General features: G+C 71.0%; 112 protein-coding genes (1 of these 112 running past the window's edge). 87 read left to right on the top strand and 25 right to left on the bottom strand.

The features are described from left to right. The 42 genes from ACZ6R6_RS19785 to ACZ6R6_RS19990 all read left to right on the top strand — a co-directional run. The coding region (locus ACZ6R6_RS19785) for a DNA-directed RNA polymerase subunit beta (protein WP_470095236.1) at positions 1-918 on the top strand (918 nt) is incomplete at its 5' end. 26 nt (positions 919-944) lie between these two features. After that, a complete protein-coding gene (locus ACZ6R6_RS19790; protein ID WP_470095237.1) occupies positions 945-4,832 on the top strand; it encodes a DNA-directed RNA polymerase subunit beta' in 3,888 nt (1,295 codons plus the stop codon). A 549-nt stretch (positions 4,833-5,381) separates the two neighbouring features. After that, positions 5,382-5,753 (top strand): 30S ribosomal protein S12, encoded by a 372-nt coding sequence (gene rpsL, locus ACZ6R6_RS19795; protein WP_012887826.1) that lies wholly within the window; start codon positions 5,382-5,384, stop codon positions 5,751-5,753. Between the two features lie 2 nt (positions 5,754-5,755). Further along, positions 5,756-6,226, top strand: a complete 471-nt coding sequence (rpsG, locus tag ACZ6R6_RS19800) for a 30S ribosomal protein S7 (protein ID WP_179819699.1) — start codon at positions 5,756-5,758, stop codon at positions 6,224-6,226. An 87-nt stretch (positions 6,227-6,313) separates the two neighbouring features. Further along, positions 6,314-8,362 (top strand): elongation factor G, encoded by a 2,049-nt coding sequence (fusA, locus tag ACZ6R6_RS19805; protein WP_470095544.1) that lies wholly within the window; start codon positions 6,314-6,316, stop codon positions 8,360-8,362. 238 nt (positions 8,363-8,600) lie between these two features. Beyond that, positions 8,601-9,794 (top strand): elongation factor Tu, encoded by a 1,194-nt coding sequence (tuf, locus tag ACZ6R6_RS19810; protein WP_306859633.1) that lies wholly within the window; start codon positions 8,601-8,603, stop codon positions 9,792-9,794. A gap of 312 nt (positions 9,795-10,106) precedes the next feature. Then, positions 10,107-10,415, top strand: coding sequence for a 30S ribosomal protein S10 (rpsJ, locus tag ACZ6R6_RS19815; protein WP_012887830.1), 309 nt, complete (start codon positions 10,107-10,109; stop codon positions 10,413-10,415). A gap of 14 nt (positions 10,416-10,429) precedes the next feature. Further along, entirely contained in the window at positions 10,430-11,083 is a 654-nt protein-coding gene (rplC, locus tag ACZ6R6_RS19820) for a 50S ribosomal protein L3 (protein WP_306859623.1), read from the top strand. Then, positions 11,080-11,727: a 50S ribosomal protein L4 gene (gene rplD, locus ACZ6R6_RS19825; RefSeq protein WP_306859621.1), complete on the top strand. Its 648-nt coding sequence runs from the start codon at positions 11,080-11,082 to the stop codon at positions 11,725-11,727. Before rplC ends, rplD begins: the two co-directional genes overlap by 4 nt. After that, complete coding sequence (gene rplW / locus ACZ6R6_RS19830) at positions 11,727-12,029, top strand: 50S ribosomal protein L23 (RefSeq protein ID WP_012887833.1); 303 nt, start codon at positions 11,727-11,729, stop codon at positions 12,027-12,029. Before rplD ends, rplW begins: the two co-directional genes overlap by 1 nt. A gap of 93 nt (positions 12,030-12,122) precedes the next feature. After that, complete coding sequence (gene rplB, locus ACZ6R6_RS19835; RefSeq protein WP_306859619.1) at positions 12,123-12,959, top strand: 50S ribosomal protein L2; 837 nt, start codon at positions 12,123-12,125, stop codon at positions 12,957-12,959. Positions 12,960-12,970: 11 nt separating this feature from the next. After that, positions 12,971-13,249, top strand: a complete 279-nt coding sequence (gene rpsS, locus ACZ6R6_RS19840; protein ID WP_012887835.1) for a 30S ribosomal protein S19 — start codon at positions 12,971-12,973, stop codon at positions 13,247-13,249. Positions 13,250-13,364: 115 nt separating this feature from the next. Further along, positions 13,365-13,718 (top strand): 50S ribosomal protein L22, encoded by a 354-nt coding sequence (gene rplV / locus ACZ6R6_RS19845; RefSeq protein WP_012887836.1) that lies wholly within the window; start codon positions 13,365-13,367, stop codon positions 13,716-13,718. Continuing rightward, positions 13,718-14,581, top strand: coding sequence for a 30S ribosomal protein S3 (gene rpsC, locus ACZ6R6_RS19850; protein ID WP_306859618.1), 864 nt, complete (start codon positions 13,718-13,720; stop codon positions 14,579-14,581). Before rplV ends, rpsC begins: the two co-directional genes overlap by 1 nt. A 2-nt stretch (positions 14,582-14,583) precedes the next feature. Continuing rightward, positions 14,584-15,003, top strand: a complete 420-nt coding sequence (gene rplP, locus ACZ6R6_RS19855) for a 50S ribosomal protein L16 (protein ID WP_184538242.1) — start codon at positions 14,584-14,586, stop codon at positions 15,001-15,003. Next, a complete protein-coding gene (rpmC, locus tag ACZ6R6_RS19860; protein ID WP_012887839.1) occupies positions 15,003-15,239 on the top strand; it encodes a 50S ribosomal protein L29 in 237 nt (78 codons plus the stop codon). Before rplP ends, rpmC begins: the two co-directional genes overlap by 1 nt. Continuing rightward, positions 15,232-15,513 carry a 30S ribosomal protein S17 gene (gene rpsQ, locus ACZ6R6_RS19865; RefSeq protein ID WP_306859615.1) on the top strand — a complete coding sequence of 94 codons (282 nt, stop codon included), beginning with the start codon at positions 15,232-15,234 and terminating at the stop codon, positions 15,511-15,513. Before rpmC ends, rpsQ begins: the two co-directional genes overlap by 8 nt. A 255-nt stretch (positions 15,514-15,768) precedes the next feature. Further along, positions 15,769-16,137, top strand: coding sequence for a 50S ribosomal protein L14 (gene rplN / locus ACZ6R6_RS19870; RefSeq protein WP_012887841.1), 369 nt, complete (start codon positions 15,769-15,771; stop codon positions 16,135-16,137). Continuing rightward, complete coding sequence (gene rplX / locus ACZ6R6_RS19875) at positions 16,137-16,442, top strand: 50S ribosomal protein L24 (RefSeq protein ID WP_306859613.1); 306 nt, start codon at positions 16,137-16,139, stop codon at positions 16,440-16,442. The genes rplN and rplX overlap by 1 nt, the downstream gene beginning before the upstream one ends. Continuing rightward, complete coding sequence (gene rplE, locus ACZ6R6_RS19880; protein ID WP_306859611.1) at positions 16,442-17,026, top strand: 50S ribosomal protein L5; 585 nt, start codon at positions 16,442-16,444, stop codon at positions 17,024-17,026. Before rplX ends, rplE begins: the two co-directional genes overlap by 1 nt. Before the next feature lie 2 nt (positions 17,027-17,028). Next, entirely contained in the window at positions 17,029-17,214 is a 186-nt protein-coding gene (locus ACZ6R6_RS19885) for a type Z 30S ribosomal protein S14 (RefSeq protein WP_012887844.1), read from the top strand. Positions 17,215-17,359: 145 nt separating this feature from the next. Continuing rightward, a complete protein-coding gene (gene rpsH / locus ACZ6R6_RS19890) occupies positions 17,360-17,758 on the top strand; it encodes a 30S ribosomal protein S8 (RefSeq protein WP_012887845.1) in 399 nt (132 codons plus the stop codon). 17 nt (positions 17,759-17,775) lie between these two features. Further along, entirely contained in the window at positions 17,776-18,318 is a 543-nt protein-coding gene (gene rplF, locus ACZ6R6_RS19895; protein ID WP_470095247.1) for a 50S ribosomal protein L6, read from the top strand. A 2-nt stretch (positions 18,319-18,320) separates the two neighbouring features. Continuing rightward, the gene (gene rplR / locus ACZ6R6_RS19900; RefSeq protein ID WP_306859605.1) at positions 18,321-18,704 is read left to right on the top strand and encodes a 50S ribosomal protein L18; all 384 of its coding nucleotides are present in this window, start codon (positions 18,321-18,323) and stop codon (positions 18,702-18,704) included. A gap of 40 nt (positions 18,705-18,744) precedes the next feature. Continuing rightward, complete coding sequence (rpsE, locus tag ACZ6R6_RS19905; RefSeq protein WP_068896548.1) at positions 18,745-19,377, top strand: 30S ribosomal protein S5; 633 nt, start codon at positions 18,745-18,747, stop codon at positions 19,375-19,377. A gap of 3 nt (positions 19,378-19,380) precedes the next feature. Beyond that, positions 19,381-19,563: a 50S ribosomal protein L30 gene (rpmD, locus tag ACZ6R6_RS19910; protein ID WP_068896549.1), complete on the top strand. Its 183-nt coding sequence runs from the start codon at positions 19,381-19,383 to the stop codon at positions 19,561-19,563. A 1-nt stretch (position 19,564) separates the two neighbouring features. Continuing rightward, on the top strand, positions 19,565-20,020 hold the full coding sequence (gene rplO / locus ACZ6R6_RS19915; protein WP_306859603.1) for a 50S ribosomal protein L15: 456 nt from the start codon (positions 19,565-19,567) through the stop codon (positions 20,018-20,020). Positions 20,021-20,196: 176 nt separating this feature from the next. Further along, a complete protein-coding gene (secY, locus tag ACZ6R6_RS19920; RefSeq protein ID WP_306859601.1) occupies positions 20,197-21,513 on the top strand; it encodes a preprotein translocase subunit SecY in 1,317 nt (438 codons plus the stop codon). Next, positions 21,513-22,163, top strand: a complete 651-nt coding sequence (locus ACZ6R6_RS19925) for an adenylate kinase (protein ID WP_306859599.1) — start codon at positions 21,513-21,515, stop codon at positions 22,161-22,163. Before secY ends, ACZ6R6_RS19925 begins: the two co-directional genes overlap by 1 nt. Positions 22,164-22,279: 116 nt before the next feature. After that, positions 22,280-23,098: a type I methionyl aminopeptidase gene (gene map, locus ACZ6R6_RS19930; RefSeq protein ID WP_470095251.1), complete on the top strand. Its 819-nt coding sequence runs from the start codon at positions 22,280-22,282 to the stop codon at positions 23,096-23,098. Between the two features lie 54 nt (positions 23,099-23,152). Next, positions 23,153-23,578: a DUF1707 SHOCT-like domain-containing protein gene (locus ACZ6R6_RS19935; RefSeq protein ID WP_470095253.1), complete on the top strand. Its 426-nt coding sequence runs from the start codon at positions 23,153-23,155 to the stop codon at positions 23,576-23,578. Positions 23,579-23,684: 106 nt separating this feature from the next. Next, positions 23,685-24,155 carry a hypothetical protein gene (locus ACZ6R6_RS19940; RefSeq protein ID WP_470095255.1) on the top strand — a complete coding sequence of 157 codons (471 nt, stop codon included), beginning with the start codon at positions 23,685-23,687 and terminating at the stop codon, positions 24,153-24,155. 266 nt (positions 24,156-24,421) lie between these two features. Continuing rightward, positions 24,422-24,928, top strand: coding sequence for a hypothetical protein (locus ACZ6R6_RS19945; protein WP_470095257.1), 507 nt, complete (start codon positions 24,422-24,424; stop codon positions 24,926-24,928). 153 nt (positions 24,929-25,081) lie between these two features. Continuing rightward, positions 25,082-25,663 carry a class F sortase gene (locus ACZ6R6_RS19950; protein WP_470095259.1) on the top strand — a complete coding sequence of 194 codons (582 nt, stop codon included), beginning with the start codon at positions 25,082-25,084 and terminating at the stop codon, positions 25,661-25,663. Positions 25,664-25,848: 185 nt separating this feature from the next. Beyond that, on the top strand, positions 25,849-26,070 hold the full coding sequence (gene infA / locus ACZ6R6_RS19955; protein ID WP_012887858.1) for a translation initiation factor IF-1: 222 nt from the start codon (positions 25,849-25,851) through the stop codon (positions 26,068-26,070). A 24-nt stretch (positions 26,071-26,094) separates the two neighbouring features. Continuing rightward, positions 26,095-26,208 carry a 50S ribosomal protein L36 gene (gene rpmJ / locus ACZ6R6_RS19960; RefSeq protein WP_003956441.1) on the top strand — a complete coding sequence of 38 codons (114 nt, stop codon included), beginning with the start codon at positions 26,095-26,097 and terminating at the stop codon, positions 26,206-26,208. A 211-nt stretch (positions 26,209-26,419) separates the two neighbouring features. After that, positions 26,420-26,800: a 30S ribosomal protein S13 gene (gene rpsM, locus ACZ6R6_RS19965; RefSeq protein ID WP_306859572.1), complete on the top strand. Its 381-nt coding sequence runs from the start codon at positions 26,420-26,422 to the stop codon at positions 26,798-26,800. 45 nt (positions 26,801-26,845) lie between these two features. After that, positions 26,846-27,250: a 30S ribosomal protein S11 gene (rpsK, locus tag ACZ6R6_RS19970; protein WP_012887860.1), complete on the top strand. Its 405-nt coding sequence runs from the start codon at positions 26,846-26,848 to the stop codon at positions 27,248-27,250. Positions 27,251-27,270: 20 nt separating this feature from the next. Then, positions 27,271-27,897 (top strand): 30S ribosomal protein S4, encoded by a 627-nt coding sequence (gene rpsD / locus ACZ6R6_RS19975; RefSeq protein WP_012887861.1) that lies wholly within the window; start codon positions 27,271-27,273, stop codon positions 27,895-27,897. A 99-nt stretch (positions 27,898-27,996) separates the two neighbouring features. Next, the gene (locus tag ACZ6R6_RS19980) at positions 27,997-29,013 is read left to right on the top strand and encodes a DNA-directed RNA polymerase subunit alpha (RefSeq protein ID WP_189793355.1); all 1,017 of its coding nucleotides are present in this window, start codon (positions 27,997-27,999) and stop codon (positions 29,011-29,013) included. 87 nt (positions 29,014-29,100) lie between these two features. Next, complete coding sequence (rplQ, locus tag ACZ6R6_RS19985) at positions 29,101-29,631, top strand: 50S ribosomal protein L17 (RefSeq protein ID WP_470095263.1); 531 nt, start codon at positions 29,101-29,103, stop codon at positions 29,629-29,631. Between the two features lie 78 nt (positions 29,632-29,709). Continuing rightward, entirely contained in the window at positions 29,710-30,771 is a 1,062-nt protein-coding gene (locus ACZ6R6_RS19990; protein ID WP_470095265.1) for a tRNA pseudouridine synthase A, read from the top strand. Between the two features lie 12 nt (positions 30,772-30,783). Here ACZ6R6_RS19990 and ACZ6R6_RS19995 read toward each other — a convergent pair whose 3' ends face one another. The 3 genes from ACZ6R6_RS19995 to ACZ6R6_RS20005 form a co-directional block, all read right to left on the bottom strand. Beyond that, a complete protein-coding gene (locus tag ACZ6R6_RS19995; protein ID WP_470095267.1) occupies positions 30,784-32,328 on the bottom strand; it encodes a hypothetical protein in 1,545 nt (514 codons plus the stop codon). Positions 32,329-33,615: 1,287 nt separating this feature from the next. Continuing rightward, positions 33,616-34,719 carry a hypothetical protein gene (locus ACZ6R6_RS20000; RefSeq protein WP_470095269.1) on the bottom strand — a complete coding sequence of 368 codons (1,104 nt, stop codon included), beginning with the start codon at positions 34,717-34,719 and terminating at the stop codon, positions 33,616-33,618. A gap of 35 nt (positions 34,720-34,754) precedes the next feature. Then, entirely contained in the window at positions 34,755-35,468 is a 714-nt protein-coding gene (locus ACZ6R6_RS20005; RefSeq protein ID WP_470095271.1) for a CAP domain-containing protein, read from the bottom strand. Positions 35,469-35,875: 407 nt separating this feature from the next. Between ACZ6R6_RS20005 and rplM the strand changes: the two genes are divergently transcribed. The 5 genes from rplM (at position 35,876) to ACZ6R6_RS20030 (ending at position 41,186) form a co-directional block, all read left to right on the top strand. Then, positions 35,876-36,319, top strand: a complete 444-nt coding sequence (rplM, locus tag ACZ6R6_RS20010; RefSeq protein ID WP_012887869.1) for a 50S ribosomal protein L13 — start codon at positions 35,876-35,878, stop codon at positions 36,317-36,319. A gap of 69 nt (positions 36,320-36,388) precedes the next feature. Further along, positions 36,389-36,907 carry a 30S ribosomal protein S9 gene (gene rpsI, locus ACZ6R6_RS20015; protein WP_470095273.1) on the top strand — a complete coding sequence of 173 codons (519 nt, stop codon included), beginning with the start codon at positions 36,389-36,391 and terminating at the stop codon, positions 36,905-36,907. A gap of 1 nt (position 36,908) precedes the next feature. After that, on the top strand, positions 36,909-38,264 hold the full coding sequence (gene glmM, locus ACZ6R6_RS20020; protein ID WP_470095275.1) for a phosphoglucosamine mutase: 1,356 nt from the start codon (positions 36,909-36,911) through the stop codon (positions 38,262-38,264). An 870-nt stretch (positions 38,265-39,134) separates the two neighbouring features. Further along, complete coding sequence (locus ACZ6R6_RS20025; protein WP_470095277.1) at positions 39,135-39,596, top strand: hypothetical protein; 462 nt, start codon at positions 39,135-39,137, stop codon at positions 39,594-39,596. 819 nt (positions 39,597-40,415) lie between these two features. Continuing rightward, positions 40,416-41,186: a DUF7927 domain-containing protein gene (locus ACZ6R6_RS20030; protein ID WP_470095279.1), complete on the top strand. Its 771-nt coding sequence runs from the start codon at positions 40,416-40,418 to the stop codon at positions 41,184-41,186. A gap of 137 nt (positions 41,187-41,323) precedes the next feature. Here ACZ6R6_RS20030 and ACZ6R6_RS20035 read toward each other — a convergent pair whose 3' ends face one another. From ACZ6R6_RS20035 to ACZ6R6_RS20055, 5 genes are all read right to left on the bottom strand, one after another. Further along, positions 41,324-42,040: an ABC transporter permease gene (locus tag ACZ6R6_RS20035; RefSeq protein WP_470095281.1), complete on the bottom strand. Its 717-nt coding sequence runs from the start codon at positions 42,038-42,040 to the stop codon at positions 41,324-41,326. A gap of 2 nt (positions 42,041-42,042) precedes the next feature. Then, positions 42,043-42,957, bottom strand: coding sequence for an ABC transporter ATP-binding protein (locus tag ACZ6R6_RS20040; protein ID WP_470095283.1), 915 nt, complete (start codon positions 42,955-42,957; stop codon positions 42,043-42,045). Continuing rightward, the gene (locus ACZ6R6_RS20045) at positions 42,954-43,832 is read right to left on the bottom strand and encodes an ABC transporter permease (RefSeq protein ID WP_470095284.1); all 879 of its coding nucleotides are present in this window, start codon (positions 43,830-43,832) and stop codon (positions 42,954-42,956) included. The genes ACZ6R6_RS20040 and ACZ6R6_RS20045 overlap by 4 nt, the downstream gene beginning before the upstream one ends. Continuing rightward, the gene (locus tag ACZ6R6_RS20050; RefSeq protein WP_470095286.1) at positions 43,825-44,730 is read right to left on the bottom strand and encodes an ABC transporter ATP-binding protein; all 906 of its coding nucleotides are present in this window, start codon (positions 44,728-44,730) and stop codon (positions 43,825-43,827) included. Before ACZ6R6_RS20050 ends, ACZ6R6_RS20045 begins: the two co-directional genes overlap by 8 nt. An 83-nt stretch (positions 44,731-44,813) precedes the next feature. Beyond that, positions 44,814-45,773: a DUF389 domain-containing protein gene (locus ACZ6R6_RS20055; RefSeq protein ID WP_470095288.1), complete on the bottom strand. Its 960-nt coding sequence runs from the start codon at positions 45,771-45,773 to the stop codon at positions 44,814-44,816. A 119-nt stretch (positions 45,774-45,892) separates the two neighbouring features. Between ACZ6R6_RS20055 and ACZ6R6_RS20060 the strand changes: the two genes are divergently transcribed. Then, complete coding sequence (locus ACZ6R6_RS20060) at positions 45,893-46,321, top strand: protein-tyrosine phosphatase family protein (protein ID WP_470095290.1); 429 nt, start codon at positions 45,893-45,895, stop codon at positions 46,319-46,321. A gap of 51 nt (positions 46,322-46,372) precedes the next feature. Here the strand turns inward: ACZ6R6_RS20060 and coaA are convergent, their stop codons facing one another. Next, a complete protein-coding gene (gene coaA, locus ACZ6R6_RS20065) occupies positions 46,373-47,305 on the bottom strand; it encodes a type I pantothenate kinase (protein ID WP_451931580.1) in 933 nt (310 codons plus the stop codon). Positions 47,306-47,445: 140 nt separating this feature from the next. Here coaA and glmS point away from each other — a divergent pair, with 140 nt between their 5' ends. From glmS to ACZ6R6_RS20105, 8 genes are all read left to right on the top strand, one after another. Further along, positions 47,446-49,290, top strand: a complete 1,845-nt coding sequence (glmS, locus tag ACZ6R6_RS20070; RefSeq protein ID WP_470095292.1) for a glutamine--fructose-6-phosphate transaminase (isomerizing) — start codon at positions 47,446-47,448, stop codon at positions 49,288-49,290. Positions 49,291-49,448: 158 nt separating this feature from the next. Then, positions 49,449-49,799, top strand: a complete 351-nt coding sequence (locus tag ACZ6R6_RS20075) for a holo-ACP synthase (protein ID WP_306859531.1) — start codon at positions 49,449-49,451, stop codon at positions 49,797-49,799. Between the two features lie 194 nt (positions 49,800-49,993). After that, complete coding sequence (locus ACZ6R6_RS20080) at positions 49,994-51,586, top strand: NAD(P)H-hydrate dehydratase (protein ID WP_470095294.1); 1,593 nt, start codon at positions 49,994-49,996, stop codon at positions 51,584-51,586. A gap of 17 nt (positions 51,587-51,603) precedes the next feature. After that, a complete protein-coding gene (gene alr, locus ACZ6R6_RS20085; RefSeq protein WP_470095296.1) occupies positions 51,604-52,731 on the top strand; it encodes an alanine racemase in 1,128 nt (375 codons plus the stop codon). A 20-nt stretch (positions 52,732-52,751) separates the two neighbouring features. Then, positions 52,752-53,843: an alpha/beta fold hydrolase gene (locus tag ACZ6R6_RS20090; RefSeq protein ID WP_470095298.1), complete on the top strand. Its 1,092-nt coding sequence runs from the start codon at positions 52,752-52,754 to the stop codon at positions 53,841-53,843. An 85-nt stretch (positions 53,844-53,928) separates the two neighbouring features. After that, on the top strand, positions 53,929-54,372 hold the full coding sequence (tsaE, locus tag ACZ6R6_RS20095) for a tRNA (adenosine(37)-N6)-threonylcarbamoyltransferase complex ATPase subunit type 1 TsaE (RefSeq protein ID WP_470095300.1): 444 nt from the start codon (positions 53,929-53,931) through the stop codon (positions 54,370-54,372). A gap of 221 nt (positions 54,373-54,593) precedes the next feature. Next, entirely contained in the window at positions 54,594-55,214 is a 621-nt protein-coding gene (locus ACZ6R6_RS20100; protein WP_470095301.1) for a hypothetical protein, read from the top strand. 6 nt (positions 55,215-55,220) lie between these two features. Further along, positions 55,221-55,787 carry a class F sortase gene (locus ACZ6R6_RS20105; RefSeq protein ID WP_470095302.1) on the top strand — a complete coding sequence of 189 codons (567 nt, stop codon included), beginning with the start codon at positions 55,221-55,223 and terminating at the stop codon, positions 55,785-55,787. 169 nt (positions 55,788-55,956) lie between these two features. Here the strand turns inward: ACZ6R6_RS20105 and ACZ6R6_RS20110 are convergent, their stop codons facing one another. Further along, positions 55,957-57,141, bottom strand: coding sequence for a Cmx/CmrA family chloramphenicol efflux MFS transporter (locus ACZ6R6_RS20110; RefSeq protein ID WP_470095304.1), 1,185 nt, complete (start codon positions 57,139-57,141; stop codon positions 55,957-55,959). A gap of 478 nt (positions 57,142-57,619) precedes the next feature. Between ACZ6R6_RS20110 and tsaB the strand changes: the two genes are divergently transcribed. Genes tsaB through tsaD form a run of 3 tightly spaced genes read left to right on the top strand, consistent with a single transcriptional unit; the run spans position 57,620 to position 59,776 of the window. Beyond that, on the top strand, positions 57,620-58,303 hold the full coding sequence (gene tsaB, locus ACZ6R6_RS20115; protein WP_470095306.1) for a tRNA (adenosine(37)-N6)-threonylcarbamoyltransferase complex dimerization subunit type 1 TsaB: 684 nt from the start codon (positions 57,620-57,622) through the stop codon (positions 58,301-58,303). Beyond that, entirely contained in the window at positions 58,300-58,752 is a 453-nt protein-coding gene (gene rimI / locus ACZ6R6_RS20120) for a ribosomal protein S18-alanine N-acetyltransferase (protein ID WP_470095308.1), read from the top strand. The genes tsaB and rimI overlap by 4 nt, the downstream gene beginning before the upstream one ends. Continuing rightward, a complete protein-coding gene (gene tsaD / locus ACZ6R6_RS20125; protein ID WP_451931668.1) occupies positions 58,745-59,776 on the top strand; it encodes a tRNA (adenosine(37)-N6)-threonylcarbamoyltransferase complex transferase subunit TsaD in 1,032 nt (343 codons plus the stop codon). Before rimI ends, tsaD begins: the two co-directional genes overlap by 8 nt. Positions 59,777-59,842: 66 nt before the next feature. Here the strand turns inward: tsaD and ACZ6R6_RS20130 are convergent, their stop codons facing one another. Together ACZ6R6_RS20130 and ACZ6R6_RS20135 are read right to left on the bottom strand one after the other, a co-directional pair. Beyond that, positions 59,843-61,036 carry a hypothetical protein gene (locus ACZ6R6_RS20130; RefSeq protein WP_470095310.1) on the bottom strand — a complete coding sequence of 398 codons (1,194 nt, stop codon included), beginning with the start codon at positions 61,034-61,036 and terminating at the stop codon, positions 59,843-59,845. A gap of 192 nt (positions 61,037-61,228) precedes the next feature. Then, on the bottom strand, positions 61,229-62,395 hold the full coding sequence (locus ACZ6R6_RS20135; protein WP_470095312.1) for a class I SAM-dependent methyltransferase: 1,167 nt from the start codon (positions 62,393-62,395) through the stop codon (positions 61,229-61,231). A gap of 304 nt (positions 62,396-62,699) precedes the next feature. Here ACZ6R6_RS20135 and groES point away from each other — a divergent pair, with 304 nt between their 5' ends. From groES to ACZ6R6_RS20155, 4 genes are all read left to right on the top strand, one after another. Next, entirely contained in the window at positions 62,700-63,011 is a 312-nt protein-coding gene (gene groES, locus ACZ6R6_RS20140) for a co-chaperone GroES (protein WP_012887898.1), read from the top strand. A 90-nt stretch (positions 63,012-63,101) separates the two neighbouring features. Beyond that, complete coding sequence (gene groL / locus ACZ6R6_RS20145) at positions 63,102-64,727, top strand: chaperonin GroEL (protein WP_306859509.1); 1,626 nt, start codon at positions 63,102-63,104, stop codon at positions 64,725-64,727. Positions 64,728-65,003: 276 nt separating this feature from the next. Further along, the gene (locus ACZ6R6_RS20150; RefSeq protein WP_470095315.1) at positions 65,004-65,642 is read left to right on the top strand and encodes a sigma-70 family RNA polymerase sigma factor; all 639 of its coding nucleotides are present in this window, start codon (positions 65,004-65,006) and stop codon (positions 65,640-65,642) included. A 136-nt stretch (positions 65,643-65,778) separates the two neighbouring features. After that, positions 65,779-65,922 carry a hypothetical protein gene (locus tag ACZ6R6_RS20155; RefSeq protein ID WP_470095317.1) on the top strand — a complete coding sequence of 48 codons (144 nt, stop codon included), beginning with the start codon at positions 65,779-65,781 and terminating at the stop codon, positions 65,920-65,922. On the opposite strand, the gene ACZ6R6_RS20160 is transcribed toward ACZ6R6_RS20155, so the two are convergent. Then, positions 65,883-66,260, bottom strand: coding sequence for a DUF5319 family protein (locus ACZ6R6_RS20160; protein WP_470095319.1), 378 nt, complete (start codon positions 66,258-66,260; stop codon positions 65,883-65,885). The two genes, ACZ6R6_RS20155 and ACZ6R6_RS20160, sit on opposite strands and share 40 nt — an antisense overlap. 103 nt (positions 66,261-66,363) lie before the next feature. Continuing rightward, entirely contained in the window at positions 66,364-67,374 is a 1,011-nt protein-coding gene (locus ACZ6R6_RS20165) for a helix-turn-helix transcriptional regulator (protein ID WP_470095321.1), read from the bottom strand. Between the two features lie 550 nt (positions 67,375-67,924). Between ACZ6R6_RS20165 and guaB the strand changes: the two genes are divergently transcribed. The 3 genes from guaB to ACZ6R6_RS20180 all read left to right on the top strand — a co-directional run bounded on the left by guaB (position 67,925) and on the right by ACZ6R6_RS20180 (position 71,842). Next, entirely contained in the window at positions 67,925-69,406 is a 1,482-nt protein-coding gene (guaB, locus tag ACZ6R6_RS20170) for an IMP dehydrogenase (RefSeq protein ID WP_470095323.1), read from the top strand. Positions 69,407-69,542: 136 nt separating this feature from the next. Next, positions 69,543-70,661 carry a GuaB3 family IMP dehydrogenase-related protein gene (locus ACZ6R6_RS20175; RefSeq protein WP_470095325.1) on the top strand — a complete coding sequence of 373 codons (1,119 nt, stop codon included), beginning with the start codon at positions 69,543-69,545 and terminating at the stop codon, positions 70,659-70,661. A gap of 245 nt (positions 70,662-70,906) precedes the next feature. After that, positions 70,907-71,842, top strand: coding sequence for a hypothetical protein (locus ACZ6R6_RS20180; RefSeq protein WP_470095327.1), 936 nt, complete (start codon positions 70,907-70,909; stop codon positions 71,840-71,842). Here ACZ6R6_RS20180 and ACZ6R6_RS20185 read toward each other — a convergent pair whose 3' ends face one another. The 4 genes from ACZ6R6_RS20185 to ACZ6R6_RS20200 are packed head-to-tail and all read right to left on the bottom strand — an operon-like array spanning position 71,843 to position 75,811. Further along, positions 71,843-72,667: a class II fructose-bisphosphate aldolase gene (locus tag ACZ6R6_RS20185; RefSeq protein WP_470095329.1), complete on the bottom strand. Its 825-nt coding sequence runs from the start codon at positions 72,665-72,667 to the stop codon at positions 71,843-71,845. It lies immediately after the preceding gene. A gap of 52 nt (positions 72,668-72,719) precedes the next feature. Further along, the gene (locus ACZ6R6_RS20190) at positions 72,720-73,769 is read right to left on the bottom strand and encodes a 1-phosphofructokinase family hexose kinase (protein ID WP_470095331.1); all 1,050 of its coding nucleotides are present in this window, start codon (positions 73,767-73,769) and stop codon (positions 72,720-72,722) included. Beyond that, positions 73,766-74,902: an N-acetylglucosamine-6-phosphate deacetylase gene (nagA, locus tag ACZ6R6_RS20195; RefSeq protein ID WP_470095333.1), complete on the bottom strand. Its 1,137-nt coding sequence runs from the start codon at positions 74,900-74,902 to the stop codon at positions 73,766-73,768. The genes ACZ6R6_RS20190 and nagA overlap by 4 nt, the downstream gene beginning before the upstream one ends. Before the next feature lie 36 nt (positions 74,903-74,938). After that, a complete protein-coding gene (locus ACZ6R6_RS20200) occupies positions 74,939-75,811 on the bottom strand; it encodes an SIS domain-containing protein (RefSeq protein ID WP_470095335.1) in 873 nt (290 codons plus the stop codon). Between the two features lie 104 nt (positions 75,812-75,915). Here ACZ6R6_RS20200 and ACZ6R6_RS20205 point away from each other — a divergent pair, with 104 nt between their 5' ends. Beyond that, the gene (locus ACZ6R6_RS20205; protein ID WP_470095337.1) at positions 75,916-76,686 is read left to right on the top strand and encodes a DeoR/GlpR family DNA-binding transcription regulator; all 771 of its coding nucleotides are present in this window, start codon (positions 75,916-75,918) and stop codon (positions 76,684-76,686) included. A 303-nt stretch (positions 76,687-76,989) separates the two neighbouring features. After that, on the top strand, positions 76,990-78,741 hold the full coding sequence (locus ACZ6R6_RS20210) for a glycerol-3-phosphate dehydrogenase/oxidase (RefSeq protein ID WP_470095339.1): 1,752 nt from the start codon (positions 76,990-76,992) through the stop codon (positions 78,739-78,741). A gap of 123 nt (positions 78,742-78,864) precedes the next feature. On the opposite strand, the gene ACZ6R6_RS20215 is transcribed toward ACZ6R6_RS20210, so the two are convergent. Then, the gene (locus ACZ6R6_RS20215) at positions 78,865-80,991 is read right to left on the bottom strand and encodes a beta-propeller domain-containing protein (protein WP_470095341.1); all 2,127 of its coding nucleotides are present in this window, start codon (positions 80,989-80,991) and stop codon (positions 78,865-78,867) included. Between the two features lie 87 nt (positions 80,992-81,078). Here ACZ6R6_RS20215 and ACZ6R6_RS20220 point away from each other — a divergent pair, with 87 nt between their 5' ends. Both ACZ6R6_RS20220 and ACZ6R6_RS20225 read left to right on the top strand, forming a co-directional pair. Beyond that, complete coding sequence (locus ACZ6R6_RS20220; protein WP_470095343.1) at positions 81,079-82,644, top strand: succinic semialdehyde dehydrogenase; 1,566 nt, start codon at positions 81,079-81,081, stop codon at positions 82,642-82,644. Between the two features lie 185 nt (positions 82,645-82,829). Next, the gene (locus ACZ6R6_RS20225; protein ID WP_470095345.1) at positions 82,830-84,524 is read left to right on the top strand and encodes a GMC oxidoreductase; all 1,695 of its coding nucleotides are present in this window, start codon (positions 82,830-82,832) and stop codon (positions 84,522-84,524) included. Positions 84,525-84,542: 18 nt separating this feature from the next. Here ACZ6R6_RS20225 and ACZ6R6_RS20230 read toward each other — a convergent pair whose 3' ends face one another. Continuing rightward, on the bottom strand, positions 84,543-85,010 hold the full coding sequence (locus ACZ6R6_RS20230; protein ID WP_470095347.1) for an Lrp/AsnC family transcriptional regulator: 468 nt from the start codon (positions 85,008-85,010) through the stop codon (positions 84,543-84,545). A 69-nt stretch (positions 85,011-85,079) separates the two neighbouring features. Between ACZ6R6_RS20230 and ACZ6R6_RS20235 the strand changes: the two genes are divergently transcribed. The 3 genes from ACZ6R6_RS20235 (at position 85,080) to guaA (ending at position 89,911) form a co-directional block, all read left to right on the top strand. After that, entirely contained in the window at positions 85,080-86,468 is a 1,389-nt protein-coding gene (locus ACZ6R6_RS20235) for a pyridoxal phosphate-dependent decarboxylase family protein (RefSeq protein ID WP_470095349.1), read from the top strand. A 168-nt stretch (positions 86,469-86,636) separates the two neighbouring features. Further along, entirely contained in the window at positions 86,637-88,157 is a 1,521-nt protein-coding gene (locus ACZ6R6_RS20240; RefSeq protein WP_470095351.1) for a DUF885 family protein, read from the top strand. A 182-nt stretch (positions 88,158-88,339) separates the two neighbouring features. Next, entirely contained in the window at positions 88,340-89,911 is a 1,572-nt protein-coding gene (guaA, locus tag ACZ6R6_RS20245; protein ID WP_470095353.1) for a glutamine-hydrolyzing GMP synthase, read from the top strand. 60 nt (positions 89,912-89,971) lie between these two features. Here guaA and ACZ6R6_RS20250 read toward each other — a convergent pair whose 3' ends face one another. Both ACZ6R6_RS20250 and ACZ6R6_RS20255 read right to left on the bottom strand, forming a co-directional pair. Then, on the bottom strand, positions 89,972-90,379 hold the full coding sequence (locus ACZ6R6_RS20250) for a hypothetical protein (protein ID WP_470095355.1): 408 nt from the start codon (positions 90,377-90,379) through the stop codon (positions 89,972-89,974). 58 nt (positions 90,380-90,437) lie between these two features. After that, the gene (locus ACZ6R6_RS20255) at positions 90,438-90,806 is read right to left on the bottom strand and encodes a nuclear transport factor 2 family protein (RefSeq protein WP_470095357.1); all 369 of its coding nucleotides are present in this window, start codon (positions 90,804-90,806) and stop codon (positions 90,438-90,440) included. Between the two features lie 269 nt (positions 90,807-91,075). Between ACZ6R6_RS20255 and ACZ6R6_RS20260 the strand changes: the two genes are divergently transcribed. Further along, positions 91,076-92,332 carry an acyltransferase family protein gene (locus ACZ6R6_RS20260; protein WP_470095359.1) on the top strand — a complete coding sequence of 419 codons (1,257 nt, stop codon included), beginning with the start codon at positions 91,076-91,078 and terminating at the stop codon, positions 92,330-92,332. Here ACZ6R6_RS20260 and ACZ6R6_RS20265 read toward each other — a convergent pair. Then, the gene (locus ACZ6R6_RS20265; RefSeq protein WP_470095363.1) at positions 92,239-93,111 is read right to left on the bottom strand and encodes a polysaccharide deacetylase family protein; all 873 of its coding nucleotides are present in this window, start codon (positions 93,109-93,111) and stop codon (positions 92,239-92,241) included. The genes ACZ6R6_RS20260 and ACZ6R6_RS20265 overlap by 94 nt on opposite strands. 391 nt (positions 93,112-93,502) lie before the next feature. On the opposite strand from ACZ6R6_RS20265, the gene ACZ6R6_RS20270 reads away from it, so the two are divergent. The 4 genes from ACZ6R6_RS20270 to pseH are packed head-to-tail and all read left to right on the top strand — an operon-like array spanning position 93,503 to position 97,629. Further along, positions 93,503-95,776, top strand: a complete 2,274-nt coding sequence (locus tag ACZ6R6_RS20270; protein WP_470095365.1) for a hypothetical protein — start codon at positions 93,503-93,505, stop codon at positions 95,774-95,776. Positions 95,777-95,828: 52 nt separating this feature from the next. Next, positions 95,829-96,095 (top strand): acyl carrier protein, encoded by a 267-nt coding sequence (locus ACZ6R6_RS20275; protein ID WP_470095366.1) that lies wholly within the window; start codon positions 95,829-95,831, stop codon positions 96,093-96,095. Continuing rightward, a complete protein-coding gene (locus ACZ6R6_RS20280) occupies positions 96,092-97,135 on the top strand; it encodes an HAD-IIIC family phosphatase (RefSeq protein WP_470095368.1) in 1,044 nt (347 codons plus the stop codon). Before ACZ6R6_RS20275 ends, ACZ6R6_RS20280 begins: the two co-directional genes overlap by 4 nt. 5 nt (positions 97,136-97,140) lie before the next feature. Beyond that, positions 97,141-97,629, top strand: a complete 489-nt coding sequence (gene pseH / locus ACZ6R6_RS20285; protein WP_470095370.1) for a UDP-4-amino-4,6-dideoxy-N-acetyl-beta-L-altrosamine N-acetyltransferase — start codon at positions 97,141-97,143, stop codon at positions 97,627-97,629. A 231-nt stretch (positions 97,630-97,860) separates the two neighbouring features. On the opposite strand, the gene ACZ6R6_RS20290 is transcribed toward pseH, so the two are convergent. Both ACZ6R6_RS20290 and ACZ6R6_RS20295 read right to left on the bottom strand, forming a co-directional pair. Next, a complete protein-coding gene (locus ACZ6R6_RS20290) occupies positions 97,861-98,973 on the bottom strand; it encodes a PseG/SpsG family protein (RefSeq protein ID WP_470095372.1) in 1,113 nt (370 codons plus the stop codon). Further along, complete coding sequence (locus tag ACZ6R6_RS20295; RefSeq protein ID WP_470095374.1) at positions 98,970-99,707, bottom strand: cytidylyltransferase domain-containing protein; 738 nt, start codon at positions 99,705-99,707, stop codon at positions 98,970-98,972. Before ACZ6R6_RS20295 ends, ACZ6R6_RS20290 begins: the two co-directional genes overlap by 4 nt. Positions 99,708-99,811: 104 nt before the next feature. Between ACZ6R6_RS20295 and pseB the strand changes: the two genes are divergently transcribed. From pseB to ACZ6R6_RS20340, 9 genes are all read left to right on the top strand, one after another. Next, complete coding sequence (pseB, locus tag ACZ6R6_RS20300) at positions 99,812-100,795, top strand: UDP-N-acetylglucosamine 4,6-dehydratase (inverting) (RefSeq protein WP_306859445.1); 984 nt, start codon at positions 99,812-99,814, stop codon at positions 100,793-100,795. Further along, positions 100,795-101,919: a DegT/DnrJ/EryC1/StrS family aminotransferase gene (locus tag ACZ6R6_RS20305; RefSeq protein WP_470095376.1), complete on the top strand. Its 1,125-nt coding sequence runs from the start codon at positions 100,795-100,797 to the stop codon at positions 101,917-101,919. Before pseB ends, ACZ6R6_RS20305 begins: the two co-directional genes overlap by 1 nt. 11 nt (positions 101,920-101,930) lie before the next feature. After that, the gene (locus ACZ6R6_RS20310) at positions 101,931-102,761 is read left to right on the top strand and encodes a hypothetical protein (protein WP_470095378.1); all 831 of its coding nucleotides are present in this window, start codon (positions 101,931-101,933) and stop codon (positions 102,759-102,761) included. Further along, the gene (locus tag ACZ6R6_RS20315; protein ID WP_470095380.1) at positions 102,751-104,535 is read left to right on the top strand and encodes a hypothetical protein; all 1,785 of its coding nucleotides are present in this window, start codon (positions 102,751-102,753) and stop codon (positions 104,533-104,535) included. Before ACZ6R6_RS20310 ends, ACZ6R6_RS20315 begins: the two co-directional genes overlap by 11 nt. 25 nt (positions 104,536-104,560) lie before the next feature. Beyond that, positions 104,561-106,411, top strand: a complete 1,851-nt coding sequence (locus ACZ6R6_RS20320; protein ID WP_470095382.1) for a glycosyltransferase family 2 protein — start codon at positions 104,561-104,563, stop codon at positions 106,409-106,411. Then, positions 106,401-107,441, top strand: coding sequence for a pseudaminic acid synthase (gene pseI, locus ACZ6R6_RS20325; RefSeq protein ID WP_470095384.1), 1,041 nt, complete (start codon positions 106,401-106,403; stop codon positions 107,439-107,441). The genes ACZ6R6_RS20320 and pseI overlap by 11 nt, the downstream gene beginning before the upstream one ends. A 372-nt stretch (positions 107,442-107,813) precedes the next feature. Further along, the gene (locus ACZ6R6_RS20330) at positions 107,814-111,392 is read left to right on the top strand and encodes a bifunctional glycosyltransferase/CDP-glycerol:glycerophosphate glycerophosphotransferase (RefSeq protein WP_470095386.1); all 3,579 of its coding nucleotides are present in this window, start codon (positions 107,814-107,816) and stop codon (positions 111,390-111,392) included. A gap of 296 nt (positions 111,393-111,688) precedes the next feature. Beyond that, positions 111,689-112,510: a CDP-alcohol phosphatidyltransferase family protein gene (locus tag ACZ6R6_RS20335; RefSeq protein WP_470095388.1), complete on the top strand. Its 822-nt coding sequence runs from the start codon at positions 111,689-111,691 to the stop codon at positions 112,508-112,510. A 25-nt stretch (positions 112,511-112,535) separates the two neighbouring features. After that, positions 112,536-112,613, top strand: partial view of a sulfotransferase family protein gene (locus ACZ6R6_RS20340; RefSeq protein WP_470095390.1) — the start only. The gene runs 933 nt beyond the window's last position; 78 of the gene's 1,011 nt are visible here — the first part of the coding sequence; it begins with the start codon at positions 112,536-112,538; the stop codon falls past the right edge of the window.

The following is a 112,613-nucleotide window of genomic DNA, read 5'->3' on the forward strand; positions in this document are numbered from 1 at the left end:
GTCTACGTGGCGCAGAAGCGTAAGATCACCGACGGTGACAAGCTGGCCGGCCGGCACGGCAACAAGGGTGTCATCTCCAAGATCCTCCCGGTCGAGGACATGCCGTTCCTGGAGGACGGCACCCCGGTCGACATCATCCTCAACCCGCTGGGCGTGCCCGGCCGGATGAACGTCGGCCAGGTGCTGGAGACCCATCTGGGGTGGATCGCCGCCCGTGGCTGGGACATCACCGGCATCCAGGAGGCGTGGGCCGAGCGGCTGCGTGACAAGGGCTTCGCCGAGGTCGACCCGCGCACCAACATGGCCACCCCGGTCTTCGACGGCGCCAACGAGGAAGAGATCGTCGGCCTGCTCGACAACACCCTGGTCAACAGGGACGGCGGGCGCATGGTCGGCGCGAACGGGAAGGCCCAGCTGTTCGACGGCCGTTCCGGCGAGCCGTTCCCGCACCCGATCTCGGTCGGCTACATCTACATCCTGAAGCTGCTCCACCTGGTCGACGACAAGATCCACGCGCGGTCGACCGGTCCGTACTCCATGATCACTCAGCAGCCGCTGGGTGGTAAGGCGCAGTTCGGCGGGCAGCGTTTCGGTGAGATGGAGGTGTGGGCGCTGGAGGCCTACGGCGCCGCCTACGCCCTGCAGGAGCTGCTGACGATCAAGTCCGACGACGTCCTGGGCCGGGTGAAGGTCTATGAGGCCATCGTCAAGGGCGAGAACATCCCCGAGCCCGGCATTCCGGAGTCGTTCAAGGTCCTCATCAAGGAAATGCAGTCGCTGTGCCTGAACGTCGAGGTGCTCTCCAGCGACGGCATGTCCATCGAGATGCGCGACACCGACGAGGACGTCTTCCGCGCCGCGGAAGAGCTCGGCATCGACCTGTCCCGGCGTGAGCCGAGCAGCGTCGAAGAGGTCTGATCTAGAAGCTGAGGAGGGGAATACAAGTGCTGGACGTCAACTTCTTCGACGAGCTTCGGATCGGCCTCGCGACGGCTGACGATATCCGCCAGTGGTCGCACGGCGAAGTGAAGAAGCCCGAGACCATCAACTACCGGACCCTCAAGCCCGAGAAGGACGGACTCTTCTGCGAGAAGATCTTCGGCCCGACCCGGGACTGGGAGTGCTACTGCGGTAAGTACAAGCGCGTCCGCTTCAAGGGCATCATCTGTGAGCGCTGTGGCGTCGAGGTGACCCGCGCCAAGGTGCGCCGTGAGCGGATGGGCCACATCGAGCTGGCCGCGCCCGTCACGCACATCTGGTACTTCAAGGGCGTCCCGTCCCGTCTGGGATACCTGCTCGACCTGGCCCCGAAGGACCTCGAGAAGGTCATCTACTTCGCGGCCTACATGATCACGCATGTCGACAAGGAAATGCGTGAGCGTGACCTGCCCTCGCTCGAGGCGAAGATCTCCGTCGAGCGGCAGCACATCGAGCAGCGCCGTGACGCCGACATCGAGGCCCGGCAGAAGAAGCTCGAGACCGACCTGACCGAGCTGGAGGCCGCCGGCGCCAAGGGCGACCAGCGCCGCAAGGTCCGTGAGGGCGCCGAGCGCGAGATGCGCCAGCTCCGCGACCGGACCCAGCGCGAGCTGGACCGTCTGGACGAGGTCTGGAGCCGCTTCAAGAACCTCAAGGTCCAGGACCTTGAGGGCGACGAGCTGCTCTACCGCGAGATGCGCGACCGCTTCGGCCGCTACTTCCGCGGCGGCATGGGCGCCCAGGCCATCCAGGAGCGGCTGACCAATTTCGACCTCGACCTCGAGGCCGAGAACCTGCGCGAGACGATCCGCAGCGGCAAGGGCCAGAAGAAGGCCCGCGCGCTCAAGCGTCTCAAGGTCGTGTCGGCGTTCCTGAACACCCGCAACTCGCCCAACGGCATGGTCCTGGACTGCATCCCGGTCATCCCGCCGGACCTGCGCCCGATGGTGCAGCTCGACGGTGGCCGGTTCGCGACCTCGGACCTGAACGACCTCTACCGCCGTGTGATCAACCGGAACAACCGCCTCAAGCGTCTCCTCGACCTCGGCGCGCCCGAGATCATCGTGAACAACGAGAAGCGGATGCTCCAGGAGGCCGTCGACGCGCTGTTCGACAACGGCCGTCGCGGCCGCCCGGTCACCGGCCCCGGCAACCGCCCGCTGAAGTCCCTCAGCGACATGCTGAAGGGCAAGCAGGGCCGCTTCCGCCAGAACCTGCTGGGCAAGCGAGTCGACTACTCCGGCCGTTCGGTCATCGTCGTCGGCCCGCAGCTGAAGCTGCACCAGTGCGGCCTGCCCAAGCAGATGGCGCTGGAGCTGTTCAAGCCGTTCGTGATGAAGCGCCTGGTCGACCTCAACCACGCGCAGAACATCAAGTCGGCCAAGCGGATGGTCGAGCGTGCCCGCCCGGTCGTGTGGGATGTCCTCGAAGAGGTCATCACCGAGCACCCGGTGCTGCTCAACCGTGCGCCCACCCTGCACCGCCTGGGCATCCAGGCCTTCGAGCCGCAGCTGGTCGAGGGCAAGGCCATCCAGATCCACCCGCTCGTCTGCACCGCGTTCAACGCGGACTTCGACGGTGACCAGATGGCCGTGCACCTGCCGCTGTCGGCCGAGGCGCAGGCCGAGGCCCGCATCCTGATGCTGTCCACCAACAACATCCTGAAGCCGGCCGACGGCAAGCCGGTGACCATGCCCACCCAGGACATGATCATCGGTCTCTACTCGCTGACCACGATCAAGGACGACGAGGACGAGGCCCCCGGTCACGGCCGGGTCTTCGGCTCGGTGTCCGAGGCTCTCATGGCCTACGACCGGCGCGAGCTGGACATCCAGGCCAAGATCCAGATCCGGTTGAAGGGAGAGGTCCCGCCGCCCCGCGGCTGGACGGCCCCCGAGGGCTGGGAGCCGGGCGACAGCTACCGCCTGGAGACCACGCTCGGCCGCTGCCTGTTCAACCAGACGCTGCCGGCGAACTACCCGTACGTGAACTCCCAGGTCGGCAAGAAGCAGCTGTCGGCGATCGTCAACGAGCTGGCCGAGAAGTACCCCAAGGTCGAGGTCGCGACGGCGCTGGACGCCCTCAAGGACGCCGGTTTCTACTGGGCGACCCGGGCCGGTGTGACGATCTCCATCGAGGACGTCATCTCGCCGCCCAACAAGGGCACGATCATGGAGACGTACGAGCGCAGGGCCGACAAGGTCCAGCGGGAGTACGAGCGCGGCCTGATCACCGACGAGGAGCGCCGTCAGGAGCTCATCGAGATCTGGACGCACGCGACCAGCGACGTGACCGACGACATGCAGAAGGCGTTCCCGAAGACCAACCCGGTCTGGATGATGGTCCAGTCGGGCGCCCGAGGAAACCTGATGCAGGTCCGGCAGATCTCCGGCATCCGTGGTCTGGTGTCCAACACCAAGGGTGAGACGATCCCGCGTCCGATCAAGGCCTCGTTCCGCGAGGGCCTGTCGGTGCTGGAATACTTCATCTCCACCCACGGACAGCGGAAGGGTCTGGCCGACACCGCGCTGCGGACCGCCGACTCGGGTTACCTGACCCGTCGTCTGGTGGACGTCGCGCAGGACGTCATCGTCCGCGAGATCGACTGCGGCACCGACCGCGCGGTCCCGCTGCACGTCGGCGAGCGCGACGCCCAGGGCAACCTGGTCAAGGCGGAGAACGCCGAGAGCAACGTGCACGGCCGCATCCTGGCCGAGGACGTCGAGGTGGACGGCAAGGTCATCGCGTCCGCGGGGGTCGACATCAACGACACCCACGTCACCGCGCTGGTCGAGGCCGGGGTGGAGACCGTCAGGACCCGCAGCGCTCTCGTCTGCGAGGCCAAGATCGGTGTCTGCGCCACCTGCTACGGCCGTTCGCTCGCGACCGGCAAGCTCGTGGACGTCGGCGAGGCGGTCGGCATCATCGCCGCCCAGTCGATCGGTGAGCCCGGCACCCAGCTGACGATGCGTACCTTCCACACCGGTGGTGTGGCGGGTGCGGACATCACCCACGGTCTGCCCCGTGTCCAGGAGCTCTTCGAGGCGCGCGTCCCCAAGGGTGTCGCCCCGATCAGCGAGGCCGAGGGCCGGGTCCGCGTCGACGAGACCGACAAGACCCGCAAGATCGTGATCGTCCCGGACGACGGTTCGGACGAGGTCGCCTACCCGGTGTCCATGCGCTCGCGCATGCTGGTCTCCGACGGGCAGCGGGTCACGGTCGGCCAGCAGTTGATCGCCGGTGCCGTCAACCCCAACGAGGTGCTGCGCATCCTCGGCCCCCGGGCCGTGCAGCTCCACCTGGTGGCCGAGGTCCAGCAGGTCTACCGCTCGCAGGGTGTGTCGATCCACGACAAGCACATCGAGATCATCGTCCGGCAGATGCTCAAGCGCGTGAACGTGCTCGAGTCGGGTGACGCCGACATGCTCCCCGGTGAGCTGGTCGAGCGGCCGCGCTTCGAGCGGATCAACCGCGAGTGCGTGGCCGAGGGCGGCACGCCGGCCTCGGGACGTCCGGTGCTGATGGGCATCACCAAGGCCTCGCTCGCCACCGAGTCCTGGCTGTCGGCGGCGTCCTTCCAGGAGACGACCCGGGTGCTCACCGACGCGGCGATCCACGCCAAGTCGGACTCGCTGCTCGGTCTCAAGGAGAACGTCATCATCGGAAAGCTCATCCCGGCCGGTACGGGCATGCCCCAGTACCGCAACATCCGGGTCGAGCCCACCGAGGAGGCCAAGGCCGCGATGTACACGGTCGGCGGCTACGACGGCTCCGCCGCGGACTACACCTTCGGGTCCGGTTCCGGCGAGGCCGTGCCGCTGGAGGAGTACGACTTCGGTCAGTACAACCGCTGAGTGATCGCAGACGGCGCCCGGTCCCCGGAGGGGGCCGGGCGCCGTCGTCCGTCCGGGCCCCGGCCGTCGCGGGCCCCGCGCCGCCGGACGGGCCGGCGCGGACCTTTCTTGACCGGAATGTTGCGGTGAAAGCCGTGCCTTGATGGAGAGAACGGTCGGACAAGCCCCCCGCTGCCGGTAAACTCGTTACGGACCCAGCAGCGGTCGGTCGGAAACCGATCGCGGGAGTCACGACACGGACGCGGGCGCTCACAGCGGCGCTCGATAGGCGTAACCGTTTTGACGTGTTGCGCTTGACTAGGTAGTCTTTCCGTTCGTGCCCGTGGCTTCATGGGCTCTCATGCGTGCGCGTCGACAGGTTTCCCACGGGGAGTCGGCAGAGGCGCCGTATGGCCTCCTCCACTGGCCTGGCTGGGGATGTGGCGCGATAGATGCGCGACACGCCCGAGCGCGTGGGTCGGAGTGGATGGAAAACTCGCAGGTCATGACACCGGCAGCGCCTGCAAAAGCACAACATTCGAATCACCGGCAAGCACGAACGGAGACGCGGTGCCCACGATTCAGCAGCTGGTCCGCAAGGGCCGCCAGGACAAGGTCACCAAGACCAAGACCCCGGCGCTCAAGGCCAGCCCCCAGCGACGCGGCACCTGCATGCGCGTTTACACCACGACCCCCAAGAAGCCGAACTCCGCCCTCCGCAAGGTCGCGCGTGTCCGGCTCACCAACGGCATCGAGGTCACGGCCTACATCCCGGGTGTCGGCCACAACCTCCAGGAGCACTCCATCGTGCTCGTCCGTGGTGGTCGTGTGAAGGACCTGCCGGGTGTCCGCTACAAGATCATCCGTGGCTCGCTCGACACCCAGGGTGTCCGCAACCGCAAGCAGGCCCGTAGCCGTTACGGCGCGAAGAAGGAGAAGTAAGAATGCCTCGCAAGGGTTCTCCTGGTCGTCGTCAGCTCATGGCCGACCCGGTTCACAACTCGCCGCTGGTCACCGCGCTCATCAACAAGGTGCTCCTGGATGGCAAGCGCTCCATCGCGCAGTCCATCGTCTACGGCGCCCTTGAGGGTGCCCGGGAGAAGACCGGCAACGACCCGGTCGTCACCCTGAAGCGTGCGCTGGACAACGTCAAGCCCACCCTTGAGGTCCGCAGCCGCCGCGTCGGTGGCGCGACCTACCAGGTCCCGGTCGAGGTGCGCGCCGCGCGCAGCACCACCCTGGCCCTGCGCTGGCTGGTGCAGTACTCCCGGGCCCGCCGCGAGAAGACCATGACCGAGCGCCTCATGAACGAGCTGCTCGACGCCAGCAACGGCCTTGGCGCTTCCGTCAAGAAGCGTGAGGACACCCACAAGATGGCCGAGTCCAACAAGGCCTTCGCCCACTACCGCTGGTAACAGCGGGTTCGACGAGACGACGAGGACGCGAGAGAAGTGGCCACCACGACCGCTCTTGACCTGGCCAAGGTCCGCAACATCGGGATCATGGCCCACATCGACGCGGGCAAGACCACGACGACCGAGCGCATCCTGTTCTACACCGGTATCAACTACAAGATCGGTGAAGTCCACGAGGGCGCAGCCACGATGGACTGGATGGAGCAGGAGCAGGAGCGTGGTATCACCATCACCTCCGCCGCTACCACCTGCGAGTGGCTTGGCCACACGATCAACATCATCGACACGCCGGGTCACGTGGACTTCACGATCGAGGTGGAGCGCTCGCTCCGCGTCCTCGACGGTGCCGTCGCCGTGTTCGACGGCGTGGCCGGTGTCGAGCCGCAGTCCGAGACGGTCTGGCGTCAGGCCGACCGTTACGACGTGCCCCGCATCTGCTTCGTCAACAAGATGGACCGGGTCGGCGCGGAGTTCCACCGCTGCGTCGACATGATGATCAGCCGCCTGAACGCGACCCCCGCCGTCATCCAGCTTCCCTGGGGCGTCGAGGCCGACTTCAAGGGCGTCATCGACCTGGTCAAGATGAAGGGTCTGCTCTGGAGCGCCGAGGCGGCCAAGGGCGAGATGTACGAGACCGTGGAGATCCCGGCGGAGCACGCCGAGACCGCCCGCGAGTGGCGTGACAAGCTCGTCGAGACCGTCGCCGAGAACGACGACGAGCTGATGGAGCTCTTCCTCGAGGGTGTCGAGCCCACCGAGGAGCAGCTGATCGCGGCCCTGCGCCGCGCCACGCTGTCCAGCGCCGTCAACCCGGTCCTGACCGGCACCGCGTTCAAGAACAAGGGCGTGCAGCCCCTGCTCGACGCGATCGTCGCCTACCTCCCCGCACCGATCGACATCCCGGCCTTCAAGGGCCACGCGGTCGGCAAGGAAGAGGAGGTCATCGAGCGTCACGCGGACGTCAACGAGCCGTTCTCCGCGCTGGCCTTCAAGATCATGAGCGACCAGCACCTGGGCCGTCTCACCTACATCCGCATCTACTCGGGCACGCTCGAGACCGGCACCGCCGTGGTCAACTCGGTGAAGGGCCGCAAGGAGCGGATCGGCAAGATCTACCAGATGCACGCCAACAAGCGCGAGGAGCGCCCGTCGGCCGTCGCCGGTCAGATCGTCGCCGTCATGGGCCTGAAGGACACCACCACCGGTGACACCCTGGCCGACCCGGCTCACCCCGTGGTCCTGGAGTCGATGAACTTCCCGGCGCCGGTCATCAGCGTCGCCATCGAGCCCAAGACCAAGGGCGACCAGGAGAAGCTGGGGACCGCGATCCAGCGTCTGGCCGAGGAGGACCCGTCCTTCCAGGTCCGCCGTGACGAGGAGACCGGACAGACGGTCATCTGGGGTATGGGCGAGCTCCACCTGGAGATCCTCGTCGATCGGATGCGCCGCGAGTTCAAGGTCGAGGCCAACATCGGCCGTCCGCAGGTGGCCTACCGGGAGACCATCCGCCGCAAGGTGGAGAAGGTCGACTACGTCCACAAGAAGCAGACCGGTGGTTCCGGCCAGTTCGCCAAGGTCATCATCGACATCGAGCCGCTGGGCGATGGCAACGACGGCTACGAGTTCGAGAACAAGGTCTCCGGTGGCCGCATCCCGCGGGAATACATCCCGTCGGTCGACGCGGGCGCCCAGGAGGCCGCCGAGTTCGGTGTTCTCGCCGGCTACCCCATGGTCGGGGTCAAGGTCACCCTGCAGGACGGTGCCTACCACGAGGTGGACTCGTCCGAAATGGCCTTCAAGATCGCTGGCTCGATGGCCTTCAAGGAGGCCGCGCGCAAGGCGGACGCAGTAATCCTGGAGCCGATGATGGCCGTCGAGGTCACCACGCCCGAGGACTACATGGGTGACGTCATCGGTGACCTCAACGGTCGCCGCGGGCAGATCCAGGCGATGGACGAGCGCTCCGGCGCCCGTATCGTCAGGGCGCTCGTGCCGCTCTCTGAGATGTTCGGCTACGTGGGTGACCTCCGTAGCAAGACGCAGGGGCGCGCGAGCTACAGCATGCAGTTCGACTCCTATGCGGAAGTGCCTGCGCACATCGCCAAGGAGATCGTCGCGAAGGTGCGGGGCGAGTAAGTCCGGCATCCGTTCCGGGTGCGGGAGGCGAGGAGATCGTCACCCCGCCACCGGAGGGGTGCGGGGCGAGTGAGTCCGGCATCCGTTCCCGGTGACGGGGAGGTGGGAGACCACCCCCCTGCCGCCGAGAAGGTGCGGGGCGAGTAGTTTCTCGTCGGCCGGTCCTGAGAGGGGCCGGCCTCCCCAAGCCCGAGTACGAAGACGCAAGTCAAGTCAGAATCTCTAAGGAGACAGAGCAGTGGCCAAGGCCAAGTTCGAGCGGACCAAGCCGCACGTAAACATCGGCACCATTGGACACATCGACCACGGCAAGACCACTCTGACCGCGGCGATCACCAAGGTGCTCCACGAGCGTTACCCGAACCTCAACGAGGCGACCCCGTTCGACAAGATCGACAAGGCGCCCGAGGAGAAGGCTCGTGGTATCACGATCTCCATCGCGCACGTCGAGTACCAGACCGAGCAGCGCCACTACGCTCACGTGGACTGCCCCGGTCACGCCGACTACGTGAAGAACATGATCACCGGTGCGGCTCAGATGGACGGCGCGATCCTCGTGGTCGCCGCCACCGACGGCCCGATGCCGCAGACCAAGGAGCACGTCCTCCTGGCCCGCCAGGTCGGCGTCCCCTACATCGTTGTCGCCCTGAACAAGGCCGACATGGTGGACGACGAGGAGATCCTGGAGCTCGTCGAGCTCGAGGTCCGCGAGCTTCTCTCGGCTCAGGAGTTCCCCGGCGACGACCTGCCCGTCATCCGCGTCTCGGCGCTGAAGGCGCTTGAGGGCGACGAGAAGTGGGGCGACAGCATCATCGAGCTCATGACCGCTGTGGACGAGAACGTCCCGCAGCCGGCCCGTGAGACCGACAAGCCGTTCCTCATGCCGATCGAGGACGTCTTCTCGATCACCGGTCGTGGCACCGTCGTCACCGGCCGTATCGAGCGCGGTATCGTCAAGGTCAACGAGACCGTCGACATCATCGGCATCAAGGACACCAAGACCACGACCACGGTCACCGGTGTCGAGATGTTCCGCAAGCTCCTCGACGAGGGCCAGGCGGGCGACAACGTCGGTCTGCTCCTGCGCGGCATCAAGCGCGAGGACGTCGAGCGCGGCCAGTGCATCATCAAGCCGGGCACGACCACCCCGCACACCGAGTTCGAGGCTCAGGTCTACATCCTGTCCAAGGACGAGGGCGGCCGCCACACGCCGTTCTTCAACAACTACCGTCCGCAGTTCTACTTCCGTACGACTGACGTGACCGGTGTTGTGAACCTGCCCGAGGGCACCGAGATGGTCATGCCCGGTGACAACACCGAGATGTCCGTCCAGCTCATCCAGCCCATCGCGATGGAGGACGGTCTCAAGTTCGCCATCCGTGAGGGTGGCCGCACCGTCGGTGCGGGTCGTGTGACCAAGATCATCAAGTAGTACCATCGCGGAGTGGCGGCCGGCCTCATCTCAGGGTCCGGCCGCCGCACCACGAGGAGGTTCACGCCGTACGGCATGCGCCTCCTCGGAACCCCCACGAACCGTGATCTCGCAGTTGGTTCGGCCACCGAGTGACCGAAGTAACTGCCAGATCACGGAAGAAAGCGCAGATCCACAGTGTCTGCTACGTGGGGCTGGGAGAGAGAGCCGAACGGTGACCCGCGGGTCACGTGGCGAGGCCGACTCGACCTCACAGCGGCAACAGGCCGCACGTAACTTTTTCAGACGACAGCGAAGGACACCGAGGCCATTATGGCGGGACAGAAGATCCGCATCCGGCTCAAGGCCTATGACCACGAGGTCATCGACAGCTCGGCCAAGAAGATCGTAGAGACGGTCACGAGGACTGGCGCTAAGGTCGCGGGCCCGGTGCCGCTGCCGACCGAGAAGAACGTGTACTGCGTCATCCGCTCGCCGCACAAGTACAAGGACAGCCGCGAGCACTTTGAGATGCGCACGCACAAGCGGCTGATTGACATCATCGACCCGACGCCGAAGACGGTCGACTCGCTCATGCGACTCGACCTCCCCGCCGGCGTTGACATCTCGATCAAGCTCTGAGGGAACGCACTGACATGGCTAAGCAGATCAAGGGCGTCCTGGGCAAGAAGCTCGGCATGACCCAGGTCTTCGACGCGGACAACCGGATGGTCCCGGTGACCGTCGTCGAGGCCGGTCCGTGCGTCGTGACCCGCGTCCGCACCCCCGAGAAGGACGGCTACTCCGCCGTGCAGCTCGGCTTCGGGCAGGTCGACCCGCGGAAGGTCAACAAGCCGCTCGGCGACTACCTGCGCAAGCACGACATCACCCCGCGCCGTTACTTCGCGGAGATCCGTACCGACGACGCGAGCGACTACACCCTGGGCCAGGAGCTCCTCGCCGACACCTTCGAGGCCGGCCAGTTCGTCGACGTGACGGGCAAGAGCAAGGGCAAGGGCTTCGCCGGTGTCATGAAGCGCCACGGCTTCAAGGGTCTGAGCGCCTCGCACGGTACCCAGCGCAAGCACCGTTCGCCGGGTTCCATCGGTGGCTGCGCCACCCCGGGCCGCGTCTTCAAGGGCCTGCGCATGGCCGGTCGGATGGGTAACGTCCGCACCACCATCCAGAGCCTCAAGGTCCACGCCGTGGACGCCGAGAAGGGCCTCATCCTGATCAAGGGTGCGATCCCCGGCGCCAACGGCAGCCTGGTTCTCGTCCGCACCGCTGCCAAGAAGGGGGCTGCCAAGTGAGCACCATTGACGTCCTCGACGTGAGCGGGGCGAAGACCGGCACCGTCGACCTGCCTGGCGACATTTTCGGCGCCAAGGTCAACATCCCGCTGATCCACCAGGTCGTCGTGGCCCAGCTCGCCGCTCGCCGGCAGGGCACCCACAAGGCCAAGACCCGTGGTGAGGTCAGCGGCGGTGGCAAGAAGCCGTACCGCCAGAAGGGCACCGGCCGCGCCCGTCAGGGCTCGACCCGCGCCCCGCAGTTCGCCGGCGGTGGCACCGTCCACGGCCCGCTTCCCCGGGACTACTCCCAGAAGACCCCCAAGAAGATGAAGGCCGCCGCGCTGCGCGGCGCCCTCTCCGACAGGGCAGCCGGTGGCCGCGTTCACGTGGTCAGCGCGCTGATCGAGGGTGAGACCCCGAAGACCAAGGCGGCTCTCGAGTCGCTGCGGAAGATCACGCAGACCCGTAGCGTCCTGGTCGTCGTCGACGAGGGCGACGAGCTCACCTGGCTGAGCCTGCGCAACGCTCCCGAGGTCCACCTGCTGGACGCCGGACAGCTGAACACCTACGACGTGCTCTGCTACGACGACGTCGTTTTCACTCAGGAGGCGTACGACCAGGTCGTCGCGCGTCTGAGCAAGAGCGGGAAGGAAGACGCCTGATGGAGAAGATCGCCGACCCGCGCGACATCATCATCAAGCCGGTTGTCTCCGAGAAGAGCTACGGCCTGATCGACGAGCACAACAAGTACACGTTCCTGGTGCGGAAGACGGCCAACAAGACGCAGGTCAAGATCGCGATTGAGCAGATCTTCGGCGTCAAGGTGGCCAGCGTCAACACCATCAACCGCCAGGGCAAGCGCAAGCGGACCAGGGCCGGCTACGGCCAGCGCCCCAGCACCAAGCGCGCGATCGTGAGCCTGGCTGAGGGCGACCGGATCGACATCTTCGGTCAGGTCGGCTGAAACCGCTCGCTTAGTAAGTAACGGGGTGAACGCCCCTCGCCGGGAGGCGGGGGGCATTCGCCCGGATTAACCGACGAAGGATGAACGAAAAAGATGGGCATCCGTAAACTCAAGCCGACGACCCCGGGTCGCCGCGGCGCCAGCGTCTCGGACTTTTCCGAGATCACGCGCAGCACGCCCGAGAAGTCGCTGCTTGCGCCCCTGCACAGCAAGGGCGGCCGTAACGTCCACGGCCGAGTCACCACCCGCCACCAGGGTGGCGGCCACAAGCGTGCCTACCGGATCATCGACTTCCGGCGCCACGACAAGGACGGGATCCCGGCGAAGGTCGCTCACATCGAGTACGACCCGAACCGCACGTCCCGCATCGCTCTGCTGCACTACGCCGACGGGGAGAAGCGCTACATCCTCTGCCCGACCGGCCTCAAGCAGGGCGACCTGATTGAGAACGGCCCCACGGCCGACATCAAGCCGGGTAACTGCCTCCCGCTGCGCAACATCCCGACCGGTACCTTCATCCACGCGGTGGAGCTCCGTCCGGGCGGCGGCGCCAAGCTGGGCCGGTCCGCCGGTGCGCAGATCCAGCTTCTCGCCAAGGAGGGCCAGTACGCCACGCTGCGTATGCCCTCCGGCGAAATGCGCCAGGTCGACGTCCGCTGCCGGGCCTCCATCGGCCAGGTCGGCAACGCCGAGCAGGCCAACATCAACTGGGGTAAGGCCGGCCGTATGCGGTGGAAGGGCAAGCGCCCCACCGTCCGCGGTGTCGCGATGAACCCGGTCGACCACCCGCACGGTGGTGGTGAGGGTAAGACCTCCGGTGGTCGTCACCCCGTCAACCCCAAGGGCAAGCCCGAGGGACGTACTCGTGCGGCGAACAAGGCCAGCGACCGGCTGATCATCCGTCGTCGGACTAAGCGGAAGAAGCGGTAGGAGCAGCCAAAATGCCACGTAGCCTTAAGAAGGGTCCCTTCGTGGACGACCACCTTCAGAAGAAGGTGGATGTCCAGAACGAGAAGGGCACCAAGAACGTCATCAAGACGTGGTCGCGGCGCTCCATGATCGTGCCCGACATGCTCGGTCACACGATCGCCGTTCACGACGGCCGCAAGCACGTCCCGGTGTTCGTCACCGAGTCGATGATCGGTCACAAGCTCGGCGAGTTCGCTCCGACGCGGACGTTCCGCAGCCACGTCAAGGAAGACCGCCGCAGCCGGCGGTAAGCGCCTTAGGGCCAGGAGGTCGAGCCGGGAACGGTCGGCGGGCGGAAGCCAGGTCGATCGTTGCGAGGCGAGACGGACTCGGCCCATACGAAGCAGAAGGTAAGAGGAGTAAGCGATGGAAGCCAGGGCTCAGGTGCGGTTCGCGCGCCACACGCCCATGAAGGCCCGCCGTGTGGTGGACCTCATTCGCGGGCTGCCCGCTTCGGAGGCGCAGGCCGTGCTGCAGTTCGCTCCCCAGTCGGCGAGCGAGACCGTGTACAAGGTGCTGTCCAGCGCCATTGCGAACGCGGAGCACAACTTCAAGCTCGACCGCGACACGCTCTTCGTGAGCCGTGCCTGGGTCGACGAGGGCCCGACGCTGAAGCGGTTCCGTCCCCGCGCTCAGGGTCGTGCCTATCGGATCAACAAGCGGACGAGCCACATCACCGTGATCGTGGAGTCCCGCGAGCCGAAGGGGAGGACCCGCTAGTGGGTCAGAAGGTTAACCCGCACGGGTTCCGCCTCGGCGTCACGACCGACTTCAAGAGCCGGTGGTATGCCGACAAGCTCTACAAGTCGTACGTCGCCGAAGATGTGGCGATCCGCCGCATGCTCAAGAAGGGCATGGAGCGGGCCGGCATCTCCAAGGTGGAGATCGAGCGGACCACCGACCGGGTTCAGGTCGACATTCACACCGCCCGTCCGGGCATCGTCATCGGCCGCCGCGGCGCCGAGGCGGACCGGATCCGTGGCGACCTCGAGAAGCTGACCAAGAAGCAGGTCCAGCTGAACATCCTCGAGGTCAAGAACCCCGAGATCGACGCCCAGCTCGTCGCTCAGGGTGTGGCCGAGCAGCTGTCCAGCCGTGTCTCGTTCCGTCGGGCCATGCGCAAGGCGATGCAGTCGGCCATGAAGAGCGGCGCCAAGGGCATCCGGGTGCAGTGCTCCGGCCGTCTGGGCGGCGCTGAGATGTCCCGTTCGGAGTTCTACCGCGAGGGCCGCGTGCCCCTGCACACCCTCCGTGCGGACATCGACTACGGCCTCTACGAGGCCCGTACCACCTTCGGCCGCATCGGCGTGAAGGTGTGGATCTACAAGGGTGAGGCTCCGACCAGCCGCGCCGAGCGTGAGGCGGCTGCCGCCGGTGCTCGTGCGGGCCAGCGTCGGGACCGCGACGACCGTCGCGGTGGCGGCGCCGGTGGCGACCGTCCCCGTCGTGGCGGCGGCGCCGGTGGCGACCGTCCCCGTCGTGGTGGCGCCGCCCGTGGCGACCGCGCACCCAGGACCGAGGCGGCCTCGCAGGCTGCCCCCGAGACCGGCCCGGCTGCGCAGCCGGGTGCTGAAGGGAGCTGACCATGCTGATCCCGCGCAGGGTCAAGCACCGCAAGCAGCACCGGCCCGACCGTCACGGCGCCGCCAAGGGCGGCACCAGGGTCGTGTTCGGCGAGTTCGGCATTCAGGCGCTTGAGCACTCCTACGTGACCAACCGCCAGATCGAGTCGGCTCGTATCGCCATGACTCGTCACATCAAGCGTGGCGGCAAGGTCTGGATCAACATCTACCCGGACCGTCCCCTCACCAAGAAGCCGGCCGAGACCCGCATGGGTTCCGGTAAGGGTTCGCCGGAGTGGTGGATCGCCAACGTCAAGCCCGGCCGCATCATGTTCGAGCTGTCGGGCGTCGCCGAGCCGGTGGCTCGCGAAGCCCTGCGTCGTGCGATGCACAAGCTCCCGATGAAGTGCCGGTTCGTTAAGCGTGAAGTGGGTGAGGCGTGATGGCTAAGGGCCTGACCGCCGGTGAGCTGCGGGTGGAGGACCAGGACACCCTGGTCCAGAAGCTGAAGGAAGCCAAGGAGGAGCTGTTCAACCTCCGCTTCCAGGCCGCGACCGGCCAGTTGGAGAGCCACGGGCGGCTGCGCGCCGTCCGCCGCGAGATCGCCCGTATCTACACCGTGATGCGCGAGCGGGAGCTCGGCATTGTTACGGTTGAGAAGGAGTCGATCGATGGCTGAGACAGCTGAGAGCACGAGCACGACGCGGAACTACCGCAAGACCCGTGAGGGTCTGGTCGTCAGCGACAAGATGGACAAGACTGTCGTCGTCGCTGTCGAGGACCGCGTCAAGCACCCCTTGTACGGCAAGGTCATCCGTCGGACGACCAAGTACAAGGCGCACGACGAGGCCAACGCCTGCGGCGTCGGCGACCGCGTCCTCCTGATGGAGACCCGGCCGCTGTCGGCCAGCAAGCGCTGGCGGGTCATCGAGATCCTCGAGAAGGCCAAGTAAGGAACGCGCCTCGTGGGGGGTGACCCTGTCACCCCCCATGCTGGTGTCCAAGGGGGCGGAGTTGATCTCCGTCCCGCCTGCGGTGGCGGCCCGCGGGAGAGCGAGCCGGGCCTGGCACGGCGGAAGGCGTAAGCCGTACCGCGGTGCGAGGCGAGGCGGACTCGCCCGGACAGGACTGTCGCCGGGGGAACAAGACCACATCAGTTCCGCAAGGCTCACCACGGGTGAGAACCAGCGAGACAAACAGGAGTACAAGTGATCCAGCAGGAGTCGCGACTCAAGGTCGCCGACAACACGGGAGCGAAGGAAGTCCTTTGCATCCGTGTCCTCGGTGGCTCGGGTCGGCGCTACGCGGGAATCGGCGACATCATCGTCGCCACGGTCAAGGACGCCATTCCTGGCGGCACCGTGAAGAAGGGCGACGTCGTCAAGGCGGTCATCGTCCGTACTGTCAAGGAGCGCCGCCGGCCCGACGGCTCCTACATCCGCTTCGACGAGAACGCCGCCGTCATCATCAAGGACAGCGGTGACCCTCGTGGCACGCGTATCTTCGGCCCCGTCGGACGTGAGCTGCGTGACAAGAAGTTCATGCGCATCATCTCGCTCGCGCCGGAGGTGTTGTAATGCCGAAGCTCCACGTGAAGAAGGGTGACCTGGTCCAGGTCATCGCCGGCAAGGACAAGGGTGCCAAGGGTCGTGTGATCGCCGCCCTCCCGCGCGAGGAGCGCGTGGTGGTCGAAGGCGTCAACATGATCAAGAAGCACTCCAAGGAGACCAACCAGGGCCCGCGTGGCGCCAAGACCGGCGGCGTGCAGACCATGGAGGCTCCCATCCACGTGAGCAACGTCAAGAAGCTCAAGGATGACGAGAAGCCTGCCAAGAAGGAGTCGGCCAAGGCCGCCTCTGACGAGTCGGGTGAGGACAACTGATGACCGCGAACACCACTGAGTCCGTCGAGACCGGACGGCCGATTCCGCGCCTCAAGCAGCGCTACCGCGAAGAGATCATCGCGAAGCTGAACGAGCAGTTCGGGTTCGAGAACATCATGCTGGTCCCCACGATCACCAAGATCAAGGTGAACATGGGTGTCGGCGAGGCCGCGCGCGACTCGAAGCTCATCGACGGCGCCGTCCGCGACCTCACCGTGATCACCGGTCAGAAGCCGGCGGTCGTCCGGGCCCGCAAGTCCATCGCCCAGTTCAAGCTGCGCGAGGGCATGCCGATCGGTGCGCACGTCACGCTGCGCGGCGACCGCATGTGGGAGTTCCTCGACCGGCTGCTGTCGCTGGCGCTGCCGCGTATCCGTGACTTCCGCGGTCTGTCGCCCAAGCAGTTCGACGGCAACGGCAACTACACCTTCGGTCTCACCGAGCAGGTCATGTTCCACGAGATCGACCAGGACAAGGTCGACCGTCAGCGTGGTATGGACATCACGGTCGTGACCACCGCTAAGACCGACGACCAGGGCCGGGCGCTGCTGAAGCTCCTCGGTTTCCCCTTCAAGGAGGCCTGATCATGGCGAAGACGTCGCTCAAGGTCAAGGCTGCTCGCAAGGCCAAGTTCGAGGTCCGGGCGTACACTCGGTGCTCGCGCTGTGGTCGTCCCCGCGCCGTCTACAGGAAGTTCGGCCTGTGCCGCATCTGCTTCCGCGAGATGGCGCACCGGGGCGAGCTGCCTGGCATCACCAAGTCCAGCTGGTAGCCGTCCGCGCGGCCCTGTGGACGCCACAGGCCGCGCGGCCACCCCAGCCGTACACAGATAGTCGTATTCACCGGGCGCTGCCTCAAGCGCCCATGACCACACCGAAGGTCCCTTGCGGAAACCGCGGTGAGGAAGGCCACCGGCCATGACGATGACCGACCCGATCGCAGACATGCTCACGCGTCTGCGAAACGCGAACTCGGCGTACCACGACACCGTGGCGATGCCGTACTCGAAGATCAAGGCGCACATCGCCGAGATCCTCCAGCAGGAGGGTTACATTCAGGCCTGGAGCGTCGAGGACGCCAAGGTCGGCAAGAACCTCGTGGTGGAGCTCAAGTTCGGGCCGAGCCGTGAGCGTTCCCTCGCGGGCCTGCGCCGGGTTTCCAAGCCCGGCCTGCGGGTCTATGCGAAGAAGGACAACCTGCCCCGAGTCCTGGGCGGACTGGGCGTCGCGATCATCTCGACGTCCGGCGGTCTCATGACGGACAAGCAGGCCGGCAAGCGTGGAGTGGGCGGGGAAGTCCTCGCCTTCGTTTGGTAGAAGGGAGAAATCACAGCATGTCACGTATCGGACGGCTGCCCATCCCTGTACCGAACGGCGTGGACGTCGCCATCGACGGCCGGGACGTCACGGTCAAGGGCCCCAAGGGCACGCTTTCTCACACGGTCGCGGAGCCGATCGACGTCGCCAAGGGCGACGACGGCGCCGTCACCGTCTCTCGTCCCAACGACGAGAACAAGGTCCGTGCGCTGCACGGCCTGTCCCGCACGCTGATCGCCAACATGGTGACCGGTGTGACCCAGGGTTACTCCAAGACCCTGGAGATCGTGGGCGTCGGTTACCGCGTTCAGGCCAAGAGCCCGACTCAGCTCGAGTTCGCTCTCGGCTTCAGCCACCCGGTGATCGTCGACGCCCCCGAGGGTGTCACCTTCCGCGTCGAGAAGCCGACCCTGTTCCACGTGGACGGCATCGACAAGCAGAAGGTCGGCGAGATCGCCGCGAACATCCGCAAGTTGCGCAAGCCCGACCCCTACAAGGGCAAGGGTGTGCGTTACCAGGGCGAGGTTATCCGCCGCAAGGTCGGAAAGGCTGGTAAGTAGGCATGGCTGGCAAGACTGCGTTCGGCAAGCACACGGCCGCCCGCGCCGTCTCGCGGGCCCGCCGCCACGGCCGAGTCCGCAAGAAGGTGGTCGGCACGGCCGCGCGCCCGCGCATGGTCGTCAACCGCTCCACGCGACACCTGTTCGTGCAGATCGTCGACGACGCCCAGGGCCACACGCTGGTGAGCGCCTCCACCATGGAGTCCTCCCTGCGCGCGGACTCCGGCGCGAAGACCGACAAGGCGAAGCAGGTCGGCGAGCTTCTCGCTCAGCGGGCCAAGGCCGCCGGGATCACCGCGGTCGTGTTCGACCGTGGCGGAAACCGTTACGCGGGTCGCATCGCGGCCCTCGCGGACAGCGCCCGTGAAGGCGGGCTGGAGTTCTGATGGCCCGTCTTAACAAGAGCAACGAGAAGAGGAACCACTGATGGCTGGAGCTCCGCGTCGCGGTGGCGCCGCCGGTGGCGAGCGGCGTGACGGTCGTCGTGACGATCGCCGCGGTGGCAGCGCTGACAAGGGCGTCTCGTACATCGAGCGCGTCGTAAAGATCAACCGAGTGGCCAAGGTCGTGAAGGGTGGTCGTCGCTTCAGCTTCACCGCCCTCGTCATCGTCGGTGACGGCAACGGCATGGTCGGCGTCGGCTACGGCAAGGCCAAGGAAGTCCCCGCGGCCATCGCCAAGGGCGTCGAAGAGGCCAAGAAGCACTTCTTCCGGGTGCCCCGCATCCAGGGCACCATCCCGCACATCGTGCAGGGTGAAGAGGCCGCGGGTGTCGTCTTCCTCCGTCCGGCCTCGCCCGGTACCGGCGTCATCGCCGGTGGCCCGGTGCGCGCCGTGCTGGAGTGCGCCGGCATCCACGACGTGCTGTCCAAGTCGCTCGGCTCGGACAACCCGATCAACATCGTGCACGCCACCGTGGCCGCTCTGAAGGGCCTCAGCCGCCCCGAGGAGATCGCGGCCCGCCGTGGCCTGCCGATCGAGGACGTCGCCCCCAAGGCCATGCTCAAGGCTCGCGCCGAGGGCATCGCGGAGGCCGCGGCGGCTAAGGCGGTGAGCTAGCCGATGGCACGCCTGAAGATCACTCAGGTCCGCTCGAAGATCGGTGGCAAGCAGAACCAGCGCGACTCGCTGCGCTCGCTCGGTCTGAAGCGAATCGGCGACGTCGTCGTCAAGGAGGACCGCCCGGAGATCCGCGGCATGGTCTCCGTGGTGACGCACCTCGTCACCGTGGAAGAGGTCGACTGACATGGCAGAGAACAGTCCGCTCCGTATCCACCACCTGCGTCCGGCCCCCGGCGCCAACAAGTCGAAGGTCCGCAAGGGCCGCGGCGAGGCGTCCAAGGGCAAGACCGCCGGTCGTGGCACCAAGGGCACGACGGCCCGGAACAAGGTTCCCCTCGGCTTCGAGGGTGGCCAGGTCCCGCTCCAGCGCCGCCTGCCCAAGATGAAGGGCTTCTCCAACGCCCTGTTCAAGACGACCTACCAGGTCGTCAACCTGGACAAGCTCGGCGAGCTGTTCCCCGAGGGTGGCGACGTCACCGTCGAGACGCTGGTCGCCAAGGGCGCGGTCCGCAAGCGGCAGCTCGTGAAGGTTCTGGGAACCGGCGAGATCTCCGTGGCGTTGAACGTGCAGGCGCACGCCTTCTCCGCCAGTGCCAAGGAGAAGATCGCCGCTGCCGGGGGCTCCGTCTCCGAGCTGTAGGCATAATCACGCGGCGCGGGGGCTCATAATGGGCCCCCGCGCCCGTAGTGCGTTAGAGTTCGCTGGATAGTGGGCCTCGACTCGTTTCCGCGGGCTCGCTGACTTGAGATAGCAAAGATGGACCACCCCCGAACCATCGCTGACCGACCTCGCCTTTCAGGCGCGCAGGAGGGACCGTGCTGACCGCGTTTACCCGAGCGTTCCGTACGCCGGACCTGCGCAAGAAGTTGCTCTTCACACTGGGCATCATCGCGCTGTTCCGGCTCGGCTCGGTTCTTCCGACTCCGGGTGTCAACAACGAAAACATCGCCCGATGCCTCCAGCAGGCACAGGCGGGTGATTCCGGCAACATCTACGGCATGGTGCAGCTGTTCAGCGGTGGCGCCTTGCTGAAGCTGTCGGTGTTCGCACTCGGCATCATGCCGTACATCACCGCGAGCATCATCCTTCAGCTTCTGGTGGTGGTGATCCCGCGCCTGGAAGCCCTCAAGAAGGAGGGGCAGGCCGGCCAGACCAAGATCACCCAGTATACGCGTTATCTGACGATCGGCCTGGCGATCCTCCAGTCGACCGCCTTCATCGCCCTCGCGCGCAGCGGGCAGCTGTTCCCGCAGTGCCGGGAAGACGTCCTGATGGACAAGGACAACGTCTTCCTGATCGTCACGATGGTGATCACGATGACCGCGGGCACGGCCGTCATCATGTGGCTGGGTGAGCTGGTCACCGACCGCGGCGTCGGCAACGGCATGTCCATCCTGATCTTCACCTCGGTGGTCGCGACCTTCCCGTCCGAGCTGCTGAACATCGCCCGCCAGAAGGGCATCTTCGTCTTCGCCGTGGTGATCGTGACCGGTATCGCGATGATCGCCCTGGTGGTCATGGTCGAGCAGGCCCAGCGCCGGGTGCCGGTGCAGTACGCCAAGCGCATGGTCGGCCGCCGCATGTACGGCGGGACCTCGACCTACATCCCGCTGAAGGTGAACCAGGCCGGCATCATCCCGGTCATCTTCGCCTCCTCGCTGCTCTACCTGCCGCAGCTCGTCACGACGCTGTTCGCCAACTCCCAGGAAGAGCCGAACGCGGTCGTCCAGTGGATCCAGCAGAACCTGGTCACGGGCGATACTCCGGCCTATATGATCACTTTCTTCCTGCTGATCGTCTTCTTCACCTACTTCTACGTGTCCATTACCTTCAACCCCGTTGAAGTCGCCGACAACATGAAGAAGTACGGTGGGTTCATCCCGGGCATCCGTCCGGGCCGGCCGACGGCTGAGTACTTGAACTACGTGCTCACGCGACTCACTGCTCCCGGTGCGCTCTATCTGGGCCTGATCTCCATGGTGCCGATCGTCGCACTGGCGCTCGTCGGCGCGAGTCAGAACTTCCCGTTCGGAGGGACGAGCATTCTGATCATGGTTGGTGTCGGCCTTGACACGGTGAAGCAGATCGAGAGCCAGCTTCAGCAGCGCAACTACGAAGGCTTCCTGAAGTAGTGCGTCTCGTCCTGGTGGGGCCCCCCGGAGCGGGTAAGGGGACGCAGGCCCAGTTCATCGCATCGAACCTGTCCATCCCGAAGATCTCGACAGGTGACATTTTCCGTGCCAACGTCTCGGGCGGCACGGAGCTCGGCAAGCTTGCCAAGGAATACATGGACCGTGGCGACCTCGTGCCCGACGAGGTCACCATCGCGATGGTCCGCGACCGGCTCTCGGAGAGCGACGCGCAGGACGGTTTCCTGCTCGACGGCTTCCCCAGGAACGTGCCCCAGGCCGAGATCCTGAAGAAGATGCTCGCGGAGTTCGGTGTCGCCCTGGACATCGTCCTGGAGCTCGTGGTCGACGACGAGGAAGTCGTGCGCCGGTTGGCCGGCCGCAGGACCTGCAGCCAGTGCGGCCGCATCTGGCACGTCGACTTCGACGACAAGAAGGACGACGTCTGCGACGCCTGCGGTGGACGGCTCTACCAGCGTGACGACGACAAGGAGGCGACCGTCCGGCACCGGCTGGAGGTCTACCAGGAGCAGACCGCTCCGCTCGTCTCCTTCTACGCCGACGAGGGCATCCTCGTCGGGGTGGACGCGACCGGCCCGGTGGAAGAGGTCACCCAGCGCGCGATGGAGGCCCTGGGTCCCTACACGGACTGAAGATATTTCCCAGCACGCCACCCATGGTTCCCATGGGTGGCGTGCTGTCATTTAGGGCACAATCGGGGGAATTGGGCTCCCGGATTGCCCGTTGAACCACCCCGGGGGGTGTGCACGTGTTCAAGAAGAACAAGCACGGAATTCAGATAAAGACGCCTGAGCAGCTGGAGAAGATGCGGGCGGCGGGCCTGGTGGTCGGCCGGACGCTGCAACTGCTCCGCGAGAGCGTCCGTCCCGGGATGACGCCGCTGGATCTCGATGTGATCGCGGAGAAGGCGATCCGGGACGAGGGGGCGATCCCCTCCTTCAAGGGCTACCAGGGCTTCCCGGCGACGATCTGCGCGTCGGTGAACGAGGAGGTCGTCCACGGCATCCCGAGCAACCGGCGGGCGCTGCGGGAGGGCGACATCATCTCCATCGACTGCGGCGCCATCCTGGAGGGCTGGCACGGCGACTCGGCCATCACCGTCCCCGTGGGGGAGGTGGACCCCGCACTGACCGAGCTGATGCGGGTGACCGAGGAGGCCATGTGGCGCGGCATCGCCGCCCTCACCGTGGGCCGCCACCTGTCCGACATCGGCCACCAGGTGGAGAAGTACGTCCGCTCCCAGGGCCGCTACGGCATCCCCCAGGAGTACGGCGGGCACGGCATCGGCACCGAGATGCACATGGACCCGTGGGTCGCCAACCACGGTAAGCCGGGCCGGGGGCCGCGCTTCGAGCCGGGCATGTGCTTCGCCGTTGAGCCGATGGTGAACCTCGGCACCGACCGGACCAAGGTGCTGTCCGACGACTGGACCGTCATCACGGTCGACGGCAAGGCGTCGGCACACTTCGAGCACAGCGTCGCGGTGACACATAATGGACCTTGGGTACTGACCGCTCTTGACGGGGGTAAGGAGCGGCTTGCTGGCCTTTTGGGAGACGCGGGCTAGGTGACACTGCCCCCGGGTGAGCGGATGTGGTTGATGATGGCGGCTGGTCCGGAGATGCGGGCATCGGACGGAGACCGGGACAGAGTCGCCGAGGTCCTGCGGGAGCACTACGCACAGGGCCGGCTCACCGTCGAGGAGTTCGACGAGCGGCTGGAGCAGCTCTACGCCAGCAGGACCTACGGCGAGCTCGCCACGCTCACCTCCGACCTCCCCGACGTCGACCTGGGCCGGCTCCCCGCGCCCGCGCCCCGCAGCCCGGAGCGCCGTGACCTCGGTCAGGCGCAGCGCAAGGGCCTGACGGCGATGTGGACCACCTGGGCGACGGCCAGCGGGATCAACTGGGCGATCTGGCTGATCCTCGGGGTGACGAACGACGCCGGCTTCCCCTACCCCTGGCCGCTGTGGGTGATGGGCCCCTGGGGAGTGGTGCTGCTGGTGACCACCATCGCCACCGGCCTGGGCGGCAAGCGCAATCCGTAATAGTCCACGCTCGGCGTCGAGCGTGCATTCCTCCACAGAAGTCCGGGTCAAGTCTTCCTAACGTGAGCGGTGTCCCGACAACGGGACCTCATCTCAGGAGGAAGACATGAAGGTCCGCACCCTTCTCGTCAGCGCCGCCCTCGCCGGCTCGCTCGCCGCCGGCCTGGCCGGGGCCCCCGCCCAGGCCGCCACGGCCGGTGCCCCCGGCGCGTCCGAGGCGCTGCAGGCGCAGGGCCCGAGCAAGCACTTCTTCGGCCCCTACTATTCGAAGTTCGGCGGCGGTGAGAGTTTCGGCCGCCGGTCCTCCTTCAAGGGTTACTGGTACAAGGAGGGCGGCCGCTACTGGTTCTTCGGCGACCTGTTCGACCGTGACCGCGACCGCGAGTACAGCTACGTCTGGTTCAGGTGGCACGACCGCTCCGGCAGCCACGTCAAGTACTACAAGACCTTCGGCGTCCGGCACTTCGACAAGTTCGGCGGCTTCAGGAAGAGCGACGGCTTCGACGACTTCAAGATCCGCGTCTGCGAGGGCGACAACCGCTTCGACGACTGCGGCGGCTGGGGCGACGCCTTCTGAGACGCCGGTCGTCGTGCCGGTCACGGGGTCGGTCACCTCGTCGATCACGGGACCGGTCGCCGCGCTGACCGCGGATCCGGTCGCCGCGCTGACCGTGGGACCGGTCGCCGCGCGGGCCACATCCGGACCCCCCGATGCATGGTCATCGGGGGGTCTTCCGCGTTGTGTCAGAGCTTTACCGCCGGCGGCAGTTGGCCCGGGCCGGACCGGGTAGATGATCGTTGTCTGGGCAGGCCGCTGGGCGGGCCGTGAGGTGGGGGTGGGCGATGGGCCTCGGTCGAGACCCGCTGGCGACGGCCGGAGCCGTGCTGGGCAGCGTGGTGGCCGTCGTGTTCGCCACCGGTATGACCGGTATCGGGGAGGTCGAGGTCACGCCGTCGACCGCCCGGCCGGGACAGCGGGTCAGCATCTCCGCCGGCCCGTGCGACAGTCCGGCGACCGCGTACTCGGCGGCCTTCCGCGCCACCGCGGCGCGGCTCAGCCAGCACGCCCACGCCATGCAGGGCAGCGCGCGGATCAGCCCGCACGCCGCTCCCGGCACCTACGCCATCACCGTCCGCTGCATCCAGGGCGGGCCGTACAACGGCACTTTCGTGGTCGACGACACCCATCCGACCAGCGGTCCGGACACCGGCGGCGGCGGCCTCGCGATGACCGTCGCCGATGACGCCGCCCGTACCGCCTGGATCTTCGGATCACTGGTCGCGATCATGACGGCCCTGGGCGCGGGCTTCGCGCTGGCGCGCGGACGCCGCCAGCGGAGCGATCACTAGACCTCCGTGCCCGCCTGGACATTTCATGCTGGTCATCGGCGGGGCCTCGTTCCGGGCGGGCGCGGACCCAGCCGTCTCCTGTGCGCGCTCCCGGGCCTGGCGCTGGCGGCGGGCTGCGCCGCCGCCGTTCCGGAGGACGGGAGCGGGCGGCCGGTGACCGTTCCGGCGAGTGCGCAGCCCGGGCAGGCGGTGGCCGGGCGGGAGGGGGCCGGCGGGGCGGGCCTGCCGACGCCGCTCGGGTGGGGGCTGGGCCGTGGCGAGCCGACGCGCGTCGTGATCCCGAGTATCGGGGTGAACGCTCCGCTGGTGGTGCTGGGGCTGGAGGGCGACGGCAGGCTCGCCGTACCGCCGCTCGACCACGCCGACGTCGCGGGCTGGTACGGGGCGGGTCCGACCCCCGGAGAGCCGGGCTCGGCGGTCATCGTCGGCCACCTCGACACCAGGACCGGGCCCGCGGTGTTCGCCCGGCTCGACGAGCTCAGGCCGGGGGACTCCATCGCGGTGGCGCGCGGGGACGGGACCGTGGCGGTCTTCGCGGTGGAGCGGCTGGAGCAGGCGCCCAAGGACCGCTTCCCCGCCGATCGAGTGTACGGTTCGACGGACGAGCGGCGGCTGCGGCTGGTGACCTGTGGCGGCAGTTTCGACCAGGTCAGACGTTCCTACGACGACAACGTGATCGTGCACGCGCGGTACCGTGCGGGGTATCTCACCTCGGATCTGGGGTATCCTGAGTAACGGTTGTGTCGAGGTACCGGCCGTGTGTTTCGCATTTCCTCGCCCGGTGCCGTACACTCCTTTTTCGGTTCACTATGACCATTGCGCATCGGCGGTTTCGCAACCGCCGCTCTCATCGAAGCGCTGGGTCGCGGCTGCTTAGTGTTCCGAAGCCTCAGACGACCGATCAGTGAAACGCGAGGGACATGGCCAAGAAAGACGGCGCCATCGAGATCGAGGGCACTGTGGTTGAGTCGCTCCCGAACGCGATGTTCCGGGTGCAGCTCGACAACGGCCATAAGGTCCTGGCCCACATCAGCGGGCGGATGCGGATGCACTACATCCGGATCCTTCCTGACGACAGGGTTGTCGTCGAACTGAGCCCCTACGACCTCAGTCGTGGGCGGATCGTCTACCGATACAAGTAAGCGTCTGAGGGACGAATAAGGACTATGAAGGTCAAGCCGAGCGTCAAGAAGATCTGCGACAAGTGCAAGGTGATCCGCCGGCACGGTCGCGTCATGGTGATCTGCGACAACCTGCGCCACAAGCAGCGTCAGGGCTAGTCACAGATAACAGGTCTTGCAAGAGTCCGCTCCTTGGTGGCGGGCTCGAGCCATGTGAGGCCGCAAAGTAATCGCACTTCACACCTGCGAAGGCGGCCGGAGGCCGGACCACGCAGGAGACCCCCGGTCGGAGGCCGGGGCCCTCACCCCGGGCATGGGGAGGGGAAGTGAGGCGCAGGACCTCCGCCACAAAGAAGGAGAATGCCCGACCATGGCTCGCCTGGTTGGCGTCGACCTCCCCCGCGACAAGCGGCTGGAGATCGCTCTCACCTACATTTTCGGAATCGGCCGCACCCGTGCGCTCGAGACCCTCAAGGCCACCGGCGTGAACGGCGACCTCCGTGTCCACCAGCTCACGGACGAGGAACTCGTCCCGCTGCGTGACTACATCGAGGCGAACTTCAAGATCGAGGGTGACCTCCGTCGCGAGGTTCAGGCCGACATCCGTCGCAAGATCGAGATTCAGTGCTACCAGGGCATCCGGCACCGCCGCGGCCTTCCCGTGCACGGTCAGCGTACGCAGACCAACGCGCGCACCCGTAAGGGCAAGAAGAAGACCGTGGCCGGCAAGAAGAAGCCCGGTAAGAAGTAGTCCGCGCAGCCGCAGGACCGAAGACCTCAGGAGTGAAGGCAAAGAATGCCTCCTAAGAGCCGCCAGGGTGCCCCGAAGAAGGTGCGCCGCAAGGAAAAGAAGAACGTCGCTCACGGGCACGCCCACATCAAGAGCACGTTCAACAACACGATCGTCTCGATCACCGACCCGAGCGGGAACGTGATCTCCTGGGCCAGCGCCGGCCACGTCGGGTTCAAGGGCTCCCGTAAGTCCACCCCGTTCGCCGCGCAGATGGCCGCCGAGAACGCCGCTCGCCGCGCCATGGAGCACGGCATGCGCAAGGTCGACGTCTTCGTCAAGGGCCCCGGTTCCGGCCGTGAGACCGCCATCCGTTCGCTGCAGGCGACCGGCCTCGAGGTTGGCTCCATTCAGGACGTCACCCCCGTGCCGCACAACGGCTGCCGTCCGCCCAAGCGCCGTCGCGTCTGACGCCCAGGAGAAGATAGAAAATGGCTCGTTACACGGGTGCGGACTGCAAGCTCTGCCGTCGGGAGAAGACCAAGCTCTTCCTCAAGGGCAAGAAGTGCGAGTCCGCGAAGTGCCCCATCGAGATCCGTCCTTACCCGCCGGGTGAGCACGGCCGCGGCCGGCCGAAGGAGTCGGAGTACCAGCTCCAGCTCCGGGAGAAGCAGAAGACCCGCCGCATCTACGGCATCCTCGAGAAGCAGTTCCGCAACTACTACGAGGAAGCCAACCGCAAGGGCGGCAAGACCGGCGAGAACCTCCTCCAGATCCTGGAGAGCCGTCTCGACAACGTGGTCTACCGCGCCGGTTTCGCCGAGTCCCGCGATGCCGCCCGCCAGCAGGTCCGTCACGGCCACATCCTGGTGAACGGCAAGAAGGTCGACATCCCGTCGTACCGCGTCCGCGAGCACGACATCGTCGAGGTCCGCGAGCGCTCGCGCAACCTGCTGCCCTACGAGGTGGCCCGCGCCACCTCCGGTGACAAGACGTTCCCGGCCTGGCTGGGCGTGGCCCCGGAGGCCATGCGCGTCCTGATCCACCAGCTCCCGGTCCGTCAGCAGATCGACACCCAGGTCCAGGAGCAGCTGATCGTCGAGCTCTACTCCAAGTAGTAGCTCACAGGGGTGCCGTGCGGTCCGCCGTACGGCACCTATGCTGTTGTTTCGAGCGGCGTCAAATAGCGGGCGCCGCCATGCAAGGGGAGATCCCACATGCTGATCGCTCAGCGGCCGACCCTTCTTGAGGAGTCCCTCGAGGAGACCCGGTCCAAGTTCATCATCGAGCCGCTGGAGCCGGGCTTCGGCTACACCATCGGCAACTCGCTGCGGCGCACGCTGCTGTCGTCCATCCCGGGCGCGGCCGTGACCAGCATCCGCATCGAGGGCGTGCTGCACGAGTTCTCGACCGTCCCGGGCGTCAAGGAGGATGTCACCGACATCATCCTCAACCTCAAGGAACTGGTCGTCTCCTCCGAGCACGACGAGCCCGTGGTGATGTACCTGCGCAAGCAGGGCCCCGGCGACGTCACCGCCGCCGACATCGCGCCCCCGGCCGGTGTCGAGGTGCACAACCCCGAGCTGCGCATCGCCACCCTCAACGGCAAGGCGAAGCTGGAGATGGAGCTGACCGTCGAGCGCGGTCGCGGTTACGTCTCCGCGGCGCAGAACAAGCAGCCGGGCCAGGAGATCGGCCGTATCCCGATCGACTCCATCTACTCCCCGGTGCTCAAGGTCACCTACAAGGTCGAGGCGACCCGTGTCGAGCAGCGCACCGACTTCGACCGTCTGATCCTGGACGTCGAGACCAAGCCGTGCATGAAGCCCCGCGACGCGGTGGCCTCGGCCGGTAAGACCCTCGTCGAGCTGTTCGGTCTCGCCCGCGAACTGAACGTCGAGGCCGAGGGCATCGACATCGGCCCGTCGCCGACGGACGCGGCCCTGGCCGCCGACCTGGCGCTGCCGATCGAGGAGCTGAACCTCACGGTCCGTTCCTACAACTGCCTCAAGCGCGAGGGCATCCACACCGTGGGTGAGCTCGTGGCCCGCAGCGAGCAGGACCTGCTGGACATCCGTAACTTCGGTGCCAAGTCCATCGAAGAGGTCAAGCAGAAGCTGCACGAGATGACGCTCGCGCTGAAGGACTCCCCGCCCGGGTTCGACCCCAGCGCGGTGGCCGGCGGCGGCTACGACGACGACGACAGCGCGTACGTCGAGACCGAGCAGTACTGATTTTTCTGTAACGGGGATCGAGCGACTCCCCGGCCCGACCCCGGTACCTAGTACGGCCGGGGCGGGTTCACTCTCAAGGAGAACGAAATGCCTCAGCCCGCAAAGGGTGCCCGTCTCGGCGGAAGCCCGGCTCACGAGCGGCTGATCCTGTCGAACCTCGCCACCCAGCTGTTCCAGCACGGTCGGATCACGACCACGGTGGCCAAGGCCAAGCGTCTGCGCCCGGTGGCGGAGCGGCTGATCACCAAGGCGAAGAAGGGCGACATGCACAACCGTCGCCAGGTGCTGACGGTCGTCCGTGACAAGGGCGTGGTCCACCACCTGTTCACGGAGATCGCACCGACCTTCGCCGAGCGTCCCGGTGGCTACACCCGCATCACGAAGATCGGCGCCCGTAAGGGTGACGCCGCTCCCATGGCCGTCATCGAGCTGGTCTCCGAGCCGCTGAACACGGTCCGCACCGGCAAGGTCCCGGCTGCCGCCGAGGCCCCCAAGGCGGAGGAGCCCAAGGCCGAGGAGACCGCCGAGGTCACCGAGGAGCCGAAGGCCGCCGAGGAGAGCGCCGAGGCCACCGAGGCTCCCGCCGAGGAGACCGAGGCCAAGAAGGACAACGCCTGATCTTTCAGGTCCGGTGAACGGGCCCGGCGCTCCCTCGCGGGAGGTGCCGGGCCTGTTCCGTTCTCCGGGAGGAACATCGTGGTACGGCTGCGCCTGGATCTCGCATACGACGGCACCGACTTCTCCGGCTGGGCGAAGCAACCGGGCCGGCGGACGGTCCAGGGGGAGATCGAGGGGGCGCTCGGCAAGATTCTCCGGCTCCCCGAGCCGCCGGCGCTGACCGTCGCCGGGCGGACCGACGCCGGCGTGCACGCCCGGGGTCAGGTGGCCCATGTGGACCTGGAGGCCGGGGCGTTCGAGGCGCTGGAGACCAGGCACAGCCGCCGGGCCGCCGCGGGGGTCTCGGCTCCGGGGAGGGGCGCCGCCCCCGGGCCGGCCTCTGAGACCGGCTCCGTCTCCGGGACGGCTCCCGCTTCCGCGACGCTTCCCGTCCGCGGGGCGGACTCCGGCTCCGGGGCGGCCACCGGGACCGCCTCCGCTCAGATGGCGGCCGGCTCCCTCTCCGTGACGGCCGCCGGCTCCGGGACCGGGATCCCGGCAGACATCGATGAGAGGCTCTCCAGCCTCCGTAGACGGCTGGCCGGGGTTCTGCCCCCCGATGTCAGGATTTATCGCGTTACGGTGGCTCCTGAGGGCTTTGACGCACGATTCTCCGCGATGTCACGGCGCTACGTCTACCGGGTCTGCGACGCTCCGGGCGGCGTCGACCCGCTCCGCCGCCGTGAGGTCCTCTGGTACGCCCGGCCGCTCGACCTCGACCGACTGAACGCGGCCGCGGCCGCCCTGCTGGGCGAGCACGACTTCGCCGCCTTCTGCAAGAAGCGCGAGGGCGCGACCACGATCCGCGAGCTGCAGCGGCTCGACTGGGTCCAGGAGGACGGCCTCCTCGTCGCGACGGTGGTGGCCGACGCGTTCTGCCACTCGATGGTCCGGGCCCTCATCGGGTCGCTGCTGCCCGTCGGGGAGGGGCGCCTGCCGGTGGACTGGCCCGGACAGGTGCTCACGCGGGCCGTACGGGACTCCGGGGTGCACGTGGCACCGGCGCACGGCCTCTGCCTGGAGGAGGTGCGCTACCCCGGGGCCGGGGAGCTGGCCCGGCGGGCCGTGGAGACCCGCCGGGTGCGCACACTCAGCGTCTGACGGACGCCTGGCTCAGCTCGTCACGCGGCGCTCGATGACCTTGGTGGTCTGGTCGCGGAAGGCGCCGCTGACCTTGCCGAGGCTTTTCTCCTTCGCCGTCGGGGTGTGGCCGTCGCTGAAGGTGGCGTAGCTGAAAACGATGTAGCGGCCCCACACCAGCCCGGCCGCGTAACCGCCCGCGATGTGCACGCGCTCGGCGCCGGTGCCCGGGGTGCCCGGCAGGCCGCGGAACCACAGGTTGCTGCCGAGGTTCTTGGCCTGGTCGACCTCGACGGCGGACTCCCGGGTGGGCAGCACCGCGATCCCCGTGGTCACGGCGTACTTCCGCTTGCTGTCGACGTATGTGGCCCGCAGCACCCGGCGGCAGTCCTTGCTGCGCAGCGCGCTGGCGAACTTGCCGGCCGCCGCCTTCTGGCACTGCTGGGTGACGTCGGTCTTGACCCGGACGAACGTCGTCCCGCCCACGGTGACCTTCTTGCTGAAGGCGTCGGCCACGGTCATCTTGCCGGGGTCGGTCTTCTCGGAGTTGAGCATCGTGGTGTTCACCGGTTCGGGCTCGTCCGGGGCGGGGTCCTCGGTGGGGTCGACGGCCTCGGAGGTGGGGACCGGCGGCGGGGCCGCGCCGGCGGTCTCCTTGCCGCTGAACGACTGGTAGGCGAAGAAGGCGCCGGTGCCGATGCCGCCGACCACGACCGCCACCACGGCCGCGATCAGCAGGGTGGCGGTCCTGCTGCGGCCCGGCGGGGCCGGGGGAGCGGCCACGACCTCGGACACGACCGCCGAGGGCGGGGTGAACGGGCCGCGCAGCTCCATGACCCCGGTCGAGGGCCCCGACTGCGATGCCGCCGGCGCCGCCGACGCCGGGACGTTCGGGAACGGCGGAGCGATCATCGGTATGCCGCCCGGCGGGGTGGGCTGGTCCCCGGGCGGCGGTGGCAGCGCCGGCCTCTCCGGTCCGGAGGACTGTCCGGCCGAGTCGGCGGACTGGTCCGCTGGAGCGGGGGACGGCGCCGGGGTGCCGGTGACGGACTCAGCGGACGGCGGGGGCACCTGGGGCATCAGCTCCGGCTGGGAGGTCGGGCGCTGCGCGGCGGGCGCGGGCACCGAGGGCTGGGTGGCCATTCCGGGCGCGGGCAGCGGAGCGGGAGGCTGAGCGCCCGCTCCGGGAGCGGTGGGGGAGGCATCCGGCCCCGGAGGGGTGGGACCGGTGAGGGCGGCGTCCGGCCCGGAGACGGCTCCCGAGGCGTGGGCGTGCGGGTCCGGCCCGGGAGGGGGCGGGGGGCTCGCGGGCCCCTGATGACCCGGTACGGCGGGCATGGCCGCGCGGACGTTGACGGTGTTCTCGTCGAGGCCGTCCGGGGTGGGCGGCCAGACGGCGACGTCACCGGGCCCGCCCGGCCCGGCGCCCGTCTCATCGGAGTCGGACCAGACCGGCTCGCCGGTGGCCGCGGGCCACTGCGGGGCGCCAGGGGCGTCCGGAGAGGAGGGCCACACCTGCATGCCCGCGGCGGCGGCGGTGAAGGCCGGCGGCGGCTGCCACGGCGGAGCCCCGGGCACGATCGGCGCGTTGGACAGCGGTGGGGTGCCGGACGGCCCGGACGGCCCCGGGGGCGCGGACGGCCCCGGCCACTGCGCTCCGGAGGGGCTGGACGGCCCACCGGGCGCGGGCGGCCCTGACCACTGCGGTCCGGAGGGGCTGGACGGGCCGGGCGGAGGTGGTCCGGAGGGTCCGCCGGGCATGGGGGGTTCGGCCCACTGCGGAGCGGACGGTCCGCCGGGCGCGGGCGGCCCTGACCACTGCGGTCCGGAGGGTCCGCCGGGCATGGGCGGCCCTGACCGCTGCGGGCCGGACGGGCCGGGGGCGGGTGTGCCTGCCCATGGCTGGGGTGTCGGTCCGCCGGGGGCGGGTGGCCCGGACGGGGTGCCGGGCGCCGAGGGCTCGGCCCACTGCGGGGCGGATGGTCCGCCAGGCGTGGGCGGCCCTGACCACTGCGGTCCGGACGGGTTGGACGGGCCGGGCAGGGGTGGTCGGGAGGGTCCGCCGGGCATGGGCGGCTCGGCCCACTGCGGGGCGGACGGGCCGCCGGGCATGGAGGGCTCGGCCCACTGTGGGCCGGACGGGTTGGACGGGCCGGGGGCGGGTGCGCCTGCCCATGGCTGGGGTGTCGGTCCGCCGGGGGCGGGTGGCCCGGACGGGGTGCCGGGCGCCGAGGGCTCGGCCCACTGTGGAGCGGAGGGCCCACCGGGCATGGGGGGTTCGGCCCACTGCGGGGCGGAGGGTCCGCCGGGCATGGGCGGCCCTGACCACTGCGGGCCGGACGGGCCGGGGGCGGGCGCCGCCATCCACGGTGGGGGGGCCGGCTCGCCGGGGGCCGGAGAGCCGGCCCAGGGCGGGAACTGGGGCTCCGGGCGGGGAAGGTCGGACCGCGCCGGCCCCGGTGGCTCCGGAGACGCGGGACGGTCAGACCGTGGCCCGCCGGGCCACGGGGTGGGGAGGTCGTCCTCGGGGTCGGCGAACCAGTCGTAGGGGGCGCCATTGTCACCGGGGACCGTCCACGGCTGGGTGGTCCCGGGGGCCGGCGCCGGCCACGCCGAGGGGTCGTAGGGCTGATCGTCACCTGTGAGATCGGTCTGGGGCACGTGCGGCGAAGGCTGGCCGAAACTCGGCGGAGGCGTCGCCGGTGCGGCCGAACCCTCGGCTACGCGTTCGTGCTCGGACCCGGATTCCTGGCCACGCATACGTCGAAGCGTAGCGATAGCCGGAGATCGTCATGCGGGTATGGGCGTTCCCGGCCGTATCGCCCGCCGGTTCTGCGGCGGAAATCGAGGGGGATGAGCCGCCGCTCAGGGCCGTCTTCCGGTCAGCGAACGGGACTCCAGGGCGGGTGAGACGGTGGCGTCGGCGGCCCCGAAGGCCGCCTGGTTGAGCTTCTTGACCTCGGTCTTCTTCGGCAGGTGGCCGTCCTTGTACTGGAACCAGACCATCACGGCGTAGTGCCCGTGGGTCCACCCGCCCGCGAACGCCTCTCCCGTGCCGAGAAATTTGGTGACTTTATCCTTGCCTGGAAGCGCCTTGAGGTATTCCTCCCGGGACTTGCCGGCTCCGACCGAGACCACCTTGGAGGCCGCCGCCGACGTCCTGAGGTTGGCGACCCCCACGGTGCCGATGATCTTTCCTGAGGCGTCGCGGAAGCTGGCGCGCAGGAGCTGGGTGCACTTGCCCGCGGTGAGGGCCTTCTGCAGCTTGGCGCCCACCACGGCGTCCTTGCACTTCTTGTCGATCCTGCTGATGGTCATCAGGTAGCGCCGGCCGCCGTGTGACACGTTCGCGCGCTTGAACACCTCCTTCAGCGTCAGCGGGTAGGGGTCGGTGGTGCGGGAGGCGGCGAACCCGAACTTGTCGCCCGGATTGTTGGGGACCGGCGCGTTGGAGATCCGGGACGGCGGGCTCGCCGTACTGGGCTGCGGGGCCGAGTCGGAGTTGGCGAGCATGGCCAGGCCGACGCCTCCGGCGACCAGCACGCCGAGCGCGCCGACCGCGATGAAGATCGGCCGCCGGGAGCGCGGGCCCTCGTCGTAGGGGCTCCACATCGCCTGCCGGGGCTCCTGCGGCGGCTCCTGCGGTCCGGGCCGGGCGGGCCTGGCCGGCGTCGCGGGGCCGGGGCCGTCCGGGCCGCGGCTGTGGGATCCGGCCTCCGGGCCGTCCGGGCTGCGGCCGTGGGGCCCGGCGTCGAAACCGTCCGGGCCGCGGCCGTGGGGAGCGTCCGGGCCGCGGCCGTACGGCGCGGCGTCGAAACCGTCCGGATCGCGGCCGTACGGCGCGGCGCCGGGGCCGCCGGGACTGTGGCCGTGCGGTGCGGGCTCGAACCAGCGCTCACCCTGTGCGGGCGGCGACGCGTCAGGCTGGACGTACGGCTGGCGGCGCGGCGGCTCCCCGGGAAAACCCATGCGCCGAGACTAGCCCGGGATCGGAGCCGATTGGCTCAGGAGTAGCCGAAGTCCTGTGTCCACCAGGGACCGCCCGGGCCCTCCATCGTCCCGACGCCGGTGGCGGTCAGCTTGCAGTTGAGGATGTTGCCCCGGTGGCTGCTGGTGGCCATCCAGCTCCGCACCGTCTCGGCGGCCGAGGCGTAGCCGCGGCCGATGTTCTCCGCGCCCCCGTCGCGGTAGCCGGCGGCCTCCATCCGCTCCCAGGGCGAGGCGCCGTCGGGGGAGTTGTGGGAGAAGGTGCCGCTCTTGGCCATCTCCTCCGAGTGGCTCCTGGCCGAGGCGACCAGCCGCCTGTCGACGCGGAGCGGAGCGCAGCCGTGCCGCCGGCGCTCGGCGTTGGTGAGGCGGATGATCGCCTTCTCCATCGGGGTCAGGGGAGTGGAGACGGCGGAGGTGTCCGGTCCTCCCTCGCCGTTGAGGATGTAGTGGGAGTCGCCGTCGGCGTATTCGTCGAGCGGGTCGCGGGCGGCCCGGGTGGTGCGTGGCGTGGGCTGCCGCGTCGTCACCACGGGGGTGGCGGAGGGGCGGGCGACCCGGGCGAGCGGGGCGCGGCGGCCGGGCCGTCCGGCGGTCGCGGCGGTGGGCGTCGGCTCCGTCGGCCCGGCGTTGTTCAGGTAGATCTGGCTGGGGGTCTCCTCGCCGCGGCTCCCCCGGCCGATGAGGAAGCCCAGCAGCAGCACCGTCATGAGGCACGCGAACAGTCCCATGCGGCGCAGGCTGGTCCGCTGGGCATGCCGGGGGTGAGGGGGCTGCCACATACCGCTGTCAAAGATAGAGATGTTTGCTTTGAGGAAGAAGAGAATGTCGAGAAAGTGTCGGAACCGTTCTGTGCGGGCCGAGTGCGCCGGTTCTCGACCAGTCCCCCGTCACCGGTAGACTGCCCAGGGACACCGGCTAAGAGTCGCGTCTTTTTGACCCATGCTCGTCCGCGCCGGTATCCTGCTAGTTCGTTGTGTGCGAATTGGTCTCCCTCAGCAGACCGATACGCGGCGCGTCCGGCGTCATCTCCCTTCAGGGAGACGGGAGGTCCGGGCTGTCGTGTGCCCGCACCTACCGACCACGTTGCTGTCAGTTCCGACAGCGCCGAAGACGCGAGCAAAGAAGGCATACGACCGTGCGCACGTACACACCCAAGCCTGCCGAAGTCGAGCGTCAGTGGCACATCATCGACGCCACCGACATCGTGCTTGGCCGGCTGGCCAGCCACGTCGCGATCCTGCTTCGCGGTAAGCACAAGCCGACCTTCGCCAACCACGTCGACACCGGTGACTTCGTCATCATCATCAACGCCGACAAGGTTGCGCTGACCGGCAACAAGCTCGAGCAGAAGAAGGCCTACCGTCACTCGGGCTACCCCGGTGGTCTGCGTTCGGTGACCTATGGCGAGCTCATGGAGAAGCGCCCCGACCGCGCCGTCGAGAAGGCCGTCAAGGGCATGCTCCCCAAGAACGCCCTCGGCCGGAAGATGATCAAGAAGCTCAAGGTCTACGCCGGCTCTGAGCACCCGCACCAGGCCCAGCAGCCGGTGCCCTTCGAGCTCACCCAGATCGCCCAGTAGTCGCTAGCTGCTTATCGCCAGCAGCGTTGGCCGACGGCCGACGCCGAGTAGGAAAGTAAGAGGAGAACCGTGGCTGAGTCCACCGGTGTCGAGACGCCCATCGAGGGCGAGCAGGAGTACTCCCCGGAGGAGTTCCCCTCCGAGTACACCTCCGAGTCCACTGTCAGCGGCGAGGCCGCCGTCCGCAAGCCCATCACCACGGGCAACTCCTACGGCACGGGTCGCCGTAAGGAGTCCGTCGCCCGCGTCCGCATCGTGCCGGGCACCGGCAAGTGGACGATCAACGGCCGCCCGCTGGACGGCTACTTCCCGAACAAGGTCCACCAGCAGATCGTCAACGAGCCCTTCGTGGTGCTCGGCGCCGAGGACCAGTTCGACGTCATCGCCCGCATCAGCGGCGGCGGCGTGACCGGCCAGGCCGGTGCCCTGCGCATGGGCCTCGCCCGCGCGCTGGCCATCCTGGACGTCGAGGTCAACCGTCCTCCGCTGAAGAAGGCCGGCTTCCTGACCCGTGACGCCCGCGCCACCGAGCGCAAGAAGTACGGTCTCAAGAAGGCCCGCAAGGCTCCGCAGTACAGCAAGCGTTAAGTTGGGGCGCCTTTTCGGCACCGACGGGGTACGTGGGGTCGCGGGGAGCGACCTCACGGCCGAGCTCGCCATGGACCTGTCCGTGGCCGCGGCTCATGTCCTCGGCGATGCCGGGGCGTTCAATGCCAGCGCCGGGCGGCACAGCCGCCCCGTCGCCGTCGTGGGCCGGGACCCGCGGGCTTCAGGAGAATTCCTGGAGGCCGCTGTGGTCGCCGGCCTTGCGTCGTCTGGCGTGGATGTTCTCCGGCTCGGCGTGCTGCCCACCCCGGCGGTCGCATACCTCACCACGGCTCTCGGAGCCGACATGGGCGTGATGATCTCCGCCTCCCACAACCCCGCCCCGGACAACGGGATCAAGTTCCTCACCCGCGGCGGCTACAAGCTGCCCGACGCGGTGGAGAACGAGATCGAGCAGCGGCTCGGCGAGAAGTGGGAGCGCCCTGTCGGAGCTTCGGTCGGCCGCGTGCGCGACGCGCACGGCGAAGCCGACCGTTACGTGTCCCACGTGCTGTCCACGCTCTCCGGTGACCTGGCCGGCCTGAACGTGGTCCTCGACTGCGCCCACGGCGCCGCCCACATGGTGGCCCCCGAGGCGCTGCGCAGGGCCGGCGCGACGGTGGAGACCATCGGGGCGCGCCCCGACGGCCTCAACATCAACGCCGGGGTGGGCTCCACCCATCTGGACAAGCTCCAGCAGGTCGTCGTCTCCCGCAACGCGGACGTCGGGATCGCCTACGACGGCGACGCCGACCGCTGCCTGGCGGTCTCGCACACCGGCGAGGTGGTCGACGGCGACCAGATCATGGCCGTGCTCGCCCTGGCGATGCATGCCCGGGGGGAGCTGGCGGGAGACACCGTGGTCGCCACGGTCATGTCCAACCTGGGCTTCAAGCTCGCGATGAAGAACGCGGGCATCGACGTGGTCGAGACCGCCGTGGGCGACCGTTACGTGCTGGAGGCCATGAAGGCCGGCAGCCACAACCTCGGCGGGGAGCAGTCCGGTCACGTCCTCATGCTCGACCACGCCACCACCGGAGACGGTCTGCTGACCTCGCTCCAACTGCTGGCGGTCATGGCGCGTGAGGGCCGGTCGCTGGCGGAGCTGGCGTCGGTGATGACCCGGCTGCCGCAGGTCCTGATCAACGTCAAGGACGTGGACCGGGCGAAGGCCTCGGTCCCGGAGCTGTCGGCCGCGGTCGCGGCGGCGGAGTCGGAGCTGGGGGAGACCGGCCGGGTGCTGATCCGCCCGAGCGGCACCGAGCCGATGATCCGCGTCATGGTCGAGGCCGCCTCGGCCGAGCAGGCCGAGCTGATGGCGGGCCGGCTGGCGGACGTCGTCCGTACGGCCTGCGTCTGAACGCGCCCGTGACCCTCGCCCGGCGCGCGCCGGGCGAGGGCCGGGCGGCTGGAGTTCATCGATCGGTCAAGGTGTGGGACGGCCGGGCCGGACGGCGGCCGCGGGCGCCCCGCCGTACCCGGGCACTCGCGGCCGCGCCCCCGTGGCGGGCAGCCGTGGAACGGCGCCGTTCGGGTGGGTTGAGTGTGCAATGTCCCGCTGCCGCCGTGGCGGCGCCGCCGTCACCGCTACATGAGCAGCGGCTGCCGACGTGTCCCCATCCTGCGCCACGCCGACATTTCTCCTTCGTTGACACGCAAAGTGGCTGATCGGAAACTCTGAGTGATCACGGTGGAGATCCTTCCGAGGACGCCACCGGCGGACAGAGACGAGGCTCCCTTCCATGGACGCCGCTGGCGAACGGATGAGGGACGAATGCTGGCATCCTGCACAGTTCGGCGGGCGCTTTCCAGACGGCACGTGCCCGTAGGCGCGCCCGTGGTCACGGCGGCCGGTCCGACGGGCTGATCCCCGCCCGCTCCCCGGCGCCCGTCGAGGGCGCTCCCCGCCTCCGCCGACTCCCGCCGAGCACGCGGCCCTCTCCGAGACGGGCCGGACTGGGCCGTCGTCACATCCGGCCGGTCCGGCACCGGCCGGACGGCCCGGGGTCCGCAGGCCACCGCGGTGCCCTGTTCACCAGGGCCCCCGCGGGCGGAGAGCCGTCACCATCATGATCAATCAAGGGATTGGCGTTCCTTCGTCCATCGCTGTCCCCGTCCCCGGCCCGGCCGAGGTAACGGACTTGCGGGCGCCCGGAACGGTCATGGGCGCGCCCATGGCCGTTCCCGCCCGCCCGAGCCGGGCGGCGCCGCCCGGCTCACAGGGGCGGCGATGAACGGGGCCGGCCGCGCGGGTACGCGGACGCGCCGGTACGGCCGGTACGGCCGGTACGGCAGGTACGGCAGGTACAGAAAGTCGATCGCCCGGATCCTCGTCCTGGCCATGACCGGCTCGGCGCTGACCGGCACGTCCACCACGCTGGCGCCGGCGGCCGCGTCGGCGGCCGGCACGGTCCTGTTCAACCAGCCCTTCCACAACAACACGGCCGGCGGGACCGGCAGCGTGGTGCTGCCCGCGCTGCCGAGCGGCACGGGCACGACCAACTTCGCGTGCCTGACCGCCTCCGGCAACAGCAGCACCGGCGTCCTGCGCAGCTGCTGCACCACCAGCACCGACAGCGCGGGCTCCGGGAAGCTGCGCCTGACGAACGCGACCACCAGCAAGGCGGGCGGGGTCTTCAGCGCCGCCAGCGTGCCCACCTCGCAGGGGCTCGACGTGGCGTTCAACACCTAACCAGTACGGCGGCGGCGGGGCCGACGGCATCACCTTCGTGCTGGCGGCCGTCGACCCGGCCGACCCGCAGTCCCCGGCCAACATCGGCCAGCTGGGCGGAGCGCTGGGCTACTCCGCCACCAGCAGCCTGTCCGGCCTGGCCTACGGCTACCTCGACGTCTACGGGAACTTCAGCAACAGCACCTACCAGGGGAGCGGCTGCACGAACCCCGCCTACATCGGGACGGGCAGCGTCCGGGTGCCCGGCCAGGTCCTGGTCCGCGGGCCGGGCAACGGCACCGTCGGATACTGCGCGATCAACAGCACGGCCACCTCGACGAGCTCCAGCGCCCTCGCCCTGCGGGCGAACAGCCGTACGGCGGTCCCGGTCCAGGTGGGCCTCAACCCCACCGGCTCGGTCCTCACCACCGCTGCCGGCATGTCGGTGCCGGCCAACAGCTACCGCGTGGTGGTCACCCTGGTGGGCGGCGCGACCAGGACGCTGACCGGCACGCTGCCCTCGGTCACCTCCGGCCTCTACCCGGCGAGCTGGCTGAACTCCAGCGGCATCCCCCGGCAGCTCGCGTTCGGCTGGGTGGCCTCCACCGGGGGCGTGACCGACTTCCACGAGATCGACGAGGCCACGGTCTCCACGATCAGCGCCGTCCCCGAGCTGTCGGTCGCGCAGACCAGCTACAGCGCCACGACGCTGCAGGCCGGCGACCCCGTGACCTACTCCGTCGTCGCGGGCGTCGCCGCGGGCCTCGCCGAGACCTCACCGGTCTCGATCACCCAGACCCTGCCGTCCGGCACGGTGCCCGTGGGCGCGTACGGGACGGGATGGGTCTGCGCCGTGCCGTCCGGGGGACCGTCGTCGCGGGCGGCACCGTCCGCTACACGGTCACCGCCGCCAACACCGGCGAGACCGACCAGCCCGGGGCCACGATCACCGATCTGCTCGCGGAGGTGCTGGACGATGCGGCCTACAACGGCGACGCGACCGCCACCACCGGCACCGTCGTCCACGCCGAGCCGGTGCTGACCTGGACGGGCGCGCTGCCCGTGGACGCCAGCGCGGTCGTCACCTTCAGCGTGACCGTCGCCGACCCGGCCACCGGGGACGCCGAGCTCGGCAACCGGGTCACCTCGGCCTCCACCGGCAGCACCTGCCCGGCCGGCGGCACCGACCCGCGCTGCTCCGTCGTGCTCCCCGTGACGGCCACCAGCATCACCATCGCCGGCCTGAGCGACGGATTCACGCTGACCGGCCTGCCGGACACGACCGTGCGGGGCGAGGACGTGGTGACGATGACGATGGTCACCAACAGCGTCGACGGCTACACCGTCACGGCGCGGGCGACGGCCGCCGAGCTCGTCCCGGTACGGCCCGGCGAGAGCGCCCGCATCCCGATCGCCAACCTGCGCGTGCGAGAGCACGGCGCCTCGCTCTTCCGGCCCCTGTCCACCACCGACCCGGTGCTCGTGTACGGGCAGTCGCTCCCGTCGGCGCCGGGCGGGGACGGCATCAGCAACGACTACGAGGTCGACATCCCCTTCGTGCCGTCCGGCCGCTACACGGCGACGATCGACTACGTCGCGACGGCCAGATGACCCGCCGCCGGCGTCCCACCGCGCCCACCGCGCCCCCGGATCCCGAGCCCCGTCGTCACGCCCGGGGGCCGGCCCCGCCGAGCACGGTCCGCCCGGCCGTGCGCGTGCGCCCCCCGCGGCGGAGGGCGCACGCGCGGTCATTCGTCGCCGGTGAGGGAGAAGCTCCGCAGGCGCTGGCCGGCCCAGACGACGGCGCCGACGGTGACGGCCAGCAGCGCGGGTACGGCGAAGCCGAGCGTGATCTCGGTGGTGAGGAACGGTGAGGACGACAGCTGGTCGGCGACCGACTGGGCCCACTGCTGGATGGAGAACCTGCGGGCCCCGGGGACGAAGTTGCCCACCACGCCCTCCCAGACCAGCGCGTAGGCGATGCCGATCGTCACCGCGTGGCGGGTGAGCACGCCCAGCAGCATGAACACCGCGGCGTAGGCGATGCCGCCGACGAGGGCGCCGAGGGCGAAGCCGTAGGCGATCCCGGATTCGAGGCCGACCAGCAGGTAGGCCGCGACGAACGTCGGCACGGCGGCGAACAGCGCGAGGATCGAGGCGGCGACGAGGAACTTGGTCTGCGCGATGACCGGGCGGGAGATCGGCTTGGCCAGCAGGTGGATGATCGTGCCGTCGTCGATCTCGGGCGCGATCACGCCGGTCCCCGCGATCAAACCCAGCAGCGGCAGCATGGTGCCGACGGCGAAGGTCCGCATGAGCGTGACCGTGGCGTTCTCGCCCCCGCTGCCGATCAGCCGCAGGAGCAGGGCCAGCCCGATCAGCACCAGCGGCAGCATGACCAGCAGCCAGACCCGCCGGCGGCCGAGCAGCGCCCGGTAGGAGATTCCGGCGATGACACCGTTCATGGTCAGCTGCTCCTGTTGATCAGGTAGGAGAAGACGCTCTCCAGGTCTTCGTCGGCCGGGGAGATCTGCCAGACCCGCACGCCGCTGTCCCGGGCGATCCGGGGCAGCAGCCAGGTGAACCGGCGGAAGTCGACGGCCTGCACCTCCAGGCCGGCCCCGGTGAGCGAGACCGACCCCGAGGAGGCGTCGGCGATCAGGGCCGAGGCCAGGCGGCGGTCGTCGCTGGAGCGGACCCGGAACACGTGGGGCCGGTCGGTCATCCTGCGGCGGATCTCACGGAAGTCGCCGGAGGCGGCGTGCCGGCCGGCGACCAGGACCTCGATGTGCTGGGCGACCCGCTCCACCTCCTCCAGGATGTGCGAGCTGAACAGGATGGTCTTGCCCGCGGTGCCCATGGCGCCGATCAGGTCCATCAGGTGCATCCGCTGGCGCGGGTCCATGCCGTTGAACGGCTCGTCGAGCAGGAGCACCTCCGGGTCGTGCACGAGCGCGGCGGCGACCTTGACGCGCTGGCGCATGCCCTTGGAGTAGGTCTCGACCCTGCGGTCCTTGGCCGGCTCCATCTCGACCATGGCCAGCGCCTTGCGCGCGGCGTCGTCGGGGTTGGGCAGGCGGTGGAGCCTGGCGCTGGACAGCACGTACTGCCAGCCGGTGAGGAAGCCGTAGACGGCCTCCCGCTCGGGGACCAGGCCGATCGAGCGGTAGACCTCGTGGTTGCGCCAGATCTTCGCGCCGTCCAGGGTCACGGTGCCGCCGGAGGGGGCCAGGAAGCCGGCCATCATGTGCAGCAGGGTGGACTTGCCCGCGCCGTTGGGGCCGAGCAGGCCGGTGACGCCCGGGCCGATGGTCATGGTGACGTCGTTGACGGCGACCACGTTGCCGTACCAGCGTGAGACCTGGGCCAGTTCGATTCTCATCGCGCGGCCGCCTTCCGGTAGCGCAGGATCAGGGCGGTCACCGACAGCGCGATCAGCCCGAGCAGTATCAGGATCGACGCCGCCACGCCCGCCCCCGCCGGGTAGGTGGTGGGCGCCGCGGGGGCCGCGCCGAAGATCCCCACCTGCACCGCGGCGTCAACGAGGAAGAACGGGTTGATCATCCAGGCCCACGCGGCGACGGTGTAGTTGTTCACCGACTCCATCGTCGCGGCGACGACGGTGGAGACGGCCGAGGTGAGCAGGTAGAAGGCGATGACCGAGGCCACGCCCAGGCCGCGTCTGGGGGTGAAGGAGGCGATGGCCACGCCGAGGCAGGCCAGCAGCACGGCGTAGGCGACGGCCCCGGCCATGCCGGTCAGATAGGCGGTGGTGTGCGTCGGCCCGGGCAGGTCGATGACCACCTCGCCGACGAACAGCACGGTGAGCGGGACCGCCAGCAGCAGGAACATCGCCACGGCCATCGCCGCCAGCTTCGCCCCGACGTAGTCGACCAGCGTCACCGGGCGCGACAGGTAGAGCGGCAGCACCCGGAAGCGCAGGTCGGGCGCGACCGCGTAGGGAGACTGCGAGGCGAGGAAGATCGCCAGTACGGCCTGCATGGTGACCGCGTAGGCGGTGTAGCCGATCACCTCCTGCTTGATCAGCGCCATGGTGGCGATGGAGACGACCGCGGGGAGCATCATGACGCCCGCGAGCAGGAACGGGATGATCTTCGAGCGGGCGGTGCGGCCCAGTCCGAACACCCCGCGCAGGCTGTGCACGGCCAGCGACACGGCGGCGTGGGCGCGGCCGAGCCGCACCCCCTCGTAGTGGCGGTATCCGATGTCGTGGATGACACCCGTCGGTTCAGACATTGACCGGCTCCCTGAAGACGTCCTCGATGCGCTGGCGGCCCTGCTCCATGCGGACGAGGCAGAGGTCGAGATCACAGACGGCGTCGCGGAGGGTGTCGAAGGTCTCCGGTGCCCGGATGCCGACCAGGAGCATCCGGCCGTGGACGGTGACGGTCTCGCCCAGCTCGGCCAGGCGCGCCGCCAGGGCCTGCTGACCCTCCTCGACCTCCACGGCCACGGTCTGGGTGGTCTGGGTGAACTCGGCGATGGACGACGAGCGCAGCAGCCTGCCGCCGTCGATGACGATGACGTGGTCGCAGACCCGCTCCAGCTCGCCCAGCAGGTGGGAGGTGACCAGCACGCTGATGCCGAACTCGGTGCCGATCCTGCGGATCAGTGCGAGCATCTCGTCGCGGCCCTGCGGGTCGAGGCCGTTGGTGGGCTCGTCCAGCAGGACCAGGCGTGGATCGTGCACCAGGGCCTGGGCCAGCTTGACCCGCTGCTTCATGCCGGTCGAGTAACCGCCCATCGCGCGGTAGCGCTCCTCGTAGAGCCCCACGTGGCGCAGCACGTCGGCGGCGCGCTCCCGGGCCGCGGTGCGTGGCAGGCCCGACATCTGGGCCATGTGCACGGTGAACTCGGTGGCGGACAGGTCCGGCGGCAGGCAGTCGTGCTCGGGCATGTAACCCACGGCCCGGCGGATCTCGGCGCCGTGGGTCGTGACGTCCATGCCGAGCACCTGGGCGCCTCCGGCGGAGGGTTCGAGCAGGCCCAGCAGGATCTTTATCAGCGTGGACTTGCCCGCGCCGTTGGCGCCGACCAGGCCGGTCACGCCGGAATCGACGGTGACGGTGAGCCGGTCCAGTGCCGTCACCCGGGGGAAGCGTCTGGTCAGTCCCTCGGTGGCGAGGATAGTCATGGTCGGACACTACCTACCGGATGGCGCGGATTCCTCCGCCCCGCGAAGGAGCCGCCCCTCATCCGCAAGGGCGGGCCGGGCTCCTACCCGGGCCCGGGGCCGCCCGGCCGCCGGAGCGGGAGCCGTACGCCGAACCTCGACCAGTAGGCCCGCTGGGCGATCAGCGTCACCGTGCCGGAGATGACCATGCCCGCGATGTTCACCCCGAGCTGGGCGACCGACCACGCCATGTCGTCCCAGCGGGACAGCGCCGCGGCGACCGCGAAGTATCCGGCGGCGGGGACCGTGGTCACCGAGATGAAGACGCCGACCAGGGCCGAGGACTTGCCCGCGGTGACCGACAGCACCCCGGCCGCCCCGGCGAGCAGCGCCACGATGAAGGACCACCTGTCGGGTTTGACGATGAACTCGATCTCCTTGTGGCCGGTCAGGCTGGACGGCTCGATCCAGCCCAGCCCGCGCGAGACCAGCGCGCAGGCGAAGGTGACCGCGACGGCGGCCGTGAAGCCGACGGCCAGCGTGCGGAGGGCGGTGCCGATCAGCCGCCGGTCGCCCCGGAGCAGACCGAAGCAGACGGCCGCGATCGCCCCGAACTCCGGCCCCAGCACCATCGCGCCGACGATGAGGACCGGCGAGTCGACGATCACGCCTATCGCCGCGATCTGGGTGGCGATCGCCAGGAACGCCAGGAAGGCCCAGGTGAGCCGGGAGTCGTCGCTGACCCGCCGGGCGAACTCCGCCCAGATCACGGCGTCGTCCCCCTCGCCCGGCGCCTCCCGCTCGGCGCGGTCGGCCGCCTTCGAGAGCGACAGGTCGACCTGCTCGGCCGCGATGGAGCCCTCCGCCCACAGGCCGAGCCGCTGGAGCCGCTCGATCACCTCGTTGGCGGCCTCCCGCGCGACGTCGAACTGGACCAGGTCGCCTTCGGGGGAGCGGGCCGCGCCGGGGAGCAGGACCAGGTTGGCCACCCCCACGGCGCCGTCGAGCAGCTCCAGGACGTCGTCCGTCAGCTCCGCCGGACTGATCACGCGTAGATGCAGCACGGAGCCAACCCTAGGTCGTGATCCACCGCTCACCGGAGCCAGGGGGACCGGCCCGCGGCCCCCGGGGATCGGCGGAAAACCGCCTGACCGGTGACGGACGGGGCGGTTACGCTCGCACCATGATCGATACATGGGAGCCGGCGGCGCCGGGTGTGCTACGGCTGCCCTCGGGCCGGCTCGTCCGCGGCCGGGGACTGAGGCGGCCGCTGCCGCCGGGTCCGGAGCCCGCCTTCGCGCTCTACCTGCTGGGCCGCCGGCCACCGCCCGTCGCCTGGGAGAGCCGCTGGCTGCGCTGGCCCGACTTCTGGCTGCCGTCCGACCGCGCGGCGACCGCCGACGCGCTGCGCGAGGCACTGGCGCGGGCCGGGGCCGAACGCGTCGAGATCGCCTGCGCCGGCGGGCAGGGGCGCACCGGCACGGCCCTGGCCTGCCTCACCGTACTCGACGGGGTCCCCGGCGGCGAGGCGGTCGCCTACGTCCGCGAGCACTACGCTCCACACGCCGTCGAGACACCCTGGCAGCGCCGCTTCGTCGCCCGCTTCCGGTAGGCCGCCGCCCCGAGGCACCCCGCGGGGCCCGGCCCGGGGCGTGCGCCGGGGTCAGACGCGGCGCAGCCGTACCCGCCGGATCGAGTGGTCGGCGCCCTTGTGCAGCACCAGGCCGGCCCTGCCCCGGGTGGGGGCGATGTTCTCCACGAGGTTGCGCTCGTTGATGTCGCGCCACACGTTCCTGGCGAACTCGGTCGCCTCGGCGTCCGACAGCTCGGCGAGGTGCCTGAAGTAGGACTTGGGGTCCTCGAAGGCCGTGCGGCGGAGCTTGTGGAAGCGGTCGACGTACCAGTCGCGGATGTGCTCGACCTTGGCGTCGACGTAGATGGAGAAGTCGAAGTAGTCGTTGACCGCGAGCGCGGTGGGCGGGGCGGGCTGCAGGACGTTGAGGCCCTCGACGATGAGGATGTCGGGCCGGCGCACGGTCTGGGTCGCCCCGGGCACGATGTCGTACTCCAGGTGGCTGTAGACGGGGGCGCTCACCTCGGGCAGGCCGGCTTTGACGTCGGCGACGAACCTGACCAGGGCCCGCCGGTCGTAGCTGTCCGGAAAGCCCTTCCTGTGCATGATGTCCTTCTCGGCGAGGACCTTGTTCGGGTGGAGGAAGCTGTCGGTGGTGATCCGGTCCACCCGGGGGTGCTCGGGCCAGCGGGCCAGCAGGGTGTGCAGCAGCCGGGCGGTGGTCGACTTGCCGACCGCGACGCTGCCGGCGACCCCCAGGATGTACGGTGCCGGCCGCTGGCTGGCCCCGAGGAAGGTGTTGAGCGCCGCGCTGCGCTGCCTGGCCCCGGTGAAGTGCAGGTTGAGCAGCCGGGTGAGCGGCAGGTAGATGTCGGTGACCTCGGCCAGGTCGATCGGGTCGTCGACGCCGCGCAGCTCCTCAAGCTCGTCCTCGGTGAGTGTCAGGGGCGTGTTCTTGCGGAGCTCGCTCCACTGCGCCCGGCTCAGTTCGACGTACGGCGTCGCGTCCCACCCGTTGGCCATAGCCCCGAAGCCTACTGATCGGTCGGAAGTGCTCCGGGGCGGGTACGGCGTTGCCCGATCCCGGGCAGGATTCTTGGGTTCTCCAGGGGGTTCTCCATAGGCTCAGCGGTCGATCTTTCCCATGACGAAGGGGGTTGACCATGTGTGGAATCGTGGGATACGTCGGCAGGCGGCAGGCCGTCGAGGTCGCGATCGAGGGGCTCGGACGTCTGGAGTACCGCGGGTACGACTCGTCCGGGGTCGCCCTCGTCGGGGCCGACGGGGCGCTGACCGTGGAGAAGCGGGCCGGCAAGCTGGTCAACCTGCGGGCCAGACTGGCCTCGCGGCCGGCGCCGCCGGCGACGGCGGGGATCGGGCACACCCGGTGGGCCACCCACGGCGCGCCGACCGACCGCAACGCCCACCCGCACACCGACTGCGAGGGACGGATCGCGGTCATCCACAACGGCATCATCGAGAACTTCGCCGAGCTCAGGGCCGAGCTGGAGAGCGACGGGCACAAGCTCCTCTCCGAGACCGACACCGAGGTGGTGGCGCACCTGCTGGAGCGCTCGTCCGGGGACGGCCTGGCCGAGGCGATGCGCCGGGTGTGCCGGCGGCTGGAGGGGGCGTTCACGCTGCTGGCGATCTCGGTGGACGAGCCGGAGGTGGTGGTGGGGGCGCGGCGGAACTCGCCGCTGGTGGTCGGGCGCGGTGAGGGGGAGAACTTCCTCGGTTCGGACGTGGCGGCGTTCATCGCCTACACGCGGGAGGCGGTCGAGCTCGGCCAGGACCAGGTCGTGGAGCTGCGCCCGTCGGGGATCACGGTCACCGACTTCCACGGCGACCCGGCCCGGACGCGGGACTACCACGTGGACTGGGACGCCTCGGCGGCGGAGAAGGGCGGCCACGACTACTTCATGCTCAAGGAGATCGCCGAGCAGCCGAGGGCGGTCGCCGACACGCTGCTCGGCCGGATCGGGCCCGACGGGCGGCTGGCACTGGACGAGATGCGGCTGTCGGACCAGGAGCTGCGGGACATCAGCAAGATCATCGTGGTCGCGTGCGGGACCTCGTACCACGCCGGGCTCATCGCGAAATACGCCATCGAGCACTGGGCCGGGGTGCCGTGCGAGGTCGAGCTGGCCAGTGAGTTCCGCTACCGCGACCCGATTCTCAACCGCGACACGCTGATCATCGTGATCACCCAGTCCGGCGAGACGATGGACACGCTGATGGCCGTACGGCACGCCCGCGAGCAGCGGTCCCGGGTGCTGGCCATCTGCAACGTCAACGGCTCCACGATCCCGCGCGAGTCCGACGCCGTCCTCTACACCCACGCGGGCCCGGAGATCGCCGTCGCCTCCACCAAGGCGTTCCTGACCCAGCTCGTGGCCTGCTACCTCGTGGCGCTCTACCTGGCCCAGACCCGGGGCACCAAGTTCGGCGACGAGATCTCCCAGATCATCGACCACCTGTCCCGGATGCCGCTCAAGGTGGAGGAGGTGCTCGGGACCGTGGAGCCGGTCCGCGCGCTGGCCCGCTCGCTGGCGACCGAGCGTTGCGTGCTCTTCCTCGGCCGTCACGTGGGCTTCCCCGTCGCGCTGGAGGGGGCGCTGAAGCTCAAGGAGCTGGCCTACATGCACGCCGAGGGCTTCGCGGCGGGGGAGCTCAAGCACGGCCCGATCGCGCTGATCGACGAGGGGCTGCCGGTCGTGGTCGTCGTCCCGTCGCCGTCGGGCCAGCGGGTGATCCACGACAAGATCGTGTCCAACATCCAGGAGATCAGGGCCAGGGGCGCCAAGACCATCGTCATCGCGGAGGAGGGGGACAGCGCGGTCGAGCCCTACGCCGACACGCTGATCCGCATCCCCGTCGTGCCGACGCTGCTGCAGCCCCTGGTGGCCACGGTGCCGCTGCAGGTCTTCGCCTGCGAGCTGGCCGCGGCCAAGGGGCACGACGTCGACCAGCCCCGCAACCTGGCCAAGTCCGTCACGGTGGAGTAGGAGCCCTCCGCCCGGACGGGTGATCCACAGCCTGTGGACAACGTCTCTGGATTACCCGTCCGGGAAAGTGGGAAAAGACCGGGATCGCCGTGCGGACCGGCCCTCCCGGACGGCCGCCGGGGAGGGCCGCGGCGCGCGGGCTCCGCTAGCCTGGAGCCGTGATCGTGGGCATCGGCGTGGACGTCGTGGACGTGGCCCGGTTCGAGGCGACGCTGGAGCGGACCCCCGCGCTGCGGACGCGGCTGTTCACCGACGTCGAGCGGGTGCTGGCCGTGCAGTCCCTGGCCGCCCGGTTCGCGGCCAAGGAGGCGGTGGCCAAGGCGCTCGGCGCGCCTCCGGGCCTGGCCCACCTGGACGCCGAGGTGCGGACCGGCGAGCACGGCCGGCCGGAGCTGCACGTGAGCGGCCGGGTCGCCGAGGTCGCGGCCGCGCTCGGCGTGACGCGCTGGCACGTGTCGCTGACGCACGACGGAGGCGTGGCCGTCGCCTACGTGATCGCCGAGGGCTGACCCGTCCAGGCGCGCGGGAGGATCCGGCCCGTCCCGGACGCGCGGGCGACCGTCCCACCCTGTCCCCGGCCCCGCCCGTCCCGGACGCGCGGGCGACCGTCCCACCCTGTCCCCGGCCCCGCCCGTCCCGGACGCGCGGGGATCGGCCCTGCCGGAGCACGCGCCGGTGATCGGCGGGGGATAGCGTCAGAACCATGCTGAGCGCGTACACCACCGATCAGATCAGGGCGGCCGAGACGGCGCTGATGGCCAGACTGCCCGAGGGCACGCTGATGGAGCGGGCGGCCACCGGCCTCGCGGTGACCTGCGCCAGGATGCTCGGCCGGGTGTACGGCTCCCGCGTCGTGCTACTGATCGGCAGCGGTGACAACGGGGGCGACGCCCTCTACGCCGGGGCGCGCCTCGCGTCCCGGGGGGCCAGGGTGGAGGCGATCCTCGCCGGGACGCGGGTCCACCGAGCCGGGCTGGCGGCCCTGCGGCGGGCCGGGGGCCGGGTGACCGACCTCCGCGCCCCCGTGGCGTCCGGGGGCGGCGTGGCGGATCTCCACGGCGCCCCGGCCGGAGGCGAGGGGGAGGACTGTCCGGACGGCCGGGCGCAGGCGCCGGGGGCCGCGTCCGGGGGCGGGGCGGGCACCGCGGTGGCCCGCGGGCTCATCCAGGCCGCTGACCTGGTCGTGGACGGGCTGGTCGGGATCGGCGGGTCGGGCCCCCTGCGCGAGCCCTACGCCACCCTCGCGGAGCTGGCCGGCGAGGCGCCCGGCGCGGTGGTCGCGGTGGACGTGCCGAGCGGCGTGGACGCCGGCAGCGGGCAGGTCGACGGGGCCGCGGTCCGGGCGGACGTCACCGTGACGTTCGGCGCCCGCAAGGTCGGCCTCCTCGTCGACCCGGGCGCGGTGAACGCGGGCCGGGTGGAGTCCGTCGACATCGGGCTCGGGCCATGCCTGCCCGATCCCGAGGCGACCGCGCTGACCGACGCCGACGTGGCGCTGATGCTGCCCAGGCCGGACGCGGAATCCGACAAATACCGCAGGGGCGTCGTCGGCATCGCCGCCGGGAGCCACCGCTACACCGGCGCCGCGGTGCTGGCCGTCGGCGGGGCGGTCCGGGCGGGGGCGGGCCTGGTCCGCTACGCGGGGGTCGCCGAGCCGGTGGCCCAGGTGCGGGCCCGCTGGCCGGAGGCCGTGATCACGCCCTTGCGGCCGGGCGAGGGGATCGACGAGGTGGGCCGGGTGCAGGCGTGGGTGCTCGGCCCCGGGCTCGGCACCGGGCCCGAGGCGCTCGCCGTCGCCCGGTCGGTGCTGGCGAGCGACGTCCCGGTCCTCGTGGACGCCGACGGCCTGACACTGGTCGCCCAGGACAGGTCGCTGCTCCGCCGCGCCGCGCCGGTGCTGATCACCCCGCACGCGGGCGAGCTGTCCCGGCTGCTGGAGGTGCCGCGGGCGCGGATCGAGGCCCGGCGGCTGGAACACGTACGGCGGGCCGCGTCGGAGCTGGGCGTGACCGTGCTGCTGAAGGGCTCGACCACGCTGGTCGCCCAGGAGGGGCTGCCGGTCAGGATCAATCTCACCGGCAGTCCCTGGCTGGCCACCGGCGGCACCGGCGACGTGCTGGCCGGGCTCGCGGGCATGCTGCTGGCCGGGGGACTCAGTGCCTACGACGCGGCCTCCTGCGCCGCCCACCTGCACGGAACGGCGGGGCACAACGGCCCGCTCTCAGCCTGGGATGTGGTCGAATCCTTACCCATAGTCATCAAATCGCTCACCGGTCGGCTCCAGGGGGACGGCTGACCTGCCAGACTGAAAAGATGAGTTTCCCGATGAACCCGGCCGAGGCACGGGTGGACCTCTCGGCGATCCGGGACAACATCGCCCTGCTCAGAGAGCACGCTCCCGGCGCCGAGACGATGGTTGTGGTCAAGGCCGACGCTTACGGGCACGGGCTGGTCGCCTGCAGCCGGGCCGTCCTGGAGGGCGGGGCCACCCGGCTCGGCACCGCCTACATCCGTGAGGCGCTGGAGCTGCGGGCCGCGGGGATCACCGCGCCGATCCTGTCATGGATCATCCCGCCCGGCGAGCCGCTGGACCAGGCGGTCGCCCAGGAGGTGGAGCTGTCGGCCGCCACCCCGGCGCTGGTGGACGAGATCGCCCGGGCCGCCCACCGCGCGGGCCGGGCCGCCCGGGTGCACCTGAAGGCCGACACCGGCCTCACCCGCGGCGGCGCGGCGTTCGACGAATGGCCCGCGCTGGTGGACCGTGCCATGGCCCGGCAGGCCGAGGGGACGGTCGAGGTCGCCGGGCTCTGGTCGCACTTCGCCTGCGCCGACATCCCGGGCCACCCGTCCGTCGACGCCCAGCTCGCCGTCTTCGACGAGGCCCTGGTCATCGCGGAGAAGGCGGGCGCCGGAGGCTCCCACGTGCTCCGGCACATCGCCAACTCGGCGGCGGCGATGACGCTGCCGCAGGCGCGCTACGACATGATCCGGCCGGGCATCGCGGTCTTCGGCCTGAGCCCCGTGCCCGAGCTCGGAGACTTCGGCCTCCGTCCCGCGATGACCCTGGTGGCGCGGACCGCGCTGGCCAAGCGGGTCCCGGCGGGTTCGGGGGTGTCCTACGGGCACCTCTACGTGACAGATCGCGAGACCACGCTTGGCCTGATCCCCCTCGGGTATGCGGACGGCGTCCTGCGGCACGCCACCAACCGGGCGGAGGTGCTGGCGGGCGGCCGGCGGCGGCGGATCGCCGGGCAGGTCTGCATGGACCAGTTCGTGATCGACATGGGGGACGACCCGCTGAAGGAGGGGGATGAGGTGATCCTGTTCGGCGACGGTTCGCAGGGCGAGCCGACCGCGCAGGAGTGGGCGGATTCCCTTGGCACGATCACGCATGAGATCGTGACCAGGATCGGTTCGCGGGTCCCACGCGTTCACCGGTGAGAGGCATCCCAGGGGGTCGCATGAGCACTACCACACGGCGCAGGGTCGGAATCGCGGGCGCGATCGTCGGTGTGGCATCAGCGGGGGTGGCCGCCGCGGCCCTCGCCAAGCGATACGCCGTCGGCCGCATCAGGCTCCGGCCCGACCTGGAGGCGAACGAGCCGCTGGGCGAGCTGCGTGGCCGGCCGGCCACGGTCGTCACCTCCGACGGCGTGTCCCTCTACGCCGAGGTGGACGGACCCGAGGACGCCCCGCTGACCGTGGTGCTGTGCCACGGCTACACCCTCAACCTCGACTCCTGGCACTACCAGCGGCGCGACCTGCGCGACTCCTACCGGCTGGTCCTGTGGGACCAGCGCTCCCACGGACGCTCGCCGCGCACCACGGCCGAAGACTCCACCATCGACCGGCTCGGCGGCGACCTGGCCGAGGTGATCGACGCGCTGGTGCCCGGGCCGTGCGTGCTGGTGGGGCACTCCATGGGAGGCATGACGGTCATGGCGCTGGCCGACCGGCACCCCGAGCTGTTCGGCGACCGGATCAAGGGCGTCGCGCTGATCTCCACCTCCTCGGGCAAGCTGGCCGAGCTCTCGCTGGGCCTGCCCGCGCTGCTGGCCAAGGCGGTGCACAAGATCACTCCGGGCACGGTGTCGGTGCTGGGCCGCAACGGCACGCTGGTCGACCGGGGCCGCGAGGCGGGCAACGACGTGGCCTTCCTGGCCCTGCGCCATCTGGGCTTCGGCGACTCCAAGAACGTCAGCCCCACGGTGGTGGACTTCGCCGAGTCGATGATCCGCTCCACCCCGTTCGAGGTGATCGCCGACTTCTACCCGGCGCTGATGTCGCACGACAAGCTGAACGCGCTGCGAGTGCTGGACGGCCTGCCCACCTCCATCATGGTCGGCGACAAGGACTGGCTGACGCCGGTGGACCACAGCAGGGCGATGGCGGAGGCGCTGCCCCGCGCCCAGTTCACCGAGGTCCCCGACAGCTCGCACCTGGTGCAGCTGGAGCGGCCCACCGTCGTCAACGACGCGCTGCGCGACCTGCTCAAGCGGGCGGCGGCCGACGGCGCCGCCGGTGGCGCCGTCGCCGGCGGCGCCGAGCGGTGAGGCCGGGCCCCGGGGCGTGAGCGTGCCCGCCGGAGCCGCCCCGGGGGCTCCGGCGGGCGTGACCATCGACAGGAGTGATCAAGCAGTGAGAATCGTGGCGACCGCCGAAGAGATGCGCGAACTGGGCGCGGAGCTGGCCGGGCTGTTCCGCCCGGGAGATTTGGCGGTGCTGTCCGGGCCGCTCGGCGCGGGCAAGACGACCCTGGTCCAGGGGATCGCCGACGGGCTCAAGGTGCGCGGGCCGATCACCTCCCCGACCTTCGTCATCGCCCGGGTGCACCCCTCGCTGGCGGGCGGCCCCGCGCTGGTGCACGCCGACGCCTACCGGCTCGGCGGCGACCTGGAGGTCGACGACCTCGACCTGGACGCCTCGCTGGAGGATTCGGTGACGGTCGTGGAGTGGGGTGAGGGCCTGGTCGAGGGGCTCACCGAGGACCGTCTGGAGATCTCCATCGAACGGGGCGAATCCGGGGAGGAACGGACAGTACGGCTCCGCGGGATCGGCGCCCGATGGGAGGGCGTCGTCTGATTCACCCCCGTAACCGCGGGAATCCTGGCACTCTGGCACTACATCCCACTTGATGTAGATCAACAACGTCGAAGATCGACTCTGACGCTTTCGCCCATGTTTAATGGGGAAGTGGTGGGAAGTTGTGCCGGGTGAGGGTCGTCGGCCGGACTGCGGAGTGGAGTGCGACGGTGCCAAGGGTCAGACGTATCGCGGTTCTAGGGGCCATCACCCTTTTCGGGATGGCCGGGATGGTCGGATGCACGGCCCAGGCGAACTCGGGCGCTCCCGCGGGGACCGCCTCGCCCACCGCCCCGGGGTCGGGGATCAGCAGGCAGGACATCGAGGTCCAGCTCCAGCCGGCCCGCGTCAAGGCCGGACAGAAGGTGTGGGTGCTGGCCAACTGCCCGATCCCCCAGGGAGGGCCCGAGCACCGCGGCACCGCCTCGTCCAAGATCTTCCGCACACCCGTCACGCTCGATCCGATCCTCACCACGCCCACCCCGGTGCCCTCGGCCAGCGCCACCCCCGTGGCCAAGCCGTGGGTCCGCGGCCAGGCCACCGTCGCCACCGGTAGCGCGGCCGGGGTCTACGACGTCAACGCCCGGTGCGAGGGGACCAACGACACCGGCAAGGCCAGCCTCAGGATCGTGACCGACGTCAAGCCGACCCCGAAGGACACCCCCACCTCCAAGCCGACCCGGACCGTCATCAGCACCCACGCGCCGGGCACGGGCGGCGGCGGCACCGCGGCCGGCGGCCCCCAGGACGGGGGCATGCCGTCCGGTGTGACCTGGGCCCTGGTGGCGGCGGTCCTCGCCGGCGGCATCGGCTTCGTGGCCGTGCGCCGACGCCGTCCGTGACACCCGATGGCCGAATCCCCCCGCTGGTCACGGATCATCGTGGCCGGGCTCGTCACCGGTGCCGTCATGGTCGCCTTCCACCGGGGCGGCGGCGGTGACACGCCGCCCGTCCGGCCCTCGGTCGTGCCCAGCCGCATCGACATCCCGTCGCTGGGCATCAAGGCACCCCTGATGAAGCTCGGCGTGACCGACGGCCAGATCGAGCTCCCGCCGTACGAGAAGCCGGACACGGCGGGCTGGGTCAAGGACAGCGCGGTCCCCGGCGACCAGGGCTCCGCGGTGATCCTCGGGCACGTGGACACCAAGACCGACCCCGCGGTCTTCTACCGGCTCAAGGACATCCGGGAGGGGCAGGTCGTGAAGGTCGCGCGCAGTGACGGCAGGGTCGCCCAGTATCGCGTGGACTCCGTCGAGCGGGTGAGCAAGGAGCGCTTCCCGGCGGACAAGGTCTATCTGGAGGACGGGCTCCGGCTGATCACCTGCGGCGGCGACTTCGACTGGGACAAGCACGAATACCGCGACAACGTGATCGTCTACGCCACCCTGGTCAAGCCGGCCCGCGAGAACGCCTGACCGCAGGACCGGGCCGGCGGCAGCCAGGGCCGGGACGGCGGCGGCGACATGTGGGACTGACGGGGGAAACATGTGGGCTGACGGGGGAAGGCGTACAGGGAGGCGGAGGAAGGCGTACAGGGAGGCGTGAGCCCCAGGACGGACCGCCCCGGGGCTCACGCCTGTCCGGCTACCGAGCCGTCGCCGGCGCCTTCCCGCGCTGGTCCGCCGCCCTGCGCCAGACCCCCCGGGCCAGGCCGGCCGTGACGAGTGCGAGAGCCACCAGCAGCGCGCTGACCCACAGCGGCGAGCGGTAGCCGAGCCCCGCGCCGATGGCGGTCCCACCGAGCCAGGGACCGATCGCGGCGCCCACGTTGAACGCGGCCGTGGCGGACCCGCCGGCCAGGGTCGGCGCCTCGGCCGCCGCGTAGAGCGCCTGCGAGATCAACGTCGACCCGACGGCGAAGGAGAGTGTCCCCTGGACGAAGACGAGCACGATCGTCACCACCGGGTCCCCGGCGGTCACCGCTGCCACGCTCCAGCCGATGAGCAGGGCCACCCCGCCGGCCACCAGGAGCGGGACGGGCCGCACGTCGGCGTAGCGGCCGCCGACGGTGACACCGAGGAACGACCCCAGGCCGAACAGCGCCAGTACGGCGGGCACCCACGCGGGTCCGATCCCGGTGACGCTGGTGACCAGCGGCGCGAGGTAGGTGAACGTGCAGAACGTCGCGCCGTTCACGAGGGCCCCCAGCAGCAGGGTCACCAGGAGCCGCGGACTGCGCAGCGAGCGCAGCTCTCCGCGCGCGCTCGTGGGGGCGGTCCCGGAGTCGCCGGCCGGCACCGACCGCAGGATCGCGACGAGGGCCGGCACCGACACGAGGGCCACCGCCCAGAACGCCGAGCGCCACCCCCACAGCTGACCGAGCAGCGCGCCGGCGGGGACGCCCACGACACAGGCGACGGTGACGCCGCCGAGCAGGACGGAGGCGGCCCGGCCCTTGGCGTCCGGCGCGACCATGCCGGTCGCGGTCGCCAGGGCCACCGCCAGGAATCCGGCGTTGGCCAGCGCCCCGACGGACCGCGTGGCCAGCAGCACCCCGTAGCTGGTGGTGACCGCGCCGAGGACATGGACGAGCAGGAAGACGACCAGGAAGGTCAGGAGCGAGCGGCGCCGTGACCAGCGCAGGCTCACCATCGCCATCAGCGGCGCGCCGATGACCATCCCCACCGCGAACGCCGAGGTCAGCAGCCCCGCGGTGGGGATGGACACGTGCATGTCCCGGGCGATGTCCGGCACGAGGCCGGACAGCATGAACTCGGAGGTCCCCTGAGCGAAGACCGCGAGTCCGAGCAGGTAAAGAACGAACGGCATGACAACAACTCCGCAACCACATCGCGGATCGGTAAGGAAGCGGCAGGCCGCAGCGGCCCCCGGATCGGCGTCGCGGATGACGACCGTCCGGCCGGAGGGCGCGGCCTGCGCGCGGAAGGGCCTGCCGGCGTCACGGAGGTGACGCACGGTCCAGGCCGGACACAGCCCGCACTACGGTGATCCGGTGACAGTGGGCACAGCCGACGACGCCCGCGGCCTCAGGGGCGGCAGGACTGCGATACGTCGGCGTGGATGGCCACCGGAAGTCCGGTGGCTAGAGTCTTGACGCCTCGGGGCTGGACATGGGCACAGGTTAGCGACCCCGGCGTGGCACGTCCACGCGTTTGCCGGCGGACCCGTCGCGCGGCGGTGCCGGCCGCTCCCGGCGCCGGTCAGGCCGGTGCCGGGAGCGGCTCCGGGACGGACCGGTGGAGCGGAGTGGGCCCTGGTGCCCCGGGACGGACTAGGCTAACTGTCCGTGCTGGTCCTGGCCTTTGATACCGCGACCCCCGCCGTCACCGCAGCCCTGCACGACGGTGAGAGGGTCCTCGCCGAGTCGGCGACCGTTGACGCGCGCCGCCACGGTGAGCTGCTCGTACCCACGATCAAGACGGTCCTGCAGGAGGCCGGAGTCTCGCTCGGCGACGTCACCACCGTCGTCGCGGGCTCCGGCCCCGGCCCCTACACCGGCCTGCGGGTCGGCCTGATGACCGCCCAGGCCCTCGCGACGTCACTGGGCGTCCCGGCCTACGGCGTGTGCACGCTCGACGCCGTCGCCTACGGCAGCGGGCTGACCGGGCCGTTCCTGGTGGCCACCGACGCGCGGCGCAAGGAGGTGTTCTGGGGGCACTACGAGGACCCGCGGGTCCGGCTGTCCGGCCCCGCAGTGGACAGGCCGCAGGACCTGCCCGCGGAGCTCCCGCTCGTCGGCGCGGGCGCGCGGATGTACGCCGAGGTCGTCGGGCCCTCCCGCCTGGCCGACGCGCCGCAGTACCCCTCCGCGGGGGCGATGGCGGCGCTGGCCGCCGAGCAGCTCGCCGGGTCCGACGTCCGGGAGGTCGTGGAGAGCGGCACGCACCCCGTGCTGAGCCTGCCCCACCCGATCTACCTGCGCCGCCCCGACGCCCAGGTGCCCTCGGCGCCGAAGAAGGTCTCCGCATGACCGCCGCGCTGCGCCTGATGACCGTCGACGACCTGCCCGCCGTGCTGGAGATCGAGCGGAAGACCTTCCCGCGCGACGCGTGGAGCGAGGGCATGCTCCGCGGCGAGCTCGACGACCAGCCGCGGACCCGGCACTACGTGGTGGCCCTGGTGGACAAGGAGATCGTCGGCTACGCCGGGCTCTTCGCGGCCGGGGACCAGGCGGACGTGCAGACCATCGCCGTCTCGGCCCACCGGCGCCGGGCCGGGATCGGCGCGGCCCTGCTGACCGAACTGCTGGCGGAGGCCGTACGGCGGGGCGCGCACTCGGTGTTCCTGGAGGTCCGCGCCGACAACCCGGACGCGCAGGCGATGTACGACCGCTTCGGGTTCGAGCGGATCGGCCTGCGCCGCCGCTACTACGAGGACGGCACCGACGCGATCACGATGAAGAAGGACCTCAATGCGTGACGAACCTCTAGTCCTGGGCATCGAGACCTCCTGCGACGAGACCGGAGTGGGCATCGTCCGGGGGCACACCCTGCTGGCCAACGCGATCGCCTCCAGCGTCGAGCAGCACGCCCGGTTCGGCGGCGTGGTGCCGGAGGTGGCCTCCCGGGCGCACCTGGAGGCGATGACCCCGACCGTCGAGCGGGCCCTGGAGCAGGCCGGCCTGCGCTTCACCGACATCGACGCGATCGCGGTGACCGCCGGCCCCGGCCTGGCCGGCGCGCTGCTCGTCGGCGTCGCCGCCGCCAAGGCCTACGCGCTCGGCCTGGGCCTGCCGCTGTACGGCGTCAACCACCTGGCCGCCCACGTGGCCGTGGACCAGCTCGAACACGGCGCCCTGCCCAAGCCGTGCATCGCCATGCTGGTCTCGGGAGGCCACTCCTCCCTGCTGCTGGTGCCCGACGTCGCCAAGGACGTCATCTCGCTGGGTTCCACGGTCGACGACGCCGCGGGCGAGGCGTTCGACAAGGTGGCCCGGGTGCTCGGCCTGCCCTTCCCCGGCGGCCCCTACATCGACCGCGCGGCCCAGGACGGCTCCGGCACCGCCATCGCCTTCCCCCGCGGCAAATACGACGACGGGACGCTGGACTTCTCCTTCTCCGGGCTGAAGACCGCCGTGGCGCGCTGGGTGGAGGCGCGGGAGCGGACCGGCGAGCCGATCCACGTGCCCGACGTGGCGGCGTCGTTCCAGGAGGCCGTGGTCGACGTGCTGACCCGCAAGGCCCTGCAGGCGTGTCGCGAGCACGGCGTCCGGGACCTGCTGATCGGCGGCGGTGTGGCGGCCAACTCCCGGCTGCGCGCCCTCGCCCGGGAGCGCTGCGAGGCGGCCGGCGTACGGCTGCGCGTCCCGCGCCCGGGGCTGTGCACCGACAACGGGGCCATGGTGGCCGCGCTCGGCTCCGACCTGGTGGCGGCCGGCATCACCCCGTCCCCGCTGGACATCCCCGCCGACTCCTCACTGCCGATCACCACCGTCCACGTGTGACCTCGCGGCTCCGGCCGTCCACGCTCCCGCCGGCGGAGTCCGCGGCGGTGGCGCCGCCGTACGGGGTCAGTCCTTGTCGTTGCGGGTGGGGCGCAGCAGCGCCTCGGCGAGGGCCAGCATGGTCTCCTCAAGGGCGCTCAGGTGGCGGGTGAGGTCGGTCCGGGCCGGCTCCACGGCCTCGCCGAGGGCCTCGGCCAGCTGCTCGCGGTCGGGCTGGGCGCGGAGCATGTCGGCCAGGGGGAGGAGGGCTGCCTGGGTCTGGACGACGCGCTCGTCCAGGGAGGCCAGCCGGCCGGCGTGATCGGCGCTCTGGGCGTCGATGAGCTCGCCGACGTTCAGGACGGCGGGCAGCCCGTCGACGCGCCGGCCGACGGTCTCGACGTGGTCGTCGACGCCCTCCAGCCGGAGCCCGAGCTTCTCCGCGTGGCCCTCCAGCGTGCACAGGCGGGAGCCGACGGCGTCGACCCGGCCGGTGACGCGGCCCTCGACGTCGTCGAGGCGCTCGTCGAGGGCGTCGAAGCGGCCGTCGGTCCGGGTCGTGAGCAGCTCGACCCGGCCGTTGACCTGCTCGACCGCGGCCAGCAGGCGCTCGGCCGCCTCGCCGACGCTCTCCCGCACGCTCGCGGACAGGCCGAGCAGCCCCGACTCCAGGCGCTCGGCGCGCTGGGCGAGCTCGGCCAGCGACCTGTCCAGGCGGGTGAAACGGCCGGCCGCGGCCTCCATGCCGGCCTGGAGCCGGCCGAGGCGCTCGGCGAGGTCGCCCACCAGGTCGCCGACGCCCTGGGTGCCGTCGGCGATCGACTGGAGGCGGACGAGCGCCTCGTCCACGCTCTCGCCGACGGTGCCGACGTCGGCCCAGAGGCTCGGCAGCTCGCCGATGGGCGTGACCCGGTCGCGGACGGTCTCGACCCCCTGGCCGAGGGAGCCGACGCGCTCGCCCACGGCGTCCACGTGGTCGCGGACCGCCTCGACGTGCTGGGCCAGGCCCTCGGCCCACGCCGGCGGGCGGACGGCGATGTCGTCCAGGCGGCCGTGGACGGATTCCAGCGTCCCGCCCAGCCCGCCGAGCTCGCGCTCCCTGACCTCCCGCAGCAGCCACTCCATGCCCTCCAGGCGCTGGCGGATCTCATCCAGCACGGCGCCCTGGGTGCGCTGCTCGTACACGTGGTCCTGGGCGGCCCGGGCGAGGAGCTCGCGCATCCGGTCGGAGATGGCGGTCTGACTGCCTGCCTGGAGCAGGGTGTGGTCGGAGTGATCCACCGAGAGCTCCTTCACCCGCCGACGGTCAGCCGCGCGGTGGGGTTGGTCCTTTTTTGCTGGCGAACGCGGTCGAACCGCAGGCGGGGAAGAACTCCCGCCTGGCAACCCTAGCCTTTGGATCAAGGTTTTTCGGAGCGGAATTTAAAAGATCGTGATTGCCGATGGAATGTCTGGATTCGCGGTTTCGGCAGGTCAAGAAGGGGTGCAGATGAGGGCGAACGGCCTTTCGACAATCCGGGTGAGAATGACGACCGCCGAGCCGTCACCGGATAGTCGCAGGTCTTTCCGCAGGCGTTCGACATCGACCGCGGAACCGCGCTTTTTGATCGTCGCATTGCCGACCCCGCGCTCGCGGAGCGCCGCCCGCAGCCGCTTGAGCGAGAACGGCAGCACCTCGTGGACCTCGTACCGTGACGCCCACGGCGTCCGCACGGCGGCGTCCCCGGTGATGTAGGCGATGTGCGGGTCGAGCAGGCGGCCGCCGACCATCGCGGCGATCTCCGCGACGAGGTGGGCCCGGATCGCCGCGCCGTCCGGTTCGTACACGTAGCGGCCCACGGGGCCGTGCCCGGCCGGGCCGAGCGCCGGGTCGGGCGTCATCGTCGCGCCCGCCGGCAGGATCGTGGCCCTGCGCTCCGCGCCGCCGGCCAGCCCGCCGCACCAGATCACGGCTTCCTTGACGTCGCCTTTGTAGGAGACCCACTCGGCCTCGGCCCCGGCGGGGATGAACTCGTAGGGGATGCCGGGGGCGACCTTCAGGCAGGCCGCCTCGGCCCGTGCCACCATCGTCAGCACGTCGGGCCAGGGCGGCGAGTAGGCCATCGGGTCGAAGGTCCGGCCCCGCGCGGTACGGCGGGCGGGGTCGGCGAACAGGACGTCGAAGGCGGCCGGGTCGAGCGTGGCCGCGTCGGCCGCGCGGACCGAGACCCGGTCCCCGAACCCGAGGGCGTCGGCGTTGGCCCGGGCGACCGCGGCCGTGAGCGGGTCGGCGTCGACGGCCTCCACCGCGCATCCGGCCCTGGCCAGCGCCAGGAGGTCCCCGCCGATGCCGCAGCAGACGTCGGCGACCCGGGAGCCCGGGGCGATGCGGCGGGCCCGGTGGTCGGCGACCTCGCGGCGGGTGGACTGCTCCAGGCCGCCCGGGGTGAAATACATGAGATCGGCGTCGGCGCCGAACTTCTCCCTCGCCCGCCGCCTGAGCGTGGCCTGCGTGAGCGCCGCCGAGGTCAGGCCGGCGTCGTAGGTCTTCCGGAGCCGCGTCACCGCCGCCACCGGGTCGTCGCCCGCGATCTCGGCCGCCGCCCCCAGGGCCTCCTGGCCGCGCGGCGTCAGCAGCTCCCGGAATGCGTCAAGGTCCACGCCGTCCGACGTTACCGCCTGGCCGAGGTGCCGCCCTCCGCCTCGGTCCGGCGGCTCGGTCCGGCTCGGTCCGGAGGCCAGGTCCGCGCGGGCCGGAACCCCTCGACGCCGGGGGACCGACGTTCGCGGGAAGCGCACAAGGGCGGTTCGTGTTGACTGTCAAGCCCTCCTTGCATACTGTTCCGTATTGGCACTCTCCCCTTGAGAGTGCCAATAAATATGCGACGAGGCAGGTCTGACACCCGCGACGGCAGACCGCTGGTCGCCTCTTCTAGATCATCCAAATCTGAAGGGGAGGTCCGACGTGACGACCGCCACCAAGGTTCCCGTTAAGCCGCTCGGCGACCGCATCGTGGTCCAGCCGCTTGAGGCCGAGCAGACCACCGCTTCCGGCCTCGTGATCCCGGACACCGCCAAGGAGAAGCCGCAGGAGGGCAAGGTCCTCGCGGTGGGCCCCGGCAACTGGGACGAGGACGGGGACAAGCGTATCCCGCTCGACGTCAAGGAGGGCGACATCGTCCTCTACAGCAAGTACGGCGGCACCGAGGTGAAGTACGGCGGCGAGGAGTACCTGGTGCTCTCCGCCCGTGACGTGCTCGCCATCATCGAGAAGTAATCCACGCTTCATAAAGATGACGTATCGAGCCCCGGGCCGCGCGAGCGCCCGGGGCTTTGATGCGCCGACGTGCTTTTAGAGAGGACTGTCATGCCGAAGATCCTGTCGTTCGAGGAGGACGCCCGCCGCGCTCTTGAGCGTGGCGTGAACGCCCTCGCGGACGCCGTCAAGGTCACGCTCGGCCCGCGCGGCCGCAACGTCGTCATCGACAAGAAGTTCGGTGCGCCGACCATCACCAACGACGGTGTCACCATCGCCCGCGAGGTCGAGCTGGAGGCTCCGTACGAGAACCTCGGCGCCCAGCTCGCCAAGGAAGTCGCCACCAAGACCAACGACATCGCCGGTGACGGCACGACCACCGCCACCGTCCTCGCCCAGGCGATGGTCCGCGAGGGTCTGCGCAACGTCGCCGCCGGTGCCCAGCCGCTGTCGCTCAAGCGCGGCATCGACCTCGCCGCCAGGGCCGTCAGCGACAAGCTGATCGAGTCGGCCCGCCCGGTCGAGGACAAGAAGGAGATCGCGCACGTCGCGACGATCTCCGCGCAGGACGCCAAGATCGGCGAGCTGATCGCCGAGGCGTTCGACAAGGTGGGCAAGGACGGTGTCATCACCGTCGAGGAGTCCAACACCATGGGCCTGGAGCTGGAGTTCACCGAGGGACTCCAGTTCGACAAGGGCTACCTGTCGCCCTACATGGTGACCGACCAGGAGCGCATGGAGGCGGTCCTGGAGGACCCCTACATCCTGATCACCCAGGGCAAGGTCTCCTCCGTCGCCGACTTCCTGCCGCTGCTGGAGAAGATCGCCCAGACCAAGAAGGCGCTGCTCGTCATCGCCGAGGACGTCGAGGGCGAGGCCCTGGCCGTCCTGGTCACCAACAAGATCCGCGGCACCTTCACCTCCGTCGCGGTCAAGGCCCCCGGCTTCGGCGACCGCCGCAAGGCCATGCTGCAGGACATCGCGATCCTCACCGGCGGCGAGGTCGTCAGCGAGGAGGTCGGCCTCAAGCTGGAGCACGTCGGCCTTGAGGTGCTCGGCACCGCCCGCCGCGTCGTGATCACCAAGGACGCCACCACCGTCGTCGACGGCGCCGGCGACCAGCAGGCGATCTCCGACCGGGTCAAGGAGATCAAGCTCGCCATCGAGCAGTCCGACTCCGACTGGGACCGCGAGAAGCTCCAGGAGCGCCTGGCCAAGCTCTCCGGCGGTGTCTGCGTGCTGAAGGTCGGCGCGGCCACCGAGGTGGAGCTCAAGGAGAAGAAGCACCGCCTGGAGGACGCGATCTCCGCCACCCGCGCGGCGATCGAGGAGGGCATCGTCTCCGGCGGTGGCTCCGCGCTCATCCACGTCTCCAAGGTCCTGGACGACCTCGGTCTGTCCGGCGACGAGGCGACCGGTGTCGCCGTGGTCCGCAAGGCGCTCATCGAGCCGGCCCGCTGGATCGCCGAGAACGCCGGCCTCGAGGGCTACGTGGTGACCACCAAGGTCGCCGAGCTCTCCGTGGGCGAGGGCCTCAACGCCGCCACCGGCGAGTACGGCGACCTGATCAGCCAGGGCGTCATCGACCCGGTCAAGGTCACCCGCTCGGCCGTCCAGAACGCCGCCTCCATCGCCGGCATGCTGCTGACGACCGAGGCCCTCGTGGTGGACAAGCCCGAGGAGGAGGCCCCGGCCGCCGCCGGCGGTCACGGCCACGGTCACGGCCACGGCCACTGACCTCCACCGGATCCGCTACGGCCCGCGTCCCCTCGGGGGGTGCGGGCCGTTCGGTTTTCCGGGTAAACCGAAAGGGGCCCCAAAGCGTCATCGCCGGCCGCGCGGAAGGCCAAACGTCCTTCTAACAAATAGCCGACATATTCGGCTATCCAATGAAATATTTGCGCATACTAAGGTCGTCGCTGTCGCCATTCGATTACGCCCCGTTATCTCCGCCTCAATGTGACCAATCCGTAGCCGTTCGCCATGACGACAGGCCGGATCGGGGCGGGCATCATGCCTAACGTGACCGAGGGATGCGTCGCCGACGCCAAAAGTGGGGTAAGGCTTGCGACGAGATCTGACGGGGTCGCCCACAGGGATGATCTCAAGGATCTGACGAGCCTCGCCGTTCAGGGTGATCGCACCGCGATCGAAACCCTGATCGCGCAGCTACGGCCAATGGTCGTCCGTTATTGCCGTGCTCGTCTCGGCCGGGTCTCCGGTCAGTATCACATCGCAGACGACGTGGCCCAGGAAGTATGCATCGCGGTGCTGTCCGCGCTGCCCCGCTACCGGGACATGGGACGCCCGTTCGCGTCCTTCGTCTTCGGCATCGCCTCCCACAAGGTGGCCGACGCGCTGCGCAGCTCCGTGCGCTCCGCCGTGCCCACCCAGGACCTCCCGGACGGGCCCGACGAGGGCCCGGGGCCGGAGGAGACCGTGGTCCGCTACATCGAGGCCGAGCACGCCCGCAGGCTGCTGTCCAGGCTCCCCGACAACCAGCGCCAGCTGCTCATGCTCCGGGTGGTGTCGGGCCTCTCGGCGGAGGAGACGGGTAATGTACTGGGCATGTCACCAGGTGCGGTCCGGGTCGCCCAGCACCGGGCGCTGGCCCGGCTGCGGGCGATGGCGGAGCTGGAGTCGATAGCTTGACCGCCGAGCAGCCGAGCGTGGTCCGGCGGTGCGCGGCGCCGGGCGCGGCCCGCGGCGCCGGCTGGCGGGCGGGGCCATGACGGCGGTCCATCCGCGGCGTCCGGCCCGCAGATACGGGCCGGAGGAGGATCCGGCCGTGGCCGAGACCGACACGGTCCTGGAGGCGCTCTCCCGGAGGGAGGCCGTCCCCACCTCCGACGCCGCCGTCAACCTGCTGGCCGCGCTGATCGACGACGTCGATCAGCGCTGTTCCTCGGTGTCGATCACCCCGTCCACGTAACCCCGGGCGTACTCCCAGGTGACGTAGTCGGTGGGGTCGGGCTGGTAGGCGGGCTCGTGCACCTGCGGCCGGCCGTTCTCGATCATCTGCCGCAGGTTGCCGCGCAGCAGCTCCCAGTCGAAGTAGTGCTGCTCGCCGCACTCCGGGCAGTCGAGGACCAGGCCGAGCACCCCCTGGGGCTCCAGCAGCGAACGGAAGACCTCCACGTCGGCGAGATCGGTCATGGCCTCGTCGCGTTCGGCTGAGGTCAGCGGCTCGGGGTCGTCGGGCTCTCCCAGCGCCGCCGCCGGGTCGTCGGGGTCATCCGCGAACGGGTCGCGAGGGACATCGTCGAGCACGTTCCCACCTTATGACCTCGATGCGGCCAACAGGGGCCGAACTACACCAGTCGCCCACGACCAGGCCCGGAACCACACCGGCCGCCCGCGCGCAGGTCCGGAACTACGCCAGCCACCCACGGCGGGCGGCCTCCACGCCCGCCTGGAAGCGCGACTGCGCGCCGAGCTCGGCCATGGCGTCGGCGAACCGGGCCCGCACCGTCCGGACCGAGATCCCGAGCTGCCGGGCGATCACCTCGTCGGAGACCCCCTGGGCGGCCAGCCGCAGCACCCGCGTCACGCCGTCGCCGCGGTGCGTCCACGGCAGCGGCGCCGCGCGGGTCCACAGCTCCTCGAAGAGCGAGCGCAGCGCGGCCACCACGATGGCCGCCCGGACCAGGTGGAAGTTGTAGGCGTTCTCGGCGAGGGCGCCGCCCCACTGGGCGGGCATGCCCGCGGCGTCGGCCCCGGCGATCAGGAACCAGCTCGGCACCACGTCGAGGGTGCGGACCTGGGCCCCGGCCCGCTCGAACTGGTCCAGCTTGTCCCGCAGGCCGGCGGTCTCCAGCGTGTGGACCGGGATGACGACCCGGCAGGAGAGCAGGCCGGTGCGCTGGGCCCCGATCCACTGGTCGGCGTAGCGGTGCGCGAAGTCGCTCATCGTCCGGGTGTCGGGGACGGCCGACAGCAGCTCCAGCGGCGGCGCCTGGACCGCCATGCCGATCACGCTCTCGTAGAGCTCGTCGGCCCCGCCGACCAGGTCCACCGCGAACTGGCCGGTCTGGTAGTCGAGCCCGGCGTCGTACTGGTGGATGAAGCCGCGGATCGACCCGAGCACGGTGTCGATCCTGCGGCTCTCGGCGGCGAGGCGGTCCAGCCGCTCGGCGATCAGGTGGCCGAGCGCCGCGGCGGGGTGCCTGGCGAGATACTCCCCGCCCTGCTCGTCGACCACGCCCAGCCGCACGAGGCTGGCCAGCTCGCGCTCCAGCGCCTCGGGCGAGCGGTCGGTGGCGTCGGCGAGCGCGGCGCAGGTGGCGCGGTGCAGGCGCAACACCGTGTTGTACAGCGCGGTCTGGCCCGGGGTGAGGCCCAGGGTCGCGAGCGGATCGGGCAGTGCGGATGTGTCGATGCGCATCGGGGAGGGGCTCCTGAGGTGACGCGATCCCGAGAGGATAACCCGGCGAATCATCCCTGTCCGGACGTTGCCATGACTGGCGCGCCCCGTATCGGGCTCCGCGCCCGGCCCGCGGATCGGCCCGGCGGCACGTCGCGCCCGGCCCGCGCGTCGGCCCGCCGACGCGACGTGCGCGGGGCCTGACCCGGCCCGGCGGCACGTCACCCGCGGGTGCGGATCCGCCCGCCGGCGCGTCACGCCCGCGGTGCGACACCGCGGTGCAACTTCGTGCAATTGCACGTTTGCCCATTGCGGGTGGACAGGCGGTGACGCACCCTTGACAGAGCGTCGGCACCGGTCACGAGCGCCGCCGCCCGGACGCGGAGGGGGGTCCGGCGGCACACAGGCGTCTCGTGGCGGTGCCGGTGACCGGGGGACCGGGCGGGTCACCGACCGCTCGGTCCCTCGTTTATCCCCGATGTCCCCCGGGTTTGGAGCCAGACTCTAAACTATGACCAGGGGGCCGGCGCCTTTCCCCGCTTATGAGAGCGCCGTGGCAGGAGGGTTGCAGATGGCCAAGTTCACCGAGCCAGGACTCACGTTCGACGACGTGCTCCTGGTGCCCGCTTATTCGGATCTGCAGCCGGGGGAGGCGGACACCAGCACGCGGCTGTCCCGCGGGATCACCCTGCGCATCCCGCTGGTGTCGGCGGCGATGGACACGGTCACCGAGGCCCGCATGGCGGTGGCGATGGCCCGCCAGGGCGGCATCGGCATCCTGCACCGCAACCTCTCCATCGAGGACCAGGCCCAGCAGGCCGATCTCGTCAAGCGCTCCGAGGCCGGGATGGTCACCAACCCGGTCACCTGCTCGCCGGACGACACCCTCGCCGACGTCGAGCGCCTGTGCGCCACCTACCGGATCTCCGGCGTCCCGGTGACCGACCCGTCCGGCGTGCTCGTCGGCATCGTCACCAACCGGGACATGCGCTTCGAGACCGACCAGCGCCGTCCCGTGCGCGAGGTCATGACCCCGATGCCGCTGGTCACCGCGCCGGTCGGGGTGTCCAGGGACGGCGCGTTCGAGCTGCTCCGCGAGAACAAGATCGAGAAGCTCCCGCTGGTCGACGCCGACGGGCGGCTCCGCGGGCTCATCACCGTCAAGGACTTCACCAAGAGCGAGCAGTACCCACTCGCCACCAAGGACGCCGATGGCCGGCTCGTCGTGGGGGCGGCCATCGGCGTCGGGGGCGACGCCGAGAAGCGGGCGATGGCGCTGATCGAGGCCGGCGTCGACGTGATCATCGTGGACGTCGCCCACGGCCACTCCAAGGGGCTCGCCGACATGATCTCCACGATCAAGGCCAACAGCCGGGTCGAGGTGATCGGCGGCAACATCGCCACGCGCGCGGGCGCCCAGATGCTGATCGACGCGGGGGCGGACGCGATCAAGGTCGGCGTCGGCCCGGGCTCCATCTGCACCACCCGCGTGGTCGCCGGCGTCGGCGCCCCGCAGGTGACGGCCATCCACGAGGCCTCGCTGGCCGCCGGCCCGGCCGGGGTGCCGGTGATCGGCGACGGCGGTCTCCAATACTCCGGCGACATCGTCAAGGCCATCGCCGCCGGCGCCGACGCGGTGATGCTGGGCTCGCTCCTCGCCGGATGCGAGGAGTCGCCGGGTGAGCTGATCTTCATCAACGGCAAGCAGTTCAAGTCCTACCGGGGGATGGGCTCGCTCGGCGCGGTCCGCAACCGCGAGCGCGGTGGCGCCTCCTTCAGCAAGGACCGCTACGCCCAGGCCGACGTCGGCGGCGAGGACAAGTTCATCCCCGAGGGCATCGAGGGCCAGGTCCCCTACCGCGGTCCGGTCGCGGCGGTCGCCCACCAGCTCGTCGGCGGTCTGCGCCAGGGCATGTGGTACGCCGGGTGCCGCACGGTCGAGGAGATGCACACCCGGTGCGAGCTGATGCCGATCACCGCCGCGGGCCTGAAGGAGAGCCACCCGCACGACATCCAGATGACGGTCGAGGCTCCGAACTACCACCGTCGGTAGAGTCCTGTCGCGGACGCCGAGGACGGACGTCGAGGTGCCCGCGCCAGGTCCGGCGAGCAGGCGGGCCACAACGGCCCTGTACGGCTTACGCCGCTCGGCGTGAGCCGTACACGCATGGAATGGGAAAGACAGACATATGACTCAGGTGGAGATCGGACGCGGCAAGAACGGCCGTCGCGCCTACGCGCTCGACGAGATCGGCATCGTCCCGTCCCGTCGTACCCGCGACCCGGAGGAGGTCTCGATCGCCTGGCAGATCGACGCCTACCGGTTCGAGCTGCCCGTCGTGGTGAGCCCGATGGACAGCGTGGTCTCGCCCAAGACCGCGATCGAGGTCGGCAGGCTCGGCGGTCTCGCGGTGCTGGACCTCGAAGGTCTCTGGACCCGCTACGACGACCCGACGCCGTTGCTGGCGGAGGTGGCCGAGCTCAAGGGTGAGGCCGCGACCAGGCGGCTCCAGGAGATCTACGACGCGCCGATCAAGGACGAGCTGATCGGCCGCCGCATCGAGGAGATCCGCGCGGCCGGGGTGACCACCGCCGTCCGCCTGTCCCCGCAGCGCACCGTCCAGCACCACAAGGCCGTCATCGACGCGGGCGTCGACATCTTCGTGATCCGCGGCACCACGGTCTCCGCCGAGCACGTCTCCAGCCGGGCCGAGCCGCTGAACCTCAAGCAGTTCATCTACGAGCTCGACGTCCCGGTGATCGTCGGTGGTTGCGCCACCTACACCGCGGCGCTGCACCTGATGCGGACCGGCGCGGCCGGCGTGCTCGTCGGCTTCGGTGGCGGCGCCTCGCACACCACCCGCACGGTGCTGGGTGTGGTGGTGCCGATGGCGACCGCGATCTCCGACGTGGCCGCGGCCCGCCGCGACTACATGGACGAGTCCGGCGGCCGCTACGTCCACGTCATCGCCGACGGCGGCATGGGCACCTCCGGCGACATCGCCAAGGCGATCGCCTGCGGCGCCGACGCGGTCATGGTCGGCTCGCCGCTGGCCAGGGCGGTCGAGGCCCCCGGCCACGGCTTCCACTGGGGCTCGGAGGCGCAGCACCCCGAGCTGCCCCGGGGCAAGCGGGTCGAGTTCGGCACGGTCGGCACGCTGGAGCAGATCCTGCACGGCCCGTCCTCGGTGGCCGACGGCTCGATGAACCTGATGGGCGCGCTCAAGCGCACGATGGCCACCGCCGGATACTCCGACCTGAAGGAGTTCCAGCGGGTCGAGGTCGTCGTCGCCCCGCACACCAGCTGACGGGGCCGACGTCCCACCCGGACGCCCGGCCCGCCGGGCCGGGCGTCCGCCGTTCTCACGGCCCCGTCCCCTGCGCCGCGACGCGCGGGTGACGTGCGCGGGTGCGTGGACGGCGTGCGTGGATGGCGCGCGCGGGTGCGTGGACGGCGTGCGTGGATGGCGCGCGCGGGCGTGCGGACGGCGTGCGCGGGCGGCTACGGGATCGCGAAAGTGACGTATGGGGGAAAATCTGTGAACATGCCCATGTGTCGGATGATCGCGAGCTCCGGGCCGCTCTCAGCGAGGGCCCGTTCCACGTCGCGCTCCGGGCCGCGGTGGAGGCGCGCGGCCTGACCCTGGACCGGCTCCGCCAGCGCCTGGAAGAGCGCGGCCTGCGGGTCGGGATGACGAGCCTGAGCTACTGGCAGCAGGGCCTGCGCCGCCCCGAGCGGCCCGAGTCGCTGCGCGCCGTACGCGCCCTGGAGGAGATCCTCATCCTGCCGCCGCGCTCGCTGATGGGCCTGCTCGGCCCGCCCCGGCCGCGGGGCCGGGGCCAGAGCGCCGGGCCCGCGGCCGGGGCGGGTCCCCACTCCTCGGCCATGGGCCCCGCGCGCGCCCTGTCGAGCCTGCTGGACGAGCTGGACGGGGTGGCCGACGACCGCAGGCTGCACATCGCCGGCATGTACGAGTCGCTGCAGATCGGGGCGGACCGCAGCACCACGCGGCGCGAGACGCTCCAGGTGGTGCAGGCGCACGAGGACGCCGCCGACCGCTACATCATGGTCTACCGGGGCGACATCGGGTGCGACGTGGAGCGGGTGCGGATCCGGGCCCTGGAGGACTGCCGGGTCGGCCGGGTCCGCCGCGACGGGCCGACCGCTCTGGTGGTGGCCGAGCTGCTGTTCGACCGGGCGCTCCGGACCGGCGACACCCAGGTGATGCGCTACGAGCTCGCCGATCCGAGCGGCGTGGAGACCACCGAGTACGAGAGGGGTTTCCGCTTCCCGGCGGGCCAGTACGTGCTCCGGGTGAGCTTCGCCCCCGAGGCCCTGCCGGTCAGCGTGCGCCGCTTCGCCCGCCACGAGTCCGCGGCGGGCGAGCACGACCAGGGCGAGCTCGCCCTCAACGCCCACCACGCGGTCCACCTGGTGACCGGCTCGCTCCAGCCCGGCCTGATCGGCGTCCGCTGGAAATGGTCGTGATCAGCCGGTCAGGACCCCGAGGAGACGGGTGACCTCGGTGGCGACGGCCGCCCGGCCCGCCGCGACGTATTTGCGGGAGTCCACGACCTTCTCGTCGGCGGTCAGGTGGTCGCGGATCGCGCGGGTGAAGGTCTTGTTGAGGTGCGTGGCAATGTTGATCTTCTTCATGCCGTGCCGTACGGCGGCGCGCAGGGTCTCGTCCGGCACACCCGAGGAGCCGTGGAGCACCAGCGGGACCGGGACCGCGGCGCGCAGGGCGGCGATCAGCTCCAGGTCGAGGACGGCGTCCCTGGTCGTCATGGCGTGGGAGCTGCCCACGGCCACGGCCAGCGCGTCCACGCCCGTCCTGGCCACGTAGTCCACGGCCTCGTGCGGCTTGGTCCGCGCCCCCGGCGCGTGCACGCCGTCCTTGCCGCCGACCTCGCCGAGCTCGGCCTCCACCCACACGCCCCGCCGGTGGCACAGGGTGGCGACCTCGGCCGTGAGCGCCACGTTCTCCTCGTCGGGCAGCGCCGAGGCGTCGAACATCACCGATCCCAGGCCCAGCTCCACGGCCTCCTCGACGAGCGCTCGGTCGGTGGCGTGGTCGAGGTGCACGGCCACCGGCACCGCCGCCGCCCTGGCCACCGCGAGCGACGCGGCGGCGATCGGGGCGAGGGCGCCGTGGAAGCGGACGCAGTTCTCGCTGATCTGCAGCACGACGGGCACCCCGGCGGCCTCCGCCCCGGTGACGATCGCCTCGGCGTGCTCCAGCTGGATGACGTTGAACGCGCCGACGCCGGCCGGAGCGTCGCGGACGATGTCGCCGATACCGACAACAGGCATGTTGACCCTTTCGTATACGGGATGAGCGGTGCGATGCGGAGCGCCGGACGCCCTACGGGCGGGCCGGCTCCACCCGTATCTCCGGGTGGATCCTCCGGAACGTCTCCGGGTCGAAGTCGCCGGCGACCGGGGAGGCCACCGCGGCCGCGCCCAGGGCGGCCGCGCGGCGCAGCCGCTCGGGCCAGGGCATACCCTCCACCAGGCCCAGCGCCAGCCCCGCGACGAGCGCGTCACCGGCCCCCGTCGGGTTCCCCTCCACCCGGTACGGCATGGCGGCCCGCCAGGCGCCCTCGGGGGTCACGGCCAGCAGCCCGCCGGCGCCGAGGGAGACCACGACGGCCTCCGCCCCGTCCCGCCGCAGCACCTCGGCCCCGGCGAAGTCCCCGCCGGAGTCTCCGTCGGAATCCCCTCCGGAGTCCCTGCCGGGGTCTCGGAGAAGGTTGTCGCGGGCCAGGGCGCGGGCGAGCTCCTCGGCGTTGGGCTTGACGATCGAGGGGCGGCCGGCGGGGGCGTGCCTGAGCGGCTCGCCGTCGGCGTCCACGATCGCCGGGACGCCCCGCTCGCGGGCCCGGGCCGCGAGTTCGGCGTAGAAGGCGGCGGGCACCCCGCGGGGGAGGCTGCCGGAGATCACGACCGCCCCGGCCCGCCCGAGCAGCGTGTCGTAGTCGTGCAGGAAGCGGCCCAGCTCCTCGTCGGTCACCACCGGTCCGGGCTCGTTGAACAGCGCCGTGCGCCGCGCGGCCCGCTCCGCGCCGGGGGCGGGAGCCGGGCCGGACGGGGCGCCGCCGAGGTCGGAGACGGCCAGGGTGGCGCGTGACTCGGCGGCGATCGGGGTGAGGGCGGCGGGCAGGCCCGCCGCCGCGAGGTCGGCTCCGACGGCGTCACCGGTCGGGCCGCCCGCCAGGCCGGTGACGAGCACGTCCCTGCCCAGGGCGGCCAGCACCCTGGCCACGTTGACCCCCTTGCCGCCCGCTCTCCGGTGCACGGTCCGCACCCGGTTGACGCCGTCCCAGTCGACGCCGTCGGCCACGTAGGTGACGTCGAGGGCCAGGTTCAGCGTGACGGTCAGGACCGTGCCGTGCGGGGCGGGCGAGGAGGTCATGAGGGTTCTGTGATCCAGTTTCCGTGCTTCATGACACCGGCGACCTCCAGGTCGCCGGTGAGCACCACCAGGTCGGCCTGCTTGCCGACGGAGACGGAGCCCAGGCGGTCGGCGAGGCCGAGCACCCGGGCGGGGGTGAGCGAGGCGATCTCGGCCGCCTCCGGCAGCGACAGCCCGACCTCCTGGACGCTGCGCCGGAAGGCGACGTCCATGGTCAGGGTGCTGCCCGCGATGGAGCCGCCCTCGGCCAGCCGGGCGACGCCGTCCACGACGTCGACCTTCATCGGGCCGAGCCCGTAGACGCCGTCACCCATGCCGGCCGCGGCCATGGCGTCGGTGATCAGCGCGGTCCGGCCGGGGCCCGCGACCTCGTAGGCCAGGCGCATCATCGCCGGGTGCACGTGCACGCCGTCGTTGATCAGCTCGATCGTGACGCGCTCGTCCTCCAGCAGCGCGGCGATCGGGCCGGGGGCGCGGTGGTGCAGCGGCGGCATCGCGTTGTAGAGGTGGGTGGCGACGCTGCCGCCCGCGTCGATGCCCGCGATGGTCTGCTCGTAGGTGGCGTCGCTGTGCCCGAGCGCGGCGATCACGTTGTTCGCGACGGCCTCCCGGATGGTGTCGAGGGCGCCGGGCAGCTCGGTGGCGATGGTGAGCATCCGCACGTGGCCGCGGCCGGCCTTGAGCAGCTCGGCGAACTCCTGCGGGGACGGCTCGCGCAGCAGCGCCGGGTTGTGCGCGCCGCAGCGGGCCTTGGAGATGTAGGGGCCCTCGAAGTGGATCCCGGCCAGCAGGCCGTCCTCGCACAGGTCGGCCAGGGCGGCGGTCGCCCTGGCCAGATCGTCCGGGGCCGCGGTGACCAGGCTGGCCATGAGCGTGGTGGTGCCGTGCCGGGCGTGCAGCGCGGCGACCCGGCTCGCCTCGTCCGGATCGCCGGTGGGGAAGGAGCCGCCCGCCCCGCCGTGGTTGTGGATGTCGACGAAACCCGGCACGACGTATCGGCCCGCGAGGCTGTGGCCCGGCCCGGGGGCGGAGCCCTGGCCCACGTGGGTGATGCGGCCGTCTTCGATGGTGAGCCAGCCTCCGTGGACACCTTCGGGGGTCACGATACGGGCGTCGGCGAGTGTGATGCTCATGGCACTATCCTCTCCGGTCCTGGGGAGGACCGGTCATCAGGAGGAGAGGATCACCGACCTGGTGAGGTGGAGCGGCTCGTCGGGGTCGAGTCCCTGGGCGTGCGCCCGGGCCACGGCCACCCGCTGGACCCTGATGAGCTCGGCCATCGGGTCGAGGGTGCTCTCCAGGAAGGACCCGCCGGTGGCCTCGACCTCGCCGCGCAGGCCCTCGGGGGCCTCGCCGAGCATCCAGGTGACCCGGTTGGGCCCGGCGATGCTGATCGGGCCGTGCCGGTATTCCATCGCCGGGTAGGACTCGGTCCACGCCCGGCAGGCCTCGCGCATCTTCAGCCCGGCCTCCACCGCCAGGCCGTAGGCCCAGCCCCGGCCCAGGAAGGTGAACTGCTCGGCGGCGAGCAGGTCGGCCGGGAGCGGGTCGGCGACCGCGCGCTCGGCGTCGGAGATCGCGCCGGTCAGGTCCTCGCCGAGGTGGGCGCGGAGCAGGGCGAGCTGGGTGGTGGCGAAGCGGGTCTGCACGACCGACTTCTCGTCGGCGAAGTCGAGCACGACCACCTGGTCGGCGAGCGTCATGACCGGGGTCGCCGGGTCGGCGGTGATCGCGCTGGTCCTCGTGCCGGCGCCGCGGAGCAGCTCCAGCACCTCGGTGGTGGTGCCCGACCGGGTCAGCGCGAGCACCCGGTCGTAGGAACGGCCGGCCGGGAACTCTGAGGCGGCGAACGCGTCGGTCTCGCCGTGCCCGGCGCGCTCGCGCAGGACGGCGTACGCCTGGGCGATGAACCAGGAGGTGCCGCAGCCGACGACGGCGACGCGCTCGCCGCGCTGGGGGAGCGCGTCGGCGGACACCTCGCTGACGGCGCGGCGCCAGCAGTCCGGCTGTGACGCGATCTCGGCTTCGGTGTGCGTGGTCACGGCGTGCCTCCCCGAATTTGCTTTGTTGTGAGTGATTTATAGCAGAAATGAGCACAATTGTGCAGAGGTAGGTTTTGATCCTTCGCTGTGTCACCCTGTTCATCGTGAGCCGATATGAGCGCTGGAACGCCATCCTCGAACTGCTCTCGCAGGAGGGGCGCCTGTCGGTGGAGCAGGCGGCCGAGGCGCTCGTCGTCTCCACCGCCACGATCCGGCGTGACTTCGACCAGCTCGCCCAGCAGCAGATGCTCATGCGCACGCGCGGTGGCGCCGTCGCCCAGAGCGTGAGCTACGACCTGCCGCTGCGCTACAAGACGGCGCGGCACGCGGGGGAGAAGCAGCGGATCGCCGAGGCGGCGGCGGGGCTGGTGGCGCCGGGGGCGATCATCGGCATGAACGGCGGCACGACCACCTCGGAGGTGGCGCGGGCGCTGGCCATCCGGGCCGACCCGGAGATCGGTTTCACCATCGTCACCAACGCGCTGAACATCGCCGCCGAGCTGACCGTGCGTCAGCACGTCAAGATCGTGCTGACCGGTGGTGTGGCCAGGCCGCAGTCCTACGAGCTGATCGGCCCGCTGGCGTCGGGGGTGCTGGAGCAGGTCACGCTCGACATCGCGTTCCTGGGGGTGGACGGGATCGACGCCGAGGAGGGCGCGTCGGCCCACCACGAAGGTGAGGCGAGCGTCAACAACCTGCTGATCAGCAGGGCCGCCCGGGTCGTGGTGGTCGCCGACACCTCCAAGATCGGTCTGCGCGCCTTCGCCCGCATCTGCCCGCTCGGCGCCATCGGCACGCTGGTCACCGGCGAGGGCCTCTCCGACGAGGCCGCGGCCCGCTTCACCGACGCGGGCGTCAAGGTGATCCGTGCCTGAGCCCGCCCGGTGAAGGGCGTCGCCGCGCGGCCGGTCCGCCCGTCCCGGGGTTCACCGGACCGTCGGGTGGCACGTCCCGCCCGCGCCGTGATCGATCCCGGGCGGTCGATCCCCCGGCGCCGGATCACGGCCCGTGCGGGCTCCGCGCTGTCGGCGACCAGCGTTTCCGGGAGGATCTCCCACTGTCCACCGGGTTGTGGCGCGAATCTCGCCCGCTGTTCCCTACCGGTCAGTAGTGATGCCTAGGGTGGATGGGTAGAGACCTGACGCAAGGTGACAATCCGTACATCAGGGGGATGCAGCATGACGGCGCGAATGGGCACGGCACGGCTCGGTCCCGCCGAGCGGACCGCCGCACTGACGCAGATGGGCGCTCAGGAACTCGACGTGGTGGTGATCGGCGGCGGCGTCGTCGGCGCCGGGGTCGCGCTGGACGCGGCGACCCGCGGGCTGAGCGTCGGGCTGCTGGAAGCGCGGGACTTCTCCTCGGGCACCTCGTCCCGATCGTCCAAGCTGATCCACGGTGGTCTGCGCTACCTGGAGCAGCTCAACTTCGACCTGGTCAGGGAGGCGCTGCAGGAGCGCGCCCTGCTGCTGCAGCGGATCGCCCCCCACCTGGTGCGGCCGGTGCCCTTCCTGTTCCCGCTCACGCACATCGGCTGGGAGCGGCCCTACGTCGGAGCCGGCCTGGCGCTGTACGACATGCTGGGCTTCTCCTTCGGCTTCACCCGGGGCGTCCCCGGACACCGTCACCTGTCGCGCCGCAGGGCGCTCCGGCTCGCCCCCTCGCTGCGGCGGACCGCCTTCTCCGGCGCGGTGCAGTACTGGGACGCCCAGGTGGACGACGCCCGCTACGTGATGACCATGCTCCGGACCGCCGCCTCCTACGGGGCGCACGTCGCCTCGCGCGCCCAGGTGGTGGGCTTCCTGCGGGAGGGCGAGCGGGTCACCGGGGTCCGGGTGCGCGACCTGGAGGCCGGGACCGACATGGACGTGCGGGCCCGGCAGGTGGTCAACGCCACGGGCGTGTGGACCGACGACATCCAGGAGTTGGTCGGCGGCCGGGGGCAGATCCACGTCCGCGCGTCCAAGGGCATCCACCTGGTCGTCCCGCGCGACCGCATCCACTCCCTCACCGGGATCATCCTGCGCACCGAGAAGTCGGTGCTGTTCGTGATCCCCTGGGGCCGCCACTGGATCATCGGGACCACCGACACCCGCTGGGACCTGGACCGGGCCCACCCGGCCGCCTCCCGCTCGGACATCGACTACGTCCTGGAGCACGTGAACGAGGTGCTCTCGGTGCCGCTCACCCGCGACGACGTCGAGGGCGTCTACGCCGGGCTGCGCCCGCTGCTGTCGGGGGAGTCGGAGGAGACCTCCCAGCTCTCCCGCGAGCACATGGTGGCCCACCCGGTGCCCGGCCTGGTCATGGTGGCCGGCGGGAAGTACACGACCTACCGGGTCATGGCGCGGGACGCGGTGGACGCGGTGGCGCACGGGCTGGACCAGCGGGTCCCGCCGTCGTGCACGGACCGGATCCCGCTGGCCGGGGCGGAGGGATACCAGGCGCTGTGGAACTCCCGCTACCGGCTGGCCCAGTCGTCCGGGCTGCACGTGGCGCGGATCGAGCACCTGCTGCAGCGCTACGGGTCGATGATCGACGAGATTCTCACGCTGATCGAGCGGGATCCGTCGCTGGCCCTCCCGCTGACCGGGGCGGACGACTACCTGCGGGCGGAGATCGTCTACGCGGCCACCCACGAGGGCGCCCGCCACCTGAACGACGTGCTGGCCCGGCGCACGCGCATCTCGATCGAGACCTTCCACCGGGGGCTGGGCGTGGTCGAGGAGGCGGCGCAGCTGCTCGCCGGGCCGCTGGGCTGGGACGACGAGCAGGTCAAGCGTGAAGTGGAGTACTACACCAAGCGGGTCGAGGCCGAGCGGCTGTCCCAGGAGCAGGACACCGACCAGGAGGCCGACGCGATCCGCCTCGGCGCCCCCGACGTCGTCCCGGTCGCCAAGCCCGTCGCCGACCACGGCAACGGCAGATGAGCACGGCCCCCGCCGCGGAGGCGGGGGCCGCGCGGGGCCGTTCCCGGACAGGACCGGGCTGGTTCCAGGCGGGCCGTTCCCGGGCGGGACAGGGCCGGCCCCTGTCCCGAGGATCTCCGGGCGCTAGTCGAAGGGGATCCAGGCCCGGTCGGCGAGGCTGTTCATGTCGCTGACCTTCAGTCCCAGGTCGGAGACCGTCCAGAGGCTGTCGCCGATGACGACCGAGCGGCGGATGCCCGGTTCGTAGGCGGCCACGCGGGCGTCGCCGGTCGCCTTGGGCCGGGGGTGGACGATGGTGCCGACCTTGGTGACGGCCGAGTCGTCGATCTTCAGGACGAGCGCGGCGCCGTTGGTCTGCTCGGTGCCGTTCCAGGTGTTCAGCGGCAGGACCGCCGTGCCCGTCCTGGCCCAGTAGAGGAAGGCGTGCGGGTCCCACTCGGCCTCGGAGCCGGAGTCCTTCTGGAACATCTGCGACAGACGGCGCGGGGCGGCCGGGTCGCCGACGTCGAACAGCGAGACCTGGGTGCCGAGCGTGCGGCCCTTCTCGCTCGCCTCCTGCCCGAGGCCGATCAGCCGCCCGTCGCCGGCCGGGTGCAGGTAGGCGGAGTAGCCGGTGATCTTCAGCTCACCCGTCTTCCGCGGCGCCGCCGGGTCGCGCAGGTCGAGGGTGTAGAGCGGGTCCACCTGCTTGAACGTCACCACGTAGCCGACCGGGCCGATGAACCGGACGGAGTAGATCCGCTCGCCGTCCCCCAGGCCGCCGACCTCGCCGACCTTGGCCAGGGTGTCGGCCTTGAGCACGTAGACGGCGCTGGAGCTGTTCTGGCCGGAGGTCGAGGTGGTGGCGACCCGCAGGTACCCCTCATGCTCGGACAGGGAGTACTGGTTGAGCAGCCGGCCGGGCACCTTGCCCGAGGCGACGTAGCGGGGCGCGCCCGGCGCGCTGATGTCGAACCGGTGGACCTCGGTCTCCTCCGGCGGCTCGGCCGGCCTCGTCGCGGTCACGGTGGGGTCGGCCGGCACCGGGGTGGCGGTGGCCGTGGGGTCGGCCGGGGTGGGCGAGGCCGGGGCCGGGGTGGGGTCGACCGGTGCCGCGGAGGGGGCCGCCGGGGAGGGGTCCGTCGTGGAAGGGGAGACGGTCACCGTCGGCTCCGTCGGCACCGGCTCGACCTGCGGGGCCTGCTCGGTGGCCGGGGCCGTCGGCGCGTCGTCGACCACCGGCGGCTCGATCGGCCGGGGCCACCACCAGCTCGGGTTGCTGGTCACGTACAGGCTGGAGCCGGTGCCGTAGACCGTGTCGCCGTCGGCCGCCACGCTGACCGGGGAGGTCTCCGCGAGCCCCTGGGACAGGTCGAAGCTGTGCACGGTCAGCATCGACGTGCCGCTGTAGTCCGCGGGGTGGCTGACCTGCTCGCACTTGACCGAGCCGGTGGAGGTCGCGCCCTTGGCGTCCGCCGTCTCGAACGTCGGCAGCCACGCCTCGATCGGCGCCTTCTTGATGATGTCCGCGTTCCGGCGGGTCCGCTCGTTCTCCGAGACGTCGGGGCCGTGGTCCGGGAAGTCGATCCGAGGCTGGCTGCGGACCACGATCCGCACCGTCGAGCCGACCATCCTGGCGTCCACGTGGGAGCCGTCCGGAGTGAGCGAGCCCATCACCTCCGGCTTGCCGGACAGGTCGACGAGGACGTAACGCGGTCCCGGGCTCGCCGGCCGCTTGGCCATCGCGCCGAACGGGATGATCCCGCCGCCGGAGAACAGCACCAGCGCCCGGTCCCCGCTGACCAGCAGGTCGGCCGGGGCCCACGCCTGCTCGGCGTCCACCAGCTTGAGCGTGCCGGTGACCTTCCTGGTCGCGGCGTCCACCACCCGCAGCACACCGCGGTTGACGGTGATCACCCGGTTGCCGTCGGTCTTCACCAGGTCCGGCTCGTCGACCCCGGCCTCGTGCACGTTCGTGGTCGAGTGCTCGGGCGCGGGGACCTTGGCCCGGGCCGTGGCGACATCCGAGCGGCTCTCCATGTACATGATCTGCGGGCCGGCCAGGCCCCACGGCCCGACCCGCTTGGCCGCCGCCGTCCGCAGCCCGGCCAGCATGTCGTCGCAGCCGCTGTAGGAGACCAGTTTGATGTCGCCCAGGTCGACCGGTGTCGTACGGCCCGCGCCGCGTTCCGTCTCTGTCGGGCTGCACGCCGTGGCGAGCAGGGCGGCGGCCAGGGTGACGGCGCCCGCCGTACGGATCGATGTCCTCATGCCCCCTACGACGGATCGACATCATGTCCGGTTCAACCCGTTACCGACCGGTAGCCACAGATGGGTAGCCCAGAATATTCTTCGCGCATGGCTGTCACTCTCGGAGCTACCCGGACACTCGACCCAAGCATGATCGAACGCGTCGTCCGGCAGGTGACCTCCAGCGGGAAGACGCAGACGATCACCGCGCCGTTCACCGGCGAGCCTCTCGCCGAACTGCCCGTCTCCACCGCCGAGGACGTCCGCGCCGCCCATGCCAGGGCCCGCGAGGCGCGCGAGGCGTGGGCCGCGCTGCCCGTGCAGGAGCGGATCAGGCCCTTCCTCCGCCTGCACGACGCCATCCTCGACCGGCGCGAGGAGATCCTCGACGTGGTCCAGTGGGAGACCGGCAAGGCCCGCAGGCACGCCTTCGAGGAGGTCCTCGACGTGGCGGGCTGCACGCTCTACTACGTGCGGCGGGCACCCGGCCTGCTCGCGCCCAGGCGCCGCGCCGGCATCTTCCCCGTCGCGACCAAGACGGTCGAGGTGCGCCGGCCCAAGGGGACCGTGGCGCTGATCTCCCCGTGGAACTACCCGCTCTCGCTCGGCGTCACCGACGTCGTCCCGGCCCTGCTCGCGGGCAACGCCGTGGTCCACAAGCCCGACACCCAGACCGCGCTGTCCACGCTGTGGACGATCGACCTGCTGGTCTCCCTCGGGATGCCCCGGGAGATCTGGCAGGTCGTGCTCGGCGAACCCGCCGAGGTCGGCGACGCGCTGATCGACGGCGCCGACTACGTCGCGTTCACCGGCTCGACCCGGGGCGGCCGGAAGATCGCCGAGGCGGCGGCCAGGCGGCTGATCGGCTGCTCGCTGGAGCTCGGCGGCAAGAACCCCATGGTCGTCCTCGACGACGCCGACCTCGACATGGCCGCGCAGGGCGCGCTGCGTGCCTGCTTCACCAACGCCGGGCAGCTGTGCATCTCCATCGAGCGGCTCTACGTGCACGAGGCCGTGCACGACGCGTTCGTGGAGAAGTTCGTCCGCCAGACCCGCAACATGAAGCTCGGCGCGGGGCTCGACTGGAGCGTGCAGATGGGCTCGCTCACCTCCCAGCGCCAGCTCGACGCGGTCAGCGCCCACGTCGACGACGCCGTCGCCAAGGGCGCGGAGGTCCTCGCCGGGGGCAGGGCCCGCCCCGAGGCGGGCCCGCTGTTCTACGAGCCGACGATCCTGGCCGGCGTGGACGAGAGCATGAGCCTGTGCCGCGAGGAGACCTTCGGCCCGGTCGTGTCGATCTACCGGTTCTCGGGTGAGGACGAGGTGGTCGAGAGGGCCAACGACACCGTCTACGGCCTCAACGCCTCCGTCTGGACCCGCGACCTGTCCCGCGGCCGCGCGCTGGCCTCCCGGATCAAGGCAGGGACCGTCAACATCAACGAGGGGTACGGCTCGGCCTACGCCTCCTACGACGCCCCCATGGGCGGGATGAAGTCCTCCGGCCTGGGCCGCCGCCACGGGGCCGAGGGCCTGCTGAAATACACCGAGGTGCAGACCATCTCCAGCCAGGCCTCCTGGATGGGCTTCGAGCCGATCCTCGGCATGACCTACGACAAATACGCCGACACCCTGTCGGGCCTGCTCAAGACCATGAAGAAGTTCCACCTGAAGTGAGGCCCGCGTGGCCGGGGCGCGGCCGGTGACGGCCGCGCCCCCGCCGGTGGCCCTCACGCCGGCCTGCCGGTGATCGTCACATCTGTTCGCCGGTGGCCGTCATGCGGGTCACGGGAATCGGGGGAGCGGTGCGGGGAGGCGGCGCCCCCACCGCGGTCCGGTCGTCGCCCGAAGGGAGTCCGCGGATGTTCGACTACGACGTGCTGGTGATCGGCTCGGGGTTCGGCGGGAGCGTCTCGGCGCTGCGGCTGACGGAGAAGGGCTACAAGGTGGCCGTGCTGGAGGCCGGCCGGCGCTTCGACGAGAGCACGCTGCCCCGGACCTCCTGGCGGGTCCGCGACTTCCTGTGGGCGCCGGGGCTCGGCCTGAAGGGCATCCAGCGCATCCACGTGCTGCGCGGCCAGAAGGGCACCGGCGTCATGGTCCTGGCGGGCGCGGGGGTCGGCGGCGGCTCGCTGGTCTACGCCAACACCCTCTACGAGCCCCTCGACCCGTTCTTCCAGGACGCCCAGTGGTCGGGCATCACCGACTGGAAGGCCGAGCTCGGCCCCTACTACGACCAGGCCAAGCGCATGCTGGGCGTGGTGCTCAACCCGACCGTCACCCGCGCCGACGAGGTGATGCGGAAGGTCGCCGACCGGATGGGCGTGGGCGACACCTTCCATCTGGCCCCCGTCGGCGTCTTCTTCGGCGAGCCGGGCGTCGAGGTCGACGACCCCTACTTCGGCGGCGCCGGGCCGCGCCGCAGGGGCTGCACCGAGTGCGGCGAGTGCATGACCGGCTGCCGCCACGGCGCCAAGAACATGCTCGTCAAGAACTACCTCTACCTGGCCGAGAAGGCCGGGGCCAAGGTCCACCCGGAGACCACGGTCACCTCGGTCCGCCCGGTGGAGGGGGGCTACCGGGTCGAGGTGAGCAAGACGGGGGCGCCCTGGCGCCGCCGTACCCTCACGGCGGAGCAGGTGATCTTCGCGGCCGGCACGTACGGCACGCAGCGCCTGCTGCACCGCCTCAAGGCCGAGCGGGTCCTGCCCCGGCTGTCCGACCGGCTCGGCGCTCTGACCCGGACGAACTCCGAGGCGCTGCTCGGGTTCGAGCGATTGTCGATCGAGGGGGAGAAGCTCAACCGCGGTGTGGCGATCACCTCCTCCATCCATCCCGACGCCCACACCCACATCGAGCCCGTCCGCTACGGCGACGGCTCCAACGCGATGGGCATGCTCCGCTCCCTTCTGATCGACGGCGGCGGCGGCGCCCCCCGCTGGCTCAAGTTCCTCGGGGAGGCCGCGCGCCGGCCCCATCTGGTGCCGAGGCTGTTCGACCACCGCAGGTGGTCCGAGCGCGCGCTCATCGCCCTCGTCATGCAGGCGAAGGACAACTCGATCACCCTGTCGGCGCGGAAGGGGACGTTCGGCTGGAGGCTCCGCTCCAGGAGGGGCCACGGCGAGCCCAACCCCACCTGGCTCCCGGCCGGTCACCGGTTCGTCCGGCACGCCGCCGAGGAGATCGGCGGCATGCCCGGCGGCTCCTGGCTCGACCTGTTCGACATCCCCGCCACCGCGCACTTCCTGGGCGGCTGCGCCATCGGCGCCGACCGCGACAGCGGGGTGATCGACGCCTACCACCGCGTCCACGGCCACGAGGGGCTGCACGTCGTCGACGGCTCCGCCGTCTCCGCCAACCCCGGCGTCAACCCCTCCCTGACGATCACCGCCCAGGCCGAACGCGCCATGGCGCTCTGGCCCAACAGGGGAGAGGCCGACACCCGTCCCGCCCCGGGCTCCCCCTATGTCCGGCTGTCGCCCGTCGCCCCCAAGCACCCGGCCGTCCCCGCCGCCGCCCCCGGCGCGCTCCGCCTGCCCATCGTGGACATCACCTAGCCCGCCGGCCGGGACCGCTCAGCCGACGGGGCGCTGGAGGGGCTGGTGCTCGGTCCTGAAGATGAGCGTCGTCTCCAGGTGCACGATCTCGGGGCGGACCAGGAAGCGGTCCAGGATGAGCCGGTGCAGGTGGTCGGCGTCGGGGACGGCGACGTGGACCAGGAAGTCCTGCGGGCCGGCCACGTGGAAGAGGGCGACGGTCTCGGGCAGGCCGAGCACGAAGGCCCGGAGCGGGTCGACGAGCTGGCTGGTGTGCGGGCGGACCCGCAGGGCGAGCATGGCCTGGAGCGGGCGGCCCAGGGCCGTCGGCTCCGTCTCGGCGCGGAAGGCGGTGATCACCCCGCGCCGGCGCAGGGCGCGCACCCGCTCCAGGGCGGTGGAGGGGGCGACGCCGACGCGCTCGGCGAGGTCCTTGTTGGGCAGGCGCGCATCCTTCTGCAGCTCGGCCAGGATTGCGCGGTCGATCGAATCCAGTGCGGTGTTCATCGAGTTTTCTGCTCCAGAATTCGGCATAGCTGGTGATTTGCCGTAGATTCGACCAGTATCTCGCATGTGATGTGGAACGTTGAAGAGTTCATGCGCGCCGCGACCGTGACCGTCGACGGGCTGGCCACCTACGTGGACGAGAGCCAGCGGGGCCTGCCGCCCGTCCTGCGCCGCCGGCCGCCGCGGGAGCTGGCCGAGCGGCTCGGGCTCGCGCGGTGGATCCGCGAGGGCGGGATGACGCCGGACAGCTACGCGGACTTCCTCGCGGCCTACCTGGACGAGGGGACCCGGCTGCACCACCCCGCCTACCTCGGCCACCAGGTCGCCGCCCCCGACTTCCCGGCCGCGCTCGCCGACTTCGTCCACGGCGCCGCCAACAACCCGATGGCGATCTACGAGATGGGCGCCTCGGCGGCGACCGTCGAGTTCGAGGTCCTGCGCTGGATGCTGGACAAGGTGGGCTTCGGGGAGACGGGCGGCGGGGTGCTCACCCACGGCGGGTCGCTGGCCAACCTCACCGCGCTGCTGGCCGCGCGCGCGGCGGCCGCGCCGCAGGCGTGGACCGAGGGGGTCCCCGCCGACCTCGCCCTGCTCGCGCCGGCGTCGTCGCACTACTCGCTCACCCGCGCCGCGGCGATCCTCGGCCTGGGGGAGCGGGCCGTCATGCCGCTGGACGTGGACGAGCTGGGCAGGATCGACGTCGCCCGCCTGCCCGAGGCCCTGGAGCGGGTACGGCGGGCGGGCCGGCGGCCGATGGCCCTGGTGGCCAACGCCTGCTCGACGGGGACCGGCCTCTACGACGACCTGCGCGGCGTCGGCGAGTTCTGCGCCGCCAACGGCGTCTGGTTCCACGTGGACGGCGCCCACGGGGCGTCGGCGCTGCTAGCCGGGGAGCACCGGCACCTGCTCGACGGGATCGAGCTCGCCGACTCCCTGATCTGGGACGCCCACAAGATGCTGCGCACCTCCAGCCTGGCGGCGGCGGTCCTGACCAAGAGGGAGGGTGACCTGGACGCCGCCTTCCGGCAGCGGGCGAGCTACCTGTTCTACGGCGACCAGGGCTTCGACCTGATCGGCAGGACCGTGGAGTGCAGCAAGGCCGAGCTGGGGCTGAAGATCTTCCTCAACCTGGCCTGGCGGGGTGAGGTGGGCCTGGGCGACTACGTCGCGCGGCAGTACGCGACGGCGCACCGTTTCTGGGAGCTGGCCCGGGAGCGGCCCGGCTTCGAGTGCCCCTACGAGCCGGAGAGCAACATCGTCTGCTTCCGGTACGGCACCGCCGACCAGGCGGCGATCCGCGAGGACCTGATGGCGGACGGCGCCTTCCACCTCACCTCGACCGAGGTCGGCGGAGTACGCCATCTCCGGGTCACCGTGATGGCCCCCGCCACGGACGACAAGACGCTGGAGCAGCTGCTCGATCTGATCGGCGAGCGGGGCGGCCCGGCCGACGGGTGACGGGCCCGCCCGCGGGCCGTCAGGCCGGCCGGTGGCGGACCCGGACGTCGGGCTCGACGTCGACGGCCGGTCCTGGCCGGCGTCGCAGTCGCGACCGGGAGATCCCGGGCCGCCCGCGCGCCGATCGTCCGTACCCGCCGCGGGATGTCCTGGGATAGCGTCGCGTCCATGACCGAACTCGACAGCCGCCTGCGCGCGGTGTGTGATCTGGCCGTCGCCGACGTCCGCGAGACGGCCGGCCGGCACGAGTACGACGGCCGGATCCAGGACCTGTCGCCCGAGGGCGTGCGCACGGGGCTGGCCGCGCTCGGCGAGGGGGAGGCGCCCGCCGACCCCTACGACGCGGCGCACCTGCGGATCTTCGAGGAGGCCGCCCGGGTCCGGTTCGGCGAGCTGGAGCTGCACCGCCGCAGCCCGCTCGACCACCTGAACAACCTCGACCTCGCCGCCTACGACCGCGACTACGCCCCCGAGGCCGAGCGGACCGCCGCCAAGCACGCCCACCTCGCCCGCTGGCCGGAGGCCGTGGAGCACGCCGTCGCCTCGCTCGACCGCCTCAGCGCGCCGGTCGCGGCCGCGCTGCTGGGGGCCGTGCGAGGGCTGGCGGCCGGAGTGCCGGCCGAGGCGGAGGAGTCCGTGCGCGAGGCGGCGCTCAAGGCGCACACCCGCCTGGTGGAGCACGTCGAGGAGGCCGCGCGCTCCGGCGACCCGGACGCCTCTCTCGGCGCGGAGGGCCTGTCCCTGCTGATGGGCGCGGGGGACGGCCTCCAGGTGGACCTGGGCGCGCTCGCCGCGCGGGCCGACGCCGAACGCGACCGCCTCATGGCGCGGCTCACCGAGGCGTGCGCCGAGCTGGACTCCGGCGGCCGGCCGCCGCTGGAGGTCGCGCGTGAGCTGGTCAGGCAGCACCCCGGCATCGACGGTGTGATCGACGCGGCCAGGGCCGGCACCGAGCGGGCGATCGCCTTCACCCGCGAGAAGGACCTGGTGCCCTACAACGACGGCGAGTGCCTGGTCGGCCTCGCGCCGGAGTCGCGCCGGTGGGCCATGGCGATGATGAGCTGGTCGGCGCCCGGCGAGCCCGACGGCCCGTCCTGGTATCACATCACCCCGCCCGACCCCTCCTGGCCGGAGCGCGAGATCGAGGAGTGGCTGGAGGTCTTCAGCGAGACCACCCTGCCGGCGATCAACGTGCACGAGGTCGCCCCGGGCCACTTCTCCCACGGCCGGGCCCTGCGGCACGCCCCCTCCGAGGTACGGCGGACGCTGATGTCGACGGCCTTCGCCGAGGGGTGGGCGCACTACGCCGAGGAGCTCTGCGTCGAGGAGGGCTACGCGCCCGGCGACCCGCGCTTCGAGATCGGCGTGTGGCTGGAGGCGTTGATCCGGGTGACCCGCCTGGCCTGCGCCGTCGGCGTGCACACCGGCGCGATGACCGTCGAGGAGGGCGCCCGCCGCTTCGAGGCCGACACCCACCTCGCCGGCCCCGCGGCGCTGTCGGAGGCGGCGCGGGCCACCTTCGACCCGACCTACGGCCGCTACACCTGGGGCAAGCTGGAGATCCTCGACCTGCGCGAGCGGGCCAGGGCCGAGTGGGGCGCCGGGTTCACCCTCAAGCGCTTCCACACGGCCATGCTCGGCCTCGGCTCCCCTCCGCTGGGCCTGCTCGGCCACGCGCTCCGCGGCTAGCCGTGCTCACCTGCTCGGTCACGCGCTCGGCGGCTGGCCGTGCTCACCGCTCCGGGCGCCGCGGGGTTCCCCCCGGGGCGCCCGCCCGGCCCCCGGGGCGGCGGGACGGAGCGGGTCTTTGCCCGCGTTTTCCGCCTACGCGTAACCGTGCTGACAAGCGCCGATAGACTGGATACACCGCTGTGTTTCCTTTGGGGGTCTTGGTGTCTGAGTTCGACACGGTCCTGGTCGTCGACTTCGGTGCGCAGTACGCGCAGCTCATCGCACGACGGGTGCGTGAATGCCACGTCTACTCCGAGATCGTCCCTTCGACGATGCCGGTGGAGGAGATGATGGCCAAGAAGCCCAAGGCCATCATCCTGTCCGGTGGTCCCTCGTCGGTCTACGCCGAAGGCGCTCCCGCCGCGCCCGCCGGCCTGTTCGAGACCGGGGTGCCGACCTTCGGGATCTGCTACGGCTTCCAGGCCATGGCCCAGGCCCTCGGCGGCCAGGTGGCCCGGACGGGCATCGCCGAATACGGCGGGACCCAGCTGGACGTGGTCCAGGAGGGCGTCCTGTTCGCGGGGCTGCCCGTCAAGCAGTCGGTCTGGATGTCCCACGGCGACAGCGTCGCCGCCGCCCCCGAGGACTTCCTCGTCACCGCCGCGACCGCCGAGACGCCGGTCGCCGCCTTCGAGCACCCCGGCAAGGGCCTGTACGGCGTGCAGTTCCACCCCGAGGTCCTCCACTCCGAGCACGGCCAGGCCGTGCTGAAGCACTTCCTCGACGCGGCGGGCTGCCGCCCGTCCTGGACGATGCTCAACATCGTCGAGGACGCCGTCGATGCGGTCCGCGCCCAGATCGGCCCGGAGGGCCGCGCCATCTGCGCGCTGTCCGGCGGAGTGGACTCCGCGGTCGCGGCGGCCATGGTGCAGCGCGCCATCGGCGACCGCCTGACCTGCGTGTTCGTCGACCACGGGCTGCTGCGCAAGGGTGAGGCCGAGCAGGTCGAGCGGGACTTCGTGGCCGTCACCGGCGTCAAGCTCCGCGTGGTGGACGCCCAGGAGCGCTTCCTCAAGGCGCTCGACGGGGTCACCGACCCGGAGGAGAAGCGCAAGATCATCGGTCGCGAGTTCATCCGGGTCTTCGAGGACGAGCAGCGCGCCATCATCGCCGACGGCCCGGTCGACTTCCTCGTGCAGGGCACCCTCTACCCCGACGTGGTCGAGTCCGGCGGCGGCACCGGCACCGCCAACATCAAGTCGCACCACAACGTCGGCGGTCTCCCCGACGACCTGCAGTTCTCGCTGGTGGAGCCGTTGCGCGCGCTGTTCAAGGACGAGGTCCGCCGAGCGGGCGAGGAGCTCGGCCTGCCCGCCGCGATGGTCTGGCGCCAGCCGTTCCCCGGTCCCGGCCTGGGCATCCGCATCGTCGGCGCGGTCACCCGCGACCGCCTGGAGATCCTCCGCGAGGCCGACGCCATCGCCCGTGAGGAGCTCTCCCGCGCCGGTCTCGACCGCGACATCTGGCAGTGCCCGGTCGTCCTGCTCGCCGACGTCCGCTCGGTGGGCGTCCAGGGCGACGGCCGCACCTACGGCCACCCGATCGTCCTGCGCCCGGTCTCCAGCGAGGACGCCATGACCGCCGACTGGTCCCGGGTCCCCTACGACGTGCTCGCCCGCATCTCCACCCGGATCACCAACGAGGTCCGCGAGGTCAACCGCGTGGTGCTCGACGTGACGAGCAAGCCGCCGGGCACCATCGAGTGGGAGTAGGAGACGTACGGCGCGGCCCCCGGAGATCCCTCTCCGGGGGCCGCGCCGTTTCTCCCGTCCTCACCGGGCCTTGCGGAGGCCGAGATACTGCAGGGCGGCGAAGCCGCCGACGGTGGCCGCCTGCATGAGGACCCAGGTGGCGCCGAGGGTCGTGACCTCCAGGCCGCCGAGGGCCAGTTCGGCGACGCTGACCACGCCCCACAGGGCGTTGAGGGTGACGGCCGCCAGGACCGCGGCCCGGTTGACCGCGGCCGGCATCGAGATCAGCCAGACCGCGACGCCGTAGACGGTCAGGAAGGCGCCGATGCCGTACTGGAGGGAGACCGGCAGCCCGAGCAGGTCGTTGATCGGAGCGGCCAGGGCGAGATAGGCCAGGCCGTTGACGGTGGTGACGACGGCGTCCAGGCGCAGGGCCAGGCGGACGAGCCGGTGGGTGTCGGTGACGGGGCGGGCGGCGACGGCGGTCATCTCGGAAACAGCCTTTCCTGGTGGGAGGACGCGGGGGCGGGAGGCGCGGGGCCGGCCGTCAGAGGGCGGCGGGGACCTGGTCGAGGAAGCCGTGGACGGTCTGGATGCGGCCGTCCTCGGTCAGGACCGCGACGTCGAAGCCGATCACGATGGCCTCGCCGCCCTCGGGGCCGAGCTTCCAGGTGAAGCGGGCCACGTCGTGGTGGGCGTCGACGTCGCCGCCGGGGGTGAAGACCAGGCCGGGGAACTGCTGCTGGACGGCGGCGATGGTGGCGTCGATGGCGTCGCGGCCGGTGGCGTCGACCAGGGGGTCGACGTAGCGGGCGTCCTCGGCCCAGATGGCGTCGATCTCCGCGCGGCGCTCGGCGGCGTCGGTGATGTTCCAGGTGGCCAGGTAGCGCTCGACCAGCTTGGCGGTGTCGTTCATGTCGTCCGTCTCCTTGCTCTGTTTGCTCTGTCCGTGTTTCCTGCTGTTGTTCTCGCAGGTCATTAAGTTACGGAGATCGGCCGTACGCGGAATCCGTCATCCACCGGTACTTACCGGGCCTCCTGCGGCCCGACTTAGGTACGTCCGGGACCGGCCTAGGTACGCGCCGGGATTACGGGCTGTCCGCGTGAGCGTGAGACGGGCGGCCGTATCGGCGGAGATGGCTATCCGACCAGTTTCGGCATTTCTGTCCAGGTAAGTTGGGGCAGGTGCCGCCAACAGACACCGATGTCAGATCTTCCGCCGCACCCGCCGCCCGGCTGGCCTGGCTGGACGCGCTGCGCGGGCTCGCCGCCGTCGCGGTGCTGCTGGAACACCTGCTGCCCGGGTTCATGCCTCAGCTCCAGCCGTACTGGTTCAACCTCGGCATGTACGGCGTGCTGGTCTTCTTCCTGGTCAGCGGCTACATCATCCCGGTCTCGCTGGAGGGGCGCGGTGACGTCCGCGCCTTCTGGATCAGCCGGGTCTTCCGGCTCTACCCGGTCTACCTGCTGGTCGCGGCCGCAGTTCTGATCATGGCCTTCTGGGTCCCGGTCCGCGAGCAGGTGCCCCGTGACCTGTCGTCGGTCTCGGCGCACCTCACGATGCTGCTGGACGTGGTCCACCTGGGCGGGCTGGCCGACACCATGTGGACGCTCTCCTACGAGATGGTGTTCTACCTGCTGGTCACCGCGCTGTTCGTGCGCGGCCTGCACCGCCGGAGCGGGACCTTCGCCGTGGCGGCCGGCGCCGTGGCGGTCGCCGCCGGGCTGGCGCTTACCGCGCCGCCGCTGGCGGGCCCCTGGCCCGCCTACGTTTCGGGCGTGCTCTTCCTGGTGGGAATGGTCTGCCTGATCAGTGGCCGGTTCCGGACCGCCGCCGCCTACGTCCTCGGCGGGATGTCCGTGGTGTTGCTGCTTTTCGGCAGCTTCGTGCCCTGGCTCGGGGCGGCGATCCTCGCGGTGATGTTCACCGGGACCGCGATCCGCCGCTGGGAGCAGGGCGCGGGCGGGCTCCGGCCGGTGGCCGCCGCGACCGTCCTGGTGGCGCTGGCCCCGGTCTGGTCGGACCAGGCGGGCTGGTGGTGGGTCCAGCCGGGCGTGTGGTTCACCACGATGGCGCTGGCGGGGGCGACGTTCGCGGGCGCGATGGCCCTGCGCCACCGCCGCCTGCCCCGGTTCCTGGTCGGGCTGGGCCTGATCAGCTACTCGCTCTACCTCCTGCACCACCCGCTGCTGAGGCTCGCGCACGTCGCCGTCGGGGACGTGCGGGCCATGCAGCCGGTGGTGCAGGTGTCGCTGTCGGCGGGTTTCGTCGCCGTGGTGATCGGCCTGAGCTGGCTCACCCACCGCTACGTCGAGCTGCCGATGCAGCGGCTGGGCAGGCGGGTGGCTCAGAGGCCGTCGACGGGCGACTCGGCGCTCTCGGCGTCCTCGGCGGGGGTGTCCGCCGTCAGCCCGTCGTCCTTCTCGCTGCCGACCGGGTAGATGTCGGCGGCCTGGAGGTCCTTCGCGCCGCGCAGGGAGGAGACCGCGACGACGTGGTAGCCCTGCTTCTGCAGCGCGGTCAGCAGCTTGGGCATCACCTTGACGGTCTGCTCGACCCAGTCGTGCATGAGGATGACGCCGTCACGCTTGGCGTTCTTGAGGACCTCGTCGTAGATGGCCTTCTCGTTCTTGGTCGCCCAGTCGCGGGAGCCGCCGTTCCACAGCACGATCGGCATGCCCATCTCCGTCGCGACCGTCTTGACCCGGTCGTCCATCTCGCCGTACGGCGGGCGGATCATGGTCGGCGACTTGCCGGTGACCTGCTTGACGAGCTCCTGGGTCTTGGTCAGCTCCTCGCGGATCTTGTCCTCCGACACCTCACGCAGGTGCGGGTGGGTGTAGCTGTGGTTGCCGAGGTCGTGGCCCTCGACGGCCATCCGCTTGGCGAAGGCCGGGCGGGACTTCACGTACTGGCCCTCAAGGAAGAACGTGGCCTTGGACTTGTACTTCTTGAGGGTGTCGAGCAGCTTGTCGGCGTACTTGCCCGGGCCGTCGTCGAAGGTCAGCGCGATGCACTTGACCTTCGCGCAGTCCACCGGCGCGACCTTGGCGGCGGACTTGGCCTTGTCCGACGCCGTGGTCTTGGCCGTGGTGGTGGCCGTGGTCGTGGTGGCCGCACCAGCGGCCTTGGGCTGGTCCGCGCTCCAGGCGGTGGTCGGCGCGGCTATCAGGGCCAGCGCGCAGGGGATGGCCAGCAGCATTCGAGCGGGAGGCTTCATGAGGGGAGCTCCGGGTGATACGAGAGTTGCGGGCGGGACAGAAAAAAGCATCTTATCCGGACACTTCGCCCAAACGGTGGGGGATCAATCGGCTGCCAGCTGATGTTCAGGCTTCTGCCAGCCGGCACTCAGGGAAAGCCGTCTCCCCGGGCGCCGTTAAAGCCTCGGCAAGAGCACGGTGCGCGGAAGGCGGATCGCGGGGGCCGGCCCCGCCCCCGGAAAGATCATTGTAGCTGGGGCGCGGGTGCCGCCCGGGGCCGGCACGGCCATGCGCGACGGGCGGTGGATCATGGACACGGCGACACTGGTCGCGGGCGCGGAGCAGGCCGAGAGGTCGCCGGCGTCGCCGCGGCGCGGACCGCGGTCACGGCCGTGGAGACGGTGGCTCACGGTGGCCCCGGGCGTGGTCGCCGGGCTGGTGACCGCCGGGACACTGCTGGCCCACGCCACCCCGGCCAGGGCGATCGGCCTGTTCGCGATCTACGTCGCGCTCTGCCTCACCCTCCCGGGGACCCTGCTCTGGCGGGCTCTCACCCGGCTGCCGTCCCCACCGGCCGTCGACCTCGCCGCGGGCACGGCGCTGGGGTACGCGCTGGAGATCCCGCTCTACCTGGCGGCCCGCGCCGCGGGCCGGCCCGGGCTGGTCGTGCTCGGCCCGCTGGCCGTGATCGTGGTCTTCCTCGTCCGTCCCCGCCTGCGCCGGCACTGGCGCTCCAGCACGGCGGCGCGGGTCCCCGCCGGGGCCGCGGCCGCCATGGCCGGGGTGTTCTGCTTCCTCGTCGTCTCCGGCGCTCTCACCTTCTTCGGCGCCAACGGCCCCCGGTGGCCGGGGAACGCCGCCCCGCACGTCGACATGCCCTTCCACCTCGCACTCGTCGCGGAGCTGCGCAACCACCTGCCGCCGACCGTCCCCCACGTGCTGGGCGAGCCGCTGTCCTACCACTGGTTCGTCTACGCGGACATGGCCGCCGCGAGCTGGGTGACGGGGATCGACGCCCAGACGATCCTGTACCGTCTCGCGGTCCTGCCCATGGTGGCGGTCTCCGTCGTGCTCCTCCCGGCCACGGCCCTCATGGTCACCGGGAGATGGCGGGCCGGCGTCCTGGGACTGCTCGTCACCTACTTCGCCGGCCCGCTGAACCCGTACTCCAGGTCGGCGGAGGACTTCCCCGGCGGCCCGCTGGACGCGGTCCTGGCCTGGTCGAGTCCCACCCACACCTTCGGCGCCGCGATCTTCGCCGCTCTCGCCCTGCTGGTGGCCGCCCTGCTGCGGGAGCGGGCGCCGGGGAAGGCGATCTTCGTGCCGGTGGTCGCGCTGCTCGCCGTCCTGACCGGGGCGAAGGCCACCTACCTCCCGCTGCTGGCCGCAGGCGTCTGCCTGCTCGCCGCGGTGGACTGGGCGCGGTTGAGACGGGTGGACCGCACCCTCGTGACACTCGGCCTGCTCACCCTCGCGGCACTGGCGTTCGCCCAGGCCGTCATCTTCGGCGGGGCGTCCCAGGGGCTGGGGGCGCGGCCGTTCTCCACGGCGGTCAGAAGCCTCGGGAAGATCGTCTCCGGTGTGGACGTGAACGGTCCGTGGGCCGTCCCCGCCGCGCTCTCCCTGATCTTCCTGCTGGCCTGGGCCGTCATCTGGGCGGGTGTCTTCGGTCCCCGGCCCGCTCCCGGCTCAGGGGCGGACCGGACGCTGACGTTGTTCCTCGGGATCGGGCTGGGCGGCGTCGCCGCCATGACGCTGCTCGGGCACCCGGGCCTGAGCCAGTTCTACTTCCTCAGAGCGGCCCGGCCCTACCTGTCGATCGTCGCCGCGGCGGGCGTCCTGGCCGCCCTCGCCACGGTCCCCCGGCGCCTGCGCGCCCTGGTGGCCTGCGCCTGCGTGGTGGCCGGCGGGACGACGGCGGGGGCGGTCGGGGCGGCGGTGCCGGAGTCCCCGCCCGACCTCGCGGCCCTCGGCGGTGTGGGGTTCGCCGTCGCCCTGGCCCTGCCCTGGGTCCTGTTGTGCACGGTGCCGGCCGCCGCCCTGTTCCTGCTGCGGCGGGCGGAGTGGAGGCGGGCGGCCGTGATCCTGGTGATCGCGGGCTTCTCCGTGCCGTCGGTGGTCCAGTCGGCGGCCAGGGCGCTGTCCCCGGAGCCCGCACCGCAGCGGTGGGAGATGCCCCGGGCCGGCCTGGAGGCCGCGCGGTGGGTGCGCGACCACTCGGGCGTCGACGACGTGGTGGCGACCAACGCCCACTGCCGGTTCAGCTCCACGTACCCGTCCTGCGACAACCGGCATTTCTGGATATCTGCCTACACCGAGCGCCGGATCCTGGTCGAAGGATGGGGCTACACGGCCCGGACCATGGGGTCGCTGACCGACGTCGACCGGCAGACCATGCCGCTGCTGCCCTTCTGGGACGGCGGACTGCTGGCGGCCAACGACGCCGTCTTCACCGCCCCCACCGCCCAGGCGGTCGGCTCGCTCAGGGAGAGGTACGGCGTGCGCTGGCTGCTGGTCGACGGCAGGCGTCCGGCGGTCTCACCGGACCTGGGGCGCTTCGCCGAGCTCCGTCACGAGAAGGGGCTTTTCGCGGTCTACGAGATAACCGCCGGAACACCGGACGGGTCATGGTCTCCCACGCACCCGTTTGATTACAGTACGCTTTCGCGGCGACGCCCAGCGTAACTTCGGCGCCTGCCGTGACCGGAGGCTTGCCGCGACCGAAAGGGTGATATCGGTGCAAGATCATATCGACGCGCGGATCAGGGCATTCATCGAACCCCGCTTCCCCGGCCGGAGCTGGCGCGATGACGACGACATCTTCGCCCTGGGGTTCGTCGACTCGATGTTCGCCATGGAGGTGGTGGTGTTCGTCGAGCGGACCTTCGCGGTGACGGTGCCCAACGAGGAGCTCCACATGGACAACTTCCGCAGTGTCCGGTCCATGGCGGCGCTGGTGCGGCGGATCTCGGCCGCCCCGCGGACGGGGGGCGTGCCCGCATGACCGCGAGCGTCGACAGGCCGGGCCTGGTCAAGTGCCTCGTCTGGGACCTGGACGACACGTTGTGGGACGGCGTCCTGCTGGAGGACGGGGAGGTCACGCTCCGGCCCGGGGTCGCGGAGGTCATCCGGGTGCTCGACGAGCGGGGGATCCTGCAGTCGATCGCCAGCAAGAACCACAGCGAGGCCGCCATCGAGCAGCTGGAGCGGTTCGGCCTGCGCGACTACTTCCTCGTCCCCCAGATCGGCTGGAGCCCGAAGTCCGAGTCCGTGGCGGCCATCGCGGAGTCCCTGAACATCGGGATCGACACGCTGGCCCTCATCGACGACCAGTCGTTCGAGCGGGAGGAGGTCGCCTTCAGCCATCCCGGGGTGCTCTGCCTGGACGCCGGCGACGTGTCGAGGATCCCGGAGATGCCGGTCTTCACGCCGAGGTTCGTCACCGACGACTCCCGCAACCGGCGCTCGATGTATCTGGGGGCGGAGCTCAGGGACGCCGCCGAGCGCGAGTCCGGCGGGACCAGCGAGGACTTCCTGGCCACGCTCGACATGACCTTCACGATCTCCGTGGCGGGCGAGGCGGACCTCCGGCGCGCCGAGGAGCTCAGCGTCCGGACCAACCAGCTCAACTCCACCGGGATCACCTACTCCTACGAGGAACTGCGCGGATTCGCGCGGTCCCCCGGCCACCTGCTGCTGGTGGCCGGCCTGGAGGACAGGTTCGGCTCCTACGGGAAGATCGGCCTCGGCCTCGTCGAGCGCGGGGCCGAGATCTGGACGCTCAAGCTGCTGCTCATGTCCTGCCGGGTGATGTCCCGGGGCGTCGGGACGGTCCTGCTGAACCACGTCATGCGGTTGGCCCGGGAGGCCGGCGTGCGGCTCCAGGCGGAGTTCCTGCCCAACGACCGTAACCGGGTGATGTTCGTGACCTACCGCTTCGCGGGCTTCCAGGAGGTGGGGACCCGGGGCGACCTCCAGATCCTGGAGTCCGACCTCAGCCGCATCCAGGACCCTCCCGCCTACCTCACGGTCCGGACCGGCTGACCGCCGTGCTCAGGAGAGCGCTCGGGCACGAGAGCGAGATGATCCGGCGGTGGCGCAACCATCCCCGCGTGCGGGGGGTCAGCTTCACCGCCCACGAGATCGGCCAGGAGGAACACCGCAGGTGGTGGACGGCGACGATGGCGGACACCACGCGCCGGATCCTCGTCTACGAGCACGACGGCGTGCCCAGCGGGGTGGTGAACCTCTTCGACCACGACGTCCGGGCGCGGACGGCCGGGTGGGGCTTCTACCTCGACGTCGACGGGCTCGGCGAGCGGGGCGAGCTCCTGGCCGCCTGGATGCGGATCGAGGGCGAGGCCGTCGAATACGCCTTCGCCGAGCTGGGGATCAGCACGTTGCGCGGGGAGGTCCTGGTCCGCAACGAGGCGGTCCGGACCCTGCACCGCCGCTACGGCTTCGCCGAGGTGGGCACCTACACGCGCGAGGTGGACGGGGTCGAGGAGCCCGTCGTCGTCATGGAGCTGCTGCGGTGACCACGGTCACGGCTACGGCCCGGCGGTGTCCACGGCTACGGCGGTAGTCGCGGTCATGGCGATGGTCACGGTCACGGCTACGGCCCGGCGGTGTCCATGGCTACGGCGATGGTCACGGCGGGCGCCGTCACCGTGACGGCAGGCCGCCGGCGGCCGAGGTGGTCGCAGGGGGAGCCGGAGGCCGACTGCCGGGGCGATCACAGTGGGGACAGGCCGCCGGGGCCGGGGCGATCACGGTGAGAGCAGGACGTCGGCGACCCTCGCCCTGCCCTCGCCGTCGACCAGTTCGGGCCCCCGTGCGCCGAGCCGCCGCCGGGCCCGCGGGCCGGTGAGCAGCTCCCGCAGGCGCGTGCGGGCCGGGCCGTCCAAGCGGGCCAGGGCGTCGAGACGGCCGAGCCCGGCGGCCAGGCCGCGCGAGACCACCTCCTGGTAGCCGGGCCGCTGGTTGTCGGCCACCCAGCCGAGCGCGGCGGCCTTGCCCAGGTAGAGGAGCTCCCACACGCTGCTGCCGGCCGCCGTGACGACGAGGTCGGCCGCCGAGATCAGGCGGGGGAGGTCGTCGGCGGGAGGGATGCCCCGGATCACCTGGCCCTCCGCCGGCCGGAGGTGGTCCAGCACCCCCTCGCGCGGGGTGACGACCGTCGCCTGGAACGGCACGCCCGTGGCGATGAGCTCCCCCGTCACGAGGGGGGCCGCCCCGGCCGCGTCGGTGCCCCCGAAGAAGCACAGCACCCGGGGCGGTCCCCCGGGCTCGGCCGCTTCCCTGGGCTCGGTCGACCTCCGAGGTCCGGCCGGGTCTCCGGATCGGGTGGGATTCCCGGGGGCGGGCGTCTGCCCGGGTCCGGCGGGATTCCCAGGCTCGGGCGGCGTTCGGCGGCGCAGGCGCCGTACGTCGTCGCGGAGGAGGGCGTAGCGCACCCCGGCGAGCCGGACCGATCCGGCGGGAGTGCCGCCGCGCCGGCGCTCGGCGCCGAGATTCTGGTCCAGGTAGATGTCGGCGTCCTGGCCGCGCTCGTCGCCGTCGACGACGGCCAGCACCCTGACCCCGGCCTCGCGCAGCGCCCCCGAGCAGCGGGGGTCGAGGTCGTAGGAGTCGATGACCACGGCGTCGAGCGCGAGGCGGCGGGCGGCCCCGACCATGGCGGCCGCACTGTCCGGCCCGGGGAGCAGCCGCAGGCCGCGCCGGGCGAGCTGCCCGCCGGCCCAGTCGAGCCCGCCCATGTCGCCGAGGACGACGACCTCCACCCGCCGCCCGCGCAGCTCCTCGGCGAGGGCCAGGCAGCGCATCAGGTGGCCGACGCCCCGGGCGGCGCCGGCGTCGCACCGGATCCCGACGCGTCTCACGCCTGTTCCAGGGACTTCTGCCGCACGCCGGCGTTGAGCGCCACGACCTCCGGCCGCTCCCGCAGCCACCCGACCAGGGTCCGCAGCGGCACCGGACCGTCTCCGAAGTGGTCGACGACCGTCTTGATCAGCTCCCAGTCCTCCACGGTGTCGAGCGTGAGGCGCAGGTCGGCGTCGCCCGGGGGGAACATGAGGCCGGCGATCCGGAAGCGCTCGGCGTGCGTGTAGACGTATGACGTCACGTGGGTGCGGTGGTGGCCGGTGGCCGCCGCGTCGAGGCTCCGGAGCGCCTCCGCGGAGATGATCTCCACATCCAGCCCCCTGGGCAGGGTCCTGGGCTGGGGGCTGGTGCTCAGGTAGTCGAGCGTGGGCGTGGCCCGCCAGGTGCCCACCGCCATCGCGATGATCTCCGGGTCGAGCAGCGGGCAGTCGGCCGTCAGGCGCATGACGGCCTCGCACTCCACCCGGTCGAGGACACCGAGGAAGCGGGTCAGCACGTCGTCCACCGGACCGCGGTGCCAGGGGACCCCGAGCCGCTCGCACTCCGCGACGACGGCGTCGTCGGCGGGCTCGGCGGTGGTGGCCACCACGAGGTCGTCGAGGACCCCGCCGCACGAGGCGGCGCGCACGACCCGCTCCAGGACGGTGCGCCCGCCCAGCCTCCGCAGGACCTTCCCCGGCAGGCGGGTGGACCCCATGCGGGCCTGAATGACTCCGGCGATGTGAACGGCCAAAACATTTCCTAACTCGGTTGGACGGTGATGATGCTGCGTTATGCTACGAGCTTGTCACTGAATGACTACCGTAAGTTACGGAAGTCTTGTATGGGGGGACTCGGGTGGGCGAGCTTGAAGGGTCATCGATCCTTGTCACCGGGGCGACAGGATCATTCGGAAAGGCTTTCATCCGGCACGTGCTCGACCATCACGACCCGCGCCGGGTGGTCGTGTTCTCGCGGGACGAGCTGAAGCAGTACGAAATCCGGCAACTGTTCGCCGACGACTCCAGGCTCCGCTGGTTCATCGGTGACGTGCGCGATCGTAGCCGTCTGACCCGCGCCATGCACGGCGTCGAGCACGTCGTGCACGCGGCCGCGCTCAAACAGGTCGACACGGCCGAATACAACCCGTTCGAATATGTTCTGACCAATGTCAGCGGTTCCCAGAATGTCGTCGAGGCGGCCATCGACTGCGGTGTCCGTAAAGTGATCGCGCTTTCGACGGACAAAGCATCCAGCCCTATCAATCTTTATGGGGCGACCAAGCTGGTAGCGGACAAACTGCTGGTATCGGCTAATCACTACGCTTCCAACCATGTGACCCGGTTCGCCGTGGTCAGATACGGAAACGTGATGGGCAGCCGCGGCTCGGTGATCCCTTTCTTCCAGAAACTGGCGGCCGAGGGTGCCAGCCTGCCGATCACCGACAAGCGGATGACCCGCTTCTGGATCACCCTGGAGCAGGCCGTCCGTTTCGTGGTCGACTCCTTCGACCTGATGCAGGGGGGCGAGCTCTACGTCCCGCGCATCCCCAGCATGCGGATCATGGACCTGGCCGAGGCCGTCGCCCCGGGCGCCGCGATGCACGAGGTCGGCATCCGCCCGGGGGAGAAGCTCCACGAGGAGATGATCGCCGCCGACGACAGCCGCAGGACGATCCGGCTCGCCACCCGTTACGTGGTGCAGCCCACCATCGCGACCTGGGGATACGTCCCGCCGCCCGGCGGCCAGGGCGTCCCCGAGGGGTTCTCCTACCGCTCCGACACCAACGACCAGTGGCTGTCGGCCGAGGACATCCGCGAGCTGCTCGCGGTGAGGGCCTGATGCTTCCGTACGGCAGACAGTCGATCGACGAGCGTGACATCGAAGGTGTCCTGAGCGTCCTGGAGGGAGACTGGCTGACCACCGGTCCGGCCGTCGCCGCGTTCGAGGCGGAGCTCGCGGCCTGGACCGGAGGCGTGCCGTGCGTGTCGGTGACCTCGGGCACCGCGGCGCTGCACACGGCCTACGCGGCCGCGGGCGTCGGCGCGGGGGACGAGGTGGTCACCTCGCCGATCACCTTCGTCGCCACCGCGGCCACGGCCGTGATGCTCGGCGCCCGCGTCGTCTTCGCCGACGTGGAGGAGGACACCGCCAACCTCGACCCGGCGGCCGCCGCGGCGGCCGCCGGCCCGCGCACGCGGGTGGTCACGGCCGTCGACTACGCCGGCCACCCGGCCGAGTACGACGCGCTGCGCGAGGTCGCCTCGCGGGCCGGGGCGCTGGTCGTGGGCGACGCCGCCCACTCCGTCGGCTCACGCTATCGCGACCGGCCGGTGGGCACGCTCGCGGACCTGACGACCTTCTCCTTCTTCCCCACCAAGACGATCACGACGGCCGAGGGCGGCGCCGTCGCCACGGCCGACGAGGAGCTTCTCCGCCGCGCCCGGCGCTTCAGGAACCACGGGCTGGTCAGGGAGGCGGGGGAGCAGCGCGAGCTGGGCGAGGGCGGCTGGCACCAGGAGGTCCACGAGTTCGGCCTGAACTACCGCCTGCCCGACGTCCTGTGCGCCCTCGGCATCAGCCAAGTACGGCGGCTGGGCGAGTTCAAGGCGCGGCGGGCCCGGCTCGTCGCCCGCTACAACGGGGCCCTGTCCGGTCTGGCCGGGCTGCGGCTGCCCGCCTGCCGTCCCCATGTCGACCCCGCCTGGCACCTGTACGCCGTGGGGATCCCCGACGGGCGGCGGCGCGAGGTCTACGAGCGGATGCGGGAGGCCGGCATCGGCGTCCAGGTGAACTACCTGCCCGCCTACTGGCACCCGGCCTTCGCGGACATGGGCTACCGGCGCGGCATGTGCCCGGTCGCCGAGGAGTTCTACGCGCGGCAGCTGTCGCTGCCCCTGTTCCCCGGCCTCACCGACTCGGAGCAGGACCGGGTCATCGGAGCTCTCCACGCGATTCTCGGCTGAGCGGAGAAACGATGCACCACACGAACCACTTCTACGGGCACGCCCATGTCTTCGCCCGGTTCTGCGGGCTCGACGGGCGCAGGCCGCCGCGCATCAACGGCTACCTCCAGCACGGCTGGAACGCCCTGGACGGGTTCGGCCCCCGTGAGAAATACGTCCCGGTGACGCCGAAGTTCGTCTGGTCCGACGCGATGCGCCGCCGGGGCTGGGCGCGGGGGCGCCGCGACTACTACCCGATCGGCGCCCCGTGGCTCTACCTGACGCGGCTGGAGCCGGCCGGGCCGCAGGAGCCGCGGGAGGGCACGATCTGGTATCCCTTCCACGGCTGGGAGCGCCAGCACGTGGACGGGGACCACCGGCGCCTGATCGACGAGATCCGCGAGGTCGAGCGGGGGCCGGTCACCGTCTGCCTCTACTGGCTGGAGTTCGGCGAGCCCGCCGTCCGGGACCTCTACGAGCGGGCGGGCTTCCGGGTGATCAGCCACGGGGCCCGGGGCTGGATGAAGAAGGGGACCGATCCGCGCTTCCCCTACCGGCAGCTCGCCGAGCTCCGCCGGCACCGGCGGGTGGCGTCCAACCGGCTGAGCACCGCCGTCTTCCACGGCATCGCGGCCGGATGCGAGCCGGCCGTCTACGGCGATCCCATGGTCCTGGCCGGGGAGGACCCGATGCACGGCGGGGTCGCGCGGGTCCGGCGGCTGTGGCCGGAGCTCCACGGCGCCGAGGTCGATCTCGCCACCGCGCGACAGATCGCCGAACAGGAGCTGGGGGCCGGACATCTGGCGTCCCCCGAAGAGATCAGAACAGTTTTCGGATGGTCGGGGGAGACCAATGACCTGTGACGACGCCGCGGCCCGCGTACATCTCATCGGGGGCGAGATGCTTGAGTGGTCCGACGCCGCGGGCGCCGGGGCCGGCGTGCTCGGCGAGCTGCTGCACCCGCTCCTGCCCGGCGGCGCGCGGGTCCTGGTCGCGGGGCCGCACCCCGCCGGCCTCTTCGAGGATCCGGCCGTCGCCGCGTGCGAGCCGAGCGTGCTGGTGCGCTCCTACTCCGACGCCTGCCGCCTGGCCGGGCACCACGAGCTGACGGTCCACTGCGGGAGCCTGGAGAAGGCGGCCTTCCCCGGGGCGTTCGACGTGGTGGTCGCCCTCGACGGGGTCGGGCGGCTGACCTCCTCCGACCACGCGGGCGGCACCTGGGCCGAGTCGCTGGAGCGGCTCACCGGGATGCTCGCCCCCGGCGGGACGCTCGTGCTGGGCGCGGAGAACCCGCTGGGCCTCCACCGGCTCGCCGGAGACCCTCACGAGGTCCATCGGCGCGCGGACGGCGACTGGGCGGCCGCCGAGCTGGACGGCTCCCGTCCGGTGAGCCTGGAGCAGCTCACCGGCCTGCTGGGCGCCGCCGGTCTCACGGTGGGCAGGAGCTATGCGGCCTACGGCCGGCCGTACGGGCCGCACCTGCTGATGGACGTCCCGGTCCTGGAGGCCGCCTCGGCGCCGGCGGCCCTCACCGCGGCCGCCTGCGCCGGGGCGTTCGGCGCGCCCGCGGCGGGCCACGACCCGCGGCACCTGGCACGCGCGGTGATGGCGGGCGGGCTCGGGGCCCGGGTCGCGGCCCGCTGGGTGGTCGCCGCGCACGCCGACGGCGCACGCCCCGTGACCCTGCCGGTGGCGCTGACCACCGACGCCGGAGCCGCCCCCTACTGGCGGCTCCCCTGCGAGCTGGCCCCGGCCGCCCGGGGCGGATGGACGCGCAGGGCGCGCGGGGACCGGACGCTGCGCGTGTCGGGACGGGTGACCCGGACACCCGGGCTGCTCGACGGGCCGGTCCCCGAGGGCCGGTCCCTGGCCGAGATCCTCATGACGGCCTGCGCGCGCAACGACGTCGTCGCGGTCCGCGAGGTCCTCGGCCTCTTCCTGCGGTGGCTGGAGGGCCACGGCGGCGACGGGAGGACGCCCGGCTGGACGGCCTTCGCCGTGGCCGACAACGTGGTCTTCGACGGCGCCCGGTTCGCGATGCTGGACGCCAGCTGGCAGCTCCCCGGGGAGCTCGACGCCGGCGCCGTCGTGGCCCGGATCATGCGTCACTTCGCCGCGCGCCTGCTGGAGTCGGGGCAGTGGCATCCGTGGTCCTGGCAGCTCGGCGCCGACCGGCTGGCGCTGACGCTGCTGGCGATGGCGGGCGCGACGGCCGGCGAGGAGACCGTACGGCGGGGCGCGGAGCTGGAGGCGGAGATCGCCGCCGATCTGGCCGCCGCCCCGCAGGACGGTCCCCGGGAGGAGACCGGCCCGGACGGGGAGGCGGACGGACCCGGCCGGGACGGGCCGGGGGAGCGGTGGGAGGGCTACCGCGAGCTGTACGCGGCCAGGGGGCGGCTCAGCGCGCGGCTGGAGGAGGCCCAGCAGAAGATCACCATGCTTGAGCGCGACCTTGAGGCAGCCGAGGCCCGGCTGGCGAAGGCCGTCCGTGCCGTCAAACAGGCGCGGCGGCGTGACAAGAGACCGCGGTCCTCCGGGGGTTCCCGGCTGGGGCGGGTGATCACCGCCCCGGCGGCCGCGCTCCGTCCGGTGCGGCGGATGTTCGGTGCCGGTCCGGGTGGAAACGCCGCACGTTAGTCCAACGTTCCTGGGGGTGAACCGTATGCCGCTACTCAGCGTGATTGTTCCGTACTACAACGTCGAACCGTATTTCGACGACTGCCTGGCCTCGATCCAGGGCCAGACGCTCGGTGACCTCGAGGTCATCTGCGTGGACGACGGATCGACGGACGCGAGTGCGGTCATAGCCAAGGACTACGTCTCACGGGACCCGCGCTTCCGGGTGGTGGTCCAGGACAACCAGGGCCTCGGCCCGGCCAGGAACGCCGGGGTGGAGCACGCGTCGGGACGGTATCTCGCCTTCGCCGACAGCGACGACATCGTCCCCCCGCGCGCCTACGAGCTCCTGGTGGACTCCCTGGAGCAGAGCGGGTCCGACATCGCCTCGGGCAACGTGCAGCGGCTCACCTCCGACGGGCTGGTCCAGTCCTGGGCGCACCGCAACGCCTTCAAGAAGACCCAGACGGGCACGCACATCACCCGTAACGTGCACCTGCTCTTCGACCGCTCGGTATGGAACAAGGTCTTCCGGCGCTCGTTCTGGGACACCCTGGGCATGGCGTTCCCCGCCCGGCTGTACGAGGACATGCCGGTGACCATCCCCGCCCACGTCCGGGCCCAGGCCGTGGACGTGCTCTCCGAGGTCGTCTACATCTGGCGCCTGCGCGAGGGGTCGATCACCGAGCGCCGCTTCCGGGCGGAGAACGTCACCGACCTCATGATCTCCGTCATGGAGACCGCGAGCTTCCTCGAGGAGCACGCCCCCGGGCTGCGCCGTGTCTACGAGCGGGACACGCTCTTCAACGATCTGCGGGTGGCGGTCGAGGCGCTGGCGGCGGGCGTCGAGCCCGATCTCCTGCTGGACGCCGTCTGCTCCTATCTCGACACGGTGCGCCAGGAGACGTATCTGGAGCTGCCCGCGATCCGCCGGCTGCAGATCCAGCTGATGCACCGGCGCAAGGTCGCGGAGCTGGCCGAGGCGGTCCGGTTCGAGCGGGAGAGCATGGACGAGGCCCGCATCCGGCGGAGCCTGCTGTCGCGGCGCAAGTGGTATGCCGACTATCCCTTCCGGCGGGGGCACGGGATACCCCGCTGGGTCTTCGACGTCTCGCGGGAGCTCACGATGACCGGCCGGCTGGAAGGCTGGCAGTGGCGCGAGGGCCGGCTGCACGGCGAGGGCAGGGTGAAGCTGCCGGGGGTCATGGTGGGGGCCTCGTCGTCGTGCTCGATCGACCTGTGGCTGCTCGAACGCGCGGGCGGCACGGTGCTGGAGCTGCCCGTGGAGCGGGAGGACCTGGGGTTCACCTTCGTCTGCGACCCCGGACCGCTGTGCGAGCAGGCCGCGAAGTGGGAGCTGTGGGTCAGGTTCACCGTGGACGGCATCGTCCGGGAGACGCGGCTGAGGGGGCAGACCCCGGCCCTCGGCCCCCACGTGACCGACACCGGGATGTGGGTCCAGCCGCTGGTGGACGACAAGGGGTCCGCCGTCCTCACCGTGAAGCGCCCCCGGGCGGCGGTGACCGGCTGCGAGTTGGCCGGCGGCCGGCTGCGGATCCTCGGCTGGCACGCCGAGCAGGAGACCGCCGAGGGCGTCGCCCTGGTGATGAGCGTCATGGGCGGCCCCGCGCGGTCCTACCCCGTGGAGACCACCGCGGGGCCGGAGGAGCGCCGGGAGTTCGTCATGGACGTGCCCGCCGAGGACGTGCGGGTCGAGCAGGAGACGGCCACCTGGAACATGTTCCTGTCCGGCATGGCCGACGGCAGGCCGCTGCGGATGCCCGTGGCCCTCCACGAGCTCCCCGAGTGGGAGCTGGACGGCTGGCGGATCCAGACGGCGCGCACATCACGCGGGAACATGGCGCTGCGAGTCCAACGGAGTGAAGATGATCATTGATGGGCGGCCCGTCGGCGTGCAGGTCCCGCCGTACGTCATCGCGGAGATGTCCGGCAACCACGACGGGGAGCTCGCCAGGGCGATGAAGATCGTCGACGCGGTGGCGGCGTCGGGGGCGCACGCGCTCAAACTCCAGACCTACCGCGCGGACACGATCACCATCGACGCCGACGGGCCGTCGTTCCGGATCTCCGGCGGGCACGGCCTGTGGGGCGGCGAGCGTCTCTACGACCTGTACAGCCGTGCGCACACGCCCTGGGAGTGGCATGGGCCGATCTTCGAGCGGGCGCGGGCGGCGGGGCTGACCGTCTTCTCCAGCCCGTTCGACCCGACGGCCGTGGACCTCCTGGAGAGCCTGGGCGCGCCCGCCTACAAGATCGCGTCATCGGAGATCGTGGACCTGCCGCTGATCCGCCGGGTGGCCCGGACCGGGAAACCCCTGATCATCTCGACCGGGATGGCGAGCCTGGGGGAGACGGACGCGGCGGTCCAGGCGGCCCGCGAGGCCGGGTGCGGGCAGCTGGCCCTGCTGGGCTGCACGGCGGCCTATCCCGCGGCGGTCTCCGACAGCAACCTGCGCCGGCTGCCCGTCCTGGCGGAGGCGTTCGGGCTGCCGGTCGGGCTGTCTGACCACACCCCGGGCATCGGCGCCGCGGTGGCCGCGGTCGCGCTCGGCGCGTGCGTGATCGAGAAGCATGTGACCCTCGACAGGGCGGGGGGCGGCGTCGACGCGGCGTTCTCGCTGGAGCCGGCGGAGCTGTCGGCGCTCGTCGTCGAGAGCGACCGGGCGTGGCAGGCGCTCGGCAGCGCCGTGGTCCGCCCCGTCTCCGCGGAGAGCGAGGGGATGCGCTTCCGCCGGTCCCTGTACGTCGTGGCCGACGTCCGGGCCGGGGACGTGGCCTCCGAGCGCAACGTCCGCTCGATCCGTCCGGCCGGCGGGCTCCCGCCGGACGCGATCACGACGGTCGCCGGCCGGACGTTCCGGTGTGACGTCCCGCGCGGGACCCCGCTCACCTGGGACCTGATCTGACCGGACCACGGCGGCCCGGCGGGTCATGAGGCCCATGAGGTCCGCGGAGCGGCGAGTACGCCGCTCCGCGGACCTTCGCGTGTCAGGGGGCACCGCCTGTCCCGGGCGGGCCGCCGGCCGGGGACCCGGGAGCGGGCCGATGCCCGCCGGCGGTCCGTCGCGGAGCCGTCCGGGGTGGTCACGGCCCGGGCCGTCAGGCCCTTCGGGGCGGTCAAGGCTCGACAAGAGTCGCGTCATTTAACCGCATGGCCCGTATGCCTATCGGGCGTTCTCCTCATTCTCGTGGAGACGGAGCACACCCGGACCGGCTCCGGGCCCCTCCGTGCGATCACCTCGGCTATCCCGGATTTCGAGAATGTTGGAGGCTGACTCTTGTCCCCGCTTCTGAGCGTCGTCGTCCCTTTCTTCAACGTGGAACGGTATTTCGAAGCGTGCCTGGCGTCGATCGCCAGGCAGACGCTCCGCGATCTTGAAGTCATCTGCGTGGACGACGGGTCACCCGACGGCAGCGCCGTCATCGCCAAGGCGTTCGCCGGGAGGGACCGCCGCTTCCGGGTGATCCACCAGGAGAACGCCGGGCTGGGGGCGGCCAGGAACGCCGGCGCGCTCCACGCGACCGGCCGCTACCTGTGCTTCATGGACAGCGACGACGTGCTGCCCCCCGACGCCTACGAGCTGCTGGTCTCCTCGCTGCGCGAGTCGGACTCCGACTTCGCGTGCGGCAACGTCCTGTACCTCAACTCGGCCGGGACCTGGCGCTCCGGCCTGCACTCCCGGCCCTTCCGGGAGACCGTACGGCAGACGCACGTCAGCGCGCGTCCCGAACTGCTCCTGGACCGCACCGCGTGGAACAAGGTCTTCCGGCACGACTTCTACCGGGAGCACGGTTTCGGCTTCCCCACGGGCCTCTACGAGGACGCGCCCGTCACCATTCCGGCCCATGTGCTGGCGCGCTCGGTCGACGTGCTCGGCGACGTGGTCTACTACTGGCGGCAGCGGGAGCCGGGAGACCCGTCGATCACGCAGAGCCGGACCGCGCCCGGCAACCTGGAGGACCGGATCGCGTCGATCACGCGCGTCCAGGAGTTCCTGGCCGCGCACGGATCCGCCGCCCTGCGGCGCCAGTTCGACGAGTCCGTGCTCCGCAGCGACCTGACCCTCTACGTCAACGCGGCGCTGGACGCCGACGAGGACTACCGCGCCCGCCTGGTGGAGAACGCCGGGTCGCTCGTCGAGCGCATGGACCCGGAGATCCTGGCCGAGCTCCCCTGGGAGCAGCGCCTGATGTTCGAGCTGCTGAGGCGCCGTCGGGCCGAGGAGTTCACCGAGGTGCTGGCCGACCGGCGGGAGGGCGTCTTCCACAGGCTGACGCGCCACGCGTCCGGCTGGTACGCCGACCACCCGATGATGCACCGGGGCGTGCTGCCCAGGGAGGTCTTCCGCGCGGGTGACAACGACCTCAGCCTGGTCTGCCGGGTCGACCAGATCGAATGGCACAGTGACGACCACCGCCTGCGCATGTCCGGCCGCGCCTACATCAAGGGCATCGACCTGTCCGCGGAGGACTCCTCCGAGATCACGGTGACGCTGCGCAACACCCGGACCCAGCGCGTGGTCGAGCTGCCGGTCCGGCGGCTGCTCCGCACCGACGTGACCGCCTCCCGCCAGGGCGTGACCTGCTACGACTGGTCGGGCTTCGAGGTCGACATCGACCTCGCCGTGCTGGTCAGGTCAGCCCGGAAGGCCAGATGGCAGGTGGAGGTCGGGCTCACCGCGCAGGACGTCCAGCGCTCCGGCCCGCTGACCGCGACGCCGAGCAGCGACGTCCGCCGCTTCTCCGGTGTCCCGGTCGCCCCCCACATCAGCCTGTACGTGGAGGTGAGCCCTGACGACGAGGTCCTGTTCAGGGTCCAGCGGGTCCACACCGTGGCGGAGCCCCGGCCGGGCGGCGAGGGGACGATCGAGGTGTCGGGCTGGGTGGCCTCCGAGGCGCCGGACAGCCCGGACAGCCCGGACGGTCCGGACAGCTCCGCCGGTCCGGACGGTCAGGGCAGTCCGGACGCTCCGGACGCTCCGGACGGGAGACTGCTGGCGCGGCTGCGCCGCAGCGGCCGGGAGGTCGAGGTCCCCGCGCGCTGCGAACCCCTCGGCGGCGGCCGGGTCGGCTTCAGCGCCCTCCTGCCCGTCGCGGACCTGCTCCCGGCCGACCTGTCGGCCGGTGACACGGCCGACCCGCAGATCGACCCCGACCTCAGGTGGGACCTGTCGGTCGCGGTGGGCCCGGACAGGCCCCGCAGGCTGATGGCCGGGCTCGTGGCCGCCGAGGAGTACGTGACCGTGGGGGACCGCGAGGTCGGCGTCGTCGCGGCCAGGCTCGGCCCGCTCAGCGCGGTGGTCCGCCCCGTCCGGCCGGCGGTGACCGGAGTCGGCTGGGGCGCCGACGACAGCCTTGACGTGACGGGCCGGTGTGCCGGGGCGGTGGACCCGCGGGCCCGGCTCGTCCTGCGCAGGGTGGGCGGCGGGGGGATCCACCACGTGCCGCTGGAGCGGGAGGGGGAGCGGTTCGCCTGCGCGCTCCCGCTGACCCGCGCCGAGCTATACGGCGAGCGCGTGCCGCTCGGCGGCGGCCGGTGGGAGGTCCTGATCGAGTCCGGGGGGGAGCTGTCTCCCGTGAGGCTGGCCAGGAGCCTGCTCGCCGACCTGCCCGCCGTCCACACCGCCGGCCTGCAGACGTTCCGGGTGCGGGCGCACCGCGCGAACGGCCTGGCCGTCGACGTCCAGCCGGCGCTCGGCGCCGACCGGGGATACCACGCCCAACGGGGCCTCACCGAGCGTGACTACCCGGCCTTCATGAAGGAGCCGCTCCGGGATCTCGTGGTGTTCGAGTCCTGGCGGGGACACCAGTACTCCGGCAGTCCGCGGGCGGTGTACGAGGAGCTGCGGCGCAGGGGAGACGGCCGGGAGTGCGTGTGGGTCTCCGCGGACGGCGGGGGACGGCCGCCAGAGGGCGCCCGGGTCGTGCTGCGCGACAGCCGGGCCCACTACGAGGCCCTGGCCCACGCCCGGCACGTCCTGTCCGACGACAGGGCGCCGAGCTGGTTCACCAAGCGCGACGGCCAGGTCTACGTGCGGACGTGCCACGGCACCCCGCTCAAGCGGGTCGCCCACGACATCGCCGGCGGCCGCTTCGGCGCCGGAGCCGATCACCTGCGGAGGCTCGCACTGGAGGTGGCGAAGTGGGACCTGCTGGTCTCGCCCAGCTCCTTCGGCACCTCGGTGCTGCCCCGCGCCTTCCGGTACGGCGGGCCCGTCCTGGAGGCCGGCAGCCCCGGCAACGACCCGCTGCACCGGCCCGGGAGCCGGGAGGAGGCCGCACGGGTGCGGCGGGCACTGGGCCTGCCGCCGGACAGGCGAGTGGTGCTGTACGCGCCGACCTGGCGCGACGACCAGGTCCTGCCGGGCGGCAAGTATCACCTGGACATCCGGCTGGACTTCGGCCGGGCGCGCCGGGCGCTCGGTGACGGCCACGTCTTCCTCTTCCGGGGCCATCCGCGCGTCTCCGAGACGCTGCGGCCCCTCGGCCCGGAGTCGGGGGCCGTCGACGTCACCCGGTATCCGGACGTCACGGAGCTGCTGCTCGTCGCCGACGTCCTCGTCACCGACTACTCCTCGCTCGTGTTCGACTACGCGGGCACCGGCCGGCCGATCCTGCTGTTCGCCCACGACCTGGAGCACTACCGCGGGCGGCTGCGCGGTCTCTACCTCGATCCGGCCGAGGACGTCCCCGGATCCCTGCTGGAGACCTCCGACGAGGTGATCGAGGCGCTGGCCGGCCTCGACGCGACCGTCCCGGCCCACGCCTCCGCCTACGGCCGTTTCCGGGAACGCTTCTGCCACCTCGACGACGGAGGCGCCGCCGCGCGCGTCGTCGACCACGTCTTCGGGGACTGACCCGGCCGGACGCCTCGGCCGCCCCCGCCGTACGGTCGCAGGTCCCGCGGGGGCGGCCGAGGCGGGGTGTCGCGCCCGTGTCGCGGGGGTCGGGCGGCGACCCCGGCGGGGACGGCACTCGGCCAGGCATGCATGTTTTCCCGGAAAATCACGGTAATTGTCCGATCGTTCCGTCGAGGAGAGTCGCGGGCACCGCCACCCCTGAATGACGCTGCTGGTCAAGAACCGGTATGGAGATGCTCTCTTGGCGCCCGAGTGTCAACCTTCGATCACGCAGGGTGGCCATGCTTGAAGGCATGAGGGCCTATTCGTTGAACGACGTTCACGCGACCCGCAAACGAAGAGACTCCTGGTGGACGGTCTTCGTGGTCGATCCGGTGGCGTGCAGGCTCACACTGCTCGTCGCCAACCACACAGCCATGACTCCCAACGGGCTCACACGTCTGTCGCTGGTTCTCGGAATGGGGTCGGCGGTCTGTTTCGCGTTGGGACAGCTCGTGGCGGGGGCCGCGCTGTTCTACGTGAGCTTCATGGTCGACTGCATGGACGGGAAGATCGCGCGGCTCAAGGCGACGGGGACCGCGTTCGGCCTCTGGCTCGACTACGTGGGCGACCGGATCCGGGTGGTCTGCTGCGCGGTCGGACTGGCGTTCGGCCAGTACATGGCGACGAAGGACGTCTCCTACATCATGCTCGGCGCCGGGGTCGCCGTCCTGGACCTGTTCCGCTACGTCAACGCGCCGCAGATGAAGCGCGTCCGCGAGGTGGTCAAGGAGAACAGGCCGGAGCCCCGGGCGAAGGTCGAACCGATGGTGCCCCGGCAGCCCCGGCAGCCAGGGGAGCCCCGGGCTGCCAGGCCGATCGGCCTGCGCCGCAGGTTCGGCCGGTTCCTGGTCCGCCACCGGGTGCGGACCCACCTGATCAGCGGCATCGAGTTCCACGCGGCGGTGTTCGTGGTCGCCCCGCTGATCGGGGTGGCGGCGCTGCTGCCCGTCTCGATCGTCGCGGGGGTGCTGCTCCTCCTCAACGAGGTCTTTTTGATCTACCGCATGTGGCTGTTCACCCGGGCCGTGCCTACCGTGCCGCACCCGGAGAACGCGCAGCGCGTACCTGTTTGATCATCTTTTACGGGGGTTCGTTGTCATGCAGTCCGACCGACCGATCTTTGTGATCGGCTGCCCGCGCTCCGGCACCACCATGCTGCAGCTCATGCTGCACTCG

Source organism: Streptosporangium sp. NPDC048886 (assembly GCF_055586905.1).

What these genes read in the sequence shown, in the direction of transcription:
- rpsG (WP_179819699.1), top strand. Translation starts at nt 5,756, where the DNA reads ATGCCTCGCAAGGGTTCTCCTGGTCGTCGTCAGCTCATGGCCGACCCG.
- fusA (WP_470095544.1), top strand. Translation starts at nt 6,314, where the DNA reads ATGGCCCACATCGACGCGGGCAAGACCACGACGACCGAGCGCATCCTG.
- rpsJ (WP_012887830.1), top strand. Translation starts at nt 10,107, where the DNA reads ATGGCGGGACAGAAGATCCGCATCCGGCTCAAGGCCTATGACCACGAG.
- rplC (WP_306859623.1), top strand. Translation starts at nt 10,430, where the DNA reads ATGGCTAAGCAGATCAAGGGCGTCCTGGGCAAGAAGCTCGGCATGACC.
- rplW (WP_012887833.1), top strand. Translation starts at nt 11,727, where the DNA reads ATGGAGAAGATCGCCGACCCGCGCGACATCATCATCAAGCCGGTTGTC.
- rplB (WP_306859619.1), top strand. Translation starts at nt 12,123, where the DNA reads ATGGGCATCCGTAAACTCAAGCCGACGACCCCGGGTCGCCGCGGCGCC.
- rpsS (WP_012887835.1), top strand. Translation starts at nt 12,971, where the DNA reads ATGCCACGTAGCCTTAAGAAGGGTCCCTTCGTGGACGACCACCTTCAG.
- rplV (WP_012887836.1), top strand. Translation starts at nt 13,365, where the DNA reads ATGGAAGCCAGGGCTCAGGTGCGGTTCGCGCGCCACACGCCCATGAAG.
- rplP (WP_184538242.1), top strand. Translation starts at nt 14,584, where the DNA reads ATGCTGATCCCGCGCAGGGTCAAGCACCGCAAGCAGCACCGGCCCGAC.
- rpmC (WP_012887839.1), top strand. Translation starts at nt 15,003, where the DNA reads ATGGCTAAGGGCCTGACCGCCGGTGAGCTGCGGGTGGAGGACCAGGAC.
- rpsQ (WP_306859615.1), top strand. Translation starts at nt 15,232, where the DNA reads ATGGCTGAGACAGCTGAGAGCACGAGCACGACGCGGAACTACCGCAAG.
- rplX (WP_306859613.1), top strand. Translation starts at nt 16,137, where the DNA reads ATGCCGAAGCTCCACGTGAAGAAGGGTGACCTGGTCCAGGTCATCGCC.
- rplE (WP_306859611.1), top strand. Translation starts at nt 16,442, where the DNA reads ATGACCGCGAACACCACTGAGTCCGTCGAGACCGGACGGCCGATTCCG.
- ACZ6R6_RS19885 (WP_012887844.1), top strand. Translation starts at nt 17,029, where the DNA reads ATGGCGAAGACGTCGCTCAAGGTCAAGGCTGCTCGCAAGGCCAAGTTC.
- rpsH (WP_012887845.1), top strand. Translation starts at nt 17,360, where the DNA reads ATGACGATGACCGACCCGATCGCAGACATGCTCACGCGTCTGCGAAAC.
- rplF (WP_470095247.1), top strand. Translation starts at nt 17,776, where the DNA reads ATGTCACGTATCGGACGGCTGCCCATCCCTGTACCGAACGGCGTGGAC.
- rplR (WP_306859605.1), top strand. Translation starts at nt 18,321, where the DNA reads ATGGCTGGCAAGACTGCGTTCGGCAAGCACACGGCCGCCCGCGCCGTC.
- rpsE (WP_068896548.1), top strand. Translation starts at nt 18,745, where the DNA reads ATGGCTGGAGCTCCGCGTCGCGGTGGCGCCGCCGGTGGCGAGCGGCGT.
- rpmD (WP_068896549.1), top strand. Translation starts at nt 19,381, where the DNA reads ATGGCACGCCTGAAGATCACTCAGGTCCGCTCGAAGATCGGTGGCAAG.
- rplO (WP_306859603.1), top strand. Translation starts at nt 19,565, where the DNA reads ATGGCAGAGAACAGTCCGCTCCGTATCCACCACCTGCGTCCGGCCCCC.
- ACZ6R6_RS19935 (WP_470095253.1), top strand. Translation starts at nt 23,153, where the DNA reads ATGCGGGCATCGGACGGAGACCGGGACAGAGTCGCCGAGGTCCTGCGG.
- ACZ6R6_RS19940 (WP_470095255.1), top strand. Translation starts at nt 23,685, where the DNA reads ATGAAGGTCCGCACCCTTCTCGTCAGCGCCGCCCTCGCCGGCTCGCTC.
- ACZ6R6_RS19945 (WP_470095257.1), top strand. Translation starts at nt 24,422, where the DNA reads ATGGGCCTCGGTCGAGACCCGCTGGCGACGGCCGGAGCCGTGCTGGGC.
- infA (WP_012887858.1), top strand. Translation starts at nt 25,849, where the DNA reads ATGGCCAAGAAAGACGGCGCCATCGAGATCGAGGGCACTGTGGTTGAG.
- rpmJ (WP_003956441.1), top strand. Translation starts at nt 26,095, where the DNA reads ATGAAGGTCAAGCCGAGCGTCAAGAAGATCTGCGACAAGTGCAAGGTG.
- rpsM (WP_306859572.1), top strand. Translation starts at nt 26,420, where the DNA reads ATGGCTCGCCTGGTTGGCGTCGACCTCCCCCGCGACAAGCGGCTGGAG.
- rpsK (WP_012887860.1), top strand. Translation starts at nt 26,846, where the DNA reads ATGCCTCCTAAGAGCCGCCAGGGTGCCCCGAAGAAGGTGCGCCGCAAG.
- rpsD (WP_012887861.1), top strand. Translation starts at nt 27,271, where the DNA reads ATGGCTCGTTACACGGGTGCGGACTGCAAGCTCTGCCGTCGGGAGAAG.
- ACZ6R6_RS19980 (WP_189793355.1), top strand. Translation starts at nt 27,997, where the DNA reads ATGCTGATCGCTCAGCGGCCGACCCTTCTTGAGGAGTCCCTCGAGGAG.
- rplQ (WP_470095263.1), top strand. Translation starts at nt 29,101, where the DNA reads ATGCCTCAGCCCGCAAAGGGTGCCCGTCTCGGCGGAAGCCCGGCTCAC.
- ACZ6R6_RS20000 (WP_470095269.1), bottom strand. Translation starts at nt 34,719, where the DNA reads ATGGGTTTTCCCGGGGAGCCGCCGCGCCGCCAGCCGTACGTCCAGCCT.
- ACZ6R6_RS20005 (WP_470095271.1), bottom strand. Translation starts at nt 35,468, where the DNA reads ATGGGACTGTTCGCGTGCCTCATGACGGTGCTGCTGCTGGGCTTCCTC.
- ACZ6R6_RS20025 (WP_470095277.1), top strand. Translation starts at nt 39,135, where the DNA reads ATGAACGGGGCCGGCCGCGCGGGTACGCGGACGCGCCGGTACGGCCGG.
- ACZ6R6_RS20030 (WP_470095279.1), top strand. Translation starts at nt 40,416, where the DNA reads ATGGGTCTGCGCCGTGCCGTCCGGGGGACCGTCGTCGCGGGCGGCACC.
- ACZ6R6_RS20035 (WP_470095281.1), bottom strand. Translation starts at nt 42,040, where the DNA reads ATGAACGGTGTCATCGCCGGAATCTCCTACCGGGCGCTGCTCGGCCGC.
- ACZ6R6_RS20040 (WP_470095283.1), bottom strand. Translation starts at nt 42,957, where the DNA reads ATGAGAATCGAACTGGCCCAGGTCTCACGCTGGTACGGCAACGTGGTC.
- ACZ6R6_RS20045 (WP_470095284.1), bottom strand. Translation starts at nt 43,832, where the DNA reads ATGTCTGAACCGACGGGTGTCATCCACGACATCGGATACCGCCACTAC.
- ACZ6R6_RS20050 (WP_470095286.1), bottom strand. Translation starts at nt 44,730, where the DNA reads ATGACTATCCTCGCCACCGAGGGACTGACCAGACGCTTCCCCCGGGTG.
- ACZ6R6_RS20060 (WP_470095290.1), top strand. Translation starts at nt 45,893, where the DNA reads ATGATCGATACATGGGAGCCGGCGGCGCCGGGTGTGCTACGGCTGCCC.
- coaA (WP_451931580.1), bottom strand. Translation starts at nt 47,305, where the DNA reads ATGGCCAACGGGTGGGACGCGACGCCGTACGTCGAACTGAGCCGGGCG.
- glmS (WP_470095292.1), top strand. Translation starts at nt 47,446, where the DNA reads ATGTGTGGAATCGTGGGATACGTCGGCAGGCGGCAGGCCGTCGAGGTC.
- ACZ6R6_RS20080 (WP_470095294.1), top strand. Translation starts at nt 49,994, where the DNA reads ATGCTGAGCGCGTACACCACCGATCAGATCAGGGCGGCCGAGACGGCG.
- alr (WP_470095296.1), top strand. Translation starts at nt 51,604, where the DNA reads ATGAGTTTCCCGATGAACCCGGCCGAGGCACGGGTGGACCTCTCGGCG.
- ACZ6R6_RS20090 (WP_470095298.1), top strand. Translation starts at nt 52,752, where the DNA reads ATGAGCACTACCACACGGCGCAGGGTCGGAATCGCGGGCGCGATCGTC.
- ACZ6R6_RS20100 (WP_470095301.1), top strand. Translation starts at nt 54,594, where the DNA reads ATGGCCGGGATGGTCGGATGCACGGCCCAGGCGAACTCGGGCGCTCCC.
- ACZ6R6_RS20105 (WP_470095302.1), top strand. Translation starts at nt 55,221, where the DNA reads ATGGCCGAATCCCCCCGCTGGTCACGGATCATCGTGGCCGGGCTCGTC.
- ACZ6R6_RS20110 (WP_470095304.1), bottom strand. Translation starts at nt 57,141, where the DNA reads ATGCCGTTCGTTCTTTACCTGCTCGGACTCGCGGTCTTCGCTCAGGGG.
- rimI (WP_470095308.1), top strand. Translation starts at nt 58,300, where the DNA reads ATGACCGCCGCGCTGCGCCTGATGACCGTCGACGACCTGCCCGCCGTG.
- tsaD (WP_451931668.1), top strand. Translation starts at nt 58,745, where the DNA reads ATGCGTGACGAACCTCTAGTCCTGGGCATCGAGACCTCCTGCGACGAG.
- groL (WP_306859509.1), top strand. Translation starts at nt 63,102, where the DNA reads ATGCCGAAGATCCTGTCGTTCGAGGAGGACGCCCGCCGCGCTCTTGAG.
- ACZ6R6_RS20150 (WP_470095315.1), top strand. Translation starts at nt 65,004, where the DNA reads ATGCCTAACGTGACCGAGGGATGCGTCGCCGACGCCAAAAGTGGGGTA.
- ACZ6R6_RS20165 (WP_470095321.1), bottom strand. Translation starts at nt 67,374, where the DNA reads ATGCGCATCGACACATCCGCACTGCCCGATCCGCTCGCGACCCTGGGC.
- guaB (WP_470095323.1), top strand. Translation starts at nt 67,925, where the DNA reads ATGGCCAAGTTCACCGAGCCAGGACTCACGTTCGACGACGTGCTCCTG.
- ACZ6R6_RS20175 (WP_470095325.1), top strand. Translation starts at nt 69,543, where the DNA reads ATGACTCAGGTGGAGATCGGACGCGGCAAGAACGGCCGTCGCGCCTAC.
- ACZ6R6_RS20185 (WP_470095329.1), bottom strand. Translation starts at nt 72,667, where the DNA reads ATGCCTGTTGTCGGTATCGGCGACATCGTCCGCGACGCTCCGGCCGGC.
- ACZ6R6_RS20190 (WP_470095331.1), bottom strand. Translation starts at nt 73,769, where the DNA reads ATGACCTCCTCGCCCGCCCCGCACGGCACGGTCCTGACCGTCACGCTG.
- nagA (WP_470095333.1), bottom strand. Translation starts at nt 74,902, where the DNA reads ATGAGCATCACACTCGCCGACGCCCGTATCGTGACCCCCGAAGGTGTC.
- ACZ6R6_RS20210 (WP_470095339.1), top strand. Translation starts at nt 76,990, where the DNA reads ATGACGGCGCGAATGGGCACGGCACGGCTCGGTCCCGCCGAGCGGACC.
- ACZ6R6_RS20215 (WP_470095341.1), bottom strand. Translation starts at nt 80,991, where the DNA reads ATGAGGACATCGATCCGTACGGCGGGCGCCGTCACCCTGGCCGCCGCC.
- ACZ6R6_RS20220 (WP_470095343.1), top strand. Translation starts at nt 81,079, where the DNA reads ATGGCTGTCACTCTCGGAGCTACCCGGACACTCGACCCAAGCATGATC.
- ACZ6R6_RS20225 (WP_470095345.1), top strand. Translation starts at nt 82,830, where the DNA reads ATGTTCGACTACGACGTGCTGGTGATCGGCTCGGGGTTCGGCGGGAGC.
- ACZ6R6_RS20230 (WP_470095347.1), bottom strand. Translation starts at nt 85,010, where the DNA reads ATGAACACCGCACTGGATTCGATCGACCGCGCAATCCTGGCCGAGCTG.
- ACZ6R6_RS20235 (WP_470095349.1), top strand. Translation starts at nt 85,080, where the DNA reads ATGTGGAACGTTGAAGAGTTCATGCGCGCCGCGACCGTGACCGTCGAC.
- ACZ6R6_RS20240 (WP_470095351.1), top strand. Translation starts at nt 86,637, where the DNA reads ATGACCGAACTCGACAGCCGCCTGCGCGCGGTGTGTGATCTGGCCGTC.
- ACZ6R6_RS20250 (WP_470095355.1), bottom strand. Translation starts at nt 90,379, where the DNA reads ATGACCGCCGTCGCCGCCCGCCCCGTCACCGACACCCACCGGCTCGTC.
- ACZ6R6_RS20255 (WP_470095357.1), bottom strand. Translation starts at nt 90,806, where the DNA reads ATGAACGACACCGCCAAGCTGGTCGAGCGCTACCTGGCCACCTGGAAC.
- ACZ6R6_RS20265 (WP_470095363.1), bottom strand. Translation starts at nt 93,111, where the DNA reads ATGAAGCCTCCCGCTCGAATGCTGCTGGCCATCCCCTGCGCGCTGGCC.
- ACZ6R6_RS20280 (WP_470095368.1), top strand. Translation starts at nt 96,092, where the DNA reads ATGACCGCGAGCGTCGACAGGCCGGGCCTGGTCAAGTGCCTCGTCTGG.
- ACZ6R6_RS20305 (WP_470095376.1), top strand. Translation starts at nt 100,795, where the DNA reads ATGCTTCCGTACGGCAGACAGTCGATCGACGAGCGTGACATCGAAGGT.
- ACZ6R6_RS20310 (WP_470095378.1), top strand. Translation starts at nt 101,931, where the DNA reads ATGCACCACACGAACCACTTCTACGGGCACGCCCATGTCTTCGCCCGG.
- ACZ6R6_RS20315 (WP_470095380.1), top strand. Translation starts at nt 102,751, where the DNA reads ATGACCTGTGACGACGCCGCGGCCCGCGTACATCTCATCGGGGGCGAG.
- ACZ6R6_RS20320 (WP_470095382.1), top strand. Translation starts at nt 104,561, where the DNA reads ATGCCGCTACTCAGCGTGATTGTTCCGTACTACAACGTCGAACCGTAT.
- pseI (WP_470095384.1), top strand. Translation starts at nt 106,401, where the DNA reads ATGATCATTGATGGGCGGCCCGTCGGCGTGCAGGTCCCGCCGTACGTC.
- ACZ6R6_RS20335 (WP_470095388.1), top strand. Translation starts at nt 111,689, where the DNA reads ATGAGGGCCTATTCGTTGAACGACGTTCACGCGACCCGCAAACGAAGA.